The 111,047-nt window shown below is 72.8% G+C and carries 113 protein-coding genes and 2 tRNA genes; 69 read left to right on the top strand and 46 right to left on the bottom strand.

Going from position 1 to position 111,047, the window contains the following annotated elements; genetic code table 11:
* The first annotated feature begins 159 nt into the window (after window positions 1–159).
* The 5 genes from IMZ35_RS27180 (at window position 160) to IMZ35_RS27160 (ending at window position 5,180) form a co-directional block, all read left to right on the top strand.
* Complete coding sequence (locus tag IMZ35_RS27180) at window positions 160–1,161, top strand: ABC transporter permease (RefSeq protein WP_199444038.1); 1,002 nt, start codon at window positions 160–162, stop codon at window positions 1,159–1,161.
* Complete coding sequence (locus IMZ35_RS27175) at window positions 1,161–2,084, top strand: ABC transporter permease (RefSeq protein WP_199444037.1); 924 nt, start codon at window positions 1,161–1,163, stop codon at window positions 2,082–2,084. Before IMZ35_RS27180 ends, IMZ35_RS27175 begins: the two co-directional genes overlap by 1 nt.
* Before the next feature lie 6 nt (window positions 2,085–2,090).
* Window positions 2,091–3,092: an ABC transporter ATP-binding protein gene (locus IMZ35_RS27170; RefSeq protein WP_199444036.1), complete on the top strand. Its 1,002-nt coding sequence runs from the start codon at window positions 2,091–2,093 to the stop codon at window positions 3,090–3,092.
* Window positions 3,089–4,234, top strand: coding sequence for an ABC transporter ATP-binding protein (locus IMZ35_RS27165; protein WP_307868862.1), 1,146 nt, complete (start codon window positions 3,089–3,091; stop codon window positions 4,232–4,234). The genes IMZ35_RS27170 and IMZ35_RS27165 overlap by 4 nt, the downstream gene beginning before the upstream one ends.
* A gap of 325 nt (window positions 4,235–4,559) precedes the next feature.
* Window positions 4,560–5,180 (top strand): TetR/AcrR family transcriptional regulator, encoded by a 621-nt coding sequence (locus tag IMZ35_RS27160; protein WP_199444035.1) that lies wholly within the window; start codon window positions 4,560–4,562, stop codon window positions 5,178–5,180.
* Window positions 5,181–5,260: 80 nt separating this feature from the next.
* Here IMZ35_RS27160 and leuA read toward each other — a convergent pair whose 3' ends face one another.
* The gene (leuA, locus tag IMZ35_RS27155) at window positions 5,261–7,054 is read right to left on the bottom strand and encodes a 2-isopropylmalate synthase (RefSeq protein WP_199444034.1); all 1,794 of its coding nucleotides are present in this window, start codon (window positions 7,052–7,054) and stop codon (window positions 5,261–5,263) included.
* A 234-nt stretch (window positions 7,055–7,288) separates the two neighbouring features.
* Here leuA and IMZ35_RS27150 point away from each other — a divergent pair, with 234 nt between their 5' ends.
* Window positions 7,289–7,582 carry a hypothetical protein gene (locus IMZ35_RS27150; RefSeq protein WP_199444033.1) on the top strand — a complete coding sequence of 98 codons (294 nt, stop codon included), beginning with the start codon at window positions 7,289–7,291 and terminating at the stop codon, window positions 7,580–7,582.
* Between the two features lie 121 nt (window positions 7,583–7,703).
* Window positions 7,704–7,940, top strand: a complete 237-nt coding sequence (locus tag IMZ35_RS27145) for a hypothetical protein (protein ID WP_199444032.1) — start codon at window positions 7,704–7,706, stop codon at window positions 7,938–7,940.
* A 25-nt stretch (window positions 7,941–7,965) separates the two neighbouring features.
* Here the strand turns inward: IMZ35_RS27145 and IMZ35_RS27140 are convergent, their stop codons facing one another.
* The 4 genes from IMZ35_RS27140 to IMZ35_RS27125 all read right to left on the bottom strand — a co-directional run bounded on the left by IMZ35_RS27140 (window position 7,966) and on the right by IMZ35_RS27125 (window position 10,938).
* Window positions 7,966–8,514 (bottom strand): PIN domain-containing protein, encoded by a 549-nt coding sequence (locus IMZ35_RS27140; protein WP_199444031.1) that lies wholly within the window; start codon window positions 8,512–8,514, stop codon window positions 7,966–7,968.
* Window positions 8,515–8,551: 37 nt separating this feature from the next.
* On the bottom strand, window positions 8,552–9,034 hold the full coding sequence (locus tag IMZ35_RS27135) for a helix-turn-helix domain-containing protein (protein ID WP_199444030.1): 483 nt from the start codon (window positions 9,032–9,034) through the stop codon (window positions 8,552–8,554).
* Between the two features lie 93 nt (window positions 9,035–9,127).
* Window positions 9,128–9,703, bottom strand: coding sequence for a nitroreductase family protein (locus IMZ35_RS27130; RefSeq protein ID WP_307868858.1), 576 nt, complete (start codon window positions 9,701–9,703; stop codon window positions 9,128–9,130).
* A gap of 8 nt (window positions 9,704–9,711) precedes the next feature.
* Window positions 9,712–10,938, bottom strand: a complete 1,227-nt coding sequence (locus tag IMZ35_RS27125; protein ID WP_307868856.1) for a putative hexosyltransferase — start codon at window positions 10,936–10,938, stop codon at window positions 9,712–9,714.
* A gap of 149 nt (window positions 10,939–11,087) precedes the next feature.
* On the opposite strand from IMZ35_RS27125, the gene IMZ35_RS27120 reads away from it, so the two are divergent.
* Window positions 11,088–12,353, top strand: coding sequence for an aspartate kinase (locus IMZ35_RS27120; protein WP_199444029.1), 1,266 nt, complete (start codon window positions 11,088–11,090; stop codon window positions 12,351–12,353).
* Complete coding sequence (locus tag IMZ35_RS27115; protein ID WP_199444028.1) at window positions 12,350–13,414, top strand: aspartate-semialdehyde dehydrogenase; 1,065 nt, start codon at window positions 12,350–12,352, stop codon at window positions 13,412–13,414. The genes IMZ35_RS27120 and IMZ35_RS27115 overlap by 4 nt, the downstream gene beginning before the upstream one ends.
* 210 nt (window positions 13,415–13,624) lie before the next feature.
* Here IMZ35_RS27115 and IMZ35_RS27110 read toward each other — a convergent pair whose 3' ends face one another.
* The gene (locus IMZ35_RS27110; RefSeq protein WP_199444027.1) at window positions 13,625–14,707 is read right to left on the bottom strand and encodes a peptidoglycan recognition protein family protein; all 1,083 of its coding nucleotides are present in this window, start codon (window positions 14,705–14,707) and stop codon (window positions 13,625–13,627) included.
* A 134-nt stretch (window positions 14,708–14,841) separates the two neighbouring features.
* A complete protein-coding gene (locus IMZ35_RS27105) occupies window positions 14,842–15,930 on the bottom strand; it encodes an alpha/beta hydrolase (RefSeq protein WP_199444026.1) in 1,089 nt (362 codons plus the stop codon).
* Window positions 15,931–16,068: 138 nt separating this feature from the next.
* Between IMZ35_RS27105 and IMZ35_RS27100 the strand changes: the two genes are divergently transcribed.
* From IMZ35_RS27100 to IMZ35_RS27090, 3 genes are all read left to right on the top strand, one after another.
* Window positions 16,069–16,632: an NADPH-dependent FMN reductase gene (locus tag IMZ35_RS27100; RefSeq protein WP_199444025.1), complete on the top strand. Its 564-nt coding sequence runs from the start codon at window positions 16,069–16,071 to the stop codon at window positions 16,630–16,632.
* A gap of 142 nt (window positions 16,633–16,774) precedes the next feature.
* Window positions 16,775–17,197 (top strand): organic hydroperoxide resistance protein, encoded by a 423-nt coding sequence (locus IMZ35_RS27095; protein WP_199444050.1) that lies wholly within the window; start codon window positions 16,775–16,777, stop codon window positions 17,195–17,197.
* Between the two features lie 33 nt (window positions 17,198–17,230).
* Window positions 17,231–17,707: a Dps family protein gene (locus IMZ35_RS27090; RefSeq protein WP_199444024.1), complete on the top strand. Its 477-nt coding sequence runs from the start codon at window positions 17,231–17,233 to the stop codon at window positions 17,705–17,707.
* Window positions 17,708–17,770: 63 nt separating this feature from the next.
* Here IMZ35_RS27090 and IMZ35_RS27085 read toward each other — a convergent pair whose 3' ends face one another.
* The gene (locus tag IMZ35_RS27085; protein ID WP_199444023.1) at window positions 17,771–19,630 is read right to left on the bottom strand and encodes a S9 family peptidase; all 1,860 of its coding nucleotides are present in this window, start codon (window positions 19,628–19,630) and stop codon (window positions 17,771–17,773) included.
* Entirely contained in the window at window positions 19,627–20,439 is an 813-nt protein-coding gene (locus IMZ35_RS27080; RefSeq protein ID WP_199444022.1) for a class I SAM-dependent methyltransferase, read from the bottom strand. Before IMZ35_RS27080 ends, IMZ35_RS27085 begins: the two co-directional genes overlap by 4 nt.
* 242 nt (window positions 20,440–20,681) lie before the next feature.
* Between IMZ35_RS27080 and IMZ35_RS27075 the strand changes: the two genes are divergently transcribed.
* Entirely contained in the window at window positions 20,682–20,972 is a 291-nt protein-coding gene (locus tag IMZ35_RS27075) for a hypothetical protein (protein WP_199444021.1), read from the top strand.
* Window positions 20,973–20,981: 9 nt separating this feature from the next.
* Here the strand turns inward: IMZ35_RS27075 and IMZ35_RS27070 are convergent, their stop codons facing one another.
* Window positions 20,982–21,230 carry a hypothetical protein gene (locus tag IMZ35_RS27070; RefSeq protein ID WP_199444020.1) on the bottom strand — a complete coding sequence of 83 codons (249 nt, stop codon included), beginning with the start codon at window positions 21,228–21,230 and terminating at the stop codon, window positions 20,982–20,984.
* Between the two features lie 275 nt (window positions 21,231–21,505).
* On the opposite strand from IMZ35_RS27070, the gene IMZ35_RS27065 reads away from it, so the two are divergent.
* Window positions 21,506–22,291: an SRPBCC family protein gene (locus IMZ35_RS27065; RefSeq protein WP_438816904.1), complete on the top strand. Its 786-nt coding sequence runs from the start codon at window positions 21,506–21,508 to the stop codon at window positions 22,289–22,291.
* Window positions 22,292–22,723: 432 nt separating this feature from the next.
* Here IMZ35_RS27065 and IMZ35_RS27060 read toward each other — a convergent pair.
* Window positions 22,724–22,797, bottom strand: a tRNA-Pro gene (locus IMZ35_RS27060).
* A gap of 19 nt (window positions 22,798–22,816) precedes the next feature.
* Window positions 22,817–23,779, bottom strand: a complete 963-nt coding sequence (locus tag IMZ35_RS27055; protein WP_307868854.1) for a metallophosphoesterase — start codon at window positions 23,777–23,779, stop codon at window positions 22,817–22,819.
* A gap of 64 nt (window positions 23,780–23,843) precedes the next feature.
* On the opposite strand from IMZ35_RS27055, the gene IMZ35_RS27050 reads away from it, so the two are divergent.
* Window positions 23,844–24,314, top strand: a complete 471-nt coding sequence (locus IMZ35_RS27050; RefSeq protein WP_199444018.1) for a GatB/YqeY domain-containing protein — start codon at window positions 23,844–23,846, stop codon at window positions 24,312–24,314.
* Window positions 24,315–24,360: 46 nt separating this feature from the next.
* On the opposite strand, the gene IMZ35_RS27045 is transcribed toward IMZ35_RS27050, so the two are convergent.
* Window positions 24,361–26,814 (bottom strand): penicillin-binding protein, encoded by a 2,454-nt coding sequence (locus IMZ35_RS27045; protein ID WP_199444017.1) that lies wholly within the window; start codon window positions 26,812–26,814, stop codon window positions 24,361–24,363.
* A 253-nt stretch (window positions 26,815–27,067) separates the two neighbouring features.
* Here IMZ35_RS27045 and IMZ35_RS27040 point away from each other — a divergent pair, with 253 nt between their 5' ends.
* Window positions 27,068–27,364, top strand: a complete 297-nt coding sequence (locus tag IMZ35_RS27040; protein WP_199444016.1) for a WhiB family transcriptional regulator — start codon at window positions 27,068–27,070, stop codon at window positions 27,362–27,364.
* 26 nt (window positions 27,365–27,390) lie between these two features.
* On the opposite strand, the gene bagB is transcribed toward IMZ35_RS27040, so the two are convergent.
* The 3 genes from bagB to IMZ35_RS27025 are packed head-to-tail and all read right to left on the bottom strand — an operon-like array spanning window position 27,391 to window position 29,828.
* Window positions 27,391–28,527 carry an ATPase BagB gene (gene bagB / locus IMZ35_RS27035; protein ID WP_307868853.1) on the bottom strand — a complete coding sequence of 379 codons (1,137 nt, stop codon included), beginning with the start codon at window positions 28,525–28,527 and terminating at the stop codon, window positions 27,391–27,393.
* Window positions 28,524–29,525, bottom strand: coding sequence for an ATPase BagA (gene bagA, locus IMZ35_RS27030; RefSeq protein WP_199444047.1), 1,002 nt, complete (start codon window positions 29,523–29,525; stop codon window positions 28,524–28,526). Before bagA ends, bagB begins: the two co-directional genes overlap by 4 nt.
* A gap of 51 nt (window positions 29,526–29,576) precedes the next feature.
* Complete coding sequence (locus IMZ35_RS27025; protein ID WP_199444015.1) at window positions 29,577–29,828, bottom strand: hypothetical protein; 252 nt, start codon at window positions 29,826–29,828, stop codon at window positions 29,577–29,579.
* 72 nt (window positions 29,829–29,900) lie between these two features.
* Between IMZ35_RS27025 and sp36 the strand changes: the two genes are divergently transcribed.
* Genes sp36 through IMZ35_RS27005 form a run of 4 tightly spaced genes read left to right on the top strand, consistent with a single transcriptional unit; the run spans window position 29,901 to window position 32,533 of the window.
* Window positions 29,901–30,056, top strand: a complete 156-nt coding sequence (sp36, locus tag IMZ35_RS27020) for a Sp36 family protein (protein WP_199444014.1) — start codon at window positions 29,901–29,903, stop codon at window positions 30,054–30,056.
* Entirely contained in the window at window positions 30,053–30,508 is a 456-nt protein-coding gene (locus tag IMZ35_RS27015) for a RidA family protein (RefSeq protein WP_199444013.1), read from the top strand. Before sp36 ends, IMZ35_RS27015 begins: the two co-directional genes overlap by 4 nt.
* 52 nt (window positions 30,509–30,560) lie before the next feature.
* Window positions 30,561–31,178 (top strand): hypothetical protein, encoded by a 618-nt coding sequence (locus IMZ35_RS27010; RefSeq protein ID WP_199444012.1) that lies wholly within the window; start codon window positions 30,561–30,563, stop codon window positions 31,176–31,178.
* Window positions 31,179–31,216: 38 nt separating this feature from the next.
* A complete protein-coding gene (locus tag IMZ35_RS27005) occupies window positions 31,217–32,533 on the top strand; it encodes a hypothetical protein (protein ID WP_199444011.1) in 1,317 nt (438 codons plus the stop codon).
* A 40-nt stretch (window positions 32,534–32,573) separates the two neighbouring features.
* Here IMZ35_RS27005 and IMZ35_RS27000 read toward each other — a convergent pair whose 3' ends face one another.
* Both IMZ35_RS27000 and IMZ35_RS26995 read right to left on the bottom strand, forming a co-directional pair.
* Entirely contained in the window at window positions 32,574–33,464 is an 891-nt protein-coding gene (locus tag IMZ35_RS27000; protein ID WP_199444010.1) for a Gfo/Idh/MocA family protein, read from the bottom strand.
* An 18-nt stretch (window positions 33,465–33,482) separates the two neighbouring features.
* On the bottom strand, window positions 33,483–33,863 hold the full coding sequence (locus tag IMZ35_RS26995) for a hypothetical protein (protein ID WP_199444009.1): 381 nt from the start codon (window positions 33,861–33,863) through the stop codon (window positions 33,483–33,485).
* Between the two features lie 42 nt (window positions 33,864–33,905).
* On the opposite strand from IMZ35_RS26995, the gene IMZ35_RS26990 reads away from it, so the two are divergent.
* From IMZ35_RS26990 to IMZ35_RS26975, 4 genes are all read left to right on the top strand, one after another.
* On the top strand, window positions 33,906–34,787 hold the full coding sequence (locus IMZ35_RS26990) for an NUDIX hydrolase (protein WP_229373374.1): 882 nt from the start codon (window positions 33,906–33,908) through the stop codon (window positions 34,785–34,787).
* On the top strand, window positions 34,784–35,587 hold the full coding sequence (locus IMZ35_RS26985; protein ID WP_199444008.1) for an MBL fold metallo-hydrolase: 804 nt from the start codon (window positions 34,784–34,786) through the stop codon (window positions 35,585–35,587). Before IMZ35_RS26990 ends, IMZ35_RS26985 begins: the two co-directional genes overlap by 4 nt.
* 112 nt (window positions 35,588–35,699) lie before the next feature.
* Entirely contained in the window at window positions 35,700–36,509 is an 810-nt protein-coding gene (locus IMZ35_RS26980) for a Scr1 family TA system antitoxin-like transcriptional regulator (RefSeq protein WP_307868851.1), read from the top strand.
* 12 nt (window positions 36,510–36,521) lie between these two features.
* A complete protein-coding gene (locus tag IMZ35_RS26975; protein ID WP_199444007.1) occupies window positions 36,522–36,701 on the top strand; it encodes a DUF397 domain-containing protein in 180 nt (59 codons plus the stop codon).
* Window positions 36,702–36,707: 6 nt separating this feature from the next.
* Here the strand turns inward: IMZ35_RS26975 and IMZ35_RS26970 are convergent, their stop codons facing one another.
* A complete protein-coding gene (locus IMZ35_RS26970; RefSeq protein WP_199444006.1) occupies window positions 36,708–37,145 on the bottom strand; it encodes an SRPBCC family protein in 438 nt (145 codons plus the stop codon).
* Between the two features lie 38 nt (window positions 37,146–37,183).
* Window positions 37,184–38,248, bottom strand: coding sequence for a GlxA family transcriptional regulator (locus IMZ35_RS26965; protein WP_438816903.1), 1,065 nt, complete (start codon window positions 38,246–38,248; stop codon window positions 37,184–37,186).
* Between the two features lie 71 nt (window positions 38,249–38,319).
* Between IMZ35_RS26965 and IMZ35_RS26960 the strand changes: the two genes are divergently transcribed.
* Window positions 38,320–39,099, top strand: coding sequence for an NAD(P)H-dependent oxidoreductase (locus IMZ35_RS26960; protein WP_199444004.1), 780 nt, complete (start codon window positions 38,320–38,322; stop codon window positions 39,097–39,099).
* A gap of 13 nt (window positions 39,100–39,112) precedes the next feature.
* On the opposite strand, the gene dnaN is transcribed toward IMZ35_RS26960, so the two are convergent.
* The 4 genes from dnaN to IMZ35_RS26940 form a co-directional block, all read right to left on the bottom strand.
* The gene (dnaN, locus tag IMZ35_RS26955) at window positions 39,113–40,225 is read right to left on the bottom strand and encodes a DNA polymerase III subunit beta (RefSeq protein WP_199444003.1); all 1,113 of its coding nucleotides are present in this window, start codon (window positions 40,223–40,225) and stop codon (window positions 39,113–39,115) included.
* A 111-nt stretch (window positions 40,226–40,336) separates the two neighbouring features.
* Entirely contained in the window at window positions 40,337–41,596 is a 1,260-nt protein-coding gene (locus tag IMZ35_RS26950) for an MFS transporter (protein ID WP_199444002.1), read from the bottom strand.
* Between the two features lie 457 nt (window positions 41,597–42,053).
* Window positions 42,054–42,728, bottom strand: a complete 675-nt coding sequence (locus IMZ35_RS26945; RefSeq protein WP_015097742.1) for a Crp/Fnr family transcriptional regulator — start codon at window positions 42,726–42,728, stop codon at window positions 42,054–42,056.
* Between the two features lie 216 nt (window positions 42,729–42,944).
* Window positions 42,945–43,196 (bottom strand): hypothetical protein, encoded by a 252-nt coding sequence (locus tag IMZ35_RS26940; protein WP_199444001.1) that lies wholly within the window; start codon window positions 43,194–43,196, stop codon window positions 42,945–42,947.
* Window positions 43,197–43,369: 173 nt separating this feature from the next.
* Here IMZ35_RS26940 and nth point away from each other — a divergent pair, with 173 nt between their 5' ends.
* The 4 genes from nth to IMZ35_RS26920 are packed head-to-tail and all read left to right on the top strand — an operon-like array spanning window position 43,370 to window position 46,577.
* Window positions 43,370–44,107, top strand: coding sequence for an endonuclease III (gene nth, locus IMZ35_RS26935; RefSeq protein WP_229373450.1), 738 nt, complete (start codon window positions 43,370–43,372; stop codon window positions 44,105–44,107).
* Entirely contained in the window at window positions 44,104–44,703 is a 600-nt protein-coding gene (locus IMZ35_RS26930; protein ID WP_199443999.1) for a TlpA family protein disulfide reductase, read from the top strand. The genes nth and IMZ35_RS26930 overlap by 4 nt, the downstream gene beginning before the upstream one ends.
* The gene (locus tag IMZ35_RS26925; RefSeq protein ID WP_199443998.1) at window positions 44,700–45,371 is read left to right on the top strand and encodes an NUDIX hydrolase; all 672 of its coding nucleotides are present in this window, start codon (window positions 44,700–44,702) and stop codon (window positions 45,369–45,371) included. Before IMZ35_RS26930 ends, IMZ35_RS26925 begins: the two co-directional genes overlap by 4 nt.
* A gap of 21 nt (window positions 45,372–45,392) precedes the next feature.
* Window positions 45,393–46,577, top strand: coding sequence for a MarP family serine protease (locus IMZ35_RS26920; protein WP_199443997.1), 1,185 nt, complete (start codon window positions 45,393–45,395; stop codon window positions 46,575–46,577).
* A 57-nt stretch (window positions 46,578–46,634) separates the two neighbouring features.
* On the opposite strand, the gene IMZ35_RS26915 is transcribed toward IMZ35_RS26920, so the two are convergent.
* The 5 genes from IMZ35_RS26915 to IMZ35_RS31570 all read right to left on the bottom strand — a co-directional run bounded on the left by IMZ35_RS26915 (window position 46,635) and on the right by IMZ35_RS31570 (window position 51,781).
* On the bottom strand, window positions 46,635–47,534 hold the full coding sequence (locus IMZ35_RS26915) for an alpha/beta fold hydrolase (protein ID WP_438816902.1): 900 nt from the start codon (window positions 47,532–47,534) through the stop codon (window positions 46,635–46,637).
* Window positions 47,535–47,569: 35 nt separating this feature from the next.
* On the bottom strand, window positions 47,570–48,049 hold the full coding sequence (locus tag IMZ35_RS26910) for a phage holin family protein (protein ID WP_199443995.1): 480 nt from the start codon (window positions 48,047–48,049) through the stop codon (window positions 47,570–47,572).
* Window positions 48,050–48,097: 48 nt separating this feature from the next.
* Entirely contained in the window at window positions 48,098–49,306 is a 1,209-nt protein-coding gene (gene nhaA / locus IMZ35_RS26905; RefSeq protein ID WP_199443994.1) for a Na+/H+ antiporter NhaA, read from the bottom strand.
* Window positions 49,307–49,431: 125 nt separating this feature from the next.
* Entirely contained in the window at window positions 49,432–51,420 is a 1,989-nt protein-coding gene (acs, locus tag IMZ35_RS26900) for an acetate--CoA ligase (protein WP_199443993.1), read from the bottom strand.
* A gap of 235 nt (window positions 51,421–51,655) precedes the next feature.
* Entirely contained in the window at window positions 51,656–51,781 is a 126-nt protein-coding gene (locus IMZ35_RS31570) for a hypothetical protein (RefSeq protein WP_267877286.1), read from the bottom strand.
* A 174-nt stretch (window positions 51,782–51,955) separates the two neighbouring features.
* Here IMZ35_RS31570 and IMZ35_RS26895 point away from each other — a divergent pair, with 174 nt between their 5' ends.
* Window positions 51,956–52,687, top strand: coding sequence for an oxidoreductase (locus tag IMZ35_RS26895; RefSeq protein ID WP_199443992.1), 732 nt, complete (start codon window positions 51,956–51,958; stop codon window positions 52,685–52,687).
* A gap of 10 nt (window positions 52,688–52,697) precedes the next feature.
* On the opposite strand, the gene IMZ35_RS26890 is transcribed toward IMZ35_RS26895, so the two are convergent.
* The 4 genes from IMZ35_RS26890 to IMZ35_RS26875 form a co-directional block, all read right to left on the bottom strand.
* A complete protein-coding gene (locus IMZ35_RS26890) occupies window positions 52,698–53,255 on the bottom strand; it encodes a DUF4232 domain-containing protein (protein ID WP_199443991.1) in 558 nt (185 codons plus the stop codon).
* Between the two features lie 110 nt (window positions 53,256–53,365).
* Window positions 53,366–53,617, bottom strand: coding sequence for a hypothetical protein (locus IMZ35_RS26885; RefSeq protein ID WP_199443990.1), 252 nt, complete (start codon window positions 53,615–53,617; stop codon window positions 53,366–53,368).
* Window positions 53,618–53,704: 87 nt separating this feature from the next.
* A complete protein-coding gene (gene kynU / locus IMZ35_RS26880) occupies window positions 53,705–54,889 on the bottom strand; it encodes a kynureninase (protein WP_307868847.1) in 1,185 nt (394 codons plus the stop codon).
* A complete protein-coding gene (locus tag IMZ35_RS26875; RefSeq protein ID WP_229373371.1) occupies window positions 54,886–55,710 on the bottom strand; it encodes a tryptophan 2,3-dioxygenase in 825 nt (274 codons plus the stop codon). Before IMZ35_RS26875 ends, kynU begins: the two co-directional genes overlap by 4 nt.
* Before the next feature lie 107 nt (window positions 55,711–55,817).
* On the opposite strand from IMZ35_RS26875, the gene IMZ35_RS26870 reads away from it, so the two are divergent.
* The gene (locus IMZ35_RS26870) at window positions 55,818–56,267 is read left to right on the top strand and encodes an Lrp/AsnC family transcriptional regulator (protein ID WP_199443988.1); all 450 of its coding nucleotides are present in this window, start codon (window positions 55,818–55,820) and stop codon (window positions 56,265–56,267) included.
* A gap of 7 nt (window positions 56,268–56,274) precedes the next feature.
* Here IMZ35_RS26870 and murQ read toward each other — a convergent pair whose 3' ends face one another.
* The 6 genes from murQ to IMZ35_RS26840 all read right to left on the bottom strand — a co-directional run bounded on the left by murQ (window position 56,275) and on the right by IMZ35_RS26840 (window position 64,424).
* Window positions 56,275–57,198, bottom strand: a complete 924-nt coding sequence (gene murQ, locus IMZ35_RS26865; protein ID WP_199443987.1) for an N-acetylmuramic acid 6-phosphate etherase — start codon at window positions 57,196–57,198, stop codon at window positions 56,275–56,277.
* The gene (locus tag IMZ35_RS26860) at window positions 57,195–58,079 is read right to left on the bottom strand and encodes a MurR/RpiR family transcriptional regulator (protein WP_199444044.1); all 885 of its coding nucleotides are present in this window, start codon (window positions 58,077–58,079) and stop codon (window positions 57,195–57,197) included. The genes murQ and IMZ35_RS26860 overlap by 4 nt, the downstream gene beginning before the upstream one ends.
* A 213-nt stretch (window positions 58,080–58,292) precedes the next feature.
* Window positions 58,293–59,987 carry a serine hydrolase domain-containing protein gene (locus IMZ35_RS26855; protein ID WP_199443986.1) on the bottom strand — a complete coding sequence of 565 codons (1,695 nt, stop codon included), beginning with the start codon at window positions 59,985–59,987 and terminating at the stop codon, window positions 58,293–58,295.
* 7 nt (window positions 59,988–59,994) lie between these two features.
* Window positions 59,995–61,236, bottom strand: a complete 1,242-nt coding sequence (locus IMZ35_RS26850) for an exo-beta-N-acetylmuramidase NamZ family protein (RefSeq protein ID WP_199443985.1) — start codon at window positions 61,234–61,236, stop codon at window positions 59,995–59,997.
* Window positions 61,237–61,241: 5 nt separating this feature from the next.
* The gene (locus IMZ35_RS26845) at window positions 61,242–63,098 is read right to left on the bottom strand and encodes a glycoside hydrolase family 3 protein (RefSeq protein ID WP_438816901.1); all 1,857 of its coding nucleotides are present in this window, start codon (window positions 63,096–63,098) and stop codon (window positions 61,242–61,244) included.
* Between the two features lie 498 nt (window positions 63,099–63,596).
* Complete coding sequence (locus tag IMZ35_RS26840; protein ID WP_199443983.1) at window positions 63,597–64,424, bottom strand: HAD-IB family hydrolase; 828 nt, start codon at window positions 64,422–64,424, stop codon at window positions 63,597–63,599.
* Window positions 64,425–64,951: 527 nt separating this feature from the next.
* Between IMZ35_RS26840 and ssd the strand changes: the two genes are divergently transcribed.
* From ssd to IMZ35_RS26800, 8 genes are all read left to right on the top strand, one after another.
* Window positions 64,952–66,010 (top strand): septum site-determining protein Ssd, encoded by a 1,059-nt coding sequence (ssd, locus tag IMZ35_RS26835; protein WP_307868842.1) that lies wholly within the window; start codon window positions 64,952–64,954, stop codon window positions 66,008–66,010.
* Window positions 66,007–67,167: a TadA family conjugal transfer-associated ATPase gene (locus tag IMZ35_RS26830; RefSeq protein WP_199443981.1), complete on the top strand. Its 1,161-nt coding sequence runs from the start codon at window positions 66,007–66,009 to the stop codon at window positions 67,165–67,167. The genes ssd and IMZ35_RS26830 overlap by 4 nt, the downstream gene beginning before the upstream one ends.
* Window positions 67,164–67,973 (top strand): type II secretion system F family protein, encoded by an 810-nt coding sequence (locus IMZ35_RS26825; protein WP_307868841.1) that lies wholly within the window; start codon window positions 67,164–67,166, stop codon window positions 67,971–67,973. The genes IMZ35_RS26830 and IMZ35_RS26825 overlap by 4 nt, the downstream gene beginning before the upstream one ends.
* Window positions 67,970–68,530: a type II secretion system F family protein gene (locus tag IMZ35_RS26820; protein WP_199443980.1), complete on the top strand. Its 561-nt coding sequence runs from the start codon at window positions 67,970–67,972 to the stop codon at window positions 68,528–68,530. Before IMZ35_RS26825 ends, IMZ35_RS26820 begins: the two co-directional genes overlap by 4 nt.
* Window positions 68,531–68,571: 41 nt before the next feature.
* Complete coding sequence (locus IMZ35_RS26815) at window positions 68,572–68,751, top strand: DUF4244 domain-containing protein (protein WP_199443979.1); 180 nt, start codon at window positions 68,572–68,574, stop codon at window positions 68,749–68,751.
* Complete coding sequence (locus IMZ35_RS26810) at window positions 68,748–69,086, top strand: TadE family type IV pilus minor pilin (RefSeq protein ID WP_199443978.1); 339 nt, start codon at window positions 68,748–68,750, stop codon at window positions 69,084–69,086. The genes IMZ35_RS26815 and IMZ35_RS26810 overlap by 4 nt, the downstream gene beginning before the upstream one ends.
* Complete coding sequence (locus IMZ35_RS26805) at window positions 69,083–69,427, top strand: Rv3654c family TadE-like protein (protein ID WP_307868839.1); 345 nt, start codon at window positions 69,083–69,085, stop codon at window positions 69,425–69,427. The genes IMZ35_RS26810 and IMZ35_RS26805 overlap by 4 nt, the downstream gene beginning before the upstream one ends.
* Before the next feature lie 242 nt (window positions 69,428–69,669).
* Entirely contained in the window at window positions 69,670–70,269 is a 600-nt protein-coding gene (locus tag IMZ35_RS26800) for a bifunctional DNA primase/polymerase (RefSeq protein WP_199443977.1), read from the top strand.
* On the opposite strand, the gene IMZ35_RS26795 is transcribed toward IMZ35_RS26800, so the two are convergent.
* Window positions 70,239–72,662 carry a DEAD/DEAH box helicase gene (locus IMZ35_RS26795; RefSeq protein ID WP_438816900.1) on the bottom strand — a complete coding sequence of 808 codons (2,424 nt, stop codon included), beginning with the start codon at window positions 72,660–72,662 and terminating at the stop codon, window positions 70,239–70,241. The two genes, IMZ35_RS26800 and IMZ35_RS26795, sit on opposite strands and share 31 nt — an antisense overlap.
* 184 nt (window positions 72,663–72,846) lie before the next feature.
* Here IMZ35_RS26795 and IMZ35_RS26790 point away from each other — a divergent pair, with 184 nt between their 5' ends.
* The 8 genes from IMZ35_RS26790 (at window position 72,847) to IMZ35_RS26755 (ending at window position 84,045) form a co-directional block, all read left to right on the top strand.
* The gene (locus IMZ35_RS26790; RefSeq protein WP_199443975.1) at window positions 72,847–75,144 is read left to right on the top strand and encodes a sodium-translocating pyrophosphatase; all 2,298 of its coding nucleotides are present in this window, start codon (window positions 72,847–72,849) and stop codon (window positions 75,142–75,144) included.
* Between the two features lie 114 nt (window positions 75,145–75,258).
* Window positions 75,259–75,855, top strand: coding sequence for a hypothetical protein (locus IMZ35_RS26785; RefSeq protein ID WP_199443974.1), 597 nt, complete (start codon window positions 75,259–75,261; stop codon window positions 75,853–75,855).
* A gap of 94 nt (window positions 75,856–75,949) precedes the next feature.
* On the top strand, window positions 75,950–76,567 hold the full coding sequence (locus IMZ35_RS26780; RefSeq protein ID WP_199443973.1) for a hypothetical protein: 618 nt from the start codon (window positions 75,950–75,952) through the stop codon (window positions 76,565–76,567).
* A gap of 50 nt (window positions 76,568–76,617) precedes the next feature.
* The gene (locus IMZ35_RS26775) at window positions 76,618–77,202 is read left to right on the top strand and encodes a hypothetical protein (RefSeq protein WP_199443972.1); all 585 of its coding nucleotides are present in this window, start codon (window positions 76,618–76,620) and stop codon (window positions 77,200–77,202) included.
* Window positions 77,203–77,328: 126 nt separating this feature from the next.
* Window positions 77,329–80,058 (top strand): type I DNA topoisomerase, encoded by a 2,730-nt coding sequence (topA, locus tag IMZ35_RS26770; RefSeq protein WP_199443971.1) that lies wholly within the window; start codon window positions 77,329–77,331, stop codon window positions 80,056–80,058.
* 194 nt (window positions 80,059–80,252) lie between these two features.
* Window positions 80,253–80,633, top strand: a complete 381-nt coding sequence (locus tag IMZ35_RS26765; protein ID WP_199443970.1) for a hypothetical protein — start codon at window positions 80,253–80,255, stop codon at window positions 80,631–80,633.
* Window positions 80,634–80,695: 62 nt separating this feature from the next.
* Entirely contained in the window at window positions 80,696–82,846 is a 2,151-nt protein-coding gene (locus IMZ35_RS26760) for a bifunctional MFS transporter/dTMP kinase (protein ID WP_307868838.1), read from the top strand.
* On the top strand, window positions 82,843–84,045 hold the full coding sequence (locus IMZ35_RS26755) for a DNA polymerase III subunit delta' (RefSeq protein ID WP_199443969.1): 1,203 nt from the start codon (window positions 82,843–82,845) through the stop codon (window positions 84,043–84,045). The genes IMZ35_RS26760 and IMZ35_RS26755 overlap by 4 nt, the downstream gene beginning before the upstream one ends.
* Window positions 84,046–84,124: 79 nt before the next feature.
* On the opposite strand, the gene IMZ35_RS26750 is transcribed toward IMZ35_RS26755, so the two are convergent.
* The gene (locus IMZ35_RS26750) at window positions 84,125–85,969 is read right to left on the bottom strand and encodes a hypothetical protein (RefSeq protein ID WP_229373368.1); all 1,845 of its coding nucleotides are present in this window, start codon (window positions 85,967–85,969) and stop codon (window positions 84,125–84,127) included.
* A 108-nt stretch (window positions 85,970–86,077) separates the two neighbouring features.
* Between IMZ35_RS26750 and IMZ35_RS26745 the strand changes: the two genes are divergently transcribed.
* The 5 genes from IMZ35_RS26745 (at window position 86,078) to IMZ35_RS26725 (ending at window position 89,801) form a co-directional block, all read left to right on the top strand.
* Window positions 86,078–86,154: transfer RNA gene (locus IMZ35_RS26745), tRNA-Thr, on the top strand.
* A gap of 73 nt (window positions 86,155–86,227) precedes the next feature.
* Window positions 86,228–86,653, top strand: coding sequence for a contact-dependent growth inhibition system immunity protein (locus IMZ35_RS26740; protein ID WP_199443968.1), 426 nt, complete (start codon window positions 86,228–86,230; stop codon window positions 86,651–86,653).
* Window positions 86,654–86,698: 45 nt separating this feature from the next.
* Entirely contained in the window at window positions 86,699–87,091 is a 393-nt protein-coding gene (locus tag IMZ35_RS26735) for a hypothetical protein (protein WP_229373363.1), read from the top strand.
* The gene (locus tag IMZ35_RS26730) at window positions 87,091–89,529 is read left to right on the top strand and encodes a DUF4132 domain-containing protein (RefSeq protein WP_199443967.1); all 2,439 of its coding nucleotides are present in this window, start codon (window positions 87,091–87,093) and stop codon (window positions 89,527–89,529) included. Before IMZ35_RS26735 ends, IMZ35_RS26730 begins: the two co-directional genes overlap by 1 nt.
* A 92-nt stretch (window positions 89,530–89,621) precedes the next feature.
* Window positions 89,622–89,801, top strand: a complete 180-nt coding sequence (locus IMZ35_RS26725) for a hypothetical protein (protein WP_199443966.1) — start codon at window positions 89,622–89,624, stop codon at window positions 89,799–89,801.
* 9 nt (window positions 89,802–89,810) lie between these two features.
* On the opposite strand, the gene IMZ35_RS31980 is transcribed toward IMZ35_RS26725, so the two are convergent.
* Together IMZ35_RS31980 and IMZ35_RS26715 are read right to left on the bottom strand one after the other, a co-directional pair.
* The gene (locus tag IMZ35_RS31980) at window positions 89,811–90,593 is read right to left on the bottom strand and encodes an excalibur calcium-binding domain-containing protein (RefSeq protein ID WP_199443965.1); all 783 of its coding nucleotides are present in this window, start codon (window positions 90,591–90,593) and stop codon (window positions 89,811–89,813) included.
* Window positions 90,594–90,693: 100 nt separating this feature from the next.
* Window positions 90,694–91,146 carry a DUF4442 domain-containing protein gene (locus IMZ35_RS26715; protein WP_199443964.1) on the bottom strand — a complete coding sequence of 151 codons (453 nt, stop codon included), beginning with the start codon at window positions 91,144–91,146 and terminating at the stop codon, window positions 90,694–90,696.
* A gap of 198 nt (window positions 91,147–91,344) precedes the next feature.
* On the opposite strand from IMZ35_RS26715, the gene IMZ35_RS26710 reads away from it, so the two are divergent.
* From IMZ35_RS26710 to IMZ35_RS26695, 4 genes are all read left to right on the top strand, one after another.
* On the top strand, window positions 91,345–91,866 hold the full coding sequence (locus IMZ35_RS26710) for a MarR family winged helix-turn-helix transcriptional regulator (protein WP_199443963.1): 522 nt from the start codon (window positions 91,345–91,347) through the stop codon (window positions 91,864–91,866).
* 3 nt (window positions 91,867–91,869) lie between these two features.
* On the top strand, window positions 91,870–93,537 hold the full coding sequence (locus IMZ35_RS26705; protein WP_199443962.1) for an MDR family MFS transporter: 1,668 nt from the start codon (window positions 91,870–91,872) through the stop codon (window positions 93,535–93,537).
* A gap of 160 nt (window positions 93,538–93,697) precedes the next feature.
* The gene (locus tag IMZ35_RS26700) at window positions 93,698–94,033 is read left to right on the top strand and encodes a hypothetical protein (RefSeq protein WP_199443961.1); all 336 of its coding nucleotides are present in this window, start codon (window positions 93,698–93,700) and stop codon (window positions 94,031–94,033) included.
* Complete coding sequence (locus IMZ35_RS26695) at window positions 94,023–95,060, top strand: hypothetical protein (protein ID WP_199443960.1); 1,038 nt, start codon at window positions 94,023–94,025, stop codon at window positions 95,058–95,060. The genes IMZ35_RS26700 and IMZ35_RS26695 overlap by 11 nt, the downstream gene beginning before the upstream one ends.
* Window positions 95,061–95,100: 40 nt before the next feature.
* Here IMZ35_RS26695 and IMZ35_RS26690 read toward each other — a convergent pair whose 3' ends face one another.
* The gene (locus tag IMZ35_RS26690; RefSeq protein ID WP_199443959.1) at window positions 95,101–95,604 is read right to left on the bottom strand and encodes an inorganic diphosphatase; all 504 of its coding nucleotides are present in this window, start codon (window positions 95,602–95,604) and stop codon (window positions 95,101–95,103) included.
* A 100-nt stretch (window positions 95,605–95,704) separates the two neighbouring features.
* On the bottom strand, window positions 95,705–96,298 hold the full coding sequence (locus IMZ35_RS32170; RefSeq protein ID WP_199443958.1) for a pentapeptide repeat-containing protein: 594 nt from the start codon (window positions 96,296–96,298) through the stop codon (window positions 95,705–95,707).
* 1,087 nt (window positions 96,299–97,385) lie between these two features.
* Between IMZ35_RS32170 and dacB the strand changes: the two genes are divergently transcribed.
* From dacB to hpt, 4 genes are read left to right on the top strand one after another with little or no spacing between them, the layout of a single operon-like run.
* Window positions 97,386–99,032 carry a D-alanyl-D-alanine carboxypeptidase/D-alanyl-D-alanine endopeptidase gene (gene dacB / locus IMZ35_RS32165; RefSeq protein ID WP_368857030.1) on the top strand — a complete coding sequence of 549 codons (1,647 nt, stop codon included), beginning with the start codon at window positions 97,386–97,388 and terminating at the stop codon, window positions 99,030–99,032.
* Between the two features lie 35 nt (window positions 99,033–99,067).
* Window positions 99,068–100,144, top strand: coding sequence for a zinc-dependent metalloprotease (locus tag IMZ35_RS26675; RefSeq protein WP_307868834.1), 1,077 nt, complete (start codon window positions 99,068–99,070; stop codon window positions 100,142–100,144).
* Window positions 100,141–101,088 (top strand): tRNA lysidine(34) synthetase TilS, encoded by a 948-nt coding sequence (tilS, locus tag IMZ35_RS26670; RefSeq protein ID WP_199443955.1) that lies wholly within the window; start codon window positions 100,141–100,143, stop codon window positions 101,086–101,088. Before IMZ35_RS26675 ends, tilS begins: the two co-directional genes overlap by 4 nt.
* Window positions 101,089–101,103: 15 nt before the next feature.
* A complete protein-coding gene (hpt, locus tag IMZ35_RS26665) occupies window positions 101,104–101,652 on the top strand; it encodes a hypoxanthine phosphoribosyltransferase (RefSeq protein WP_199443954.1) in 549 nt (182 codons plus the stop codon).
* 79 nt (window positions 101,653–101,731) lie between these two features.
* On the opposite strand, the gene IMZ35_RS26660 is transcribed toward hpt, so the two are convergent.
* Window positions 101,732–103,429: a substrate-binding and VWA domain-containing protein gene (locus IMZ35_RS26660; protein ID WP_199443953.1), complete on the bottom strand. Its 1,698-nt coding sequence runs from the start codon at window positions 103,427–103,429 to the stop codon at window positions 101,732–101,734.
* 504 nt (window positions 103,430–103,933) lie between these two features.
* Between IMZ35_RS26660 and ftsH the strand changes: the two genes are divergently transcribed.
* The 9 genes from ftsH to IMZ35_RS26615 all read left to right on the top strand — a co-directional run.
* On the top strand, window positions 103,934–106,210 hold the full coding sequence (ftsH, locus tag IMZ35_RS26655; protein ID WP_199443952.1) for an ATP-dependent zinc metalloprotease FtsH: 2,277 nt from the start codon (window positions 103,934–103,936) through the stop codon (window positions 106,208–106,210).
* Window positions 106,211–106,215: 5 nt separating this feature from the next.
* Window positions 106,216–106,845, top strand: coding sequence for a GTP cyclohydrolase I FolE (gene folE / locus IMZ35_RS26650; protein WP_199444039.1), 630 nt, complete (start codon window positions 106,216–106,218; stop codon window positions 106,843–106,845).
* Window positions 106,842–107,672 (top strand): dihydropteroate synthase, encoded by an 831-nt coding sequence (gene folP, locus IMZ35_RS26645; RefSeq protein WP_199443951.1) that lies wholly within the window; start codon window positions 106,842–106,844, stop codon window positions 107,670–107,672. The genes folE and folP overlap by 4 nt, the downstream gene beginning before the upstream one ends.
* Entirely contained in the window at window positions 107,669–108,046 is a 378-nt protein-coding gene (gene folB / locus IMZ35_RS26640; RefSeq protein WP_199443950.1) for a dihydroneopterin aldolase, read from the top strand. Before folP ends, folB begins: the two co-directional genes overlap by 4 nt.
* Window positions 108,043–108,549 carry a 2-amino-4-hydroxy-6-hydroxymethyldihydropteridine diphosphokinase gene (gene folK, locus IMZ35_RS26635; protein ID WP_199443949.1) on the top strand — a complete coding sequence of 169 codons (507 nt, stop codon included), beginning with the start codon at window positions 108,043–108,045 and terminating at the stop codon, window positions 108,547–108,549. Before folB ends, folK begins: the two co-directional genes overlap by 4 nt.
* A gap of 54 nt (window positions 108,550–108,603) precedes the next feature.
* The gene (locus tag IMZ35_RS26630) at window positions 108,604–109,467 is read left to right on the top strand and encodes a helix-turn-helix domain-containing protein (protein ID WP_199443948.1); all 864 of its coding nucleotides are present in this window, start codon (window positions 108,604–108,606) and stop codon (window positions 109,465–109,467) included.
* Window positions 109,451–109,636 (top strand): DUF397 domain-containing protein, encoded by a 186-nt coding sequence (locus IMZ35_RS26625; protein WP_199443947.1) that lies wholly within the window; start codon window positions 109,451–109,453, stop codon window positions 109,634–109,636. Before IMZ35_RS26630 ends, IMZ35_RS26625 begins: the two co-directional genes overlap by 17 nt.
* Window positions 109,637–109,668: 32 nt before the next feature.
* Window positions 109,669–110,121 carry a DUF3180 domain-containing protein gene (locus IMZ35_RS26620; protein WP_199443946.1) on the top strand — a complete coding sequence of 151 codons (453 nt, stop codon included), beginning with the start codon at window positions 109,669–109,671 and terminating at the stop codon, window positions 110,119–110,121.
* A gap of 50 nt (window positions 110,122–110,171) precedes the next feature.
* The coding region (locus IMZ35_RS26615; protein ID WP_368857029.1) for a DUF6779 domain-containing protein at window positions 110,172–111,047 on the top strand (876 nt) is incomplete at its 3' end.

Raw genomic sequence — 111,047 nt, 5'->3', positions numbered from 1 at the left:
GGTGTCGCCCACGTTGACCCGGTGGGTCGAGTTCACCAGGTAGTGCGCGGTGAGCCCCTGCAGCATCGCGGCGGCGGGGGGGGGGGGGGGCCCCCCCCCCGGGGGGGCCCCCCCCCCCCCCCCCCCCCACCACTCGTGCTGTCCCGAGGACTTCCCACCATGCTGCGATTCATCGTCCGACGCCTGCTGCAGGCGATTCCCACACTGCTGATCCTGTCCGTCCTGGTCTTCGCCTGGCTGCGCTCGCTGCCCGGTGGCCCGGCGGGCGCGCTGCTGGGGGACAAGGCCACGCCGGAGAAGATCGAGGCCCTGAACAAGGTGCTCGGTCTCGACCAGCCGCTGTACCTCCAGTACTTCAAGTTCCTGGGCCGCGTGCTCACCGGTGACTTCGGCAACTCGCTGATCTCCGGCGAGTCCGTGCTCACCGAGATCGGTCGTGCGCTGCCCGCCACGATCGAGCTGTCCATCACCGCCCTGTTCTTCGCCGTGGCGCTCGGCATCCCGCTCGGCTACCTGGCCGCCAGCAACAAGGGCCGCTTCCTGGACAACTTCACCGTCATCGGCACCCTCGTCGGTGTGGCCGTGCCGGTGTTCTTCCTCGGCATCCTGCTGAAGATCGTGTTCGCGCAGAACCTCGGCTGGTTCGCCCCGTCGAGTCGTCAGAGCGCCGACATCGACGCCACCAGGGTCACCGGCTTCGCGACGCTGGACGGCCTGCTGACCGGCGAGTTCGACGCGACCCTCGACGCGCTGTGGCACCTGGTGCTGCCCGCCGTCGCGCTCGCGACGATCCCGCTCGCGATCATCGTGCGCATCACCCGCGCGTCCGTGCTCGACGTCCTCAACGAGGACTTCGTGCGCACCGCGAACGCCAAGGGCCTGACCGGCCAGGTCGTGCGGCGCAGGCACGTGCTGCGCAACGCGCTGCTCCCGGTGTCCACGACCATCGGCCTCCAGACCGGCCTGCTGCTCGGCGGCGCCGTGCTCACCGAGAAGGTGTTCGTCTGGGGCGGGATCGGCTCCCTGCTGGCCCAGGGCATCGAAAGACGCGACTACCCCAGACTCCAGGCGCTGATCCTGCTCGGCGCGGCCGTGTACGTGCTCGTCAACCTGCTGGTCGACATCTCGTACGCGCTCATCGACCCGAGGGTGCGTGCGTGATGGCCACTCTGCTGAACCGCAAGAAGAAGGTCGACGACCTCGCCGAGACCGCGGGCACCAGCCTCGCGGCGGACGCGTTCCGGCGGATGTCGCGCAGCCCCGTCGCCATCGTCGGAGCCGTGCTCGTGGCCGCCTTCGTGCTGCTGGCGATCTTCGCGCCGTTCCTCGCGCCGAAGGACCCGTTCGTCCGCTACCCCGAGCTGGTCGAGAACCTGCGCGCCGGGTTCGTCCCCGGTCCGCAGCCCGGCTTCCTGCTCGGCAGCGACGAACTGGGCCGCGACTTCTTCAGCCGCCTGCTCGTGGCGTCGCAGCAGTCGCTCGTCGTCGGTGTCGGAGCCACGATCGTGGGCCTGGTCATCGGCATGACGATCGGCGTCGCCGCCGGCGCGTTCGGCGGCTGGGTCGACACGGCGCTGATGCGCTTCACCGACATCCTGCTGTCCGTGCCGAGCCTGCTGCTCGCGATCTCCATCGCGGCCCTGTTCAGCCGCGGCAGCCAGACGACGGTCATCATCGCGGTCGCCATCGTCAGCGTGCCGATCTTCGCCCGCCTGCTGCGCGGCGCGATGCTCGCGCAGCGGCACAGCGACCACGTCCTCGCGGCGACGGCGCTCGGCGTGAAGCGGAGCACCATCGTGTTCCGGCACATGCTGCCGAACTCGCTGGGCCCGGTCATCGTCCAGGCCACGCTGACGCTCGCGACGTCGATCATCGACGCCGCCGCGCTGTCGTTCCTCGGCCTGGGCGACCCCGACCCGAACCGGGCCGAGTGGGGGCTCATGCTGAGCAAGTCGCAGACCTACTTCGACGTGAAGCCGGAGCTGGCGTTCTACCCGGCCGCCGCGATCATCGTCGTGGCGCTGGGCTTCACGCTGCTCGGCGAGTCGCTGCGCGAGTCCCTCGATCCGAAGAACAGGCGGTGAGCTGACATGGCACTGCTCGAAGTACGCGATCTCACCGTGACGTTCCAGCGCAAGGGCTCCGCGCCCTTCAACGCCGTGGACGGCGTGAGCTTCGACGTCGACCCAGGTCAGACCGTCGGCCTGGTCGGCGAGTCCGGCTGCGGCAAGTCCGTGACGTCGCTGGCGATCATGGGCCTGCTGCCCAAGCGCGGGAACAGGGTCGGCGGCACGGTGTCCTACGAGGGCACCGACCTGCTGACGCTGTCCGACCGGCAGATGCGGGACCGTCGCGGGCGCGACCTCGGCATGGTCTTCCAGGACCCGCTGTCGTCGCTGAACCCGGTCATCCCCATCGGCATCCAGGTCACCGAGGTCCTGGAGCGGCACCGCGGCATGGCCCGCAAGAAGGCGATGGTCGAGGCGGCCGGGCTGCTGGACAAGGTCGGCATCCCCGACCCGACCCGGCGGCTGACCGAGTACCCGCACCAGCTCTCCGGCGGCATGCGCCAGCGCGCGCTGATCGCCATCGCCCTGGCCGTCCAGCCGCGACTGCTCATCGCCGACGAGCCCACCACGGCGCTCGACGTGACGATCCAGGCGCAGATCCTGGCGCTGCTCAAGGAGCTGGTCACCGACTCCGGCACGGCGCTGATCATGATCACGCATGACCTGGGCGTGGTCGCCGGGCTGTGCGACGAGGTCAACGTGCTCTACGCCGGTCGCGTGGTGGAGAAGGCCGAGCGGCACGAGCTGTTCGCCCAGCCGCGCCACCCGTACACGCACGGCCTGCTCGCGTCGATCCCGCGGCTGGACGGCGCCAGGGGCGAGCGGCTGAACCCGATCCGCGGTTCGGTGTCGGACAACATCCCGTGGGACACCGGGTGCGCGTTCGCACCGCGCTGCCCGAACGCGCTGGAGGTGTGCACGCAGGTGACTCCCCCCCAGGAGGACATCGGCGGCGGGCGCCTGCTGCGCTGCCACAACCCGGTGCGGCCCGGCACCCCGGCGGTCGAGGAGGTGTCGGTGTGACCACGGCGCAGGAGGTCTCCGCTGACGCGGTGGAGACGGCGGACGACGTGCTGGTGTCCGTGCAGGACGTCAAGGTGCACTTCCCGATCAAGCGGGGCGTGGTGGTGGACCGGACGGTCGGTCACGTCTACGCGGTCGACGGGGTGGACCTGGAGATCAGGCGCGGCGAGACCTACGGCCTCGTGGGCGAGTCGGGCTGCGGCAAGTCCACGCTGGGGCGCGGGATGCTGCGGCTGGTCGAGCCCACCGGCGGCCGGGTCGTCTTCGACGGCACCGACCTGTCGGAGCTCAAGGGCGAGAAGCTGCGCACGATGCGCCGCCGCATCCAGATGATCTTCCAGGACCCGCTGTCCTCGCTGGACCCGCGGCAGTCCGTGGAGTCCATCCTGGTGGAGGGGCTGCGCGCGCACGGTCTGGACAAGGGCAAGGAGTCCACGGCCAAGCGGCTGCGGGAGCTCCTGGCCGCGGTGGGCCTGCCGGTGTCCGCGCTGCGCAAGTACCCGCACGAGTTCTCCGGCGGGCAGCGGCAGCGCATCGGCATCGCGCGGGCGCTGGCCGTGGAGCCGGACCTGATCGTCGCCGACGAGCCGGTGTCCGCGCTGGACGTGTCGGTGCAGGCGCAGGTCGTGAACCTCCTGGAGGACCTCCAGGCGCAGTTCGGCCTCACCTACCTGGTGATCGCGCACGACCTCGCCGTGGTGCGGCACATCTCCGACCGGGTGGGCGTGATGTACCTGGGCGGGATCGTGGAGGAGGCGACCTCGGACGACCTCTACGCCGAGCCGCTGCACCCGTACACGCGGGCCCTGCTGTCCGCGATCCCGGTGCCGGACCCGGAGGTGGAGGACCGCCGCGAGCAGATCCTGCTCGCCGGTGACCTGCCCTCCCCGGCGAACCCGCCGACCGGCTGCCGGTTCCACACCCGGTGCCCGTGGAAGCAGGAGACGAAGTGCGACACCGATCGCCCGGCGCTGCGCGAGATCGAGCCCGGTCACAAGGTGGCGTGCCACTGGGCGGAGCAGATCCGCACCGGTGAGATCCAGCCGCACGCCGTGAAGGCCGTCCTGGTCGAGGAGGACGAGGTGTCCCCGGACACCCCCCTGATCGGCCCGCAGTCGGTGACGGAGGTCCTGAACCCGTGACGAGCGGGGCGGGTGGGCCACCCCACCCGCCCCACCACGAGTTGAGCGTTCAGGCACCACGAGTTGAGCGTTCGAGCACCACGAGTTGAGCGTTCGGGACGCGGCCCGAGAAGCCACGAGGCGATCCGCGGGCGAGGCGTCCCCCGGAACCGGAGCCGGGTGCCCGAACGCGGCACCCGGCCCCCGCCGCGACGGCCGCCGCGAACGCCCCTGCCGGGTCGTCGCCCACCGACCGGTGGGCCGCGTCGTCGGTCGCGCCGCCGCGGTTCGAGCAGGTCCACCGCACTCCCGTCCGATCGCACGAACGGTCGTGCTACCGACCCGGATGGCAACCGCGTCGACGGCCGTTACGGTGGGGGTCGTGACGGACGGGCGGATCGAACGCGGCGAGCAGACGCGTCGCCTCATCCTGCGGAGGGCGACGGAGATCGCGTCCGTGGACGGGTTGGAGGGGCTGTCGATCGGCCGGCTCGCCACGGAACTGGACATCAGCAAGAGCGGCCTGTTCGCCCACTTCGGCTCGAAGGAGGAGCTGCAACTGGCCACGGTCCGCGCGGCGCGGGCGATCTTCGTGGAGGAGGTCGTGCGCCCGGCGCTGGTGGTGCCGCCCGGCGCGGAACGGCTGTGGCTGCTGTGCGAGGGCTGGCTGAGCTACTCGCGGCGGCGCGTCTTCCCCGGCGGCTGCTTCTTCCAGGCGGTGCAGGCCGAGTTCGGCTCCCGGCCGGGCCGGGTGCGCGACGCGGTGGCCGATGCTGGCATCGACTGGGGCGCGCTGCTGGAGGTGACGGCCGCCGAGGCGGGCGTGCAGGACCCCGCGCAGCTCACGTTCGAGGTCGTCGCGTTCCTGGAGGCCGCGAACACCGCCTCCGTCCTGCACGACGACCACGCCGCCTACGACCGGGCGCGCGCCGCCCTGCGCGCCCGCGTGCCCGCCGTCCGGCGCTGACCTCCTCGGTCCGGTTCGCCGGGCAGGCGCGGTTCGGCGAGCGCGGCCGGGTCCGGGGTGGACCCGGCCGCGCGTCGTCGTCAGCGGTGGGCGCGGTTGACGGCCGACACCACGGCGCGCAGCGAGGCCGCGACGGTGCTGCTGTCGATGCCCACGCCCCACAGGACGCGGCCGGCGACCGCGCACTCCAGGTAGGACGCGGCGCGGGCGTCGTCGCCGGAGGACAGCGCGTGCTCGGCGTAGTCCAGGACCCGCACGTCGTAGCCCACGGTCGCGAGCGCGTCGACGAACGCCGCGATCGGGCCGTTGCCGGTGCCGGTGATCTCGTGCTCGTCACCGTCCACGACGGCCACGGCGACGATCTCCTCGCGACCGGTGCCGTCGCTGGACAGCCGGTGCCGCAGCAGCTTCACCGGCGCGGCCGGGTCGAGGTACTCGCCGGAGAACGCGTCCCACATGTCCTTGGGGCCGATCTCGCCGCCGTGCGTGTCGGTGACCTCCTGGATCACCCGCGAGAACTCGACCTGGAGCCGGCGCGGCAGGTCCAGGTGGTGCTCGTTCTTCATCAGGTACGCCACGCCGCCCTTGCCGGACTGCGAGTTGACCCGGATGACGGCCTCGTAGTTGCGGCCGACGTCCTTCGGGTCGATCGGCAGGTAGGGGACCGCCCACGGGAACTCGTCCACGTGCCGCCCGGCCTCCTTGGCCTCCTCCTCCAGGACCTCGAAGCCCTTCTTGATCGCGTCCTGGTGGCTGCCGGAGAAGGCCGTGAAGACCAGGTCACCGCCGTAGGGGTGCCGCTCGGGCACGGGCAGCTGGTTGCAGTACTCGACCGTGCGGCGGATCTCGTCGATGTCGGAGAAGTCGATCTGCGGGTCGACGCCCTGGCTGAACAGGTTCATGCCCAGCGTCACCAGGCACACGTTGCCGGTGCGCTCGCCGTTGCCGAACAGGCAGCCCTCGATGCGGTCGGCCCCGGCCAGGTAGCCCAGCTCGGCCGCCGCCACGCCCGTGCCCCGGTCGTTGTGCGGGTGCAGGCTCAGCACGATCGAGTCGCGGCGGGCCAGGTTCCGGCTCATCCACTCGATCGAGTCTGCGTAGACGTTCGGCGTGGCCATCTCGACCGTCGCGGGCAGGTTGATGATCGCGGGCTTCTCCGGCGTGGGCTGCCAGATCTCGGTGACGGCGTCGCACACCTCCAGGGCGAACGACAGCTCGGTACCGGTGTAGGACTCGGGGGAGTACTCGAACCGGAAGTCGGTCTCCGGCTGGCGGGCCGCCAGCTCCACGGTCAGCGCCGCCGCGTCCGTGGCGATCTTCTTGATCCCCTCGCGGTCCTGCTTGAACACGACCTTGCGCTGGAGGATCGAGGTGGAGTTGTAGATGTGCACGATCGCGCGCGGGGCGCCGCGCAGGCACTCGAAGGTGCGCTCGATCAGCTCGGCGCGGCACTGCGTCAGCACCTGGATCGTGACGTCGTCGGGGATCGCCCCGTCCTCGACGATCTCGCGCACGAAGTCGTAGTCGGTCTGGCTCGCGGCCGGGAAGCCGACCTCGATCTCCTTGAAGCCCATCCGCACCAGCAGGTCGAACATCTTGCGCTTGCGGGCGGGCGACATGGGGTCGATCAGGGCCTGGTTGCCGTCGCGCAGGTCCACCGCGCACCACAGCGGGGCCTTGTCGATCTGCTTGCCGGGCCACGTGCGGTCGGGCACGTCGACGCGCTCGACCTGCTCGTGGAAGGGGCGGTAGCGGTGGAACGGCATGGAGCTGCCGCGCTGGGTGTTCCAGGCGGGCTGGTCCGCCGGGGCGGGGCGTGCGGGGGGCCGAATGCGGCTGGAACCGGAGGTGTAGGCGTCCGGGCTGGTCGTCATGGCGTCGATTCTCCTGCTGGCCGGTCTGTCACTGTCAGGACGACCGGCGGCAACGCTCGATTCCCGCGACGGGGGGCCGGTCTGGTCAGACCCCGTCACGGCAGCGAAGCAGGAGGCCGCGTGGCACGGGCTCAGGGTAGCCGCACTGCACGTCGGGACCGCAAGCGCTCGTCCACATGGTGGAACTTCACCCGATCGAGTTTGTTGATCTTGACACGGTGCAACTCATCCGCCATGACCACTCTGAGGCGTACCCGCGGCCGTGGTACGGCCGCGCGGGTGATTTCCGGTGTTGGCGCGGTGTTCGCGGTGATCGAGGTCATCTACATCCTCATGATCATCCTGGGGGCGAACCAGTCCAACGCGTTCTTCGGCTTCATCCGGTCGCTGGCCGAGCCCCTCGCGCTGTTCTTCCCCGGACTCTTCGGCACGGGCAACCACAACCTCGACGTCATCGTCAACTACGGCCTCGCCGCCGTCTTCTGGCTGGTGCTGACGGGCTTCCTGGCGCGTCTGGTGTCCCGCTAGGCCCTCTGGCTACTCACGGGTAAGTCGTGGGAGACTCGGCCACGTGGCGGAATCTCGCACGAGCGGTTCGGTTCGCAGTCGGCTCGTCGGTGTGGTGGCCGGCGTGCTCGGCTGGATCGGCTTGACCTTCGCAGTGGTCCTGGTGCTGCACGTCCTGCTCACGGTGGGCGGCGCGAACCCGGACAACGGGATCACCAGGACCGCCGCGGAGTTCGCCCAGCCCCTCGCGCTCGGCTTCAAGGACCTGTTCACCCCCGAGGACCCGAAGTTGAACGTCCTCGTCAACCACGGCATCGCGGCCCTGTTCTGGCTGGTCGCCCGCAGCCTGGTGCTCCGCCTGATCCGCCGTCCGGGCTGAGGACGCCTCGCGGGCGAGTGATCTCTCAGCGGCACGAGCGGGCGATCTCTTCCACGAACCGGGGAACGGTCTTCGTGAACCGGGCCAGGAACTGCTCGGTCGTCGTGGGCGGCCTGCGCAGCCCGGCGATCAGAGCCCGCAGGCAGCGCACCGTCTGCTCCGGGTAGAGGTCGAACTGGTCGAGCAGGAACTCGTCGGGGGTCTTCACCCCGATGTCGTACGGGTCGCACGCGCTGGCCGGGAAGTGGCGGGTGTTGGCGGTGACGACGATCTCGGCACCGGCCCGCACTGCCGCGGCGAGCACGTGACGATCACCGGGGTCGTTCGTCATGGCACCGGTGAGAGCTTCGTAGTCGGTGACCAGGGCGTCCGGGAACTCGGTGCGCATCACCGTCGTCCGGTGACGCGCCCGGTCCGGTCGCACGCCGACCTCGGGCAGGTTGCGCTCGACCTCCTCCAGCACCTGCTCCGACCACAGGGGTCGGTAGGTCTCGGCCTCCGCCAATCGCAGCAGCAGGTCCGTCAGGTGGATCGGAACCAGGACGTTGGCGTCCAAGAAGGCGGGGAAGGCCACGTGATCATTCTGTCACCACCCGTGACGGAAAGTGACATCACCGGGTCTCGACGAAACCGGTGCCGACGTCGTACAGACCGTCCTCGTCGGCCTGTCGCGTCATCTCCTCCAGCGCTCGCCGTCGACGTGCGCGAGCTCGCTGCCGGTACGTCACGAGGTCGGCCAGGGTGATCCGGCGGTGACGGCCGGGCTGCTGGTAGGGGATCTCTCCGTCTTCCAGGAGCTTCACCAGGGTGGGACGGGAGATGCCCAGCATGTCGGCGGCCTGCTGGGTGGTCAGCATGGTGTCGTGCGGTGCGATCGTGATCGCCTTGCCCTTGAGCAGTGCGTCGACGACCTCGCGCAGCGCGCGGTAGACCTCGTCGGGCAGGTCGGTCGTGGTGCCGTCGGGGCCGACCAGCGCGGCCTTCTGCTCCTGCGGAAGCCGGTCCAGCAGGTGGGCCAGAGCGGACCGGAGCGGTGTGCCGGGGCCGGGCGGTAGCAGCGTGCGCTCTTCCAGTCCTGGAGCGGCCGTGGGCATCTGCCCTCCTCGGGGACGTGGCGGTGTGTCCTGCGTCCAGCGTAACGAAAAATTCGAAACCCGCGCGGAAGCTCATCCGTACGCGCTGGTCGGTCACTCCACGCCGGGCGCGGTGACGCCCCACGTGCCCGCGTAGACCAGGTCCCGCAGCGGGCGCCGGGTGCGGGGCCTGGCGTCCTTCGCCAGCAGGTCCTCCGGCAGGCCCTCCCCGGAACCGTGCACGCCCACCGCGACCACCACGACCGGGCGGACGTCGGCGGGCAGCGCGAACTCCGCGTGCAGGGCCCCGTGGTCGAACCCGCCCATCTGGTGCGCGATCAGGCCCAGGTCCACGGCCTGGAGCACCAGGTTCTGCACGGCCAGTCCCAGTCCGTACTCGGTGTTGGGGATCTCGCCGCGCTCGTCGGTCGTCACGACCGCGCCCACCAGCAGCAGCGACGCCGCACCGGCCCACGTCCGGTTGCCGCGGCGCAGCGTCTCGAAGATCCGCCGGTGCGTGTCGTCGCCGCGCCGGCCCAGCAGGAAGCGCGCGGGCTGGGTGTTGCCGTGCGACGGCGCCCAGCGCGCCGCCTCCAGCAGCGTCCTGACCTGCTCGTCGGAGACCTCGGCCGCCGGGTCGAACGCGCGGGGGCTCCAGCGCCCGGCGATCAGGGGGTGCACGTCGCTCACGGGACTCCTCAGATCGCGTAGGGCCAGGCGGTGATCGTGTACGCGCCGAACCACGCGCTGAACAGCGCGAGCCCGGCGAGCAGCCACACCGCGGTGCCGGTTCTGCGCCTGGCCAGCGCGAACGCCACCGGCAGCAGCAGCGTGAACGCGGGCAGCAGCAGCCTGGCCTTGGAGTTCATCAGCCCGTTCGACCCCAGGTCCATCACCAGCACGCCCAGGGCGAACACCGTCAGCGGCCACTCCACCCGCTGCCGCACGCCGACGACGAGCAGGGCGAGGGCGACGCCGAGCACCCACACCGTCGTCAGCTCCATGACCGAGCGCGGGTCGCCGAGGATCGACAGGGCGAACCGCCAGGTGGCCGCGCCGCCGTCGAAGCGCGAGTTCCAGCCCTGCGACTGCACGGCGAACCAGCCGTCGAGCCGCCCGGTGCGCAGCGCCACGTACCCGAGGTAGCCGAGCAGGCCCAGCGGGGCGAGCACCGCTCCGGCCCACGGCCGCCACCCGTCGCGCCGCCGCACGACCGCGACCAGCGCGGCGAGCCCCACGGCGAGGATCAGCGCCGCCGCCGTGGGGCGCACCAGCCCGGCTCCGAGGCAGCACAGCCCGGCCAGGACCCAGCGCCGCTCGACCACCCCCACCAGCGCCCACGCGGCGAGCGCGCAGAACGTGGCCTCGGAGTAGGTCATGGAGAGCACGACCGCCATCGGCGAGGCGGCGAAGAGGGCCACCAGGAGGAGCCCGGTGCGGGGCGAGCCGCCGCGCACGCTCCGGCCGAGCCGGGCGAGCCCGTAGGCGCAGAACACGCCGCTGACGATCGTCACGGCGAACGCGGCGCCGATCAGGTCCACCCACGGCAGCCCGGCTACCCAGCGCACGAGCGCCGGGTAGCCGGGGAAGAACGCCAGCGGCGTCTCCGGCCTGCGCGAGCCGAACCCGTCGTACAGCCACGGCCACGTGCCGCCGTAGCCGCCGTCGGCGATGCCCAGGAACCACTGTCCGTCCCAGAGGGTGAGAACCCGTGTGACGGGCTTGTCCCACCTGGCGGACATCAGCTGGAGCACCAGCAGACCCAGTTCGCGCAGCGCGAGGTAGATCAGGGCGGGCGCCAGCAGGCACGTCAGGCGGTGCGTCGCCAGACGCGAGGCGCTGTCCCGCAAGGAGTCCCGCGTGGACGCCCGCACGGGTTCTCCGTCGGGGTCCGCCGCAGCTCCCCGGACCTCGGTAGCCGTCACCACTCCTCCACCGTCCGCAGCCGCTCGCCGGGACGAGGGTAGTGCCCGTCACGAGTCGCGGCTGCCCGGAGTCGGTGGCGGTAGGGTGCTCCCCGACGTGGGACAACGCTGTCCGCAGCAGGTTTCGCAGGGCGTGAGGAGGCTGATCAGTGGCGCTCGTCGTCCAGAAGTACGGCGGTTCCTCGGTCGAGAGTGCCGAGCGGATCAAACGGGTGGCCGAGCGCGTGGTCGCGACCCGCAAGGCGGGCAACGACGTCGTCGTCGCCGTGTCGGCGATGGGCGACTCCACCGACGAGCTGCTGGACCTGGCCCACCAGGTGGCGCCCGTGCCCCCGGTGCGCGAACTCGACATGCTGCTCACCGCCGGTGAGCGCATCTCGATGTCGCTGCTCGCCATGGCGATCCACTCGCTCGGCGCGCAGGCCCGCTCCTACACCGGCTCGCAGGCCGGGGTCATCACGACGTCCGCGCACGGCAAGGCGCGCATCGTCGACGTGACGCCGGGCCGGATCTCCGACGCCCTGGCCAAGGGCGCCATCGCGATCGTGGCCGGGTTCCAGGGCGTCAGCCAGGACAGCAAGGAGATCACGACGCTGGGCCGCGGCGGTTCGGACACCACGGCCGTCGCGCTCGCCGCCGCCCTGAAGGCCGACGTCTGCGAGATCTACACCGATGTGGACGGCGTGTTCACCGCCGACCCGCGCATCGTGCCCAACGCCAGGCGCCTCGACCGCATCACCTACGAGGAGATGCTGGAGATGGCGGCCTGCGGCGCGAAGGTGCTGATGCTGCGCTGCGTCGAGTACGCGCGCCGCTACGACGTGCCAGTGCACGTCCGCTCCTCGTTCAGCAACAAGCCAGGGACCATCGTGTCCGGCTCAGTGGAGGACCTTCCCGTGGAACAGGCGATGATCACCGGCGTCGCGCACGACCGGTCCGAGGCCAAGATCACCGTCACCGCCGTGCCCGACCACCCCGGCATCGCGGCCCGGATCTTCCGGGTCGTGGCCGAGGCCGAGCTCGACATCGACATGGTGGTGCAGAACGTCTCGCAGGCCGTGAACGGCCGCACCGACATCACGTTCACCCTGCCGAAGGACGACGGCCCGCGCGCCGTCGCCGTGCTGGAGAAGTCGCGCGACGAGATCGGCTTCGAGCAGGTCGTCTACGACGAGCACGTCGGCAAGGTGTCGCTGATCGGCGCGGGGATGCGCTCGCACCCCGGCGTGACGGCGACGTTCTGCGAGGCCCTGGCCTCGGCCGGCGTCAACATCGAGATCATCTCCACCTCGGAGATCCGCATCTCGGTCATCTGCCGCGACACCCAGCTCGACGACGCCGTGCGCGCGCTGCACGACGCCTTCGACCTCGGTGGCGACGAGGCGGCCGTGGTCTACGCGGGGAGCGGGCGATGAGCGGCCCCGTGCTCGCGCTCGTGGGCGCGACCGGTGCCGTCGGCACCGTCATGATCGACATCATCGGCGACCGCCCGTCCGTCCCGTGGGGCGAGATCCGGCTGATCGCGTCCGCGCGCTCGGCGGGCAAGAAGATCACCGTGCGCGGCGAGGAGCTGACGGTCGTCGAGCTGACGCCCGAGGCGTTCGACGGCGTGGACGTCGCCATGTTCGACGTGCCCGACGAGGTGTCCGCGGAGTGGGCGCCGATCGCGGTGGAGCGCGGCGCGGTCGCGGTCGACAACTCCGGCGCGTTCCGCATGGACGACGACGTCCCCCTGGTCGTCCCCGAGGTCAACGCCGACAAGATCGCCGAGCGGCCGAGGGGGATCATCGCGAACCCCAACTGCACGACGCTGTCGATGATGGCCGCGCTCGGCGCACTGCACCGCGAGTTCGAGCTGAAGGAGCTGGTCGTCGCCTCCTACCAGGCGGCGTCCGGCGGCGGTCAGGCCGCGATCGACCGGCTCCAGGCCGAGATCGAGGCCGTCGCGGGCAAGCGGGTCGGCGTGCGCGCCGGTGACGTGCGGGAGGTGCTGGACGCCGCCGGGCTGCCGGTGTCGGACTCGCCGTTCCCCGCGCCGCTCGCGCTGAACGTGGTGCCGTGGGCCGGGTCGCTCAAGGACGACGGGTGGACCAGCGAGGAGCTGAAGGTCCGCAACGAGTCCCGCAAGATCCTCGGCATCCCGGACCTGAAGGTCTCCGCGACCTGCGTCCGGGTCCCGGTCGTGACGACGCACTCCCTCGCGGTGCACGCCGTGTTCGCCCGCGAGGTCACGGTCGCCGCGGCGCACGAGCTGTTCTCCGCGCAGCCGACGATCGTGCTCCAGGACGACCCGGAGAAGCGGGAGTTCCCGACCCCGGCCGACGTCGTGGGCGGCGACCCGACCTACGTGGGCCGGGTGCGCCAGGCGCTGGACTTCCCGAACACGCTGGACTTCTTCGTGTGCGGTGACAACCTGCGCAAGGGCGCCGCCCTCAACACCTACGAGATCGCCGAGGCCCTCGCGGCCCGCTCGTAGCCCCCGGCAGGACCAGCGGGGCCCGTTCCGCTCCGGCGGGACGGGCCCCGCGCCGTCGGCCGCCGCGCGTGTTCGAGTGCCGGCGCACCGTCGACGAGGAGACCGGGGACGAGATCGCCGCCGCCTCCGGCAGGTGGTCCGACCGCTCCCCACCACGAGCCGACCGGCCCGGTGCGCCTCCCGCGCGCCGGGCCGGTCCTCGTCCGGGAGTCAGCGCAGCCGGGCCGCCACACGACGGCGGACGTCGGCGAGCACCGGGTAGAACGCGTTGCCGGGGCACTCGGTGGCCATCCAGTCGCGGTGCCCGGAGATCGCGTCCACGGTCGCGGTCGCGCCGCTGAGCGGGTTCACGTAGTCGACCTTCGACAGCGGGTCGATCCGGCACACCTTCGCCAGCACCGCGAGCACGTCGACCAGCGAACGGGAGGCCGCCGCGGTCGGACCCGCGTCGGTGAGGTCGCCGAGCAGCGCCACGCCCACGTTGCCGGCGTTGTAGCCGCCGACGTGCGCCGCGTTGGACATCCGGAGGTCGCGGTCGAACACCGGCAGTCCGTCGTCACCGGAGTAGCGGCCCTCGTAGACGCGCCCGGCCGGGTCGATCAGCAGGTGGTAGCCGATGTCGCCGAAGTCCTGCGTGATCGTGTGGGTGTAGTAGATCGCGCGCATCGCCGCGATCGGGTCGTCGCCGAGGTCGGTGACGGTGTGGTGCACGGTCAGCGTCTGCACCGGGAAGAACGCGGTGGGGTAGCGCTCCGCGCCGGTCTCGTCGAAGCGCAGCGACTCGTCGGCGCCCCACGCGGCACGGCTGAGGTACTTCGCGCCGACGCCGTGGCCCGCGATGGTGGCGCTGTCGGCCTCGGCGGCCCGCGTGCCGATCACCTCACCGCCGACGGTGTCGATGCGGGTCGCCGTGCCGCCCTCCGGCAGCTCCACCTCCAGCTCGTCGGCGTCGGCCACCCGCACCAGCACGTCCGCCCGGCCGCGCTCCTCGCCCGCGGGGCAGCCCCGCAGGTCGCGCCACGGACCCCAGTCGCCACCGGCGGCGCGGAGGCGGGCCCGCCGCGGCACGTCACCGGCGGAGCGCACGCTCACGTAGTCGGTGTTCGCGGCGGACACCACGGACGAGCCGGGGGCCACGTCGGCGGAGGCTCCGGTGATCCGGCGGGTCTGCGGGGCGGCGGGCGCCGCGGGGCCACCGGCCGCGCTGGAGATCCGGGGACCGGCCACGGCCGCCGCCGCGACTCCGGCCGCACCCGCCGCGGCACCGACGAACAACGATCGACGAGAAATCACGCGTCCACTCTCCTCATCCCCCGACTGCACCGGAAATCACCCGGTAGTGCGACGCAGGCTGCCAACGCGCCCGGCGGGGAGTCAAAACGTCCTCCCGTTCGCACCCGGATGTCTTCCCCTTCGACCGAGGAGGACTACGCCGGTTCGGGGACGTCGGTCGCCGAGTTCGCCAGCGCCAGTCCCGTGCGCAGCGCTCCGACGGCCTCGGCGACGGCGAGCCGGAACGCCGTGCCCACGCCGAACGCGTTGGCGAAGCCGTGGAAGAGGCCCTCGTGCCGCCGCAGCACGACGGGCACGCCCGACTCGGCGAGCCGCTCGGCGAACGCCTCGCCCTCGTCGCGCAGCGGGTCGAACCCGGCCGTGGCGACGTAGGCGGGCGGCAGGCCGCTCAGGTCGTCGGCCAGCAGCACGGACAGCCGGGGGTCCAGCCGCGTGGCGCGATCGGGCGCGTACTGGTCGATGAACCAGTCCATCTTCTCGTCGGTGAGGAAGAAGCCGTTGCCGAACAGCTCGCGCGACCTGCGGCGGCGCGACGCGTCCAGGCCGGGGTAGAACAGCAGCAGGAACACCGGCCGGGGCCCGTTCCCGCTCGCGGCGCGGTGGGCGGTGGCGGCGGACAGGTTGCCGCCCGCGCTGTCGCCGCCCAGGGCGATCCGCGCCGGATCGGCCCCCAGCTCGGCGGCGTGCTCGACGGCCCACTCCCACGCGGTCCACGCGTCGTCGACGGCGGCGGGGAACGGGTGCTCCGGGGCCAGCCGGTAGTCCACCGACAGCACGCGCACGCCCGCCTCCACGGCGAGGAAGCGGCACAGGTTGTCGTGCGTGTCGAGATCACCGCTGACCCAGCCGCCGCCGTGGTGGAAGACCAGCATCGGCGAGCCGTCGGCCAGGCCGTCCGGCCGGTACAGGCGGACGGGGACCTCCCCGCCCTCGCGGGGCGCCGCCAGCGAGCGCACGGAGACGCCGGTCAGGACCGGGCCGCCGATGAGACCGGTCGCGCGGATCAGCCCGGCGCGGTTGGCCGCCGCGGACCGGTGGCTCCAGTTCTCCCCGGTGAGCTGCTGCAACCGCAGCAGGAGCTGGCTGTCGGGGTGCAGCCGCTGTCCGTCCAGGACGATCGGGCGACCGGCGATCAACCGGCGCAGCGGAGCGGGCAGGGCGAAGACGAACCGCAGGCCACCGGCCAGCACTCCGGGGGGCAACGCGTCGGCGAGCTTCGACATGCCCCGGAACGCTACTCGTCAGTAGCGGGTGTGACGAGCGCCCTGCGACTGGACCTGCACCGAGGTCGAGGTCGTACGTTCGCACGCGGCGGAGTTCGACCGGCGGAACTCCCCGCACGAGTGGAAGGATCGACCAGCATGACGGTCACCGTGGTGGGCATCGGCGGCTCCATCCGCCCCGACTCGCAGTCGGAGCGGGCGCTGCGCATCGCGCTCTCGGGAGCGCGGGAGGCGGGAGCGCGCACGATCGAGATCACGGGCCCCGACCTCGTGCTCCCGTTCTACGACCCGTCCCAGCGGGAACGCCCCGAGAACGCCGTGCGGCTCGTGGAGGCGCTGCGGGAGGCCGACGGCGTCGTCCTGGTCTCGCCCGGCTACCACGGCACCGTGTCCGGGCTGGTGAAGAACGCGCTCGACTACATCGAGGACCTGCGCGGCGACGTCCGGCCCTACCTCGACGGGCGGGCCGTCGGCTGCGTCGCCGCCGCGCAGGGCTGGCAGGCGTCGGTGAACACGCTGAGCGCGCTGCGCTCGGTCACCCACGCGCTGCGCGGCTGGCCCACCCCGCTCGGCGCGGCCGTGAACTCCGGCGAGGTCGACTTCGACGCCTCCGGCGGGTGCTCCGACGACAGGATCGCCGCGACGCTGCGGGTGATCGGGGTCCAGGTGGCGGAGTTCGCGGTGTCCCGCGCCACGGTCTGAGACCGGTTGATCCACCACGATCGGGGTATCCGCACCCCGCGGGGTGACTTGTCACACCAGCGGGGCTCGATCTCGGCGTGCGCGACGTTGATCAGAACAGCACGCTGAGTACTCCGACCCGGTTTTGAGGAGAGCGTTGACGATGCAGGTCCTGTACACGGCAGAGGCGACAGCAGTCGGCGAGGGGCGTTCGGGCGAGGTCCGCTCGTCGGACGGCGTGCTCGACGAGCAGCTCACGGTTCCGAAGGAGCTCGGTGGGCCGGGGGGTGACGCCACGAACCCCGAGCAGCTCTTCGCCGCCGGGTACGCGGCCTGCTTCCTGAGCGCGCTCAAGACCGCCGCGTCCGCCCTGAAGATCAAGGTGGAGACCGCGGAGATCACCGCCAGGGTCGGTCTCGGACCGGACGGCGACCGCGGCTACAAGCTCCAGGTGGACCTCGTCGCCACGCTCCCCGGCCAGGACCGGGAGACCGCGACGAAGCTCGTGGAGCTGGCCCACCAGGGCTGTCCCTACTCCAAGGCCACCCGCGGCAACATCGACGTGACCGTCACCACCGCCGTCTGAACGTCGCACCCCTCCGAAGGAGGCGCTGAGAAGATGAGCAAGTCCCCGATCACCAGCCCGCTCGCCGACGCCGAGAAGAAGGCCACCGGCGAGGTGCTCCAGAGCACCCTCGTCGACCTGATCGACCTGTCGCTGACCGCGAAGCAGGCGCACTGGAACGTGGTCGGCAAGAACTTCCGCAGCGTGCACCTCCAGCTCGACGAGCTGGTGACCACCGCGCGGACCTACACCGACTCCGTGGCCGAGCGCGCGTCCGCGCTGGGCGTGTCGCCCAACGGCAAGGCCAGGACCGTCGCCGACTCCTCCGGCCTGCCCGACTTCCCGTCGGAGTGGTTGAAGGAGGACGACGTCGTCCCCGCCCTCGTGACGACCCTGGCCACGCTGATCGGTCGGCTGCGCGAGCGCATCGAGACGACCGAGAAGACCGACCCCGTCACCCAGGACCTCCTCATCGAGATCACCTCGAAGATCGAGGAAGCGCACTGGATGTGGCAGGCCCAGCAGGCGTGAGCCGCTGATCGACGCGCCGAGGGGCCCCCGCGAACCGCGGGGGCCCCTCGGCGCGTTCGCGGGTCAGAGCCGGTCGAGCGCGCGCAGCGCGAAGGACACCTCGGCCGCCGTCTGCCGGATCGTCTCCGCCACGACCAGCGAGCCGTGGCCCGCGTCGTAGCGGTACACCTCGTACGCGGCGCCGCGCGCGGCCAGCCGGTCCAGGTAGTTGTCGATCTGCCGGATCGGGCAGCGCGGGTCGTTCTCACCGGCCAGCACCAGCACGGGCGCGCGCACGTCGTCCACGTAGGTCAGCGGCGAGCACTCCCGGTACAGCTCGGGCAGCTCCTCCGGCGAGCCGCCGAACAGCGCCCGGTCGAACGCCCGCAGCGGCTCCATCTCGTCCTCGTAGGCCGCCGGGTAGTCCGCCACCGGCACCCCGGCGATGCCCGCGGCCCACCGCTCCGGCTGCGTGCCGAGCGCCAGCAGGCTCAGGTACCCGCCCCACGACGCGCCGTTGACCACGGACCTCGCCGGGTCGGCGAGCCCCTCGCGGACCGCCCAGTCGTGCACCGCGGCCACGTCGGCCAGCTCGGTCAGGCCGGGCCTGCCCTCGATCGCGTCCCGCCACGCCGAGCCGTAGCCCGTGGAGCCGCGGTAGTTGACGTGCACGACCGCGAACCCGGCGTCCAGCCACACCGCGCGGTAGGCGGAGAAGCGGTCCTCGTCGGCCGCGTGCGGACCGCCGTGCAGGCTGAACACCGTCGGCAGCGGACCGTCCGGCGCGTCGGCCGGCCGGGCCACCAGCGCGTGCACCCGCCCGCCCGGACCGTCGACGAACACGTCGGTCAGGCCGGTCGACGGCGGAGCCGGGTCGCCCTCCGGGGCCAGCAGCACCCGCTCCGTGCCGTCGGTGTGCAGCGCGCGCACCACGGGCGGCAGCGCGCCGGAGGACCACGAGTACTCGACCGTGCCGTCCGGGCGCACACCCGCGCCGCCGACGACGCCGTGCGGCACCGGGAGCGTGGTCAGCTCGCCGGTGGCCAGGTCGTAGCGGTGCAGCGTGGTGCGCGCCTCGAACGTGTGCGCGACCAGCAGCGCCGACGCGTCGTGGTACCAGTCGGCGACGATCTCGCCGGGCAGGTCGAGGTGGATCTCGGTCTCGGTGTCGGCCTCGACGTCCCAGATCAGCAGCTCCTCGCGACCGCGCCGCTCGTGCAGCACCAGCAGGCGGTTGTCGCCGAGGACCGGGCTGAACGAGATCGCGTCGAGCCCCCTGCCCTCGCCGTCCCACTTCTCCGCGACGGTCGAGCCCTGCGCGCCGGCGCTCGCGGCGAGCACCCGCAGCGCCGCGTGCCGGTTGTCGCCGTGCTCGGAGTGCGCGATGGCCAGCAGCGTCTCGTCCTTCGACAGCGCCGCGACGCCGCCGTCGTGCTCGTTCGCGTACACGACCTCGGCCGCGCCGCCCGCGCGGGACAGCCAGATCGTCGTGCCGTCGTCGGTGGACGCGCCGACCGCGGTGACGTCCCGGCCGATCTCCAGACCGGCGGGGTAGCCGGGCGTCACACCCGGCACGGCGGGTGCGGCGGGTGCGGCGTCCGCGTCGGCGGGCTCGCCGCCGAACGGCTCGGCCACCCACAGGCCGAACTCGTCGCCGTCGTTGTCGGCGAACCACCAGACGGTCTCGCCGTCGGGGCTCAGCGTGCCGTGCGACGTGCCGTTGGGCCGGTCGGTGACCCTGCGGTGGACGTCGGTCGCGCGGTCCCAGACGTAGATCTCCCAGACGCCGCTGGAGTTGGACAGGTACAGGTTGCGGTCCGGCGCGTCCTCGGCCCAGCCGGGCAGCGTCACGCGGGGCGCGGTGAACCTCGCGCGCCACCTGGCCTCGGCCTCGGCGTCGTCGAACAGCGGATCGGGCACTTCGGCCGCGGGGTGCGTCGTCACTCCTGCGATCCTGCCTCACCCGGCACGTTCGCGGTGATCAGGTGGTAGTCGAGCAGGCCCCGCTCGTTCGCCGCGATCCAGTTGCGCTCCCACGGTTCGCGGTCGCCGAGCTGCTCCAGCCACCGGTCGAACGCGGGCCACACGTGCTCGCCGATGGAGCGCACCGCGACCCGCTCGAACCCGGCGTCGGCGAGGTGCGCGGCCACGGCGTCCACGTCGTGCGCGAGGTCCAGGCCGTCGGCGTAGGTCCGCAGCAGGCCGCTCAGCTCGGCCGTGCGGTCGGGGCCGTGGGCGAGGAACGCGGCGAGGGCGAGGCGACCGCCCGGCGCGAGCACCCGGAACGCCTCGGCGGCGAACCCGCGCGGGTCCTCGAAGTGCTGCGCCGCCTCGACCGACAGCAGCGCGTCGAACGCGTCGTCGGCGAACGGGAGCGCCGCCGCGTCGCCCTGCCGGAACTCCAGCCGGTCGTGGTCACCGCCCGCCCGCGCCCGCTCCACCTGCTCCGGCGCGAGGTCGACGCCCCGCACGAGCGCCGCGTCCCGGCCCAGCGCGAGCCGCGTGCCCACGCCGTGCCCGCAGCCGACCTCCAGGACGCGGTCTCCTCCGCCCACGGCGAGTTCGTCCAGCACCAGCCCGTACAGGGCGCGCTGGCTGGCGACGCGCGTCTCCAGGCTGATCTCGCCGTCCACCGGCAGGTCGCGCCAGTAGCCGAAGTTGATGAACCCGCCGCCGAAGACGTCGAGCTGGCCCAGGTCCTTCGTCCCGTAGACCCGCTGCCGCAGTTCGGCCCGCACCCGCTGATCGGTCATCCCCCGATGCTGCCCCAGCACGGCCGGATCTCGGTGTCCCCCTTCCGGTCGTTGTCCTGCGGTGGTCGTCGTGCCGCACGAGGAGGTCCGGGAGTTCGCCCACCTGCTGTCCACCGCCGGCCCCGCGCCGCGGCGAGGATTCCCGCTCCGAGATCGAGCACCTCGTCCCCGCCGACGACGGCGAGCTGCCGTCGTGGCTGCTGCGGGGCACGGACGAACTGGCCGCGCCGATCGACGCGGAGGTGGCGCGGGACGGGATCGGGGAGTTCCTGGACGACCTGCCGCGGGCTCCGCGGACGGGTCGACCGGCGGAGGCCGCCGGGAGGGTGCTGGAACCGCGGGAGGACACCGGTCCGCGGTGGACCGTCGAGTTCGGGACGTGGACCAGGCCGCCGGGGGCGGGCGCGGCGGACGTGGTGGTGCGGGGGTCCGCGGTGGAGTTGTACCTGTTCCTGCACGGCCGGGCACCGGCACCGCTGGTCACCGGGAACGCGGCGCTGCTGGCGCGCTGGTCGGAGGCGACCCGGTTCTGACCGGTCGTCCTACCCGGACCGGTGACGGCCGCGGCGCGGCCCCAGCTCCTCGGTGAGGATCGTGTCGCAGGTGTTCGCCGCGCGGATCAGCGAGCGGACGACGAGGGCCGGCACGGCGAGTCCGGCTGCCGTGGCGACGGCGATTCCCGGAGAGGTCAGCGCGCCGACCGGTGCCGCCGTGCCGAGGATCGCGACCGTCCACAGCGCGGCGGTCAGCCGTCGCTTCGGGACGGGGTGGACCGAGGAGACCACGTTCATCAGGACTTCCCCCTGGGGATCGGCGTTCTGCCCGTGTGTCGCGACGCCCCCGCCACCCGTTACCCAGAGTCAATGAAAGTCCCCGCTTTCACTCTAACGAGTGGGACAGGGCCTGCATGTGAACACCATGCGTGACGGACGGTTCGCACCTCATCGACACAACGCTTTTGTGCGTACAAAGTTGCTTGTGCGATGAGAGACGTCCTGTACGTGGAAGCCGTGGAGCAGGCGGAGGCACTGCTCAAACCCTCGTCGGGACGATCGGCCTGCGCGGCGTGCGGGACGAGTCGAGCCTCGGCCACCTGCTCGACCTGGTCGAACTCGACCGCGCGGCACCCGAGCTGCCGTCGATCGGGGTCTCCGGCGACATCCGAGCGCGCCTGCGCGCCTGGTTCGCCGAGCACGCCGAGGCGGACCTGCCCACCCGGTACGAGTTCTGGGGCCGCTTCACCCCCGGCGGCGGGGAACCCCGCCAGCGCCTGCTGCACGCCGACGACACGTCGCTGCGCTTCACGTGGACGGTCGAGGGCGTCGAGTCCGTCGTGGAGATCGCCCTGGAGGAGGAGAGCGCCACGTCGACGGTGCTGTCCCCGTCGCAGACCGAGGCTCCCGACTGGCGGGAGGCGCTGACCGGGAGCACCGTCCGCGGCGTGCTGCACACGTTCTGGACGCTGTCGATCGCGAACCCGGCCGACCACCTGGAGGGCCGCGCCGAGGTCTACGACTCGCTGGTGAACCCGGAGGTCGGCGGCCGGTTCGCGACGGGCGGCTTCGACCTGGACGAGAACCCGGCGAAGATCGTGGACCTCGAACCGGGCCGCCGGATGTCGATGTCGTGGGAGAACCTGGTCGACACCCGGGAGCTGGCGGACGCGGACGGCAAGACCCGGCTGACGTTCGTGCAGAGCGGCTTCGACGGACGCCCGCCCCGCGCCGGGTGGCTGGGCCGGCTCGGCGGCGTCGCGGAGCTGTGCCGCTTCCACGAGCGGAGCGACTGGCGTCCGACGTGGATCGAGGTCGAGGTGCCGGGCCTGCCGGAGGGGATGCTCACGACGGGCTGAGCGGTGCGCGCCGCGCGGCCTTCGGCAAGCGCAGTGCGCGGTGCCTGAGCGGCTGAGAGCGGTGGGAAGTCCTCGGGAACTCGTCGAGCACGTCGAGCAGACCGGTGACGGAGTAGCCGTCTTCGAGGCGCGTGCTCCAGCGGTTCGGTCCACGGAGGACCGGGCTGCGACGGCACCTGCTCGGCGACGGCTGTGGTGATCTCGCGGTGGGGGCGCTGCGAGAGCGGTAGCAGCGGCACGGGCCCTTCGCTCACCGGGATGACCGGCAGCCGAACGCCTCCGACGCCCACGTCCCAGCCGTTGTGATTCCCATCACCAAGCTGTGATCGTCGATGGCCAGCGCCGGTCGCCGGTTCGTTCCCGCGCCGCGATGATCCCGGAAAGCAGAACAGCCCGGAGGCTCTGAGAGCCTCCGGGCTGATTCACCACCAGTCGGGGTGACAGGATTTGAACCTGCGACCTCTTCGTCCCGAACGAAGCGCGCTACCAAGCTGCGCCACACCCCGGTTGGGAACGAGGTGAACTCTACCCGACGTCCGCGCCAGCTCCGAATCGGGTACCCCACCGCTCGTTCGCCCGGCTCTGAGCTGCGGTGACGGTGCGCGGGACCAGGGTCAGCAGGCTCGCCTCGGGCGGGCACGCGAAGCGCACCGGCGCGTAGGGCGACGTGCCGAGGCCCGCCGACACGTGCAGCCACGTGTGCGTGCCCCAGCGGGACGCGCCGCGGGCGCGGGAGCGGTCCAGTTCGCAGTTCGTCACGATCGCGCCGTAGCCGGGGACGCGCAGCTGTCCGCCGTGCGTGTGCCCGGCCATCACCAGGTCGTAGCCGTCGGCGGCGAACGGGTCCAGCACGCGGGGCTCCGGCGAGTGGGTCACGCCCAGTCGCAGGTTCGCCTCCGGGTCGACGGCGCCGGCGATGTCCTCGTAGCGGTCGCGCTTCAGGTGCGGGTCGTCCAGGCCGGCCGCGAAGATCGTCTGACCGGCGACGGTGAACGTGCGGCGCACGTGGGTCAGGTCCAGCCAGCCGCGCTCCACCATCCCGGCGCGCAGGTCGCGCCACGGCAGGTGGATGCCGTGGATGCGCTTCGTCTTCGACGACGGCAGCAGGTAGCGGGCCGGGTTCTTCGGCCGCGGCGCGTAGTAGTCGTTGCTGCCGAACACGAACACGCCGGGACGGTCCAGCAGCGGGCCCAGCGCGCGCAGCACGGCGGGCACGGCCTGCTTGTGCGCGAGGTTGTCGCCGGTGTTCACGACGAGGTCGGGCTCCAGCTCGTCGAGCGCGGCGACCCACCGCTGCTTCGACCTCTGGTCCGGCATCATGTGCAGGTCCGACAGGTGCAGCACCGTCAACGGCTTCGAGCCGGGCGCGAGGACCGGCAGCGTCGCGGTGCGCAGTGTCCAGTGCCTGCGTTCGATGCCGGCGGCGTAGGCGATCGTGGCGGCGCCGAGAGCGGTCGTGGTGAGCAGGGTGCGACCGAGCGTGTTCACGCCACCAACCCTACGGCGTTCATCCGGTCGGGGCCGACCCGCGGTGCCGGTACCGTTGCGCCTCATGGCGGAGCTGAAGACGCGACTGCAGAGTGACCTGACGGCCGCGATCAAGGGTCGGGAGACCGTGAGGGCCGGTGCGCTGCGGATGACGCTGGCCGCGCTGACCACCGAGGAGGTCTCCGGCAAGAGCGCCCGCGAGCTCACCGACGACGAGGTCCTGAAGGTCATCGCGCGCGAGGTCAAGAAGCGCAAGGAGGCCGCGGAGGCGTTCGCCGGCGCCGGGCGCACCGAGCAGGCCGAGCTGGAGCGCGCCGAGTCCGCGGTGCTGGAGGACTACCTGCCCGCGCAGCTGGACGACGCGGAACTGGCCTCGCTGGTGGAGGCGTCGGTGGCCGAGGTCGCCGCGCAGCTCGGCGAGCAGCCGGGACAGCGCCAGATGGGCCAGGTCATGAAGTCGGTCAACGCGAAGGTCGCCGGGCGTGCCGACGGCGGCCGGGTCGCCGCCGCCGTGCGGGCGGCGCTCGCGGGCTGAGCCCGCGACGCCGGACCGTCCCCTCCGCACCCGAGGAGGGGACCGGTCAGCCCGGCGGCTCGACGGGCAGCGTCAGGCCCGGTTCCCGGCCGGGCGGGTCCTCGCCGGGCTCCGGCTCGACCGGTGGCGACTGCGTCGTCACCGGCGGCGGCGCGGTCGCGACGGGCGGTGGCACGTAGCCGGTGCTCACCAGCAGCGTGATCACGGTGCCCCGCAACGCGTTGCCCCGCGGCGTCTGGCTCACCACGGTGCCCTTCGCCTGCGACGAGTTGATGTTCTGGGTGGACACCCGGTACCCGGCGTCCTCCAGCTTCCGCTGCGCGTCACCGGCCGACCTGCCGACCACGTCCGGGATGCGCGTCTGCTCCCCGCCCTTGACGTAGCGGGTCTCGGTCTGCGGCAGCGGCGCGACGGGGAGTCCTCTGTGGACTCTCGACATCGTGTCGAACCACGTGAGGGCCGGCACGCCACCACCGGCGATGTTGCCCTGGGCGCACAGTCGCGGTGCGCCGTTCGCGCAGATGCCGCGCGGGGCCGTGCCGTCGTTGAAGGTCTGCACGGCGCCCGCGAGCTGCGGGGTCGCGCCGATGAACGCCGCGGACTTGTAGTCCTCGGTGGTGCCGGTCTTGCCGAGCATCGGCCGCGTCCAGGCGAACCGCCGCGCCGCCCCCGCCGCCGTGCCGCTGCCCTGGTCGTCCTTGCTCATGCCGACCGCGAGGGTGTTGGCGAGCTGCTCCGCGACGGCCTGCTCGCACGGCGCGTCGTCGACCTTCACCGGGTCGCCGTGCCGGTCGGTGACCTCCAGCAGCGGCGTCGGCGGGCACCACGTGCCGCCGCTCATGATCGTCGCGGCGACGTTGGCCAGTTCCAGGGTGTTCGTCGGCGCCGGGCCGAGGGTGAACGACGCGTTGCCGCCGCCGGACTTGTAGAACTCCGACTGCGAGATCCGCAGGGCGCTGTTCTCCGCCGCGGAGTCCGGCCGCACCCCGGCGATGTTCGTGCTCATCGTCTGGCGCATCCCGAGCCTGCTGGCCATGTCCACGACGGGTTCCATGCCGAGCTGCTCCTCCAGGATCACGAACCCGGTGTTCGGCGAGGTCGCGAGCGCCGTCTGGAGGGTCATCTGCGCGGGGTAGTTGGTGGTGGCGTTGCTGAGGCAGTACCAGCGGGTGTCGGGCTCACCGGTCGGCGGGCACTTGGTGCCGCCGCCCTTGAAGACCTTCGACGTGTACGTGGACGGCGTGGCCATCGTGTTCTCGATGCCCATGCCCTTCTCCATCGCCGCCGCGGCGGTGAACACCTTGTAGACCGATCCGGCGCCGAACTTGTTCTCCACGGCGCTGGGCAGGTCGTACTGGGTCTGGTGCTCCTCGCTCTTGAGCCCGTAGTCCCGGTTCGCGACCAGGGCGACGACCTCGTGGCGCTCCTTGCCCGGCCGCACGATCGCCATCGTGTTGGCGATGCCGTCGGTGTCCTTCGCGACCTGCGCCTCGGCCGCCTGCTTGGCCTGCTGGGTGATGTCGCGGTCCAGCGTGGTCCGGATCGTGTAGCCGCCGGTCTTGAGCTGCTCCTCGCTGAACCCCACCCGCGACAGGTAGTCCACCACGTAGGAGCAGAAGAAGCCGTTCTCCGGACCGGCGCCCACGCAACCGCTGGGCGGTGTGCGGACCGGCGTCACGACGCCCAGCGGCTCCTGCTTCGCCGCCTCCCCCGCCTGCCGCGACAGCTTGCCGTTCTCGACCATCTTGTCGATGACCTGGTTGCGGCGCAGCAGCGCCTTGTCCGGGAACTCCTCCGGGTTCAGCGCGGACGGGCTGTTGACCATGCCCGCGAGCACGGCCGACTGCGCGACCGTGAGCTGGTCCGGCGTGGTGTCGAAGTACGCCTGCGCCGCCGCGGCGATCCCGTAGATCGTCGAGCCGAACGGCACGACGTTGAGGTAGCCGGCGAGGATCTCCTCCTTGCTCAGCTCGCGTTCGAGCTGGATGGAGATGCGCGCCTCGCGGGCCTTGCGGGCGACCGTCTGCTCCTGCGCCTTCTCCTGCTCGACCCGGTTGTTGCGGGCCACGACGTGCATCAGGTAGTTCTTGACGTACTGCTGGGTGAGCGTCGAGGCGCCCTGCGAGACGCTGCCGCTGAACTGGTTGGTCAGCGCGGCGCGGAACGTGCCCCGCCAGTCGACTCCCCGGTGCTCGTAGAAGCGCCGGTCCTCCACGGAGATCAGCGCGGCCTTCATCGTCGGCGAGATCTTCTCCGCCGGAGTCATGACGCGGTACTGGTCGTAGAGGTGGGCGATCGGCTCCCCGTTCGCGTCGGTGACGGTGGAGATCACCGGCGGATCGGTGGTGACCAGATCCGCGGAGATGCTGTCGACGGTGTCGCTGGCCCGGTTGGAGACGACCCCCAGGGCCCCCACCACCGGATACAGCATCCCGGCGAGGAGCACCCCGGCCAGGAGGCACAGGCCGAGCAGTTTCAGCAGGCCGTTTCGGACGCGCACGCGGGTCAGCGTACGCGGCACCCGAACGGCCCAGGGTGATCCGCAACACCCGCTGGGCCGGTTGAGTAGCTGTACTCACGACAGGTAACGGGTGCGCAAACCAGGCTTGGAGTGGGAACCGGAAGGCTCTACAGTCCGTCAACGTCCAATGACAGCAGTCGCAGGCGAGACCACTCCTGGTGGGGAGCCTAGCGGCATCCGCGGCAGGGGTGTGGCGGATTCGGAATTTGGACAGCACCGAGGAGTGGGGGACATGGACCAGGGGGATTGGCGCATCAACGCTTCGTGCCGGGACGAGGAGCCGGATCAGCTCTTCGTCCGGGGTGCGGAGCAGCGCAAGGCGAAACTCGTGTGCCTGGGGTGCCCGGTACGCACGGAGTGCCTTGCCGAGGCTCTGGACAACCGGATCGAGTTCGGCGTCTGGGGCGGAATGACCGAGCGCGAGCGGCGCGCGCTGCTGCGGCGGCGACCGGACGTGACGTCCTGGTTCGAGCTGCTGGAGACCGCTCGCCGCGAGCACCTCACCGACGACGAGGTCAAGGTCAGCTAGTCAGCTCCACCGAACGGAGCCGGTGATCACTCACCGGCCAGCCGACGACCGATCTCGCGCAGTCCGTCGAGGTCGTGGACGTCGGCGGGCAGGGCGGGTACGCCGACCAGCGCGACGCCGGGGTGGGCGCGCGTGAAGCGGGAGATCAGTCTCTTCTCGCGGTCGGCGACCGCCGCCCTGTCCGCGTGCAGGCGCAGCACCGCGGTGGCCAGCGGCGCCTCCCCGGCGCGTTCCAGGCCGTCCGCCGCCGCGAGCGCCCGTGTCGCGGGCAGTGCCGCCAGCACCGGGTGCGTGCGGTTGGCGACGAGGCCGATCAGCGGCATCTTCTCCGCGCCCAGCCGCTCCACGAAGAAGCTCGCCTCGCGCAGCGCGTCGGGCTCGGCCGCGGCGACCACGAGGAAGCCCGTGCCGGGGGAGCGCAGCAGGTCGTAGGTCTTCTGCGCGCGCTCGCGGAAGCCGCCGAACATGCTGTCGAACGCCTGCACGAACGTCGACGCGTCCTGGAGCAGCTGACCGCCGACGATGGTCGACACGGCCCTGGTGAACATGCTGAAGCCCGTGCCGACGATCTTGCGGATGCCCCGCCCGCCCGCGCGCGCCGGTGCCGACAGCAGCCGGATGAAGCGCCCGTCGAGCACCGTCGACAACCGCTGCGGCGCGTCCAGGAAGTCCAGGGCCGACCTGCTCGGCGGCGTGTCCACGACGACCAGGTCCCACTCGCCGCCGGCGACGAGCTGTCCCAGCTTCTCCATCGCCATGTACTCCTGCGTGCCGGAGAACGACGAGGACACCGTCTGGTAGAAGGGGTTGGCCAGGATCTGCTCGGCGCGTTCGCGGCCCGCGTGCGCGAGCACCATGTCGTCGAACGTGCGGCGCATGTCCAGCATCATCGCGTGCAGCTCGCCCTTGGGCTGGAACCCGTCGACCTGCACCGGGCGCGGCTGGTTGTCCAGTTCTCGCAGGCCCAGCGACTGCGCGAGCCGCCGCGCCGGGTCGATCGTGAGCACCACGACGCGCCGGCCGCGCTCGGCGGCGCGCAGGCCCAGCGCCGCCGCGGTCGTCGTCTTGCCCACGCCGCCGGAGCCGCAGCAGACCAGGACGCGCGTGTCCGGGTCGTCGATCAGCGCGTCGACGTCGAGCAGCGGGGGTCTCGTCGTGTTCACCGCACACCCCGTTCGACGAGCAGCTCGGCCAGTTCGTACAGCGCGCCGACGTCCACGCCGTCGGCCAGCTCCGGCAGCTCCAGCGTCGGCAGGTCGGCCTCCGCGAGCTTGTCCTTCGCCCGCTGCTCCATCTGCAACCGGATGGCGTGCTCGACGGTCTCGTCCACGAGCCCCTCCACGTCCTCCGGGCTCAGGTCCAGCCCGGCGGCCCGCACGCCGTCGCGCACCCGGTCGGCGTCCACGTGGCCGTCCGCCGCCGCGGTCACCGAGTGCGCGGGCAGCCGCGGCGGGCGGACCCGGTTCACGAGCACCGCGCCCGGCCGCAGGTCGGCGGCGTCCAGCTCGGCCACCGCGTCGAGCGTCTCCCGCACCGGCATCTCCTCCAGCAGCGACACGATGTGCACGGCGGTGTCGCCGGAGTGCAGCAGGGTCACCACGCCGTCGCTCTGCGTCTTGATCGGGCCGACCTTCGCCAGGTCGGCCATGGCGCGGGTGACGTCCAGGAACTTCACGACCCGTCCGGTGGGCGGCGCGTCGAGCACGACGGCGTCGTACTCGTGCCGCCCGGTCGGCAGGGTGCGGCGCACGCACTCCTTGACCTTGCCGGTGAGCAGCACGTCCCGCAGGCCGGGGGCCAGCGTCGTGGCGAACTCGATCGCGCCCGCCTTGCGCAGCGTCCGACCGGCGAAGCCGAGGTTGTAGAACATCGCCAGGTACTCCAGCAGCGCGGCCTCGGCGTCCACGGCCAGCGCGCGCACCTCGCCGCCGCCGGGAGCGGAGGCGATGCGCTCCTCGGAGTAGGGCAGCGGCGCGCGGTCGAAGAGCTGGGCGATGCTCTGGCGTCCCTCGACCTCGACCAGCAGCACGCGACGACCGCCGGTGGCCAGCGCCAGCGCGAGCGCGGCGGCCACCGTGGTCTTCCCCGTGCCGCCCTTGCCCGTCACCACGTGCAGACGGGAACGGGTCAGCTCTTCTGTCCAACCGGCGGATTCGGACATCACCAGTTCAGCCTATGTCCGCTGTGAGCGGGCACGCGCGGAGAGAAGAGCTCAGTCCATCATGGTGAGGAAGAACACGGCGAAGGCCGTGGCGGCCACGAGGCCCCACGCGGCGACCGAGGGCAAGATCGTCGCGACCAGCAGGGCGAGCACCGCGACGATCCCCAGGGAGATCAGTCCGGCCCGGACGACCTCGGCGTGCGTGCTGCGGCGTCGATCGCGCACCTGGGCCATCGCGACGAGCGTCATGACCAGCCCTCCCGCGCCGAAGAGGCCGGTGGCCACGATCCGCCAGGTCTCCATGCGAGCACGGTAGCGGTTGGCGAGGTCTCGGGCCGGGTCTGCGCGCCGCGGCGATCCGGCTAGGCTCCCGGCATGACGAAGTGGGAGTACTCGACCGTCCCGCTGCTGATCCACGCCACGAAGGCGATCCTCGACCAGTGGGGAGCGGACGGCTGGGAGCTGGTCACGGTGTTGCCGAACCCGACCGGTGAGCAGCACGTCGCCTACCTGAAGCGGCCGAAGCAGTGAGCTGGACCGAGCGTCTGACCGAACTGGGCGTCGAACTGCCCGGTGTCGCCGCGCCCGTCGCGGCCTACGTCCCGGCCGTGCGCAGCGGGAACCTCGTCTTCACGTCGGGGCAGCTCCCGTTCGTGTCCGGTTCGCTCGCCGCGACCGGCAAGGTCGGCGGGGAGGTCAGCCCGGAGGAGGCCAAGGCCCACGCGCGCACCTGCGCCCTCAACGCGCTCGCGGCCGTGCACGCCCTGGTGGGCGTCGACTCGATCGTGCGCGTGGTGAAGGTCGTCGGCTTCGTCGCCTCCGCGGAGGGCTTCACCGGCCAGCCCGCGGTCGTCAACGGCGCTTCCGACCTGTTCGGCGAGGTGTTCGGCGAGGCGGGCCAGCACGCTCGGTCCGCCGTCGGTGTCGCGGAGCTGCCCCTGGGCGCTCCCGTCGAGGTGGAACTGACCGTCGAGATCGCCTGAACCGCGTCGGCGGTCTGTGCGAACCTCTGGCTGACGAAGGGTGGCTTCCGAGATGCCGGACACCGACTGGGCGTGCCACGAGCTGCTGCTGAGGCTCGCCGGGCGTCTGCCGGACGACGTGCTGTGGCGCTTCCGCGACTGGCTCGCCGGCGAGGCGCAGCCGGTGCTCGCGCGCGCTCTGCCGCGCGCGCTGCTGCACGACCGGATCGGGCTGACCGATCTGGAGCAGCGGCTGCTCGCGGAGGCCGTCCTCCAGCACGGAGCGGACCGCGCGGCGGTGAGTTCCGTCCGAGGACTGGACGAACTGCCGCATCACGACTACACCTTCTCCCCGGAATCACCCGATCGGGTGTCGATGGGGGATTCCGCGACCGTGGTGCTCGGGGCGACCATGCGCGGTCGCCACGCGGTGGGCGAGGTCCGCTCGTGCTGGCGGCAGAGCGGTCGGGGTGCGGTGGCCAGGCGCATGATCCTGGTCACGGCGTCGTCCGGGCACTCGCGGTTGACCGGCGAGTTGCAGCGCGTGCTGCGCGCGCTGGGTGAGCACGACCCGGCCGTCGAGGTCCTGGCGCCGGGAATGGACCTTCCGCCCTACCACCGGGCGGCGCTCGCGGCGTCGGAACTGGTCTGCGCCGGTGCTGACGCCGACGGACACCTGGTGCCCAGTTAGAGCTCGTCGCTGCACGGCGGGCCGAGAGGAGACCTGACGTGGCGAACGACGGTGTGGGACTGCCCGTCCGCTTACACGATCTTCTTCTGGCGATGGCCGGGCGGGTCGACGACGACGCGCTGTCCCAGGCCCGTGAGCTGGTCGCGGTCGGAGAGCTGGACCGGGCGGCGGAACTGCTGGTCGGCGTGCTGCACGCGGGCCGGATCGCGGTGACGCCGGACGAGCAGCACCAGCTCGCCTGGCTGCTGGACGAGGTGCGGTCCGATCCGGGGCTGGCCGACCGGCTGTCCCTGGCCGACCCGCTGCCGACGCCGCGCCACCGCTTCACGGCGGAGTCCGACCCGACCCACGGCGTGTCCGAGGTGCTCGGCCGGGCCGTGTCGCTGCTGCCGGACGTGCGGGGCGTGCGCTGCGTGTGGCGCTCCAGCCCGGCCGGGTCCACCCCCGGCCCGCTGCCGCAGCGCGTGGTGCTGGTCGACGTCGGGCCGCAGGGCTTCGCAGCGGCCACGGCCCACCGCATCGACTCGGTGCTGCGCCGCATCGGCGTGCGCGCCTCCGTCGAGGTGCTGCGGGTCGGGACGCCGCTGTCGGAGTACCACGCGGCGGCTGTGACCGCGGCCCGCGAGGTGCGCTTCGGCGAGCCCCACCGGATGGCGCCGTCGCGGCACGTCGAGGCGCCCGTCGAGGACGCGGCGGCGTGGTTCGACAAGTCCGAGGAGCCTCGGGACGCGGCACCGGTGGTCGAGCCGACACCGGTGCCGGAGGTCGTCGACCACGGCTCCGTCTCGCACGAACCACCGACGCGGCGCACGCGGGTCGCGGAGGTGTTCGAGAGCGTTCAGCCCTACCCGCCGAAGCCCGTGAAGCGCCTCTCGTCGCGCGAGTCGGCGCACGAGGAGGCCGAGCTCCAGCAGCCGGTCGCCGAGCCGGAGGCCGAGGTGGCGGTCGCCGAGCCCGCTGCGGACCACCACGCTGCTGATCACCACGCTGCGGATCACCACGCTGTGGAGTACCCGGTGGTGGAGCACGTCGAGGCGGACCGTTCCGGCGTCCCGCCGGAGAACCGCAACGAGGAGACCACCGAGCTGCGCCCGGAGGAGCTGGCCGCGTTGCAGGCCGCGCTGGCCGACCCGAACGGCGGGCCGCCCTCGCTGCCGCTGCCGTCCGCGGTCGACGCGAACCTCAGCGACCGCGAGCGCTCGCTGCTCCAGCAGTTGCACGAGGAGCTGGCGCAGCGCGAGCAGGTCGAACCGCCGAAGGCGGAGGACACGGGCCGCTGGTCGGCGGTCCGCTCCTGGCCGCCGAACGCGGAACTGGTGAACGGGACCCCGCACCCGAAGTTCCCCACCTCCTGACCGGTCGAAGGCCCCCGCGCTCGCGGGGGCCTTCGCCGCGTCACAGCCCGGCCCGCTCCCTCGCCAGCGCGGTGACGCGCTGGAGGTGCAGGCCCCGGCGCACGTCGAGCGGGTGCTCGGTCGTGCCGCTGCCCACCATCGCCACGAAGTCGTCCAGCAGCGCCGCGAAGCAGTCCTGCGCGGACGTGCCGCCCCTGGGCAGCGACCTCGCGCCGTGCTCGCCGTAGATCGTCAGCTCGGCGATCGGCGGCTGGATCGGCAGCGTCTGCGACAGCGACGCGGTGCTCGTCGCCCCCGACTCGTGCTCCAGGAGGACCTGCCACAGGCCGGTGGCCGACCGGTTGGCCGCGAGCACGCCGGTGATCGGCCCGAGGGCGGCGTCCAGCAGGTCGAACACGTGCGGGCCGACGTCGTCCAGCGCGCCCCGGTCGTGCCGCCACGGCGAGTCGGCGAACGGCCCGGAGAGGATGCCGCCGTTCAGCCAGCGCGCGTCGGCGCCGGTCCAGCCGCCGGTCCGCTGGAGCTGGGCCAGCAGCTCCTTCGTCTCCGGCGCGTACCGCCGGGTCAGCACGACCAGCGACGCCACCCCCGCCTCGCCCACGGCGTCGGCGAGCGCCTGCGCGTCCCGCAGCGTGGCGGCGATCGGCTTCTCCAGGACGAGGTGCTTGCCCGCGCGGGCCGCCCGGACCGCGATCTCCGCCTGCACCGCCGGGGGCACGGCGAAGGCCACCGCGTCGACCGACTCCAGGAGCTGGTCCACGTCGGTGGCCACCTCGGCGTCGAAGCGGCCGGCGAGCGCGTGCGCGGCCTCCGGCCTGCGGGCCCACACCGAGCAGAGGGCGGTTCCGGGGTGGTCGGCGATTCCGGGCGCGTGCACCATCTCCGCCCACGGTCCTGCTCCGACGAGTCCTACGCGCAGTTGTTCGTCCACGTGCCCATCCTGCCCCCGTCAGCGTCCGCCGAGGTACGACGACTCGGGGACGAACACCTCCGCCCCCCGGTCGAAGTACAGCCGCAGGCCGCCCTCGACGAACTCGGACCGCGGTCGCGTGCCCCAGCCGCCGGGGATCTCCACCACGAAGCCGTGGTCCTCGGCACGCCCGATCCAGAGCTGGTGGGTCGGGACGGTGTCGGCGAACCGCGTGGTCTCCTTGACCCAGACCCCGTAGCCCTCCTCTCCCGGCGGTGTCGCGTGCACGACGCGGCTGGACGGCCACGACAGCACCACCACGGCCACGACCGTGAGCACGGTGGCGAGGAAACCGCCCGCGGCGAACAGCAGGACGTTCAGGAGACAACCGGATTTCGGGGGGCGAGGCGCGTCCGACATGCGGCCCATCCAACCCGCGCCGAGCGGCCGTAGGCTCGCGGGATGCGCGAAGTGCCAGCGGACCTCACCCTCCCGGCCGGGATCGTCCCCGACGAACCACCGTCCACGCCGGTCGAGCCGAGGGACGCGGCGACCGTGGCCCTGCTGCGCGACACCCCCGCGGGGCTGGAGGTCTTCCTGCTGCGCCGGGTCGCCGCGATGGCGTTCGCGGCCGGGATGACGGTGTTCCCCGGCGGGGGCGTCGACCAGCGCGACGCGGACGCGACCGTCGCGTGGGCCGGTCCCGGCGCGGACTGGTGGGCGCGCGCCTTCGACTGCACGCCGGAGCTGGCCCGCGCGCTGGTGTGCGCGGCCGTGCGGGAGACGTTCGAGGAGTCGGGCGTGCTGCTCGCCGGACCCGACGCCACGTCGGTCGTCGCGGACACCACGCCCTTCGCCGACGCCCGGCGCGCGCTGGTGGAGCGCGAGGTGTCCTTCGCGGAGTTCCTCGCGGCGAACTCGCTGGTGCTGCGCGCCGACCTGCTGCGGCCGTGGGCGAACTGGGTCACCCCGGAGGAGGAGCCGCGCCGCTACGACACCCGCTTCTTCGCGGCGGCGCTGCCGGTCGGGCAGATCGCCGACGGTGTGACCACGGAGGCGTCCGACGCGGCGTGGCAGCGCCCGGCCGACGCGCTGGCCGACGGCGGGGAGGGGCGGCGCGCGCTGATGCCGCCGACCCTGGTGACGCTCGCCGACCTGGCCGAGCACCCCTCGGTGGCCTCGGTGATGGACGTCGACCGGGACGTGCAGAAGATCCTGCCGAAGCTGGTGCGCGACGGCGACCGGGTGCGGGTGGTCCTGCCCGGAGTGGACAGCGCCGGAGTGCACAGCGCCGGAGCGGACAGCGCCGGAGTGCACAGCGCCGGAACGGACAGCGCGCGATGAGCGGCGTCCCCGCGATCGGCGAGCGCGCCTCGCACCCCGCCTACGGCGTTCTGCGGGCGGTGACGCCGACGGCGTCCGTGCTGCTCGCGGACAACCCGTCCGTCATGACCCTGGACGGCACGAACACCTGGGTCCTGCGCGCGCCGGACTCCGCCTCGTGCGTGGTCGTCGACCCCGGCCCGCTGGACGAGGCGCACCTCGCGCGGGTGGCGTCGGTCGGTCCGGTGGAGGAGGTCCTGCTGACCCACGGTCACCCGGACCACGCCGAGGGCGCGGCGAGGTTCGCCGAGCTGACGGGTGCGCCGGTGCGCGCGCTCGACCCGGCGCTGCGCCTGGGGTCGGAGGGACTGAGCGGCGGTGACGTCGTCGCCCGCGCGGGCGTGGAGATCCGGGTGCTGGCGACGCCGGGCCACACGTCGGACTCGCTGTGCTTCGTGCTGGACGGCGCGGTCCTGACCGGTGACACGGTGCTGGGCCGCGGCACGACGATCGTGGCGCACCCGGACGGCAGGCTGGGCGACTACCTGGAGTCCCTGCGCGTCCTGGCCGACCTGCCGCCGGGCACGGCGGTCCTGCCCGGTCACGGCCCCGAGCTGCCGGACGCGGGCGAGGCGGCCCGCGCGTACCTGGCCCACCGCGAGCGGCGGCTGGAGCAGGTGCGGGCCGCCGTGGCGGCGCTGGGCGGCGACCCGACGGCCCGCGAGGTCGTGGAGGTCGTCTACCGGGACGTCGACCGGTCGCTGTGGCCGGCGGCCGAGTGGTCGGTGCGCGCCCAGCTGGAGCACCTCCGCAACGGCTGACCCCGGACAGGTGACATCGCACCGGTTCCCCGAGCACGGTCCGCGTCGTCCGGACCCACCGTGCGGGTGATGGGAATCCCAGTCCGGGATTCCCGCTCGGGACCATGGCCGAGTGGGTGCTCAGACACGGCCGCCGTTCCGGCGGCGCAAGCTCGGGAAGAGGCTGCGCGGGATGCGCGAGGCCGCCCGGATGAACCTCGACGTCGCCGCCGCGCGGCTGGACAAGACGCGGAGCTCGCTCCAGCGGATGGAGGCGGGGGAGACCAGGGTCGACGTGCACCTGGCGCGCTCGATGATGGACCTCTACGACGTGTTCGACGCGGGTCTCGTGGACGAGGTGCGCCGCTCCCTGAAACCGGGTTGGTGGGTGGCGCACGGGGTGCGGGACATGGGCTACCTCGACCTGGAGACGGAGGCGTGCCTGGTGCGGGAGTTCGCCGGGCTCACCGTCCCCGGCCTGCTCCAGACCGAGCCGTACGTCCGCGCCCTGCTCAGCAGCGGTTCGCTGGAGCGCACGCCGGAGGAGCTGGACACGCAGGTGGTGGTGCGCCTGCACCGGCAGCGCAGGCTGGGCGCCGATCTGGACCTGATCGCCCTGGTGGACGAGGCCGCCCTGCGACGGCAGGTCGGCGGTCCCGAGGTGATGCGCGCCCAGCTCGAACACCTGGCGGCGACCGACGTCGACCTGCGCGTCCTCCCGCTGAGCAGGCCGCACAGCGGTCTGGAGGGCGGGTTCATCGTGCTGTCGTTTCCCGAACCCGGCGACGACGACATGCTCTACGTCGCGCACGCCGCGGGCTCGGTGCACATCGAGGCCCCGGCGGACGTGAACGCCGCTACGCTCAAGTTCGGCGTGCTCTGCTCCGAAGCGCTCTCCCGTGCGGAGTCGACCGCGTTGATCGAGGGTCTGCTGCGCGAGTGAGAGGTGTCCACAGTGGAGTTCGCGGATGTGGTGTGGCGCAAGAGCAGCCGCAGCGGTCAGGGCAACAACGATGCCTGCGTCGAGGTGGCGGTCACCCGTGACGGAGTGGGCGTGCGGGACTCGAAGAACCCGGCAGCGGGGCTGCTCGCGTTCTCCGAGTCCGCCTGGGCCCGCTTCGTGCGGACCCGCTGACCCGTCTCAGACGGCGGCCGGAACGCGGTCGCGCAGACCGGAGAGAGCGGCGGTGAACAGGGCGGTGACGAAGCCGCCCACCTCCTCCTCGTGCTCGGCGTCGAGGTCGGAGTCCGCCCACATCTCCACGAAGGCGTGACCGCTGTCGGTCACCGGCACGACGCGGAACCCGCACACCGCGCGGCGCACCGGGAACGCGTGCTCGACCAGTTCGTAGCTCCCGGTGCGGCTCGCGTCGTCCAGGGAGACGAGCCGCTCGACGACCTCGCTCCCGTCGCCCATCGTCACGCGCCGGATCGCGCCGACCCCGGTCGCCGTACCGGAGACCAGCGTGGTGGCCGCCACCAGCGGGTGCCAGCCGGGCAGTCCGCCGAAGTCGCGGAGCAGGTCCCAGACCTCCTCGGCCGACACGGGTACCACTGAGCTGACGTGCGTCCTGGACATGGTGTTTCCCCTCGGGTGGAGTGTCGCGTCCCGAGTGTTCACGAGCCGGGAGCCGCGCTCGGGCTTCCGAGCCGGGGTGGGGGCGAACCGCTCGCGGACCCTTCCCCGACGGGCAGAGTCCGGGACCGCCCGCGGAACGTGGCGCGGTAGGCGCTGGGCGAGACCCCCAGTTCGGCGTGCAGGTGCAGGCGCATCGATCCGGCGGTGCCGAACCCGGCCGCCCCGGCGATCTCGTCGACGGACAGGTCGGTCCGCTCCAGGAGGGCGCAGGCCCGCTCCACGCGCTGCCGGACGAGCCACCGTCCCGGCGAGGTGCCGATCTCGTCGCGGAAGCGCCGGGTGAACGTTCGCGTGCTCGTCGACTCCTCCGCCGCCATCTCCCGCAGCGTGACGGGCCGGTGCAGGTTCGCCAGCGCCCACTCCCGCGCCCGGAGGGTCGAGGAGGTGCCGGGATCGGGCATCGGCCGCTTGACGTACTGGGCCTGCCCGCCCTCGCGGTGCGGCGGAACGACGGTGCCGCGGGCCACCTCGTTGGCGATGGCGGCCCCGTGGTCGGTGCGGATCATGTGCAGGCACAGGTCGATGCCCGCCGCCGCACCGGCCGAGGTGAGGACGCCGTCGTCGTCGGTGTAGAGGACGTCGAGGTCGAACACGACGTCCGGGAAGCGCTCCCGGTTCCGCGCGGACGACCGCCAGTGCGTGGTCGCCCTCCGGCCGGTGAGCAGTCCCGCCGCGGCCAGCACGAACGACCCGGTGCAGATCGAGGCGATCCGCGCCCCCGGCCGGATTCGCGCCAGCGCGGCGGCGAGCGACGGTTCGAGGGACTCGTCCCGCGGCTCCTGGTCGACCTCCGACCCGGGGACGACGACGGTGTCCGCCTCGGCCAGCGCGTCGGGACCGCGGGTGACGGCGATGGTGAAGTCGGCGTCCGTGCGAATCGCGCCGGGCACCACCGCGCAGGTCACGACCTCGTAGAGCGCGGCACCGGCGGCCGTGCGGGCCTGTCCGAAGAGCCGGTGGACGATGGTGAGCTCGAAGGGCAGCACCCCGTCCCGCACCAGGACGGCCACGCGGTGGCGGCCGTCACCGGCGAAGACGCCCATGGCCCGATCTTCGCACATGTTGGCCATCGGGCCAGTCGCCGCGGCGGTTCCGCCGTCCCATGATCGGTGCCGTGAACGTTCTCTGGGTCCTGGCCCACCCCGAACCCCGCTCCCTCAACGGCTTTCTCGCGACGGAGGGCCAGCGCGCGCTTCGTGCCGAGGGCCACGAGGTCGAGGTGTCGGACCTCTGGGCGATGGGCTGGAACCCCGTCGTCGACGCCGCGGGCTACGCCCACGACCCGGCGCAGCGGTTCCAGGTCGCCGCCGCGGCGAAGCTGGCTCACGAGAGCGGTGCGCTGAGCGCCGACGTCCGGGCCGAGCAGGAGAAGATCGACCGGGCGGACGCGATCGTCGTCCAGTTCCCGCTGTGGTGGTTCGGGATGCCCGCCGTCCTCAAGGGCTGGTTCGACCGGGTCTGGCTCCAGGGCTACGCGTACGGCCTGCGCGGCCCGGACGGCGAGTGGATCGGTTACGGGGACGGGTTCCTCGCGGGCAAGCGCGCCCTGGTCGTGGTGACGGCGGGCGGGCCGGCGTGGTCCTACGGCGAGCGGGGCATTCACGGAGCCGTCGGCGAGCTGCTGTTCCCGTTGCAGCACGGCACGCTGTTCTACGCCGGTGCGGAAGTGCTTCCCCCGGTGGTGATCTCGGGTGCCGACCGGTTCACGGCCGAGGAGGGCGAGAGGGCGGCCGCGGAACTGCGCGAGCGCCTGCGCGCGATGCCGACGGCCGAGCCGATCCCGTACCGGACGCAGAACGGCGGGGACTACGGCGACGACCTCGTGCTGCGGCCGGACGTGGCGCCGGGCTCGACCGGGCTGGGCGCGCACCTGGCCCGGCGCCCCGGCGCGTGATCGCGGGCCGCGGTCAGACGTTCGTGCGCATCGGCACCACCAGGTACGTCAGCTCCACGCCGTCGGCACCCGCGCGGGACGTCAGGACCGTGGAGCGGATGCCGTCCTGGATGCGCAGCTGCACGTCGCGGCCGCTGAACGCCTTCAGCGCGTCGGACAGGTAGCGCGCCTGGAACGTCTTGGTCAGCCGGTTGCCGTCGACCGTCGCCTTCACGAACTCCTCGGACTCGCCCGCCTGCGGGTCGTTGCCGCGCACGCGCAGTTCGCTGTCCTCGACCTGGAGCGTCACCGAACCGTGCGGACCGGCGTACGGCGTCGCCCGCCGCACCGCCCCGGCCAGTGCGTCCGCGTCCACCAGGACCGTGCTGTCGATGACCGCCTCCATGAGCTTGCGCGCCCTCTCGTCCGGGAAGGGCGCTGCCAGTAGTGCCGTGGTGATCGAGTCGCCCGCCCAGGACAGGCCGATCCGATCGGTGTCCGCGTGCAGCGCCACCAGGTCGCTGCCCGCCGCCTGCTTCGCCACCTCGGCGAGGACCGTCGCGGGAGCCAGCGCGTCGAGCGGAGCGCCGTCCGCGGCGGGCCGCCAGGGGGCCGAGGCGAACGCCATCCGGTAGCGGTCGGTGGCCAGCAGGTGCAGGCGGTCGCCCTCGGCGCGGACGCGGACGCCCGTGAAGATCGGCAGCGCGTCGTCCCGCGACGCCGCCCCCGCCACCGGTGGCACGGCCGCCGCCAGCGCGGCGCCGGAGATGCGGCCGCACACCGGCGGCAGCGCGGGCACGCCGGGGTGCGCGCCGACGTCGAGCAGCGGCAGCGCGAACCGCGCGGTCGGTGTCCGCACGGCCAGCCGGGAACCCTCCACGACCAGCCGCACCTGCGCCGCGTCGAGCGTGCGCAGCGTCTCGGCCAGCGGCTTCGCCGGAACCAGCGCGACGCCGCCGGTGTGCGTGGTCGCGGGCCGGGTCAGCCGCACGCCGTGCTCGCGGTCGCTGCCCGACAGCTCCACCCCGCCGCCGTCCGCGCGCAGCAGCAGACCCGCGAGGACCGGATCGAGCACCCGGCTCGGAAGCAGTCGCGCGACCTCGCCCGCGGCTGCGGCGAGTGCGGACGTGGTGGCCGTGAGATCCATGCCGCGGACGCTAGCGGTGACCACCGACACTTCCGGGCCGCCGCGTACACCGCCGTGGAGTTCGCCGCCGTGGAGGTCGCCCCCGTCCCGGAGGCGTGCGCCGCGACGGGGTTAGCGGGCGGCCAGGTCGAGCTGGAGGCGGGTGGCCTCCTCGGGCACCTGGTTCTCCTCGCTGCGCCGGACGGTGCCGCGCAGGGCGAGCACCAGCAGGCCGACGATCAGGCCGGACGCGCCGGCGGCCAGGAAGGCCCAGCTCGTGCTGGCGTGCTCGACCAGCTGGCCGGACAGCAGTTGGCCCAGGCCCAGTCCCAGCGTCACGGCCGTGACGACCCAGCCGAACGCCTCGGCGGCCGTGCCGTGCGGCGCCACCGCCTCGACCGCCGTGGAGTGCGTCGTCGACTGCGGGGTGATCAGCGTGCCCACGGCGAACAGGGCCACGCCCAGGCCGATCAGCGTCGTCGGGATCGCCAGCAGCAGCGACAGCAGTGCGAAGCCGATCAGCAGCACCGGCAGCCGCAGGTACATCGGGCGCGGCCACGGCCGCATCCCGTAGAGCACGCCGAACAGCACGGAGCTGATCGACCAGAGGCTCAGCAGCACACCGCCCAGGCTCGGCCGGCCGGTGGCCGTCGCGACGGCCGGGACGGCGACCTCGATGAAGCCGATCGTGATGCCGAAGCCGAAGGCGGCGAGCGCGACGGTCCTCATGCCGGGGCTGGCGAGCGCGCCGAGCAGGGCGCCGCGCACGGCGTCCGGTTCGGTCCGCCAGGCGCGCACGGTGGGCGTGAGGGCGAACCAGAGGCCACCGGCGACCATCAGCACGGCGCTCACGACCACGCCCGTGCCGGCCCACGGCGCGGCGATCAGCAGTCCGGACAGGCCGGGACCGAGGATGAAGAAGACCTCCATGCTGATGGCCTCGTAGGAGTAGGCCGCGATGCGGACGGGGCCCTGCGGCAGCACGCGCTGCCACAGGGCGCGGGACGCGGAGCCCACCATCGGCTCGGTCAGGCCGACGGCGAAGGACAGCGCCACCAGCAGCGGCGCGGCGGCGTGGGCCTCCACGGCCAGCACCGACAGGGTCACGAAGACGGAGAACAGCGAGATCGCCGAGATCAGCGGCCGGCTGGGGCCGAACCGGTCGATCAGCCTGCCCTGGGCCACCGACCCGAACGCGACGCCCGCGAGCGCACCGGCCGACACCATGCTGGCGATGGCGAACGAGCCGGTCTCGCGCTGCACGTAGAACAGCATCGAGAGACCGACCATCGCGATGGGCAGCCGAGCCAGCAGGGACGCGACGACGGGGCCGCGGACACCGGGCGTGGTCAGGGCGGTGCGGTAGTCGGACAGCTGGGCGGAGTGGGACATGCGTACCAGTGTGCCCGACAGTGGTACGTGCGTACCAGTCAATTGCCGGTGCGGTCCACCACAGGCCGATCTTTCGCCCGAGGCGTATCGATCGGGTCACGACATTGGGATGTCCGAGTGAAACCGGTCGACATAAGGACTGGTAGGAGCGTTGTAGGAGGTGAGGGGGGTTGAGTTGCGGGGGTGGTTTCGTGCGAAGGTTGTCCTGCCGGAACGCACCGGCAAGTCCTCGCAAGATCACCCTTCCGGTTTGCTGCTCGCCCGGAACGGGTACAACGACCTCCTTCCGGTGCCGAAGGTCGGGGCCTGGTTGCGCCGGATGAGTGGAAGCGCGTCCCGTCGGGGGATGGGGCGCGCGACCAGCAGAGGGCCGGAGCGCCGCGTCGGGGGCGGCGCCCGGCCCTCTGCTGTCGTTCTCAGCCGTTTCGGGGTCGAGCTTCTCGCGGTGGAGCGGGCGTCACCGCGCCCGGCGGGCCAGCCGCTCGGGGTCCAGGATCAGCACGCTCTTGCCCTCCAGGCGCAGCCAGCCGCGGTGCGCGAAGTCGGCGAGCGCCTTGTTCACGGTCTCGCGCGAGGCGCCGACGAACTGGGCGATCTCCTCCTGCGTCAGGTCGTGGGTGACCCGCAGCAGACCGGCCTCCTGGCTGCCGAAGCGCTGGGCGAGCTGGAGCAGGGCCTTGGCGACCCGGCCGGGCACGTCCGTGAAGATCAGGTCGGCCAGCATCGAGTTCGTCCGGCGCAGGCGACGCGCCAGCGCGCGCAGCAGCTGCTCGGCGATCTCCGGCCGGTTGGTGATCCACTGCCGCAGGGCCGGTCGGTCCATGCTCACCGCACGGACCTCGGTCACCGTGGTGGCCGTGGACGTCCGCGGGCCGGGGTCGAAGATCGACAGCTCGCCGAACATGTCCGACGGCCCGAAGATGCCCAGCAGGTTCTCGCGACCGTCCGGGGACTTCCGGCCGATCTTCACCTTGCCGGACTGGATGATGTAGAGCCGGTCTCCCGGCTCGCCCTCCGCGAAGATCACGTGACCACGCGGGAACTCGACCGACTCCAGGGTCTGCGCCAGCGCCTCAGCCGCAGCCGGCTCAACCCCCTGGAAGATGCCCGCGCGGGCCAGGGTCTCGTCCACCTGGGTTCCTCCTGTCGACACGCGGCAGGCTCAACGCCTTCCGCCTTCTGGCGGAACGAGCGCCGTGCCGCCGATCACTGTGAGCAGTCTATTCGGTGTCCAGAGGATCGCTGACCGGCTCGCCGATCAACCTACTCCCCGGTCGATCTCGGCCGTGGTCAGGGCGTGCGAACGGCCCGCGGAGCACTGCTGCGCGGGCCGGTGGCGTCGGGATGGCTACCGCTGGGTTCGCTTCTGTCGGAGGTTGCGCGCGCGGCCACCGAGCCGGCGCAGACGGAACAGCTCCAGCGCTCGGCCGATGCCGTGTCCGTAGAGCGCCCTGACCTCGTCCGGCCGGGCCTGCTCCAGGAACTCCTCGACCTCGTCCTCCTGCACGGCGACGTGCCTGAGCCGAGCTTCGACGCGCTCCATGAAGAGCGCGAAGAACATGATCACGATCGGAACGGCGATGACGAACCAGGCTTCCATGATGGCCCCGATCCTTGCGCATCGTGTTTCCGAACGCACGGGAGGGGTCTGCCCGGCGTGTTGACTACCCTGGGTCCGTGCCCCCTGCCACGCGTCGTCACACTCCGGCCGACTCCGCGGCGGGAGCGGCGGACCCGAAGGTCCGCACCGGGAAGACGGAGACGAGAGCCGGACTGGTTCGACGCGCGCGCCGAACGGTCAGGGTCCTCGCCGAGGGATATCCCGGCGCCCACTGCGAACTGGACTTCACCACCCCGCTGGAGCTGATCGTCGCCGTCGTGCTCTCCGCGCAGTGCACCGACAAGCGCGTCAACGAGGTCACGCCCGCCCTGTTCGCCCGCTACCGCACGGCCGCCGACTACGCCGGCGCCGACCGGGCCGAGCTGGAGGAGCTGATCCGGCCGACCGGCTTCTACCGGAACAAGACCACGTCGCTGCTGGGCCTCGGCGCCGCGCTCGTGGAGCGGTTCCACGGCGAGGTGCCCGGCCGCCTGGAGGACCTCGTCACCCTGCCCGGCGTGGGCCGCAAGACCGCGAACGTCGTGCTCGGCGACGCCTTCGGCGTGCCCGGCATCACCGTCGACACGCACTTCGGCCGCCTCGTGCGGCGCTGGGGCTGGACGCAGGAGGAGGACCCGGTCAAGGTCGAGCACGCGATCGGCCCGCTGATCGAGCGCAAGGACTGGAACCTGCTGAACCACCGGGTGATCTGGCACGGCCGCCGCGTCTGCCACTCCCGCACCCCCGCGTGCGGGGCGTGCCTGCTGGCTCCCGAGTGCCCCTCCTACGGCATCGGGCAGACCGATCCCGTGCGGGCCGCGAAGCTCGTCAAGGGCGACGAGGCCGAGCACCTGATCGCACTCGCGGAGCGGGTGCGAGCGGGGGAGAAGCTCGGCCGGAGCGGCGGGTGAGCACCCGCGTCCGCTGGCTCGTCGTGGTGCTCGTGCTCGTCGTCGCGGGCGGGATCGCGCTGTGGCCGCGGGACGAGGAGAGGGCGGCGGTGCCGGTGCCGTCCCCGCGCGCCGACCAGGACGTCGTGGCGATGCGGGCGAGGGCCGCGCTGCCGCCGTGTCCTCCCGGCACGCCCGGCGCCGGACCCGAGGTGCTCCGGGGCCTGCGGGCCACGTGCCTCGGCGACGGCGGTCCCGTCGACCCCGCGGCCCTCCTGGCGGAGGGTCCGGTCCTGGTGAACTTCTGGGCGAGCTGGTGCCAGCCGTGCGCGAAGGAGTTGCGGGTGCTGGACAGCTACGCGAACCTTCCCGGCTCGCGGCCCGTACTCCTGGTGCAGGTGCAGTCGGAGGAGGGCGCCGGGCTCGAACTGCTGTCCTCGCTGGGAGTGCGGATGCCGTCGCTGTTCGACCGGGAGGACGTCGTGCGCAAGGCGCTCGGATCTCCCGAGGCGCTGCCGGTCAGCTACCTGCTCGCCGCCGACGGCACGCTCTCGCAGGTGTCCGACCCGGTGCTGTTCTCCACCGTCGACCAGGTCAGAGGGGTGGTGGAGGGATGACGCGGCCAGGACCGCTGGTGGACCCGTCCGAGGTGCCGGAGTGGATGTCCGGTCTGGTCGAGGCCGTCGACGCGATCGACTCCACCGCGTTCACCCGCATCTCGCCGCCACCGGAGGGCACCGCCCGTCCCGCGGCGGTGCTCGTGCTGTTCGGCGAGGGGGAGAACGGCCCCGACGTGCTGCTGCTGCGCCGCGCCGACTCGCTCGGCTCGCACCCCGGCCAGGTCGCCTTCCCCGGCGGCGGCGCCGACCCGACCGACGACGGACCCGTGGACACGGCGCTGCGCGAGGCGCTGGAGGAGACCGGCGTGCTGCGCGAGGGCGTGCGGCCGGTGGCCCTGCTGCCCGACCTGTACGTGCCGGTGTCGAGCTACCTGGTCACGCCCGTGCTCGCCCACTGGGACCGGCCGAGCCCGGTCGCGCCGGTCGACCCCGGTGAGACGGCGGCGGTCGCGCGCGTCCCGATCTCGCACCTCGTGGACCCGGCCAACCGGTTCCGCGTGCGCCACTCCTCCGGCTACCAGGGGCCGGCGTTCTCGGCACCGGGGATGCTGGTGTGGGGATTCACGGCCGGCCTGCTCAGCGGCCTGCTGACCCTGGGAGGCTGGGAGCGTCCGTGGAACCACGCGGACGTCAGGGACCTTGAACTAGCGTTGCGCGCTACGTAGCGACTCGGCGGAGGTAACGGCGTGAACTGGGTTGACCTGCTCGTGCTGGCGCTCGCCGCGTTCGCCGCGGTGTCCGGCGCCAGGCAGGGCATGGTCGTCGCGCTGCCCGCCTTCGGCGGCGTGCTGATCGGACTCGTGCTCGGAACGCAGGTCGCGCCGCTGGTCGTGACCCAGTTCGACAACGTCGTCACCAAGGTCGTCTTCACCGTCGGCATCCTCGTGCTGCTGGTGGCGCTCGGCGAGACGATCGGCGTGTACGTCGGCCGGTCCATCAAGTCCAGGGTGAACGCGACACCCCTGCGCGGGCTGGACAACGCGCTCGGCGCGATCGTGCAGGGCGTCGTGGTGTTCGCCGTGGCGTGGATGATCGCGCTGCCGCTCACGACCGTCGCGGGGCTGCCCGGCCTGACCAAGGCCATCAAGGAGTCGACGATCCTGCACGCGGTGGACGCCGCGATGCCGGAGTCGGCGAAGCGGCTGTCCGGCGACCTGCAGAACCTGCTCGACGTGTCCGGCTTCCCGGCCGCGATCGACCCGTTCAACCGCACCCCGATCAACGACGTCGGCCCGCCCGACCCGACGCTCGGCACCAACCCCGTCGTGCAGAAGCTGCGGCCCAGCGTGCTCAAGGTGCGCGGCCGGGCCCCGTCGTGCTCCCGCGCGCTGGAGGGCACCGGCTTCGTGATCGCCCCCGAGCGGGTCATGACGAACGCCCACGTCGTCGCGGGCACCAGCGAGGTCACCGTCGAGGTGGGCCGCGGGCAGTTCGACGCGACCGTCGTGAACTACGACCCGCAGACCGACCTGGCGATCCTCGCCGTGCCCGACCTCCAGGCCACGCCGCTGGAGTTCCGCCAGGGCGAGATCGCGCAGGGGCAGGACGGCATCGTGCTCGGCTACCCGCTCGACGGGCCGTACACGGCGTCGGAGGCCAGGGTGCGCGAGCGCATCCCGCTGCGCGGCCCCGACATCTACGATGCGCAGACCGTGACCAGGGACGTCTACACCGTGCGGGCCAAGGTCCGCAGCGGCAACTCCGGCGGCCCGCTGGTGGACCCGGACGGCCGCGTGATGGGCGTGGTGTTCGGCGCGGCCGTGGACGACCAGGAGACGGGCTTCGTGCTGACGGCGCAGGAGGTGGCCGACGAGGTGGCCCGCGCCCCCCAGCTGATCCGCCGAGCCTCGACCCAGAACTGCGCGAGTTGAGCGTTCGGGCACCACGAGTTGAGCGTTCGCGCACCGCGAGTGGAGCGTTCGGGCCGATCAGAGGCGCGCGAGGAAGTCCGTCAGCAGCTTGCTCGTCGTGTGCGGGGCCTCCTGGTGGGGGAAGTGGCCCACCTCGGGGATGCAGCGGTAGTGCGACCGCGGGCCGAGCCAGGACGCCGACGCCAGCGCCGTCGACTCCAGCATCACCGGGTCCATCGCGCCGTGCACCTGCAGCACCGGCACCTCCACGCGCCGGTCGATCGCCTCGGCGAAGCGCCGACCGTCACCGCGCAGCTGCGAGCGCGCGGCCCAGCGGTAGTACTCCAGGGAGCTGTGGGCGACGCCGGGCACCAGCATCGCCTGCCGGTTGAGCCGCACGACCTCGTCGAACTCCGGTGCGACCGTCCACTTGGGACCGGACCAGGCGTGCAGCAGCCGGGACACGGCGGCGGCACCGTCACCGGTGAGCCAGCGCTCGGGGAACACCGGGGCCTGGAAGCGCAGGACGTGGCTCGCGGCGCGGCCCTGGCCGCGCGGGTGGCGGCGGATCTCGCGGCGCAGCGCCAGCGGGTGCGGCGCGGAGATCACCGACACCGAGTGCGCGACGCGGGGGTGCATCGCGGCGGCGGTCCACGCCAGCATCCCGCCCCACGCGTGACCCACGAGGTGCGCGCGACGCTCGCCGAGCGCCTTGACCAGCCCGGCCACGTCACCGGCGAGCGTGAAGCCGTCGTAACCGCGCGGGGGCTTGTCGGAGTCGCCGTACCCGCGCAGGTCCACCGCGACGGCGCGGTACCCGGCCTCGGCCAGCGACGTGAGCTGGTGCCGCCAGGACCACCAGAACTGCGGAAACCCGTGCAGCATCAGGACCAGCGGTCCCTCGCCGAGTTCGGCGACGTGCAGCCTGATGCCGTTGGCCGACACGTCGCGGTGGGTCCAGGGACCGCTGACCCGCACTGCGGACGGATCGGGTGGTGGCGGCACCGGAACGCTCAGCGGCCGTCGCGGTGCCGCAGGGTGGCCACGGTGTCCCTGGCCGAGGAGATGGTCTTCTCCGGAGCCTTGAGCTTGCGCACCTTCTTGTAGCCCAGGAAGCCGAACGCCGCGGTGATCAGCAGCATCAGCACGAAGACGATGGCGAAGGACGCCGACAGGGGCAGCCCCAGGTCCGAACCCAGGAACCCGAGGGCGAGGAAGAAGAAGAACAGGCTGAACAGCAGCACCGTCAGCGCGACGATGAAGTAGACGCTGCCCCGCACACCCTTCTTGATCTCCGCGGCGACCTCGGACCTCGCGAGCTCCACCTCTGCTCTGACCAGGGTGGACAGGTGCGCCGTGGCGTCGCGGACGAGACCGCCGATCGACGTCTCGCCCACCACCTGCTCCAGATCCTCCGCGGTCAGCGGAATCGACGGAACCGGCGGCAACCCGTCGCGGCCGTTGCCCACTGCGTTCTCCCTCGCGCTGGTCACCCGGTCATCGTGCCATGCGCACGGTGGCCGGGCGCTCCGACCGGGGGATCACGCGTCCGTGTCGTCCTCGTCGTCGGCGCGCTGGTGCGCCCGGCTGCGCCGGACCAGCAGGACGGCGGCGAGGAGGGAGGCCACGAGCGAGGCGACGAGCACGGCGGCCTTGGCCTGCTCGGCGGCCTCGCCGTCGAGCGCGAGGTCGGCGATGAGCAGGCTCACGGTGAAGCCGACGCCGCCGAGCATCGCCACCGCCACGACGTCGCGCGGTCCCGCGCCGCGCGGCCACACGGCGAGCCCGAGCAGGACGGCCAGCGCGGAGGCCGCCACGATGCCGACGACCTTGCCCACGACCAGACCGAGCAGCACGGCGAGCGGGACGGGCGAGGTGAACGTGCTGCGCAGGGCCTCCGCGCCGATCGGGACCCCGGCCGCGAACAGCGCGAACACCGGCACGGCCAGCCCGGCGGACCAGGGCTGGAGGCGGTGCTCCAGGCGCACGGCCGGGCACTCGTGCTCGCCGGGGTCCTTCGTGGTGCGGGTGAGCAGGGCCAGCGCCACGCCGGCGATCGTGGCGTGCACACCGGCGGCGTGCACGAGCGCCCAGGTGGCCACGGCGATGGGCACGTACAGCAGGGGAGTCGTCACCCGCTTGTGCTGGAGGTACCGGTAGAGGACGAGCAGCAGCACCGCCCCGGCGGCGGCCAGCAGGTCGAACGTCGAGGTGAACAGGACCGCGATGACGAGGATCGCGCCCAGGTCGTCGACGACGGCGAGGCTGAGCAGGAACACCCGCAGGCCGCTGGGCAGCCCGGACGAGGTGATCGCGAGGACGCCGAGGGCGAAGGCGATGTCCGTGGCGACGGGGATTGCCCACGCCCGTTCGATCCCGGGCTCGCCCCAGCCGACGGCCAGCGCGACCAGCGCCGGGACGACCATGCCGCCCACCGCGGCGATCACCGGGAGGGCCGCCGCTCGGAGGTCGGACAGCTCGCCCAGGATGAGTTCGCGCTTGAGCTCCAGACCGGCCACGAAGAAGAAGATCGCGAGCAGGCCGTCCTTGGCCCAGTCGCCGATCGACAGGTCCAGGTGCAGCGACGCCGGGCCGACGTGGAAGTCGCGGATCGCCTCGTAGAGGGGGCCGGCCGGGGAGTTCGCCCACAGCAGGGCGACGGCGGTGGCGCCCAGCAGGATCAGCCCGCCGGTGGTCTCGGTGCGCAGGTAGCGGGCGAACTCGGCGGCGACCTGCTGAGGGCGGTTCACGTCATCGGCTCCAGGGTGTGGCGACAGAACTGCCGACCAGACTTCCCGGCGCACCTGCCGGTAACCCTAACCCACTCGTCCGCGAGGGGCGTCCCGACGGCCGGGACGCCTCTCGCGGAGCGGGATCAGTCCTCGCCGGACCCCTTCTTCAGACCCGTCGAGATCAGGTCCATGACCGACGAGTCCGCCAGCGTCGTGACGTCGCCGACCTCGCGGTTCTCCGCCACGTCGCGCAGCAGGCGGCGCATGATCTTGCCGGAGCGGGTCTTCGGCAGCTCGGGCACGACCATGATCTGCCGGGGCTTCGCGATCGGGCCGATCTCCTTCGCCACGTGCTCGCGCAGCGCCTTGATCGCCTCCTCGCCGGACGACGTGTCCTGCGGGACGCCGCCGCGCAGGATGACGAACGCGACGATGCCCTGACCCGTGGTCGGGTCCGACGCTCCGACGACGGCGGCCTCGGCCACGGTCGGGTGCGACACGAGCGCCGACTCGACCTCGGTGGTCGAGATGCGGTGCCCGGACACGTTCATCACGTCGTCCACCCGGCCGAGCAGCCAGACGTCGCCGTCCGAGTCGTACTTGGCGCCGTCACCGGCGAAGTAGAAGCCCTCCTCGCCGAACCGCGACCAGTAGGTGTCGCGGTAGCGCGCCTCGTCGCCCCAGATGCCGCGCAGCATCGACGGCCACGGCTGGTCGAGCACGAGGTAGCCGCCACCGCCGTGCGCGACCTCGACGCCCTGCTCGTCCACGACCTTCGCGCTGATGCCGGGCAGCGGCCGCTGCGCCGAGCCGGGCTTCGCGGAGATCACGCCGGGCAGCGGCGAGATCATGATGGCGCCGGTCTCGGTCTGCCACCACGTGTCCACGATCGGCGTGCGGCTCGCGCCGACGTGCTCGCGGTACCAGATCCACGCCTCGGGGTTGATCGGCTCGCCGACGCTGCCCAGCACGCGCAGCGACGACAGGTCGTACCTCGCGGGGATGTCCGCGCCCCACTTCATGAACGTGCGGATCAGCGTCGGCGCCGTGTAGTAGATGGACACGCCGTACTTCTGGACGATCTCCCAGTGCCTGCCCTCGTGCGGCGTGTTGGGAGTGCCCTCGTAGACGACCTGCGTCACGCGGTTGGCCAGCGGCCCGTAGACGATGTAGCTGTGCCCGGTGACCCAGCCGATGTCGGCGGTGCACCAGTACACGTCGCTGTCGGGCTTGAGGTCGAACACCACGTCGTGCGTGTACGCGGCCTGCGTGAGGTAGCCGCCCGAGGTGTGCAGGATGCCCTTGGGCTTCCCCGTCGTGCCCGACGTGTAGAGGATGAACAGCGGGTGCTCGGAGTCGAACGCCTCGGGCGTGTGCTGGTCGGACTGGGCGTCGACCACGTCGTGCCACCACAGGTCGCGGCCCTGCGTCCACTCCACGTCGGACTCGGTGCGCTTCACGACGATCACGTTGGTGACGCTGGACGTCTTGGCGACGGCCTCGTCCACGGCGCCCTTGATGCCGACGGGCTTGCCGCGCCGGTACTGGCCGTCGGTGGTGATCACGAGCTTCGCGGAGGCGTCCTCGATGCGGGTGCGCAGCGCCTCGGCGGAGAACCCGGCGAAGACCACGGAGTGCGTCGCGCCCAGCCGTGCCACGGCGAGGATCGAGAAGATCGCCTCGGGGATCATCGGCATGTAGATCGCGACGCGGTCGCCGGCCTCCAGACCCAGCGACGTCAGGGCGTTGGCGGCCTTCGACACCTCGCGCTGGAGCTCGGCGTAGGTGATGGCGCGGCTGTCGCCGGGCTCGCCCTCCCAGTGGACGGCGACCTGGTCGCCGTGACCGGACTCGACGTGCCGGTCGACGCAGTTGTAGGCGACGTTGAGCTTGCCGCCGACGAACCACTTCGCGAACGGCGGGTCCGACCAGTCGAGCACCTGGTTCCACCGCGTGTCCCAGTGCAGCCGGTCGGCCTGCTCGGCCCAGAACGCCTCCCGGTCGGCGCTCGCCCGGTCGTACAGCTCGGCGGTCGCGTTGGCCTGCGAGGCGAACTCCTCGCTCGGCGGGAACGTCCTGCTCTCGTTCAGCAGGTTGTCCAGGGTGGCGCCCTGGTCGTGCGACTGGGTCATGGTGCTCAGACCTCCTGAATGGCTCGCCAGTCCGTGCGACTCGGTGACGAACGTAGTGCGACGGAGCCCGCTCCGACAGGGCAGTGGACCAGAAAGGTTCAGACCAATCTGAGCGGCTGCCCGCGTTCACCCGAAACGCGTGGACAACTGTGTAACCCGGCTCCGCCGCCGTGTGCCACCCGGTCGTGGCCGGGATGCGGCTGAACGACACGTGCACTGCGACCAGCGGCACGGCTCACGCGAGCGCGGGCCGCCCGAGCCGGGCCGCGAGCCGTTCCCGCACGTCGGGCCGCTCGGTCGCCGTGCCGGAGGGGACGACGGTGTCGCGCAGCGAACCGTCCTCGCGGACGCGGTGCGCCACCCGGCGCGGTGCGCGCCCAGCACGGCGAACGCCCTGGTGAGCGACGTCAGCTCGGCCGCGGTGTTCGGGGGCCGTGCGCTCGTGCCCGGCGCCGATCCGTCGGTGGCCCTCGGAGAACGGCCACGTCCGGGCGATGTCAGCAGGCCGCTTCGGACGCGGGTACTGTGCCCCGCCGTGACCGATCCGCTGGCACCGCTGCTCGACCTGCCCGGCGTCGCCGACGCCGTGAACGGGGCGAAGGACGCCGTCTTCCAGGTGCACCGGCACCGCCAGAACCTGCGGGGCTGGGCCACCACGGCGGCCGAGGCGTCCGTGCGCGCCGCCCGCGCGTCCGCCGCGCTGGAGGGCGGGAGCACGGAGATCCCCGAGCACGGAGAGGTCTCCGACCCCGTGCTCGCCGGGTCGCTGCGCGTCGCCGAGTCGCTCGGCGTGCTGTCCTCCACCTGGCAGCGAGCACCCCTCCAGGCGCTGGCGCGGCTGCACGTGCTGGCCGCCGCCGACCTCGTCGCCGACGGCGACCTTGGCCGCCCGCGCACCGCGCCCGGCGTGTCGCAGCGGCTCGACCTGCTGGCCGGTCTGGTCACCGGTGGCACCCGCGTGCCCGGTCCGCTGCTCGTGGCGGTGGTGCACGGCGAGCTGCTCGGCCTCGCGCCGTTCGACGTGGCGGGCGGCGTCGTCGCCCGCGCCGCGGCCCGGCTCACCTCGATCGTCAGCGGCACCGACCCCAAGGGGCTCGGCGTGCCGGAGGTGGCCTGCCTGCGGCGTGCCGCCGAGTACGAGGCGGCGTCCGCGGCCTTCGCGAGCGGCGAACCGGAGGGCCTGACCCGCTGGATCGTGTTCGTGTGCGAGGCGCTGGTCGCCGGGGCCCGCGAGGCGACGAGCATCGCCGACGCCGCCGTGTCCTGAGCGGACCCGGTCAGCCGACGACGTCGCCCACCCTGGAGGCGCGCACGGGACCGTTGACATCGCCCGGCCAGGCGACGGTGACGGCGTCGCCGTTGCCGCCCGGCAGGGTGAACGTGACCCGAGATGCCTGCGCACCGGCCTCCTCCGGCGACGGCGCGCTCACGTAGACCGCCTTCGGGCTGTCCGCGGTGACCACGACGCTCTCCGCGGGCTCCGGCCCGTCCGGGGCCTGGTCGACGCCGAGCGGGGAGGTCCCCTTCTGGAAGATCAGGTCGTCCGGCGCGCCCACGAGCGTGCAGGTCGCGCCCGCCTTCGCGGTGAAGCGGATCTCGAACAGCTCCACGCCCATCTGCTGGGACTGCACCGCCGCCGTCGTCACGTCGAGCTGCTTGGACCCGCACGGGGCGGGACCGGCGGACGCCGTGCCGGTGGCCGAGGACGATCCGCCGTCGCGGCTGGCCGGCTGCTCGTCCTGCGCGGTCGGGCTACCGCCGGAGACCGACGTGCACGCGGTCAGCGCCGCCCACGCCGCGACCAGCGCCACCGCGTTCCTCGTCCTGACGGACATGATCGTCCTTCCCCCTCGTGGTTCGTGTCGGGCCACTGTCCCCCGGCCCGGTGCCCGCTCCCGTCCCGAGGAGCCGCGCGGAGGCCCTTCGGGACGACAACGCTGTCAGCTCACGCCGCCCATCGCGCTGCCGGTGCGGACCGACCGGTGACGCTGCTCGGCCACGGCACCCGCACGGCCGTGTCCGCGGCGTCGGAGGGCAGGTCGAACGTCGCCGAGACGGCGGGCAGTCCGGGCGAGGCGACGTGGACGTGCTCCGGGCGCGACTCGTCCAGCGTCACCTCGTCAGCGGTGCCCGGCGTCACCACGTCGACGTCGGGGGACGCGCCGTCCGCCGCCACGGCTCCGGTGCGGGTTCCCACGGTCGTCCTCCCCTGCTCGGCGTCGTCGTCGACCTCAAGACGCCGCGGGGGCAGCAGAACATCGCACGGTGTGTCGCGGCTCACACGTCAGCGGGTCCGCAGGACGTCGGCCAGCACCTCCGCCGCCCGCTGCGCGTCGGCGTACCGCACGTACAGCGGCGCGAAGCCGAACCGCAGCACGTCCGGCGGCCGGTGGTCGCCGATCACGTTCCGCTCGACCAGCTCGCCCACCACCGCGCGGGCGTCCGCGTGGCGCAGCGAGATCTGGTGACCGCGCCACTCGTCGGCCGGGGTGAGCACGCCGATGCCGGGCAGGTCCTCCACGGCCGCGCGGAACAGCGCGGTCAGCGCGAGCCCCTTGGCCCGCACGTCGCGCAGGTCCACGCCGTCCCACACGTCCAGGGCGGCGTCCAGCGCGAGCATCGACAGGACGTCGGGCGTGCCCGCCCGGCCGCGCCCGACACCCCCGGCGGGCGCGTAGCCCTCCTCCATCGCGAACGGCTCGCGGTGCCCCGCCCAGCCGGTCAGCGGCTGCGAGAACGTCGCCTGCGCCGCGTGCGGCACGTACAGGAACGCCGGTGCTCCCGGCCCGCCGTTGAGGAACTTGTAGGTGCAGCCCACGGCCAGGTCCACGCCCAGCGCGTCCAGCTCGACCGGCAGCACGCCCGCGCTGTGGCAGAGGTCCCAGACCACCAGCGCGCCCGCCGCGTGCACCTGCTCGGTCAGCGCCGCCGCGTCCAGCAGGCGGCCCGTCCGGTAGTCGACGTGGTTGAGCAGCACGACCGCCGTCCGCTCGGACAGCGCCCCGGCCAGCTCGTCGGGCGGCACCGGGCGCAGCGCGTGCCCGGTCAGCTCGGCCACCGAGCGCGCGATGTAGCCGTCGGTGGGGAACGTCGAGGCTTCCACCACGATCTCGTCGCGCCCCGGATTGGCGCGCACCGCCCCGACCAGGGCCTTGAACAGGTTCACGCTCGTCGAGTCGCCCACGACGACCTGGCCCGGCGCGGCTCCGACGAGGCGGCCGATCCGGTCGCCCACCCGCAGCGGGGCGTCCCACCAGCCCTCCGACCAGGCGCGGATCAACCGGCGGCCCCACTGCTCGCGCACCACGTGCCGCATCCGCTCCGCCACCGCGCGCGGCGGTGCGCCGAGGGAGTTGCCGTCCAGGTAGACGACGTCGTCGTCCAGGTCGAACAGCTCGCGCACGGGCGCCAGCGGGTCGTCGGCGTCCAGGTCTGCGGGAGCGGGAGCGGCCACACCCGAGTCGATCACACGTGACTCCTCGCGGTCCAGAGCTCGGGGAAGATCGAGCGCTGCGCCCGCTTCTCCAGCCAGGCCACCCCGGCCGAACCGCCGGTGCCCGCCTTGGCGCCCATCGCGCGCCGCGTCGCCAGCAGGTGGTCGTGCCGCCAGCGGGTGAACTCCTCCGCGACGTCGGTCAGCGCCTCGCCCAGTTCCAGTTCGTCGCTCGCGTCGCCCCGGTAGATCTCCGTCCACACCCGCTCGACGCCCTCGTCCGGCGCGTACGGCTTGCTCAGGTCCCGCGCGAGCACCTCCTCCGGCACGGCGTGGCCGCGGCGCAGCAGGGCGGCGAGCACGTCGTCGTAGAGGCTGCGCGAGTGCAGCGACACCTCCAGCGCGGCGTGCACGGCCGGGACCGCGCGGTGCGGCACCAGCATCGACGCCGACTTCTCCCCGAGCAGGAACTCCACCTCGCGGTACATCCCCGACTGGAAGCCCGAACCCTCGCCCAGCGCGTCGCGGAAGGAGTTGAACTCCCGCGGCGTCATCCGCGCGATCGGCCGCCACGCCGCGTCGAGGGCCTGGAGGTGCAGTTCGCTGCGTCGCAGCGTCCGCGCGGCGGCGCGCAGGTCGTCGGCCCGCAGCTCCCGCTGCGTCTGCCGCCACTCGAACGCCAGCAGGCCGAAGTACAGCTCCATCACCTGCGTGATCATCAGGAACGACATCTCGCGCGGGTCGTCGGACCACTGCCGCTGGAGGGTGTGCAGCGCGGAGGCGTGCACGTAGTCCTCGTACGGCGTGGTGCCGCCGAAGTCGAGCTTGGGCGCGCTGGAGGTGCCGGGACAGGTCATGCCGCACATCCTGGAACGACCGCAGGAGAATCTGAATGGGTGACACAGGGGTGATCGACGGAGAAATCTCCTGATCGACAGCGATTTTCCTGCTTGGCTTTGCATTCATGAGAACCGAACTGGACGATGTGGACCGCGCCCTGCTGGAGGCGCTCCAGGAGGACGCGCGACTGTCCTACAACGAGCTGGCGCGGCGGGTGCACGTGTCACCGCCGACGGTGGCGCAGCGCGTGCGCAGACTGGAGCACGCGGGCGTGATCACCGGGTACCGGGCGGTCGTGGACCCGGTCGCCGCCGGCCGCGGCGTGGTCGCCCTGGTGCGGATGAAGTGCTACGGCCCGCGGTGCATCACCGTGCACCCCGAACTGCTCGACGACTGCCCGGAGGTGGTCGAGGTCGTGCGGCTGACCGGCGACATCTGCTCGGTGGTGAAGGTGGTGACGACGTCGATCGGCGAGCTGGAACGGCTGCTGGTCCGTCTCGCCGCGCACGGCGAGACGTCCAGCGCCATGGTCCTGTCCACGCCGATCCCGTGGCGGCCCGTCCGGCCCGCGTGAGCGCCCCTCAGGCTCCCAGCGCGGCCAGCGCGTGCCGGACGTGGCCGTCGGAGGCGTCGAGCGCCTCCGCCGCGCGAGCCGCCGACGTGCCGGACAGCAGGTGCACGAGCGCCACCCTGAGGTCGCCACCGGCCTCGGCCAGCGCGTCCGTGCAGTCCCGCTCGTCCAGGCCGGTCGCCTCGCGCAGGATGCGCACGGTGCGCCCGCGCAGCTTCGCGTTGGTCGCCCGGACGCTCACCATGAGGTTCGAGTACGTCCGCCCCAGCCGCACCATCACGGCCGTGGAGAACGACGTGAGCACCAGCTTCTGCGAGTTGCCCGCCTTCATCCTGGTCGACCCGGCGATGGCCTCGGGGCCGGTGTCCAGGGCGATCACCACGTCGACGCCGGTCGGCACCGGGGCTCCGGGGTTGTTCGACACGAGCACCGTGCGCGCGCCCATCTCGTGCGCGGCGCGCAGCGCGCCCATCACGAACGGCGTGCGCCCGGACGCCGTCACGCCCAGCACGAGGTCGGCGGCCGTGGCGTGCTCGCGGATCTGGGCCTCGCCGTCGCCCGCCTGGTCCTCGACGTCCTCGATCGCCCGCACCAGGGCCGCCTGGCCGCCCGCGTGGTGGGCGACGAACCAGTCCGGCGGGGTGTTGAACGTGGGCACGAGCTCGGCGGCGTCGAGCGTCGCGAGCCGGCCGGACGTCCCCGCGCCCACGTAGTGCACCCGGCCGCCGGCCCGGACGACGTCCACGGCCAGGTCGACCGCCGTCGCCAGCTCGGGCAGCACCGCGGCGACCGCGGCGGGCACCGTGGCGTCCTCGGCGTTGATCAGCCGCACCACGTCGAGCGTCGACACGCGGTCGATGTCCACGGTGCGGGGGTTGCGCGACTCGGTGGGCGACTCGACGCTGACGACGGCGCCACCTCCCGGCGCGCTCACCTGCCGTTCTCCCTCGGCCGGCGGCGACCGTCCGGCCGCGCGCCGAGGCGGTGGCCGGACACCGCCTCGTAGGTCGCCTCCAGCGCGCTCTTGGCGCTCTCCACGTGCCGCTGGGCGACGCCGATGAACAGGCAGTCGACCACCGTGAGCTGGGCGATTCTGCTGGCCATCGCCCCGGAGCGGAACGTGGTCTCGCGCGCGGCCGTGGTCAGCACGTGGTCGGAGACCTCGCTGATCGGCGAGCGCGGGAAGTTCGTGAGCGCCGCGGTCGTCGCGCCGTGCTCCCGCGCGACCCGCAGCGCCTCCACCGTCTCCACCGTGGAGCCGGTGTGCGAGATGCCCACGGCCACGTCGTCCCCGCCGAGCACCGCGGCGGAGGTGAGCGCGATGTGGGTGTCGTTCCACGCGAAGCAGGTGCGCCCGATGCGGTGCAGCTTCTGCTGGAGGTCGAACGCGACGAACGCGCTCGCGCCGAAGCCGTAGACGTCGACCCGGCGCGCTCCGGCGACCGCGTCGACGACGGCCTGGAGCGTGGCGACGTCGAGCTGCTCCGCGGTCTCCTCGACGGCGCGCGCGTCGGCGAACGCGACCTTGCCGACGACCTGGGCCAGGTCGTCGGCCGGCCCGATGTCGCCACCGAGGTCGTGGTCGGCGCGGGCCGCGGTGCGCGCGGTGTCGGCGGCCAGCGCGATGCGCAGCTCCGGGTACCCGCCGACGCCGATGGCCTTGCAGAACCGCGTGACCGTGGTCTCGCTGGTACCGGCGGCCTCGGCCACCTCGGTGATGCTGCGACGGGCGACGGTGCCGGGGTTCTCCAGGACGACCTTGGCGACCCGCTGCTCGGCGCGGGCCAGCCCCGGCAGCAACGAGCGGATCTTCACCAGGGGACTGGAGTCCGTGTAATCGGCGTCAGTTCGGCTGGACACGTCGGAAACTTACTAACCGTTCTGCTCAAGGTCAACGCACAGTGGGCGTAACTCACCCCAATTGTGTGTAACTATCACTCGTAAGAGCCCATGCAATCACACGCCGTGGACAAAACGCGCATAATGGGGATATTTCAACGACATTACTGGTAATGCGGAGCGATGCACTCACCGATGTGCGGGTGACCATCCCACGGCCGTGAGAGCCTGCGGCTCGCGCTCCGCGTCCAGCAGCAGACCACGCCCCCCGACGACGCGGATGCCGTCGAGGTACACGCCGCGTCCGCCGTACCCGGCGCCCCGCGTGTAGACCCAGCGCAGCTGACCCGCCGGTGCCCGCGCGGTCACCGGCACCCAGCGGCGCGTCCCGGCGCCGGACAGCGCCAGCACCTCGCGCCCGTCGACGTTCAGCGGCACCGGCGTCCACGCCGCGCCGTCCGCGCTCGACTCCAGCACCACGCCGTCGCCCTCGTCGAGGTCGACGAACGCGTCGAACGACACCCGGCCGGAGCCGTGCAGCTCCCGCGTCGTCAGCGTCGCCCCGGTCGTGGTCGGCGTCCACGCGTCGTGCCCCTGCCGCGCCCGCACCGCCATGGACCTCGCCAGCCCGTCCGCCACGGCGCGCCGCGCCGGGTTGATCGAGCCCCAGGTCCGGCTCGGGTGCACCCGGTTGGTCAGCAGGACCGCGATCGACCGCGACAGCGGGTCCAGCACGAGCGTCGTCCCCGTGTACCCGGTGTGCCCCGCCGAGCGCGGCGACGCCAGCGCGCCCATGTACCAGCGCTGGTCCAGCTCGAAGCCGAGGCCGTGGGAGTCCTGCGGGAACGCGGTGTTGTAGTCGGTCAGCATCTTCTCGACCGACTCCTGCCGCAGGACGCGCCGCCCCGCGTAGCTGCCGCCGTTGAGCACCGCCTGCCCCAGCACGGCCAGGTCGCGCGCCGTGGAGAACACCCCGGCGTGCCCGGCGACACCGCCGAGCGACCACGCGTTCTCGTCGTGCACCTGACCGCGCACCATCCCGCGGGCCGGCGTCGTCTGGAACTCCGTCGCGGCGATCCGGTCGAGCTTCGCGACGGGCGGGTTGTAGCCGGTGTCGGTGAGGTTCAGCGGGGCGGTGATGCCGTCGCGCACCAGCACGTCCAGCGGGGAGCCGCTCACCCGCTGCACCAGCACGCCCAGCGTGATGAGGTTCAGGTCCGAGTACACGTAGGTCGTGCCGGGCGTGGCCTGCGGGGCCACCTCCATCACCGCCGCGATGCGCGCCGGCACGTCCGGCCAGTCGCTCCACAGCGGCAGGAACGGCTCCAGCCCCGAGGTGTGGGTCAGCAGCTGCGTCACCGTGATGGCGTCCTTGCCGTTGACGCCGAACTCCGGCAGGTACCGCGACACCGGGGCGTCCAGGTCCACCCGCCCGGCCTCGACCTGCTGCATGACCGCGATCGACGTGAACAGCTTCGAGATCGACGCGAGGTCGAAGATCGTGTCCTGCGTCATCGGCACCCGCCGGTCGGCGGGCAGCTCCGCGGCGGTGCCGTCGGAATAGCGCACGGCCCAGCCCGCCGCCTCCTGCCCCACCACGACGCCCTCGTGCGCCATCAGCGTCACCGAGCCCGCGTACAGCGGGTGCCCGGTGGCCGGGTCCGGCTCGGTGAAGGCGCGCACGCGGCGCAGCGCCTCGTCGAGCGGGCCGGGATCGAGTCCGGCGGACGCGGGCGTGCCGGTCCGCACCGTCGTCCACGCCGGGGCGAACCCCGCGTGCGGCGCGTCGAAGCGGCCGGGAGCGGAGCCGGGGGCCGCCGACGCCCCGGCCGACACCAGGGCGGTCGCCGTCAGGGCGGCGGTGATGAGTGCAGGGATTCGCATCGCGTCCTCACCGGTAGCGCAGATGGGGCTGACGGGTCTTCTCGAAGGCGGCCAGCTCGCCGCTCCACGCACCGACGACCTCGTCGGTCCCGGCGCCCGCGTCGACCATGTGGCGCAGCCGGTCGGAGCCGCTGAGCTTGTCGATCCAGTTGTCCGGCCGCCAGCCGAACCGATCGGGGTACAGGGCTCGCGCGGTGACGATCATGGCGACGGTCGCGCGGATCGCGTCGAAGCGCGCCGGGTCGGTCAGGTGCAGGGCCACCCCGCCGCACTGCTGCCCGGCGAACTTGCCGAACACGGGGTTGAAGTACGTCTCGCGGAACCGCACGCCCGCCAGGCCCAGGGTGTTGAGCCGCTCGGCCCACCGCCAGTCCAGCCCCGGTGCGCCGATCGTCTCGAACGGCCGCGTCGTGCCCCGGCCCTCGGAGAACACCAGCCCCTCGAACAGGCAAGTTCCGGGGTAGACCAGCGCCGTGTCCCTGGTGGGCACGTTCGGGCTCGGCGGCACCCACGGCAGGCCGGTGTCGAGCTGGTCGCGCCGCCAGCCGCGCACCGGCACCACGTCCAGCTCCGCCACCCGGCCGCCGTCGGAGGGCAGGAACTCGGCGTCGAACAGCGACGCCAGCTCGCCGACGGTCATGCCGTGCTGCTGCACGATCGGCTTGCGGCCGACGCCCGTGGCGTGCGCGGGGTCCAGCTGCGGGCCGCGCGCCGCGCCGCCGACCGGGTTGGGCCGGTCGAGCACGACCACGGCCGCGCCGGTCAGCGCCGCCGCCTGCATCGCGGTGTAGAGCGTCCAGACGTAGGTGTAGAACCGCGCGCCGACGTCGGCGACGTCGAACACCACGGTGTCCACGCCCGCCCTGGTGAACCGCTCGGCGAGCGCCGCCGCGCCGAGGCCGTGGGCGTCGTACACCGGCAGGCCGGTGCGCGGGTCCGGCTGGTCGTGTTCGGAACCACCGGCCTGCGCGGTGCCGCGGAAACCGTGCTCGGGGCCGAAGACCGCCACCGGCGGCACACCGGCGGCGACCATCGAGTCCACCACGTGCGTCTGGTCGCGCAGCACGCCCGTCTGGTTGGTGACGACGCCCGTCCGGCGTCCGGCCAGCGCGCGCCAGCCGTCGCGGGCGAGCGACTCGGCGCCGGTGACGACACCGCGCTGCCGCGGCGGGTCGGCTCCGGCGGACCCGCCCAGCGCCGCCGCCGGAGCCGCGAGGGCGCTCGCCGCCAGGAGCTGCCTGCGGTTCATCCCCGTCACCAGCTCAGGCCGTGACCGAAGGGGTACGGGGTCGGGCCGGGCACGTCCACCGGCAGCTTCCCGGCGGGCGTCACCTCCCCGAACAGCACGTCCACCAGGGAACCGACGACCACCGGGCTGTAGGAGCAGGTCGTGAGCCAGGTCCGCGCCGAGGTGTGCGCCACGTCGTAGGGGTTCTGCACGGCCACCGCGACGACCCGCTCACCCGACGCGACCAGCGCGTCCACCAGCTTCTGCTGCGCGGGCTGCCGGTACAGGTTCGAGGTGAGCACGACGACCGCGTCCACCTGACCGGCCGCCGCCGCGGCGGCCGCGATCTGCTCGTCGGTGGGGGCCGTCCCCGTCGTCAGCCGGGTGGCCGGGGACCCGGCGGAGGTCAGCTCCGCCGCCAGCGCCGCGCCGGTCGTCTCACCCCACCCGGTGACCAGCACCGAGCCGGGCCTCGTCGCGAACGGGGCCGTTCCGGAGTCGTTGCGCACGACCGTCACCGTGCGGTCCGTGATCTCCTTCGCCGCGGCCAGGTTCGCCGGCGTGCCCACGACGCGGTCGACGGCGGCCTCGTCCACCAGCGGCGTGCTCAGCACACCGCGCAGCAGCTTCATCCGCAGGACGCGCAGCACGCTCGCGTCGACGCGCTCCTCGGTCAGCTCACCGCCCCGCACCGCGTTCACCACGCTGGTGATGGCCAGCTCCAGGTCCACCGGCATCAGGAGCTGGTCGACACCGGCCTTCAGCGCCAGCACCGGGATCTCCGCGTCGGAGTGCAGCTTCCGCACGCCCTCCATCTCCAGCGCGTCGGTGACGACGACGCCGTCGTAGCCCAGCTCCTCGCGCAGCAGGCCCGTGACGACGGGCCGGGACAGCGTGGCCGGGTCGCCGGACGGGTCGATCTGCGGCATCTGGATGTGCGCGGTCATGATCGAGTCGACGCCGGCGGCGACGGCCGCGCGGAACGGCGGGGCGTCCGTCTGCCTCCACTGCTCGACGCTGCGGTCCACCTGCGGCAGCTCGGTGTGGCTGTCCTGCTCGGTGTCGCCGTGACCGGGGAAGTGCTTCGCGGTGGCCGACACGGTCCGCGCCGGCACGCCCGTCTCGTAGCCCCGCACCTGCGCGGCGACGAACTCGGCGGTCAGCGCGGGATCGCTGGAGTAGGAGCGGACCCCGATGACCGGGTTGCCGGGGTTGGAGTTCACGTCGGCGTCCGGCGCGAAGTCCTGGTTGACGCCCATCGCGCGCAGCTCGCGGCCCGTGATGGCGGCGGCGCGCTGCGCGTCGGCGGTGGACCGGCCCGCGCCGAGCGCCATGTTGCCGGGGAACTGCGTCGCGGGCGGCCCGATGCGGGTGACGATCCCCATCTCCTGATCGGTGGAGACGGTCAGCGGGACGTGGCTGCCGCTGCGCAGAGCGGCGCGCTGGAGCCCGTTGGACAGCGCGGCGACCTGCCGCGGCGTGTCGATGTTGTCCCGCGTGGCGTTGTTGAAGTAGACGACCCCGCCGGGGTGGAACTTCCGCACCACGTCGGCCGCCGTGTCCACGCCGAAGTCCCGCTGGTTGCCGGGGTGGACCTCGTCGGCGGACTGCCCGTGCACCCACGTGACGAAGAGCTGGCCGACCTTGTCCTCCAGGGACATGTGCCGCAGCAGGCGGGACGCGGCGGCCGACGCGTCGAGGGGCGTCGGCGTCGCGTCGGACTCCGCCACCGCGCTGCCCGGCGTCACCGCCAGGGCCGTGGTCAGGACCGCCGCGAGCAGCGGGCCGGCGATCGGGCTGCTGAGCCGGGGCACGGCGCCTCCCAGACGAGTGTGAAAACTTTTCACGATCAGGAAGAACTTCCCGCACGTCACCCACGTCACCCACGTGACTCCGGCGGGTCGACGGGTCGCGCTGAGTGGCATTCTGCCCCGCGAAGCGCCTGTTGTCCGGTGCGAGCGCCGTAGTCCCCCCGTCTGGGGGCGTGAAAAAGGGGCGGTGCCCCGCGGATCGTGACCCCGGGGGCACCGCCCTCGCGCGGACGACCGAGTTACCAGGCGTGCAACTCATGTCGTACAGATCTGGCCTCGGCGTCCGGCGTCCCGGTACGCAGGCCCTAGACGACCAAGCCTCCCGCGGCGTGCTGCGCGTGGGTGCTCGGCGTCCGCGCACGGAGCTCTGTCGGGGTGAACGGTGCTTCTCCTCCGCTCCGTCCCTGGCCGACCCGAAGTCCGCACCTCATTTGTACGTCGTGGCGCGCATCACATCAAGGTCTCGGACGAGTGCACCGGTCAAGGCACGGTGAGTAGCGGTTGGTGCTGTCTGCCAGGGGTTTTCGCCTCCGGTACCGCCGAGCGGGCGGCGGTCGTGCACGGGAGCGTTCAGCTCCTGCGGCGGCGCCTGATGCCGTACCAGGCGGCACCGGCCGCGGCCGCCGCGCCGAGACCGATCGCGGTCGCCGCGACGGTCGCCCCGGACGGCGTGGGGATGCGCGACCGCAGCGGCACCGGGTCGGAGAACGTGAGCACCGGCCAGCCGCGCTGCGCCGCGATCTTGCGCAGTCCCCGGTCCGGGTTGACCACCGTCGGGTGACCCACCAGCTCCAGCAGCGGCAGGTCCGTCACGGAGTCGGAGTAGGCGAAGCTCCGCGACAGGTCGTAGCCGTGCTCGGCCGCCAGCTCCCGCGCCGCCACGGCCTTGTTCTCGCCGTAGCAGTAGAAGTCGACGACACCCGAGTAGCGGCCCTCCGTCACGGCCATCCGCGTGCCGACGCTGTGCGTGGCGCCGATCATGCTGGCGATCGGCGCCACCAGCTCGTCGCCGGAGGCGGACACCACGACGATGTCGTGCTCCTCCTCCTTGTGGTCGGCGACCAGCTGGGTGGCCTCCTTGTAGACCAGGGGGTCCACGATGTCGTGCAGCGTCTCGTCCACGATCGCGCGAACCTGCTCGACGTCCCAGCCCTCGCACAGCGCGGTGATGTGCGCGCGCATCCGGTCCATCTGGTCGGCGTCCGCGCCCGCCAGCATGAACACGAACTGCGCGTAGGCGCTCTTGAGCACCGCGCGGCGGTTGATGAGGCCCTCGCGGAAGAAGGGACGGCTGAACGCGAGCGTGCTCGACTTGGCGATGACGGTCTTGTCCAGGTCGAAGAACGCGGCGACTCGGCTGCCTTGCGCGGACTGCTCGCCGCTGCCTGGATCGGTCACCCGGCAAGCTTAGGTGCGCACCCGCGGTCCGCGTGCTGGCCCCTGGTCCGCCCGCGGACGCGGCGGGGCGTCTCCTCCGGACGGGATCGGACCGCGACCGATCGGAGACTGCTGGGGGTCTTCTCCGGTGAAGAGACGCACGGGGTGGCCCGAGGGGGATACAGTAGGAGGGTCCGGTTCGCCGGACGGGTTCAGTCCGACCCCCCGGGACTGAACCGATGACGACCCCCGTCCCTCCCCCCTGGCGGGGGTCGTCCCATGTCCGGGGTCGGTCGAGCCCTGCTCCCGCACCCCGTTTCCGAGGCTCTTCCGCGCCCGGCGAGCCCGTGCGAGCGCCCAACCCCCCATCCTCTCGCGGGGGTCCGACGATTTCGGCGATCCCCCTGCGGGGGAGCCGGAGCTGTCCACAGCCCTCGATCTGTCCACATGTCGATCATGAATGCTTGTGGTGTTGGTCACGAGGTTCCACGGTGGTCACGGCCCCGCGCTGCTCCGGCGGGGCGTGCCGAACGCCGAGGGAGAACACCGTGGACGACGAGACGCGCCGGCCGGTGGCGCTGGTCGACGACGACGCGCTGCTGGACGACGTCCTGCGGCTGGCCGCCGCCGCGGGCTGCGCCGTGGACCGCGTGCCGGACGTGCCCGCACTGCGCGGAGCGTGGAGCACGGCGCCGCTCGTGCTGCTCGACGCGCTGGCCGCCGCCGCGGTCGCCGGGGCGGAGCTCCCCCGGCGCGCGGGAGTCCTGCTCGTGGGAACCGGTCCGCCGGAGGACGACGTCTGGCAGCACGCCGTGGCGCTCGGAGCCGAACGCGTCCTCGACCTGCCCGACGCCGAGGAGTGGCTGGTCGAGGCGTTCGCCGACGTGCTCGAACACCCCGGCGGAGCCGCGGGGCGGGTGCTCGCGGTGCTCGGCGGACGCGGTGGAGCCGGCGCCTCCGTGCTCGCCGCCGCAGTCGGCCGTGCCGTGCTGCGCTCCGGCGGACGCGCCCTGCTCGTCGACTGCGACCCCCTGGGCGGCGGACTCGACCTCGCGCTCGGCGTCGAGGGCGAGACCGGGCTGCGCTGGCCGGGACTGCGCCTGTCCGGCGGGCGCGTCGCGGCGTCCGCGCTGCGCTCGGCGCTGCCGGGCGGGTCCGGCGGACTGACCGTCCTGTCCTGCGACCGCGACGGACCGGGCCCCGAACCCGACGCCGTGGCCGCCGTCGTCGAGGCGGGCAGGCGCGGCGGTGACACCGTCGTGTGCGACCTGCCGCGCCAGCTCACCGACGCCGCGTGCGCCGCGCTGGACCGCGCCGACCTGTCCGTCCTCGTCGTACCGGCCGAGGTGCGCGCCTGCGCCGCCGCCGCCCGCGTCGCCCGCCGCGCGGCGGAGCGCGGAGCCCGGCCGCGGGTGCTGGTGCGCGGGCCGTCCCCCGGAGGGCTGCGGTCCGAGCAGGTGGCAGCGGCGATCGGCCTGCCGCTGCTCACCTCCATGCGGCCCGAACCGGGCCTCGCCTCCGCGCTCGACCGCGGCACGTTCCCCGACCGCTCCGGCGGACCGCTCGCCACGGCGGCCGTCGCCGTGCTGAGGGAGCTGATGTCGTGAGCACCCCCGAACTCGTCGACCGGGTGCGGCGCAGCCTCGCCACCAGGGGGCAGCGGATCACCCCGGCCGTCGTCGCCGACGCGGTGCGCCGCGAAGCCGGAGGTGTCCTCGGCGACTCCGACGTCCTGCACGCCCTGCGCGTGCTGCGCCAGGAGTTCGTCGGCGCCGGACCGCTGGAGGACCTGCTGCGCGACCCCGGCACCACCGACGTCCTCGTCACCGGGCCGGACGAGGTGTGGGTCGACGGCCGCGACGGCCTGCGCCGCACCGGCGTCCGCTTCCCGGACGAGGCGTCCGTGCGCCGCCTCGCCCAGCGCCTCGCCGTCGCGGCGGGCAGGCGGCTGGACGAGGCCGCGCCCTGCGCCGACGGCTGGCTGCCCGGCGCGGCGATCAGGGTGCACGCCGTCCTGCCGCCCGTGTCGGCCACCGGCACCTGCCTGTCGCTGCGCGTGCTCCGCCCGGCGGCCCACGACCTCGACGCGCTGCGCGACCTCGGCACCTTCGACCGCGCCACGGCCGCCCTGCTGCGGGCGATCGTCACCGCGCGGCTGGCGTTCCTCGTGGTCGGCGGAACGGGTTCGGGCAAGACGACCCTGCTGGCGAGCCTGCTCGGCTGCGTCCCGCACGACCAGCGCGTCGTCTGCGTCGAGGACGCCGGTGAGCTGCACCCGGACCACCCGCAGGTCGTCCGGCTGCTCGCCAGACCGGCCAACGTGGAGGGCGCGGGCGAGATCACCCTGCGGCAGCTGGTGCGCCAGGCCCTGCGCATGCGCCCGGACCGGATCGTCGTCGGAGAGGTGCGCGGAGCCGAGGTCGTGGAGCTGCTCGCCGCCCTGAACACCGGCCACGACGGCGGCGCGGGCACCCTGCACGCCAACTCGCCGGCCGAGGTGCCCGCCCGGCTGGAGGCGCTGGCCGCGCTCGGCGGTCTGGACCGGGCGGCCCTGCACAGCCAGGCCGCCGCCGCGCTCCAGGTCGTGCTGCACGTGCGACGAGGACCGGGAGGCACCAGGGAACTCGCCGAGATCGGTGTGGTCCGCCGCCGCGGCGACGTGCTGGAGGTGGCGCCCGCCCTGCGGCGGGGGTCGGGCTGGCAGGAAGCGTCGGCCGACCTGCTGGGCCTGCTGGCCGAGCGCGGCGCGGAGGTGTCCCGGTGACGGCCGGGACGGCGTCGGCGCTGGTGGCCGCGGCCCTGCTGCTCGTGCCGCGCGCCCCCGCGCCGGTCCGGGTGCGGATGCTGCTCGGCGGCGAGCGGCGCACGGCGCCGCGGCGGTTCCGGCTGCCGAGACCGGGTGGGGCGCTCGCCGGGCTGCTGCCGGGACTGCTGCTCGGTCCGGCGGGCGGCCTCGCCGGAGCCCTGGTCGGAACCGTCGTCTGGCGCGGGTGGCGCGGGCGGGCCGCCGACCGGGCTCGGCTCACCGCCACCTCCGCCGTCGCCGCCGGGCTGGGCGCGCTCGTCGCCGAACTCCGGGTGGGCGCCCACCCGGCGACCGCGGCCCGCGGTGCGGCACAGGACGCGCAGGTCCCCGCCGGTGAGGTGTTCGACGTGATCGCCTCCACCGCCGAGCTGGGCGGTGAGGTCGACGCGGCCCTCACCGACCTCGCCGCGCGGCGGCCCGCGCTGCACACCGCGCTCGGCGGGATCGCGCGGGCGTGGACGCTGTCCGCCCACCACGGGGTGCCGCTCGCCGACGTCCTCGACGCGGTCCGTCACGACCTGGACCGCCGCGTCGCGTTCGCGGCGCAGGTCCACGCCAGGATGGCCGGGCCGAGGGCCAGCGCCGCCGTGCTCGCCGGGCTGCCGCCGCTCGGCGTGCTCCTCGGCGAGATCGGCGGAGCCGCACCGCTGCGGGTCCTGTCCTCCACCACCGCCGGACAGGTGCTCCTGGTCCTCGGCGCGCTGCTCGTCTGCGCCGGACTGCTGTGGAGCGCGCGGCTCACCGACCGGGCGGTGCCGTCGTGACCCTCGCCCTGCTCGCCGCCGCGCTGGTGCTGCTGCCCGCCGCCCGCCCACCCCTCGGGCGGCTGCGTCCCCCGCCACCGGCACCCCCGCCGTGCCGCGCGCCGCCGCGCACCGACGAACCGCTCGTCCTCGCCGGCGGGTGGGACCTGCTCGCCGCGTGCCTGAGCGCCGGGCTCCCCGTGGCCACGGCGGTGCGCGCGGTCGTGCCGGCCCTGCCGCCGGACGCCGGAGCGGTCCTGCGCCGCGTCGGGGACCTGCTGGCCCTCGGCTCGGACCAGGTGACCGCCTGGGCGCCGGCGCTGGAGCACCCGGCCACGGCCCCGCTCGCGCGGGGAGCGCGGCGCACCGCCAGGTCGGGGACCGCGCTGGCGGGGTTCGCCGCCGACCTGGCCGTCCGGGTGCGCGCGGAGGCGGACGACCGGGCCGAGGCGGTCGCCCAGCGGGCCGGGGTGCTCGTCGCCGCGCCGCTCGCCGCCTGCTTCCTGCCCGCGTTCCTCTGCCTCGGCGTCGTCCCGGTCGTCCTCGGTCTCGCCGAGCGCTTCACGACCACCTGGTGACACCCGATCAGGTGTCACCCCCCGAACGAATGGAGATCGACATGTTCCGCAGGACCAGGCTCGTCCTCGCCCGCGACACCGGGACGAGCACGGCCGAGTACGCCATCGGCACGCTCGCCGCCGCGGCCGTCGCCACCGCCCTGTACGTGGTGCTCAGCGGCGACACCGTCGCGTCGGCGCTCGCCGACCTCGTGCAGCGGGCGCTGTCGGTCCGGACGTGAGGGACGACCGCGGCGCGGTGACGGTGGAGGCCGCCGTCGCGGTGTGCGGCATCGTGCTGTTCTTCACGCTCGCCGCGTCCGGGTTCGGCGCGGTGCTCGACCAGCTCCGCTGCACCGACGCGGCCCGCGAGGCCGCCCGCCTCGTCGCCCGCGGCGAGGCGGGCCGCGCCGGACCGGTGGTGGAGCGGATCGCGCCCGGCGCGGCGCTGCGCGTGCACGTGCACGGCGACGAGGTGGAGGTGCGGGTGAGCGCCGGGCCGGTCAGCGCTCTCCTGCCCGGCGTGGCCCCGGCCGCGACCGCCCACGCCGTGCTGGAGCCGGGAGCTGCGCCGTGATCCGGGACGATCGCGGATCGGCGACGGTGTTCGCCGTCGCCGTCCTCGCCGTGCTGTTCTCCCTCGTGGTGCTCGGCGTGCGGGTCGGGGAGGCGGTCGTGCTGCGGCACCGGGTGACGGCAGCCGCCGACCTGGCCGCGCTCGCCGCCGCGGGAGCCCTCGCCTCCGGCGGCGGTGGGGAGGAGGCGTGCCGCCGGGCGCGGTGGGTGGCGGAGCGGACGGGGGCGGCGCTGGACTCCTGCGCGGTGAGCGGACGGGAGGTGACGGTCGCGCTGTCCGCTCCTCTCGCGGGCGTCGGCACGACCAACGCGAACGCGCGTGCAGGCCCGGCTGAAGCGTGAGATCCGCTCGACGCGACGAACGGTCGTCGTCACACGGTGAGCGGACTCACAACCCCCCTGTTCGTGGGATGGGCCGTTCGGTCAGCGGAAGTCGACCGTTCTGCCGCTCGTTCACCCGACCTTCGTTCGCCGTTCCAGAGCTACCAGTTGCCGACCGGGGGTTACCCGAGCCCCCGTCGATGTCGTTAGTTGGAGTGGCAGCACCGCAGCGGTGCGGCGAACGGACGAGGAGGCGACAGGACATGGATTGGTCGGACAGTTGGCGCGGGGCCTTCCGCATCGAGCTCAGGGCAGAGGCTGTGAGCCTCGCCTGGCGCGGCTGGCCCGTGATGCCGGGAACTGCTCCGACCGGTACCGACGAGATCCCGGTTCCCGTGCACGCCGACTGGCAGGACCGGGTCGGCACCGCGAAGCCCGAGGAGGTCGCCACCTGGTGGGCCGGCAACACCCACGGCCTGCTGCTCGCCACCGGCCGCGTCGTCGACGCGATCGAGGTGAGCGCCGACCTCGGCCGCCGCGCCGCGACCGCGCTGCGCACCATCGGCATCCCGGTGCCGATCATCGCCACCCCGTCCGGCCGCTGGATGTTCCTCGTGGCGTCCGGCCGGGAACTGCGGGCCGAGCTGGCCGCGCAGGACGACGTCCGGCTCTTCGCGGCCGGTGACCACATCGCGCTTCCCCCCACTCCCTTCCAGCACGGTGTCGCGCACTGGCGCGTGAAGCCACAGATCTGCGGCTGGAACGCTCCCGCGTCGGACGTCGTGCAGGACGCACTGGTCGAGGCCGTCCACGACCAGGTGCTCAGCGGTGCTCAGCGGCTCGTCGCCGCCGAGTCCGTCTGAGAGTTCAGGACCAGGCCGTGCTGGGCGTCGGTTCCACCCGCTCCGACAGCCCCCAGCACGACGTCCAGCACGGCCTTTCCACCCGCCTTGTCCAGCGGATCGTTGCCGTTCCCGCACTTCGGCGACTGAACGCAGGACGGGCAGCCAGCCGGGCACGCACACGATGCGATCGCCTCCCGAGTAGCGACCAGCCACGGGACAACAGCGGCAAAGCCGCGGTCGGCAAAGCCGGCTCCCCCGGGATGACCGTCGTGCACGAACACCGTCGCCTCCCCGGTGTTCGGATGCAGGGCGGTCGATACCCCGCCGATGTCCCACCGGTCACAGGTCGCGAAGAGCGGTAGCAGGCCGATCGCCGCGTGTTCGGCGGCGTGCAGCGCGCCGGGGACGCGCGCCGGATCCAGACCGGCGCCCCCCGGCGCGCTGCCGCTCAGCAGCTCGTCGCTCACCGTGTACCAGACGGCCCTGGTGAGCAGCGTCTGCGCCGGAAGGTCCAGGACGACCTGGTCCAGCACCCGGCCCGACGGCAGCTTCCTCAGGTAGCCCACCACCTGCGAGGTCACCTCGACCTCGCCGAGACACACCGACACGCCGTCGAACTCGCGCTTCTCCAGCGTCCGCACCACCGCGATGTCGATGACGTCGCGCGGTGTCGTCGTCCACTCCGGATCCTCGTCGTGCACCACGGCCAGTCCGCTGTCCAGGTCGAGCTCGTCCACCACGTACGACCTGCCCTGGTGCAGGTACACCGCTCCGGGGTGGACGGACCAGCACGCCGAGCCGGGGTCGACGGTGCCCAGCATCCGGCCGGAGTCGCCCTCCACCACCACGATCTGCTCGCCACCCGACCCCCGGATGTCGACTCCGGCGTGCGGCCGGTCGTGCGACGTCCAGTACCAGCCCTGCGGACGCTTGCGCAGCAGCTTCTCCGCCACCAGGTCGTCCAGCACGGCGCGGGCCACGTCCCCGCCGAACTCGGCCAGGCAGTCGGGCGTCAGCGGCAGCTCCGCCGCCGCGCACGCCAGCTGCGGGCCGAGGACGTACGGGTTCGCCGGGTCCAGCACGGTCGCCTCGACCGGCCGGTCCAGCACGGCGGCCGGGTTGTGCACGAGGTAGGTGTCCAGCGGGTCGTCGCGCGCCACGAACACCACCAGCGCCCCGTCGCCCGAACGCCCGGCCCGCCCGGCCTGCTGCCAGAACGACGCCAGCGTGCCCGGGTACCCGGCCACCACGACGGCGTCCAGCCCGGCGATGTCCACGCCCAGTTCCAGGGCGTTCGTCGTCGCCACCCCGAGCAGGTCACCGGTCGACAGCGCCCTCTCCAGGGCGCGGCGCTCCTCCGGCAGGTACCCGGCGCGGTAGGCGGCGACCCGCTCGACCAGATCGGCGTCCACTTCGGACAGGATGCGGCGCGCGCCCAGCGCCGTCAGCTCCGCTCCGCGCCGGGAGCGCACGAACGCGAGCGACCGCGCACCCTCGACGACCAGGTCGGCCAGGACGCGGGAGGTCTCCGCGCCCGCCGACCTGCGCACCGGGGCGCCGTTCTCCCCGGAGACCTCGTCCAGCAGCGGCGGTTCCCACAGCGCCACGGTCCGCGCCGCGCGCGGTGAGGTGTCCTCGGTGACGGCCACGCACTCCGCGCCCAGCAGCCGGGTGGCGGACGCGGCCGGTTCGGACACCGTCGCCGAGGCCAGCACGAACACCGGGTCCGCTCCGTACTTGCGGGCCACCCGGCGCAGGCGGCGCAGCAGCAGCGCCACGTGCGAGCCGAACACGCCCCGGTAGGAGTGGCACTCGTCGACGACCACGAAGGACAAGCGGCGGAAGAACCCGGCCCAGCGCGAGTGCTGGGGCAGCACCCCGCGGTGCAGCATGTCGGGGTTGCTGAACACCCAGTTGGCGTGGGCGCGCACCCAGTCGCGCTCGGCCGTCGGCGTGTCGCCGTCGAACGACGCGGCCCGCACGCCGGCGAGGCCGAGTTCGCGGATCGAGCGGAGCTGGTCGGCGCCGAGCGCCTTGGTGGGGGACAGGTACAGGGCGGTGGAGCGCGGTTCGTCGAGCAGGCGGCTCAGCACCGGGAGCTGGTAGGCCAGCGACTTCCCCGAGGCGGTGCCCGTCGCCAGCACGACGTGCCGCCCGGAGTTCGCCAGGTCGGCGGCCCGCACCTGGTGCGACCAGGGCTCGGGCACGCCGTGCTCGCGCAACGCGGTCACGACCTCGGGCGACGCCCACTCGGGCCACGGCGCGGTCTGCGCGACACGCCCGGCGAGATCGCGGACGTGGGTCAGGGGCGACTCGCCCGCCGGCACGCCGGCGAGCACCCGCTCCAGCAGGCGTCGGCCCCGCTCGGCCGCGTCCTCGTCCACCACGCACTTCAGCTTTGCACACGGCACCGGCGAGGACGCTCGCATAACGGTGTGTGCACGGATCGCGACAGATCAACGATCTTGAGCGCTTTACCCATAGACTCCCGCAATTGCACCTGAATGAGGGGTGTGTCACGTTGCGTCGGGGCCGACGCGCGGCTGGCCGGCTCCTGGCGTGGTCGAACAGGCAGAGTTCACACCAGGAGGACGGATGTCCCGGCAGTTCCTCGCGGAGGGTCTAGAGCTCTCCGGAGGTGATCGCGGTGTCGTCGCCGTGGTCGCCGTTGTCGCCCTCGCGGCCCTCGTCATCGGTTACGTCCTGCTCCGGGAGGTGCTGGCCGCCGGCCAGGGCACCCCGAAGATGCAGGAGATAGCCAAGGCCGTCCAGGAGGGTGCGGCGGCATACCTCAACCGCCAGTTCCGAACGCTCGCGATCTTCGTCGTGATCGTGTTCGTGCTGCTGTTCCTGCTCCCGGCGGACGACCTCGGCGAGAAGATCGGCCGTTCGCTGTTCTTCATCGTCGGCGCCCTCTTCTCCGCGAGCATCGGCTACCTCGGCATGTGGTTGTCGACCCGCGCGAACGTGCGCGTCGCCGCCGCGTCCAAGGAGGCCGGAGGCCGCGAGAAGGCCACCCGCATCGCCTTCCGCACCGGCGGCGTGGTCGGCATGATGACCGTCGGCCTCGGACTGTTCGGCGCCGCTGTCGTCGTCCTGGTCTACGCGGGCCAGGCCCCGAGGGTCCTGGAGGGCTTCGGCTTCGGCGCGGCGCTCCTCGCGATGTTCATGCGCGTCGGCGGCGGCATCTTCACCAAGGCGGCCGACGTGGGCGCCGACCTCGTCGGCAAGGTCGAGCAGGGCATCCCGGAGGACGATCCGCGCAACGCCGCCACCATCGCCGACAACGTCGGCGACAACGTGGGCGACTGCGCCGGCATGGCCGCGGACCTGTTCGAGTCCTACGCGGTCACCCTGGTGGCGTCGCTGATCCTGGGCACCGCCGCGTTCGGCACGCAGGGTCTGCTGTTCCCGCTGATCGTGCCCGCCATCGGCGTGCTCACCGCCGTGCTCGGCGTCTACACGACCAGGGCGCGCGCGGGGGAGAGCGGCCTGTCGGCCATCAACCGCTCCTTCTACGTCTCCGCGATCGTCTCCGCCGTGCTGTGCACGGTGGCCGCGTTCGTCTACCTGCCGTCGTCGTTCGCGAACCTCGACGGCGTGTCGGAGGAGATCAGGGGCACCAGCGGCAACCCGGCGCTCGTCGCCGCCGTCGCCGTGATCATCGGCATCGCGCTCGCCGCGGTCATCCTCAAGCTCACCGGCTACTACACCGGCACCGAGCACAAGCCGGTCAAGGAGGTCGGCGAGACCTCCAGGACCGGCGCGGCCACGGTCATCCTGTCCGGCATCTCGCTGGGCTTCGAGTCGGCCGTCTACACGGCACTGGTCATCGCCGCCGCCGTGTACGGGGCGTTCCTGCTGTCCGGCTCGGTCGTCGTCGCGCTGTTCGCGGTGGCCCTGGCCGGGTGCGGCCTGCTGACGACCGTCGGCGTCATCGTCGCGATGGACACCTTCGGGCCGGTCAGCGACAACGCGCAGGGCATCGCGGAGATGTCCGGCGACGTCGACGGCGAGGCCGCGCAGATCCTCACCGAGCTGGACGCGGTCGGCAACACCACCAAGGCCATCACCAAGGGCATCGCCATCGCCACCGCGGTGCTCGCCGCGACCGCGCTGTTCGGCTCCTACAAGGACGCCATCACGCAGGCGCTGACCGAGGTCGGCGGCGCGTTCGACGACTCCGAGTTCGTGTCGTTCGCCCCGAACGTCCTGGTCGGGCTCATCATCGGCGCCGCGGTCGTGTTCATGTTCTCCGGTCTCGCCGTGAACGCCGTCACCCGCGCCGCGGGCGCCATCGTGTTCGAGGTGCGGCGGCAGTTCCGGGAGAACCCGGGCATCATGGACGGCACGGTGAAGCCCGAGTACGGCCGCGTCGTCGACATCTGCACCAGGGACTCGCTGCGCGAACTGGCCACCCCCGGCCTGCTCGCCGTGCTGGCGCCGATCGCCGTGGGCTTCGGCCTGGGCGTCGGTCCCCTCGCGGGCTTCCTGGCCGGCTCCATCGCGACCGGCACGCTCATGGCCGTGTTCCTGGCCAACTCCGGTGGCGCCTGGGACAACGCGAAGAAGCTCGTCGAGGACGGCCACCACGGCGGCAAGGGCTCCGAGGCGCACGCCGCCACGGTCATCGGCGACACCGTCGGCGACCCGTTCAAGGACACCGCCGGTCCCGCGATCAACCCGCTCATCAAGGTGATGAACCTGGTGTCGGTGCTGATCGCGCCCGCGATCGTGCTGTTCTCCGTGGGCGACGACGCCTCGTCCGGCGTGCGCACGGGCATCGCGGTGCTCGCCGCGCTGATCATCGTCGCGGCGGTCGTCGTGTCGAAGCGCCGCAGCACCAAGATCGCCGACACGCCGGTGGAGGCGGCCAGCAGCGGCACCGTCTGATCCACCGATCACCACCCGAGGGGGCGTTCCCACCGCGGAGCGCCCCCTCGGCGCGTCCGGGGGCGGGTAGTTTCAACGGCACGACAACCGCGACTCCGACCGCAGGGAGACGACATGCGCTCGCGTTCGTTCGCCGCGCTCACCGGGGCCGCGCTGGCCGCGGCCGCGCTGGCCGGCTGCAGCGGTTCCGACGGTGGCGGCACCCCGGCGAGCACCACCGCGTCCAGCACGGACGGCGCGACGGTCGCCTACGTCGACGGGGTGTGCGGGGCGGTCACCTCGTTCGCCGGGGCGTCCTCCACGGCACCGCAGCTCGACGCCGCCGACCCGGAGAAGCTCAAGAGCGAGATGGCCGCCTACGTGGGCCGGATGTCCGACGCGTTCGCCACCACCGCCGACCAGCTGAAGCAGGTCGGCGCGTCGCCGGTCGCGGGCGGCGACGAGGTCGTCGCGAAGCTCACCGACACGTTCAGCCGCCTCTCCGGCACGTTCGCCGACGCCAGGACGGCGGTGGAGAAGGCCGACGCGAACGACCCCAGCGGCGGGCTCCAGGTCGCGGGGGAGGCCATCGCGGCGCTCACGGAGCTGGCCGATCCGCTCAAGGAGGTCCAGGCCGTGCCCGAGCTCCAGGACGCCTACGAGAAGGCGCCGAAGTGCCAACAGCTGGCCAAGCTGGACGAACTGCCCGGCAGCGCTGCCCCCACGTCCTGATTTCACTCTTCCGGGTGGTAACCGGACCGGGGTGGGGAACCCCGTCCGGTCGTAGGCCCCTCCCCTCAGCACCAGACGGAACTGGAGATCTTCGATGAGGCAACGCCTCGCCGCAGCGGGTGCGCTCACCGCGGCCGCCGCACTCGCGCTCACCGCGTGCGGAAGTTCGCCCACCCCCACCGCCGGCGGCTCGCCCAGCGCGTCGCCCACCCCCACGCCCTCGACCGGCTCGGCCGCTCCGGCCGACCCCGCCGTCGCAGCCTGGAGCGACGCGTTCTGCGGCGGCATGGTCAGCGTCATCACCGGCGGCAAGGAGCTGGAGGGCCGCCTGAGCAGCGCCACCCCCGACCCGGCGGCGCTCACGCGGTCCCTCACCACCTACGCCGACACCACCGTGGCGTCGCTGCGCGACACGAAGTCCCGGCTGGAGACCCTCGGCGCACCCGGCCCGGAGATGCAGGAGCTGCACGCCAGCGCCCTGTCCGCCTACGACGCGGGCGCCCAGCAGGCCGAGCAGGTCGCGACCAGCGTCGCCGCCCTCGACGGGACCGCCCCCGACTTCGGGACGAAGGTGCTCACCGTCGTGACGCAGATGGCCGACTTCAGCACCGTGCAGGCCGCCATCACCAGCGTGCTGACCGACCAGAAGATCGCCGCGCAGCTCGACTCCTCACCCCAGTGCGTCACCCTGAAGGACCTCGCCGGGGCGTGACCCCCGGCGAACCGTGACACAGGTCGAACACCTGTTCTACCCTGGGTGACGTGGGGCAGCTGTCCTTCTACTCGGCCGAGGCACGACCTCCGGACCTGGCCGACCTGGGCGGGCTGCTGTGCGCGTCCGGCCAGGTCGTCGGCTTCGCGCGCGGCAGGGCCGCCAAGGTCTCGGTCGCCGTCGAGGACCGGTGGCGTGCCGTCGCCCTCGGCGCGGCCCTCGCCGAGCGCGGCGTCGACGCCGCCCTGTCCTCCTCCGAGGACGGGGCGCTCGTCGGCACCGCGTTCCGCACCGACCTCGCCGCGCTGGCGGCGGCCTGGCTGCGCGGCACCACCAAGGTCGTGCCGCCCGGTTTCGAGGTGAACGGCGCCGTGCTGCGCCTGTGGGCGCTCGCCGCCGGCCGCTGGACCGACACCGCCACCGGCTACCTGCTGGCGCTCGACCCGGCCGCCCCCGGAACCCACGAACCCCTCGGACACGCCCTCGGCGCATCCGGTCTCCCCGTCGCGCCGGTGATCGCCCCGACCGGGGGACCGGCGCTGCGCATCACCGGCCGACGCCGCCTCGCCAGGCTCGCTGAGCTGGTCGGGAGTGCTCCGAGCGGAGCCTGCGGACGCACCTGGCCGGCCGCCTAGCCGGTCCTGCCAGCGGGTGATCCTGGACGGTTGTGTCACTCTGTCTCGTCATGGACTACCCGTCCGGCGACGCGGACAAGGCACACTGGCGGGTCGAGACGCAGGGTTGGAAGAGAGCGGGACAGCGTGGCTGGATCGACACGGACGAGAAAGAGCTCCGGGGCGACGGGTGACGGCAATCGCCGATTGGTGATCGTCGAGTCGCCCGCGAAGGCGCGCAAGATCGCGTCCTACCTCGGCAGCAACTTCGTCGTCGAATCCTCCAAGGGACACATCCGCGACCTGCCGAGAGGCGCGGCGGACGTGCCCGCCAAGTACAAGGGCCAGCCGTGGGCCAGGCTCGGCGTCGACGTGGACCACGACTTCGAGCCGCTCTACGTCGTGACCCCGGACAAGAGGTCCACGGTCACCGAGCTCAAGGAAGCCCTCAAGGACGTCGACGAGCTCTACCTCGCGACGGACGGCGACCGCGAGGGCGAGGCCATCGCCTGGCACCTGCTCGACACGCTCAAGCCGAAGATCCCCGTCCGCCGGATGGTCTTCCACGAGATCACCGAGCCCGCGATCCTCGCCGCCGCGGCCAACCCCCGCGACCTCGACCAGGACCTGGTCGACGCGCAGGAGACCCGCCGCATCCTCGACCGCCTCTACGGCTACGAGGTCAGCCCCGTGCTGTGGAAGAAGGTCATGCCGAAGCTCTCGGCGGGCCGCGTGCAGTCGGTGGCGACGCGCATCGTCGTGGAGCGCGAGCGCGAGCGGATGAAGTTCGTGACCGCCTCCTACTGGGACATCTCGGCGACCATGGACGCCGGTCCCGACGCCACCCCGCGCACCTTCGGCGCCCGGCTGGTCGCCGTCGACGGCACCCGCCTCGCCAGCGGTCGCGACTTCGGCTCCGACGGCCGCCTCAAGGACGGCGTCGACGTGCGCCTGCTCGACGAGCCCGAGGCGCGTCAGCTCGCCACCGGCCTCGTCGACACGAGCCTGTCCGTCGCGAGCGTCGAGGAGAAGCCGTACAGCCGCAAGCCGTACGCGCCGTTCATGACCTCCACGCTCCAGCAGGAGGCGGGCCGCAAGCTGCGCTTCACCGCCGACCGCACCATGCGGACCGCGCAGAAGCTCTACGAGAACGGCTACATCACCTACATGCGAACCGACAGCACCACGCTGTCGGAGACCGCGATCACCGCCGCGCGCTCCCAGGCCACCGAGCTGTACGGCGCGCAGTACGTGTCCGACAAGCCGCGCCAGTACACCCGCAAGGTCAAGAACGCGCAGGAGGCCCACGAGGCGATCCGCCCCGCCGGAGAGGTGTTCCGCACCCCCGGCGAGGTCGCCCGCGAGCTGGACTCCGACGAGTTCAAGCTCTACGAGCTGATCTGGCAGCGCACCATCGCGTCGCAGATGAACGACGCGCGCGGCAACACCACCAGCGTCCGCGTCGTCGGCACCGCGGCCACCGGCCAGGAGTGCACGTTCGCCGCCTCCGGTCGCACCATCACCTTCGCCGGGTTCCTCAAGGCCTACGTCGAGACCGTCGACGCCGAAGCGGGCGGCGAGTCGGACGACGCCGAGTCGCGGCTGCCGCAGCTCGTGCGGGACCAGGCCGTCACCGCGGCAGAGCTGTCCGCGGACGGCCACTCCACGAGCCCGCCGCCGCGCTTCACCGAGGCCAGCCTGATCAAGACGATGGAGGAGCTGGGCATCGGCCGCCCCTCCACCTACGCCTCCATCATCAGCACCGTCCAGGACCGCGGCTACGTGTGGAAGAAGGGCTCCGCCCTGGTCCCCTCGTGGGTCGCCTTCGCCGTCGTCGGCCTGCTGGAGCGGCACTTCGGACGCCTGGTGGACTACGACTTCACCGCCGCGCTGGAGGACGAGCTGGACGGCATCGCCGCCGGTCGTCAGCAGCGCACCACCTGGCTGTCGGGCTTCTACTTCGGCGGCAGCGTCGGCCCGGAGAGCTCCGTCGGCCGCTCCGGCGGCCTGAAGAAGCTCGTCGGATCGAGCGTCGAGGAGATCGACGCCCGCGAGGTCAACTCCATCCCGCTGTTCGCCGACGCCGAGGGCCGCACCGTCGTGGTCCGCGTCGGCCGCTACGGGCCGTACCTGGAGCGCGAGGTCGACGGCGCGTCGCAGCGGGCGAACCTGCCGGACGACCTGCCGCCCGACGAGCTGAGCACCGACATCGCGGAGAAGCTGTTCTCCACGCCGCAGGAGGGGCGCTCGCTGGGCACCGACCCGGTGAGCGGGCACGAGATCGTGGCGAAGGAGGGACGCTTCGGCCCGTACGTGACCGAGGTGCTGCCCGAGCCCGCCGAGGGCAAGAAGGCGGCCAAGCCGCGCACCGGCTCGCTGTTCAAGTCGATGTCGCTCGACACCGTCACCCTCGACGACGCGCTGAAGCTGCTGTCCCTGCCCAGGATCGTCGGCAAGGACCCCGAGACCGGCGCGGAGATCACCGCGCAGAACGGCCGCTACGGGCCGTACCTGAAGAAGGGCACCGACTCGCGGTCGCTGACGGGCGAGGAGCAGCTCTTCACGGTCACGCTCGACGAGGCCCTCGCCATCTACGCCGAGCCGAAGAAGCGCGGCCGGTCGGCCGCCGCCGCGCCGCCGCTCAAGGAGATGGGCAACGACTCGGTGTCGGGCAAGCCGATGGTGGTCAAGGACGGCCGCTTCGGGCCGTACGTCACCGACGGCGAGGTCAACGCGTCGCTGCGCAAGAGCGACAGCGTGGAGGGCCTGACCGACGAGCGCGCCTCCGAGCTGCTGGCGGAGAAGCGCGCGAAGGGTCCGGCTCCGAAGAAGAAGGCCGCGCCGCGCAAGCGCACGCCCGCCAAGTCGAAGTCCTGACCGCTCTCCGCACGCCCCCGCCGGAACGTCCGCGTTCCGGCGGGGGGCGCGGAGCGGTCCACAGCCCGCCGGTTGTCCACAGGCGGCGCGCTTCACCCGTCCACGGCGTCTGAGCTGGGTAGACTGGCCTCGGGGCCGTCCCCCGGTGAGGGTGGGGGGTGGGTTGTTCCGCGCGCGCGAGGAGGTGGGCACCGATGCCTCGTGCGAGGTGGAGCGGTGAGTCGTGGACCCCGGACGGTACGCACGCACCAGCGCCGCTGCCCCTGTGGCCCGATCCGCTCGCCGGGCTGGTGACGGCCGACGTGCCCCCCGAACCCGCTGCCCCGGTCGTGCTCCCGGTCATCACCCTCCCCGCGCCGCAGGCCGTTCCGGGCCTCGTGCACCGTCCCGCGCGGGCTCGCCACCGCCCCGCTCACCAGCGGGAGCCGCAGGTCGTCGCCCCCGCCGCCTCCGTCGTCGAGGAGAAGCCGCCCAGCCGGTCCGGCGGGTGGCTCCTCGCCCTGCTCGTCCTCGCCGCCGTCCTGTTCGGCGTCTTCCACGACACCATCGCCGAACTGGTCGAGATCCTCCGGTGACCCGAACCGGCCACCACCGCTCCGCGCCCCGGTTACGCTGATCGGAGAGTGAGCAGAAGGGGGTGGACACGATTCTGGGCGGACGACCGACGGACGACGCCGTCACCACGGGGCCGAACCGGACGGGGGCGCCGACGTCGAGCGCGTCCACCGGCCGCCGCCTGCGCAGTGTCCTCGCCATCAGGGCGTTCCGCCGTCTGTGGGGCGTGACGTACCTGTGCAGCATGGGCGACTGGCTGTCGTTCCTCGCACTGTCCGGCCTGGTCTCCAGCCTCACTGAGAGTTACCGGTTCGAGAGCTTCGCGCTCAGTGCCGTGGTGCTCACCCAGCTGCTGCCGGGCATCCTCTTCGCGCCGCTGGGCGGTGTGCTCGCCGACCGGTTCGACCGCCGCAAGATCATGGTGGTCTGCGACCTGCTGCGCGGCGGGCTCTTCTTCTCCATCGCGTTCATCGGCACCGCGTGGTGGCTGTTCATCGCGAACTTCCTCGTCGGCTGCTGCGCGATGGTGTGGATTCCGGCGAAGGACTCCGCCGTCCCCAACCTGCTGCGCAGGTCGGACCAGGTCGAGTCGGCCAACCAGCTCGGCCTGGTGATGACCTACGGCATCTCCGTCATCAGCGCCGCCGGGCTGTACTCCGTGATCTTCGGCGTTCCGGGCTACTTCCACGTCCAGAGCACCAACGTCGAGTTCCTCATCGCGCAGATCGCGGTCGCCATCAACGGCCTGCTCTACGTGTCCTCCGCGATCGTCGTGGCCACCCGCATCCCCGAGCTGTCCGGCCGGGCGTCCGTGGCGCGCAAGAAGCAGCGGGACGAGGACGCGCCCGGTTTCTTCGGCATGATGGGCGAGGGCATCCGCTTCGCCGCCGTCACCCCGCTGGTGCGCGGGCTGATCGTCGGCATGATCGGCGCGTTCACCGCCGCGGGTGCGGTCATCGGCACCGCCATCCCCTACGCGCAGAGCCTGCTGGGCGGCAAGAGCACCATCGGCCTGCTGTTCGTGGCGATCTTCCTGGGGCTCGCGACCGGCATGGCCATCGCGCCGCGACTGGCCCGCCGGCTCACCTACAACCGGCTGTTCGGCGTGACCATCGTCCTCGCCGGACTGAGCCTGGTGATCGTCGCCGTCGCCCCGCACCTGTGGGTGGCGCTGATCGCCGTCGCGGTCGTCGGCGGCTGTGCCGGCATCGCGTTCCTGACCGGGCTGACGATCATCGGTTCCGAGGTCGAGGACGCGATGCGCGGTCGTGTCGTCGCGCTGGTGCAGACCCTGCTGAAGGTGATCCTGGCGCTGTCGTCGCTGGTCACACCGCTGCTGGTGAGCCTGGTGCAGGTTCGCACGATCACCGTGTTCCACCATCCCATGCTGGTCGACGGCACCCGCCCGGTGCTGCTCGGCGCCGGTGTCATCGCCGCCGTCGTCGGCCTCATCGCCTACCGGCAGATGGACGACCGGCGCACCGAGAACCTGCTGTCCGACCTGCTCGCCGCGCTGCGCGGACGACCGGCGAAGACGAGCGGGCTGCTCATCGCCATCGAGGGCGACACCAGGGAGGACACCAGCGTCCAGGCGAGGCGGCTCGCCGCGGCGCTGCGCGACGAGGGCCGTGACGTCGTGCTGGCCAGCGATCCCGAACTCGACGAGCGCAGGCTGCGCAGCGTCCTGTCGTCGGCCGAGCTGACCGGGATGCGCGCGCAGGCGCTCGTCGCGGCGGCCGTGCGCGCCGACGTGGTGGAGCAGCAGGTCAGGCCCGCGCTGGACGCCGGTGGGCTGGTCGTCATGGAGCGCTACGTCGACAGCCCGCTCGCCCACTTCACGGCGGCGGGCCGGTTGGAGCCGGCCGAGCTGGAGGGCCTGGTCAACTGGGCCACCGGCCGCCTGCGCCCCGACCTGACGGTGCTGCTCGACCGGTCGCCGGGGTCGATGCCCAGCGAACTGGCCGGTGTGGACGTGGAGGACGCCGTCGGTCTCATCGGCGACGCCCGGCCCGGTAGCCGCGCCTTCGACAACGTCGAGCACCATTGGCGCGTGCAGAGCCTGCTGAGCGACATGGCGGCGGCCGATCCCGACCGCTACGTGGTGGTGGACGCCGACGGATCTCCCGACGAGGTGGCCCAGCGGGTGCGCGACGCCGTGGGCGACGCGCTCGCCCACCACCCCGCGGCGGCCCTGCGGGCGTCCTCCGGGGCGAGCGCGGTGGAGCACGCGTGAGGTCGGGTGCGTGGGCCGGGGTCGTCGGTCAGCCGGACGCCGTCGAGGTGCTGTCCACCGCGGCCGAGGCCGCCGCGACGATCATCGCGGGCGGTGAGGCGCGTCCGGGGGCGATGACGCACGCGTGGTTGTTCACCGGGCCGCCGGGGTCGGGTCGCTCGGAGGCCGCGAGGGCGTTCGCCGCGGCTCTCCAGTGCACCGCGACCGACGACCGGCCGGGCTGCGGGGCGTGTCCCGGGTGCCGCACGGCGCTCGCCGGCACCCACGCCGACGTGCGGGTGGTCGTGCCGGAGGGGTTGTCGATCTCGGTCGCGGAGATGCGCGCCCTCGTGCAGACCGCGGCGCGGCGGCCCACGACCGGCCGCTGGCAGATCGTGATCATCGCCGACGCCGAACGACTCACAGAGGGCGCGGCGAACGCGCTGCTCAAGGCCGTCGAGGAGCCTCCGGAGCGCACGGTGTTCCTGCTGTGCGCGCCGTCTGACCACCCCGACGACGTGTCCGTGACGATCCGCTCGCGCTGCCGGGTGGTGTCCCTGGGCACGCCGAGGGCGTCGGCCATCGCCGAGGTGCTGGAGCACCGCGACGGCGTGCCCCCCGAGATCGCGGCCTGGGCGGCGTCGGTCTGCGGCGGGCACGTGGGGCGGGCGAAGAGCCTCGCGACCGACGAGCAGACCCGCCTCCGCCGCGAGGCGGTGCTGCGCATCCCGCTGGCGCTGCGGCGGCCGTCTGACGTGTTCACCTGCGCGGACCAGCTCGTGCAGGCCGCGGAGGCCGAGGCGAGCGCCGCGAACGACGCCCGCAACGACGCCGAGCGCAGCGCGCTGGAGACGGCGATGGGCGCGGGGGGCACCGGCAAGGGCACGGCGTCGGCCGGTCGGGGAGCCAAGGGCGCGCTCAAGGACCTGGAGAAGCGGCAGAAGTCCCGCAGCACCCGCACCCAGCGCGACTCGCTCGACCTGGCGCTGGTCGACCTCGCCGGGTTCTACCGCGACGTGCTCGTGACGGCGACCGGCTCCGAGGCCACCCTCAACCACCCGGACCGCGCGAGCGACTCCCGCACGGCGGCGGCGTCGTGGACCCCGGAGTCGACGCTGCGCCGCCTGGAGGCCGTCCTGGCCTGTCGCGACGCGCTGGACACCAACGTCAAGCCGCGCATCGCCGTGGAGGCCATGGTGACGGTCCTGCACCGCGGCTGATCCGCCAGTCGCCCGTTCGAGCGCCGCGAGTGGACCGCTCGGGCACCCCGGACGCGGAGTCCGGGGTGCCCGAGCCCTCTCACTCCTCGGCGGAATCACCCTTCGCGGGGGGCGTCCGGCGCGGAGCGTCCGGTGTGGAGCGTCCGGCCGCTGCGTCTCCGGTTGCGGAGTTTCCGGCCTCTGCGTCCCTGGCCGCTGCGTCTCCGGCCGCTGTGTCGTCGGCCGCTGTGTCGTCGGCCGTGGTGTCCGGAGTGGACTCGTCCCCGGCGGGTCCTCCGACGGCCAGCAGCCTGCGCCGCCCCGGCGTCGCGGCCACGATCACCACGCCCGCGAGCAGCATCGCCGTGCCGGCCCAGAACAGCGGGATCGACTTGTACGCGGCGTTCGTGTGCGCGAGCGGCGGCGGTGTCGTGCCCGGCGCCTGCGGTGCCGGGCCCCCGGCGCCCGGCTGCGGCGCGGGACTCGTCGCGCACACGACCCCGTCGCGCGGGGCGGCGGCGCGGACGATCTGCTCGCCCAGCGACACCTGCGCCAGCGCGGAGGGCAGGTTCGGCAGGCTCAGCGCGTTCGTGGGCAGCAGTTGCAGGTCGAGCAGCCGCGCGGTGCCGCCGAGCATGTAGCCGGTGATCGGCGGTCCGCCCTGGACGAGCGGTCCGTCGATCGGCGTGCGCTTCTCGTTCAGCTGTGCGATCTGCAACCGCAGCACGCCCAGGTCGAGCGTGGGCAGCGTCGCGGGGACCTCGGCGCCGGAGGGCAGCAGGTCGCCCACGATGGGCAGCTTCGGCAGCCCCTCCAGCCCCGGCGTGCCGGGCAGCGGAATCGCGATCGGCACGTCGAACTCCGGGTGTGCCGCGTCCAGCACGCCGAGTTCCCGCCCGCCCTGGCTGACGCGCAGCACGGGGGCGGTGTAGGTGATCGTGGAGGTCGCCTCGTCACCGGTGGACAGCGCCGTCAGCGTCGGCTGGCTGACGACGTCGACGCGGACCTCCAGCGGCGTCCCGGCGAGGAGCCGGACGCCGGCGGCCTGGAGCGTGGACGTGGACTCCACCGCCCTGTTCGCCGAGCCGGGCAGTTCGACCAGGCGCACGGTGGACCGCGCGCTGAACGTCTCCGGCACGCTCAGCAGCGAGCCGGTGTGCCCGGTGTCGCTGGTGCCCGAGAGCAGGCCGCCGAGCTGGCTCAGCGGCGCGGACAGCGACTTCACGCCGTCGATCACCGCCTGCTTCGTGGCCGGGTCGAGCCGGGGGTCGTCGGTGAGCATCCCGGTCAGGTCGAGCGCGCTGGGCAGCGTGGGGACGGCGTTGAGCACGGACAGGCTCGCGACGGACGTCCGCGCGTCGGCCAGCGGCTCCACGCACGGGCCGAGCTGCTCGTCCCACCTGGCCTGCACGCTGCCCTCGAGCAGGCCGACCTTCAGCAGCACGTCCAGCGGCGTCCGCGGCGGCGTCAGGCCACCGGTCAGCGGCTCGGGGTTGTCCGGCAGCGCGGCCTGCACCAGCGAGCCGGGCGTCTGCGGCGCGCGTCCCTGCACGGCGAAGCCGAGCGGCGACGCCTGCGCGACGGCGCGCTCGTGGGCCAGGAAGGCCTCGGTGTTGGCCTGCGCGCTGGCCAGGCCCACGCCGACCTCGGCGGCCGACTGCTTCGGCAGCTCCTCGCCGAAGCCGGGCAGGATCGAGGAGGTCTGCACCGAGTCCGGCGCGATCCGCACGACGCCGAGACCGGTGCCGGCGTCGCCGATGGCGTGGGCGAGCGGCCGCGCGTCGCCGGGGGCCGAGACCGGCGGCTGGCCCGGATCGGCCGGTGCGGGGATCGGCGTGGTCACCGGCTGCGCGAGCGCGGGTGACGCGGCCACGAGCGGCGTGCACAGGGCCACCAGCACAGCGGCTGCGGGAAGGGCTGTCGCGGCGGGAGTGCGTCTGCGCATCTGTCGTTCTCCTCGACGGTGGGGAGCGGTGACCGCGGTCACTGCTGCTTCAACGACCGGACCCCTGTGAGGTGACGCCGAATTCCTCGGCTATAGTTGTCTCGTCTCGCCGCCTTAGCTCAGTCGGCCAGAGCAGCTCACTCGTAATGAGCAGGTCGTCGGTTCGATTCCGACAGGCGGCTCCAGGCAGAGACGTCGGGCCCCTCCGGTTCACCGGAGGGGCCCGACTCGTTCTCCGGACTCTGCGACGATCACCGCGTGACAACCTCCACCGACCGCCGGCGCAGCGTCGAGGACATCGAGGGCGACCGCTGGGGAGATCCGCCGGCCGACGCGACGTACCTGATCCGGACCGTCCTGCTGCTGCGGCGCACACCGGTGGGGGAGCTGGGCGTCGAGGACCTCCGCATCCTCCTCGGCCAGCGGGTCGCGCCGTCCGTGCTCGTGCCGCTCGCGCTGGAGGTGCTGCTGGAGGACCCGCTGGCCGCCGGGCACTTCTACCCCGGTGACCTGCTGAAGTCCGTGCTGGGGCAGCCCGGTTCCTTCTGGGACGGTCATCCCGGCCCGCTGGCGGACCTCACCGTCGTCCTCGACCGGTTCCAGGCCGTGCTGGAGGCCGCGGACCCCGACGAGGTCCCGCCTCGCGACCTGCTCCGCGCGGTGCGGGAGTTCCGCGAGCGCTGAGCGGATCGGGGGGAACTGTCGGTGCCCGCTCCTAGTCTCACCCGCATGGCACTGGTGAGCTTCGTCGACGAGACGACTGGTGGGGAACGCCGCGAGGCGTGGGGGCTGGAGATCTTCGAGGAACGCCTGCCCCTGCGCGAGCTGATCCGCAGGCGGGTCTTCCAGGAGGTCGCCGAGTACAACGCGAAGGAGCCCGAGCTCTTCCACGGCCTCGTGCAGCCCGGCGACGCCGAGCGCGTCCTCAACGGCTTCCGGGTGCGGCGGGGCCACCGGGTCGACGCCGAGGCCCAGTTCGCCAAGGCCGTGGAAGCGTTCTCCCGCAACGGTTTCGTGGTGCTCGTGGACGACCGGCAGGTCGAGGAGTTGGACGAGGAGATCGACCTCGTGATGCACACCGAGGTCACGTTCCTCAAGCTCGTGCCTCTGGTGGGCGGCTGATGTCCGGCGAGCACGGCCAGTGGCGCCGCTCGCTGGAGGCGTACGCGGAGTCCGGGGACCCGGCCGGCGTCCTGGACCTGCTGTTCGCGGTGGCCCGGACGAGGAGCGCCGAGCGCAGGACGATCGCGACGGGCGTGCTGCGCGGGCTGTCCGGTGAGCAGCGCTCCGCACTCGTCCAGCTCGCCGTGGCGCACCGCGGCGGTGAGGCCGGGCTGGGTTCCGTCCTCGAACTGCTCCTGTCGGTCGAGCCCGAGGAGCTCACCGCCGCCGCGCTGCGGGACGTCCTGGAGGAGCAGGCGCGGAGGTGGTTCGGGGACGTCCGGCTGATCTCGACGCTGCTGGAGCTCGCCGTGTCCGCCGGGCAGCCGGTCGGCGCCCACGTGATCGCGGTCGCGCGCCGCACGCTGCACGCCTACTCGTGGGGGAACGCGGAGTTGAAGAAGGTGCTGGTGACGTTGCCGCAACCGCCGCTGAACCCCGGTGAGCAGTGGGCCGACACGGCGGCGGCCTCCGGCGAGCGGTGGCTGCCGCTGCTGGAGCACGCCGCCACCGCCACGTCGGCCAAGCCGTCCGCCGCGTGGGAGAAGCGGGCCCGCGCGCTGCTCGACGACGTGGGACCGGACGAGGCGCGCGAGTGGCTGCTCGGCTTCGTCGCGCAGGTCGGCGCTCCGCGCACGCTGCCCCTGCGCGGTTACCAGGCGGGCGGCGACGAGACGTTCGACCCGCACAACACGACCGCGCTGCGCGGTCTGCTGTGGACACTGGCGTTCACGCCGCCGCGACCGGAGACGGCCCGCGCGCTCGCCCGCCTCGTGCAGGTCGCGCTGAAGAAGGTTCCCGGCGTCGGCCCGCGCAACCCCAAGACCGCCAACGCCGCCGTCCACGCGCTGTCGCGGATCGACCACGAGGAGGCCCTCGCGCAGATCGCGCGCCTGGCGACGGCCGTCACCTTCAAGGGCACGCTGAAGGAGATCAACGCCGCGCTCGACGCGCGTGCGGCGGCGCTCGGGCTGAGCCGCGAGGAGGTCGAGGAGCTGGCGGTGCCCGCGTACGGGCTGACGGAGGTGGGCCGCCGCGCCGAGACGCTCGGCGACGCCGAGGTGGAACTCGTCGTGACCGGCTCGCACGCGGTGCTGAACTGGCGCAACGCCGCGGGGAAGGCGGTGAAGGCCCCGCCCGCGTCGGTCAAGCGCGATCACCCGGAGGCGCTGAAGGAGCTGAGGGCCGCCGTCAAGGACGTCGGCACGATGCTCACCGCGCAGGCCGAGCGGATCGACCGGCAGTTCCTGCTGGCCCGCACCTGGCGCGCGGCGGACTGGCGTGCCCGCTACCTGGACCACCCGCTGGTCGGCACGCTGGCGCGGCGGCTGATCTGGCTCGTCGACGGCACACCGGTCGCGTTCGCCGACGGCGAGCTGCGGACCGTCGACGACTCCGTCCCGACACCGGGCGACGAGGCCGTGGTGGAGCTGTGGCACCCGGTGGGCCGCCCGGTCGAGGAGGTGCTCGCCTGGCGCGGCTGGCTGGAGTCGCACGGCGTCACGCAGCCGTTCAAGCAGGCCCACCGCGAGGTGTACCTGCTGACGGCGGCCGAGGAGAACACCCGCGTCTACTCCAACCGCTTCGCCGCGCACGTCCTGCGGCAGCACCAGTTCCACGCGCTGGCCGCCACCCGCGGCTGGAAGAACCGGTTGCGGCTCATGGTGGACGACTCCTACCCGCCCGCCGTCCGCGAGCTGACCCGGTGGGGGCTGCGCGCGGAGTTCTGGATCGAGGGCATCGGCGAGGAGTACGGCGAGGACACCACCGAGTCCGGCAGCTACCTGCGGGTGGTGACCGACCAGGTGCGGTTCTACCCGCTGACCGCGCCGGAGAACTCCGCGCACGCGACCGGTGGCGGCTACGAGCAGTGGGTGCGGCAGGACCAGGCGCCGACCGCTCCGGTGCCGCTGGAGCAGGTCCCTCCGCTGGTCCTGAGCGAGGTCATGCGCGACGTCGACCTGTTCGTGGGCGTCGGCAGCGTCGGCAACGACCCGACGTGGCAGGACGGCGGTCCGCGCGGCCGGTTCCGGGAGTACTGGGCCTCCTACAGCTTCGGCGAGCTGAACGCCACGGCGCAGACCCGGAGGGAGATCCTCCAGCGACTGCTGCCGCGCCTGGCCGTGGGTCGGCACGCCTCGCTGGAGGGCCGCTTCCTGCGCGTGCGGGGGCAGCTCCGCACCTACAAGATCCACCTGGGGTCGGGCAACATCCTGATGGAGCCGAACGACCAGTACCTGTGCATCGTGCCGAAGGCGGGGGACACGGCTCTCGGCAGCGACGTGTTCCTGCCGTTCGAGGGCGACCGGGTGCTCGCGGTGATCCTCAGCAAGGCGCTCCTGCTGGCGAAGGACACCGCCATCACCGACGAGACGATCACGCGCCAGATCCTGAGCTGATCACCACCGCGCTGCTCCATCGGAGTGGCGTTTCGATACACGGCGTAAGCGGAGGGGGAACGGATCGTCGCTCGGGTGAGGAGGGATGCCCCGTGCTCACCACGATCGCCCTGACCCTGCTGGCGATGCCGCTCGCCCTCTACGTCCGTCACCTGGGCAGGCGTCACTGGAGCAGGCGGTGCGCCACGCCGCGGGTCCGGGAGGGGCTGGTGCTCTTCCACCACGGCGCCCGCGACGCTCCGAGCGGCCGCTACCGCCTCACCCGCTCCTGAGCGCGTGCGCTACTCGCAGGCGATCCCGTCGCCGTCGCGGTCGAGTCCGCGGCGGTAGCCGGGGTCGCCGCGCCGCAGCGGCGTCACCCCCGCGGCGCGCGCCTCGCGGCAGCTGCGGAAGTGGACGGCGGCGGGCGGGGTCGGCCGGGCCGGTGGCCGGGGGGCGGCCCGCGTCGGCGGAGGAGCCGGGGCGGGCGGCGTGGTGACGGGTGGCGTGGTGGTGGGCGGCGGAGTGGTGGGTGGCGGGGGTGGTGGCAGCTCGTCGCGGCCGCCGCACGGGGCACCCCACAGGCCGTGCTCCGCCTGCGTGGCGACGGTCTGCGCCTCGGTCAGCGCGATGTCCGGGGTGGACCCGGCCCGTCCCGCTCCCCGGCTGACCGCGAGCACGGCGTAGTCGATGCCCTCCATCAGCAGCACGCGCGCGGTCTCGCCGTCGACCGGCACGACGCGGACCTCCTTGCCCACCAGGGAGGTCCGGGCGAACGCCGTCGCCTGCTCCGCCCAGCACGGGCCGGGCGCGGCGAGTCCGGCGATGCGGAACCGCGTGCCGTCCTCGCCGACCGCGGTCCGGCCGTCGACGACCTCGGCCACGAGGACCCTCGCCGGTTCCGGTGTCGGCGCAGGGGGCGGAGTCGTCGCGGGGGGAGGCGCGCTGCTGCCGGTGGGGGCGGAGAACCGTTGCGGCGCACCGCGTTCTCCGCCCGACACCATCCCGATGATCAGCAGCACGCCGCACACGCCGATCAACACCCAGGAGATGCGCAATCCACCGGGGAACCCCGTGCTGCTCACGAACGGAGCATCGCTCGACGGTGGTCGTCGCGTTACGCGAGATGGCGAATCTTCTGTCCGCGGGCGGCGCAGTTCACGTCGTGTCCACTCCGGACCCGGTTCAGCGGTGGGGGCGCAGCGTCCACAGGACGGTCATCTCGCCGGTGGTGACGCCCTCGGCGTTGGAGATGGTCACCCGCACGGGGAACTCCGGGCGGGTGCCCGCGTCGAGCTCGGCCACGACCTCGCTCACGGGACGGCCGAGCACGGCCTCCGCGCGCAGCGGGCCGTGCGCGACCTTGCGGTAGGCGATCTCCGCCCGCACCACGAGCGGCACGGCCCTGCCGAGGTGCTCTCCGAACGCGGCCACGACGATCGCGCCGGACGCCGTCTCGCCCACGCCGAACATCATGGCGGCGTGCGGACCGCCGACGTGGTTGTGCACCTCGGGGGCGTCGGGCAGCGTGGCGACCACGCGGTCCGCGGAGACCTCGGCGAACTCCACGCCGCTGGTGCCCACCCACGGCACGCTCTTCTTCATCGTCTCGCCGATGCCGTTCGTGTCCAGACTCATGCCCAGATGCTACCGGTCGGTAACTTCTGTCGGGTGAGAGTGGACGGACCTCGCGAATCGGGCAACGCTGCTGGTCATCGACCCGTCACGGCTCGTGGTGCGACCGGGGTCACCTGAAATTCATTTGCCGATATCACCCGAACGCGCGCATGCTTGTATCGCACAACTAGTTGGGTGGTGCAAGCAATGGGGAGTGCGATGACCAAGCCGGAGAAGACGGCGGCCGACGACGACGCCGGCACCGCTGCGCTCGCCGAGCGGATCGGCACGGCGATCGTCCGGCTGAACAAGATGCACGCCTGCATCGCTCAGCAGATGAGCAGGACCGGGATGGACAAGGCGTCGTTCGTCCTGCTGGCGACCTTGGCGACCCTGGGCCCGTCGCGGTCCAGCACGCTCGCCGAGGCCGTGTTCTCCGACCCGTCCACCGTCAGCAGGCAGGTCGCCGCGCTGGTCAAGGACGGGCTCGTGGAACGCAGGGCCGACCCCGACGACGGCAGGGCGAGCGTGCTCGCCGTGACCGACGACGGGACGCGCCTGCTCGCCGAGCGCCGACGGTGGCGCAACGAGGGCATGGTCCGCCTGCTCGCTCACTGGTCCGCGGAGGACCTGGAGGTGTTCACCGAACACTTCGAACGCTTCGTGCACGACTTCGAGGGCGCTGTTCCGGTTTTCATCGCTGAGCGCGGAGCGGGGCCGCGCTCAGGAGGGGAGAAGTAAGCAATGTCAGAATCGGTCGACCGACCGGACGCGGCACCACCTGCTGCCGCGATGCTCACCCACCGCCAGATCCTGACGGTGCTGTCCGGCCTCCTGCTGGGCATGTTCCTCGCGGCGCTGGACCAGATGATCGTCGCCTCGGCGATGAAGACCATCGCCGACGAGTTGCAGGGACAGACGGTGCAGGCGTGGGCCACCACGGCCTACCTGATCACCGCCACGATCACCACGCCGCTGTACGGGAAGCTGTCGGACATCTACGGCCGCAAGCCGGTGTACCTGGCCGCAATCTCGCTCTTCCTGCTCGGCTCGCTGGTGGCCGGCATCGCCGGTTCCATGTACCAGCTGGCCGCGTTCCGCGCGGTGCAGGGCCTGGGCGCCGGTGGCCTCATGTCGCTGGCCATGGCGATCCTCGCCGACATCACCTCGCCGCGTGAGCGCAGCCGCTACGCCGGCTACTTCATGGCGGTGTTCGGCGTCGCCAGCGTCGCCGGTCCCGTCGTCGGCGGCCTGTTCGCCGGCATGGACACGTTCCTCGGCATCGACGGCTGGCGCTGGGTGTTCCTGATCAACGTCCCGATCGCGCTGTTCGCGCTCGTCGTGGTCGCCAAGGTCCTGAACATCCCGCACAAGCGCGTCGACCACCGCGTCGACTACCCCGGCGCGCTCGCGCTGACCGTGGGCGTCGTGCCGCTGCTGATCGTGGCCGAGCAGGGTCGCGAGTGGGGCTGGGCCTCCGGCACCGCCATCGCGACGTACGTGCTCGGCGTGGTCGGCCTGGTGGTGTTCGTCCTCGTCGAGCGGCGCATGGGCGACGAGGCGCTGCTGCCGCTGCGGTTGTTCCGCAAGCAGACGTTCGCGCTGGGCAACCTGATCAACTTCGTGCTCGGCATCGGCATGTTCGGCGGCATGATGTCGCTCCCGCTGTACCTGCAGATCGTCAAGGGCGCCTCGCCCACCCAGGCGGGCCTGATGCTGCTGCCGATGACGCTCGGCATCATGACCGCCGCGGGGATCAGCGGCAGCCTGACCGCGAAGACCGGTCGCTACAAGATCTTCCCGATCATCGGGTTCGGCCTGATGGCCACCGCGCTGTTCGCGTTCAGCACCATCGGCACCGACACCCCGATCGCCGAGACGCTCGGCATCATGTTCTTCATGGGCGCGGGCCTCGGTCTGTGCATGCAGACCCTGCTCGTGGCCATCCAGAACGACGCCGAGCCGCGCGACATGGGCGTGGCGACGTCGTCGGCGACGTTCTTCCGGCAGATCGGCGGCACCGTCGGCACCGCGGTGTTCCTGTCGATCCTGTTCGGCGTCGTCGGCGACAGGATCAGCGACGGCCTGCGCACCGCGTTCGGCGACCCGGCCTTCCAGGCGGCGCTCGCCGAGCCGGAGAACCAGGCGTTCGCGCAGTCGATGCAGGACGGCGGCACGGGCGCCGACCTGAACAACACCGAGTTCCTCGAAGGGCTCGACCCGGTGCTCGCCCGGCCGTTCCTCGACGGCTTCTCCAGTGCGATCGACGTGGTCTTCCTCGTCGGCGGCCTGGTGACGCTGATCGGCTTCGCGCTGATCTGGTTCCTCAAGGAGGTTCCGCTGTCGAACAGGTCGGGCCTCCAGCGCGTCGAGGACGAGAACTCCGCGTCCGCGCTGGCCGGACTGCACTGACCGGGAACCGCCCGCTCGTGAAGCCCGCCTCCCGCGCTCGTGGGGAGGCGGGCTTCACCGCGTCGCGGACTGCTCCATCGCGGTGATGTCCTGGCGCGATCTGGCCACCCCGCGCTCCCACCTGGCTAGTGTGCGGCGAATCCCGTGATCAGGAGTTGCCGTGGATCACCTGGAAGACGACCTGACGGAGCACCAGAAGCGACTGCACGCCACGCTGGACCGGCTGGACGCGGCGCGGCCGGACAGCGTCGGCTACGCCCTGCTCGTCGACGAGATGGCGGCGTCCGTGGACGAACTCGTCGCGATCCGCCGCAGAGCGCTGCGCAGCACGTGGTCGCCCCAGCGCAGCGCGGGAGCGGCCGTCGCCGTGGTCGCGACCGCGCTCGTCGTGTGCGTGGTGATCGGGCTGCTCCCGGTGTGGACCCTGGTACCGGCCGTGCCGCTGGTGCTCGCCGGTGGTCACGTCGCGTGGGACGGGCCGTCCGGTGGACGTTGAGCTGATCAGGTTGCAGGGTGTGGTCAAGGGCCTCGCCAGGGACGTCACCGAGCTGGAGCGCTCCCACGCCCGCACGGACACCGCCGTGGCCAAGCTCGACGAGGTCGTGCCCGAGCTGAAGCGCAAGGTCGACCCGCTCGTCGGCAACGACACCAGGACGTCGTTCAAGGCCGTGCTGCGGCGACTGGGCGAGCTGGAGACCCGGCTCGGGGAGCACTCGCTGGACGACCTGAGCGAGCAGCTCGCCACGATCAGGAGCGACCTCGGCGGACTGGTCCGCAGGGTCGACGCGATGGCGGGGCTGCTGAACTCCGTCAACGGCAGGCTCAGCGCCCACGAGCGCCGCGACCGCTTCGCCGCGGAGATCCCGCAGGCCGACCTCGACGCCCTCGCCGCCGAGCACGGCCCGCTGTACCCGACGATCCGGCTCGCGCACGCCCTGCCGGTGGAACTGGCCGGCGTCGACCAGCTCCGGACGAGCGCCGACGAGGCCGACCAGCGGCTGAGGGCGTGCTTCGAGCGGGTGGAGCGGATGCGCGAACTCGCCCGTGACATGGGATTCCTGGAGGCGACGGACGGACGCGGCTGGCGTCGTGCCGAACGGTCCTGGGCCGCCGTGCGCAAGCGGGCGGCGGAGGGGCCGGACCTGGTGCGCGCGATCGAGGAGTCGAAGCAGGCGCACGTGCGGCTCGCCGCCGCCCTGGAGCGCGACCGCAACATCTCGGTGCAGTCGGAGCAGGGCGACCAGGCGTGGACGAAGCTCGTCGCCCTCCTGCGCGAGCGCCTCGACGACGCGCTGGTGGCGAACCTGCGGCTGCCCCGCTGGTTCGAGAACCGCCTCGGGCCGGGCGAACCGCGTCACGACCTGGAGGAGTGGCGGGACACGGCGGCTCAGGTGCTGGCCTACCGCTTCGCCCACGGCGTCACCGATCAGATCAACGCGCTGGGCGGCAGACCGGAGGAACCCACGGCCCGCCGGGCGCTGTACGACCGGCTCGACGAGCGGTGCGCCGCCGTCGGCCGCTGACGTCCCGGGTGGTCGCCGCCGGCGACCACCCGGGAGCGGGTCAGTGGTCCTCGCCGTTCGCGATCGCGTCCTTGAGACGCTGGTAGGAGCGCACGACCTCGGCCTCGGCCTCGACGCGGCCGACCCAGCTCGCGCCCTCGACGCTCTTGCCCGGCTCCAGGTCCTTGTAGACCTCGAAGAAGTGCTGGATCTCCAGGCGGTAGAACTCGCTCAGGTGGTGGATGTCGCGCAGGTGCTCCGAGCGCGGGTCCTCCGCCGGGACGCAGAGCAGCTTGTCGTCGCCGCCCTTCTCGTCGGTCATCCGGAACATGCCGATCGCGCGGGCGCGGATCAGGCAGCCGGGGAACGTGGGCTCCTGGACGAGCACGAGAGCGTCCAGCGGATCGCCGTCCTCGCCCAGGGTGTCATCGACGAACCCGTAGTCCGCCGGGTACTGAGTGGCCGTGAACAGGGTCCGGTCGAGCCGGATCCGCCCTGTCTTGTGGTCCATCTCGTACTTGTTGCGCACACCCTTGGGGATCTCGATGGTGACGTCGAACTCCACTGCGGTCCTCGCTCGTCTCTGCCTCGTCGTGCGGGCGCGCTTGAGTGCGGCACCCTCCGCCGTTACGCCACTAGTGTGGACTACGACCCGTCGTCCACACTCATCGCCGCCGCCCGGGCAGGGTGTGACATTGCCCGTAATGATCTGTGGAGGACCGCGTGCCGGACGAGCCGTCGTGGCCAGTCGATGACGACGACGCCGAGGAGACCACCGGTGGCTCACCCGTCGGAGGGACATCGGCCGGACAGTCGTCCGCCGACGACGCGCCTGCTGGCGAGGCGCGCGAGGAGGAGTCCGCGCCCGTGAGGCCGGAGTCCCCGGCGGTGTCCGAAGAGGCTCGACCGGAGTCCAGCGCTGAGAAGGACGCTCCGGTGAAGGACGTTCGGGAAGAGACGGTGCCTGACAAGGCCGCGCCCGAGAAGGCGGTTCCGGAGAAGGCCGCGGCCGAGAAGGCGGTTCCGGAGAAGCCGGTTCCCGAGAAGGCCGCGCCGGAGAAGGCGGTTCCGGAGAAGGCCGCGTCGGAGAAGGCGGTTCCGGAGAAGGCCGCGCCGGAGAAGGCGGTTCCGGAGAAGGCCGCGTCGGAGAAGGTGGCTCCGCAGAAGGTCGCGCCGGACAAGGTCGTAGCCGAGAAGACGGCTCCCGAGAAGGTTGAACCGGAGAAGGCGGCCGAGGGGTCGCAGGCGGGGAAGGACACCGCGCAGAAGGACACCGCGCAGAAGGACGGTCCGGAGAAGCCAGCCGTCCAGGAGTCCGCCGAGAAGTCCGAGGCGGGCAAGCCCGACGCGCAGAAGTCGGCCGTCGCGAAGCCGGACCCCGTGAAGCCTCCCGTCGAGAAGTCCCAGACGGAGAAGTCCCAGACGGAGAAGTCTCAGACGCAGAAGTCCGACGCGGCGGAGTCCGGGGGCGGGAAGCCGGAGGCGGGACGGACCGGTCCGCCGAAGCCCGAGTCGGAGAAGCCCGAGCCCGCTACCGGGAAGCCCGCTCAGCAGTCGCCCGCGCCGGACGAGAACGTGCCGTCGAAGTCCGGTGCGCGGGAGTCCGGGACGGCGACGGTCGCCCTGCCGAAGCCCGCTTCGGAGAAGTCCGGCGCGCAGCGGTCGGGGGCGGAGACGACCCTCCTGCCGAAGCCGGTACCCGAGAAGGCCGAGCCTGCGCAGCGGAAGCCCGATCAGCAGTCGCCCGCGTCCGGCGAGAGCGGGGCTGAGCCCGCGGCGGAGAAGTCCGCGGCGGAGGAGTCCGGTCCGGCGGAGTCCGGTGTGCGGCAGAGCGGGTCGGAGACGGCCGTTCTGCGCAAGCCGGTTCCCGAGAAGCCCGCGGCCGAGGAGTCCGGTCCGGCGGAGTCCGGTGTGCAGCAGAGCGGGTCGGAGACGGCCGTCCTGCGCAAGCCCGTTCCCGACAAGCCCGCATCGCCGAAGCCGGTGCCGGGCGAGCCCGCCTCGCAGGCGAGCGGCGTTCAGCAGCCCGCCGGCGAGAAGGCCGCTTCCGGTGAGGCCGGTAGCGGGTCGCAGACGGTGCAGGTGCCCCGTCCTCCGGCACCGCAGAAGCCCCAGCCCCGACCCCAGCGGGACGAGCAGACCCAGCACCTGCCGAAGCCGCAGGTCGAGCAGCAGAAGCAGGACCGGCGGCCGACCGAGTCGCGGACCGAGCAGCCGTCCGGGCAGCAGCGGCCACCCCAGCAGCAGCGGTCCCGTCCTCTGCCGCCACCCGCCGGGTCGGGGCAGTCGGCCCAGCCGCAGCGACCGCAGCAGCAGTCGCAGCGCCCGCCGTCCGATCAGCCGACCATGCGGATGTTGCCCGTCCGCACGCCGCCTCAGCAGCACCCGGTGCCGCCCTCCCCGCCGCGTGCCCAACCGGCTCAGCCCCAGCAGCAGCCGAGGCCCCTGCCGCGGGTCGACGCCGAGCAGGACCACACCCGGCCGACGCCGCCTCCCGGCCGGACACCCGCCGACGAGCCGGTCGAGAAGCCGGTCGAGAAGCCGGTCGAGAAGCCGGTCGAGAAGCCCGCCGCCGCGGGGCCGACGGGCAGCACGAGGGTCTGGACGAACCTCCGCAACCGCAGGCCGGTGCTCGTCGCCGTGGCGCTGGTCCTCGTGGTCGCGCTCGCGGGCGGCGTCGTGTTCGCGGTGAACTCCGGACTGTTCTCGGGCGACTCCGACCTCGCCACGCGGGCGCCCGCGCCGCCCGCCGACGTGCAGCTCGCCGTCCAGGCGGTCGACACCTCCGCGCCCGCGGCGACGGCTTCCGGCGTGGCCGCCGCACTGGCCGGGCCGCTCGGCAACAAGAACCTGGGCACGCTCGGCGGCCAGGTCGTCGACCCGGCCACCGGTGACGTGCTGTGGAAGAACGGCGAGACGACGCCGATGACGCCCGCGTCGAGCCTGAAGGTGTTCACGGCGGCCGCCGCGCTGCTGGAGATGGAGCACACGAGCACCCTCACGACGAAGGTCGTCGCCGGTCCCGACCCCGGCACCGTCGTGCTGGTCGGTGGTGGTGACCCCACGCTGTCGTCGCTGCCCGAGGGCGAGGAGACGGTCTACCCCGGCGCGGCGACGCTGGACGACCTGGTCGAACAGGTGAGGACGGCCACCGGCGGCTCGGTCACGAAGGTCCTCTTCGACGCGAGCCGCTACTCCGGGCCGTCCATGGAGCCGACGTGGGAGCACCTCGACATCGCCCTCGGTTCGATCTCCCCGATCGAACCGATGATGCTCGACGGCGGTCGCAGCGTGCCCACCAACGACACGAACCCGCGCACCGAGACCCCCGCGGCGGACGTCGCGGGCGAGTTCGCCTCGCGCCTCGGCGTCACGCAGGTCGAGGCCGGTCGCGCCGCGGAGAACGCGCAGGTCCTCGGCTCGGTCGAGTCGGTGCCGCTGAGCGCGCTCGTGGAGAACATGCTCCAGATCTCGGACAACGTGCTGGGCGAGGTCATCGCCAGGGAACTCGCGATCGAGACCGGCGGTCAGCCGACGTTCGAGGGCGGCGTGAAGGCCGTGCGCGACGTGCTGGCGAGGTCCTTCCAGGACATGCCGATGCCGCAGAACGTCGACGGCAGCGGGCTGTCCGCCTCCAACAAGGTGCCGGCCGAGGCGTTCACGCAGGTCCTGGCGATGGCCGCGTCGTCAAGGACGGACGACGACAAGGTGGTGAAGCTGCGTCCCCTGCTGACCGGACTGCCCGTCGCGGGAGGCAGCGGCACGCTCGCCGGTCGCTACCGGGCGCCCGAGGTCGCGGGCGGCAAGGGCTGGGTGCGGGCGAAGACGGGCTCGCTGACCGACGTGAACTCGCTGTCGGGCGTCGTCGTGGACCGCGACGGCAGGCTGCTGGTGTTCTCGTTCCTGTCCAACACCAGGAACGAGGCGAACGACGACGTCCGCCTCGCCCTGGACGGCCTGACCACCGCCCTCCGGTCCTGCGGCTGCGGATGAGCCGGACGCGCCGGGACACAAGTACGGTTGAGGACGTGAACACGGTTGCGCAGGCCCGTGAAGCACGTCCGGGCGAGGGGTCCACACCGGTGGACTGGGAGGTGGCGGCCGCGACGGCCGCCCGACTGGTCCGGCCGGGACCGGTGGTCCCGCGTGCCGAAGCCGACGTCGCGGTGAGCAGGCTCCGCGAGCTGGCGTCCACGGCCGAGGTGCACGTGCGCGAGGTGACCGGCCTGGGCGCCGGGCTGCCGCTGCTGCCCGGCGAGGTGGTCGACCGCCCGGCGTGGGTGCGCGCCGCCGTCGAGGGCATCGCCGTGCTCACCGGCACCGGGTCGCCCCGCGCCTCCGGCGGGTTCGGCGGTGTCCTGGCCAGCACCGCCGGCGTGCAGGCCGGTGTGGTCCTGTCGTTCCTCAGCGCGCGGGTGCTCGGTCAGTACGACCCCTTCGGCCGTCCCGACGAGCCCGGTGGGCGGCTGCTGCTCGTCGCCCCGAACATCGTCGCGGCGCAGCGCGCGCTGAACGTCCCGGCCGAGGACTTCAGCACGTGGGTGTGCCTGCACGAGTGCACGCACCGCCTCCAGTTCACCGCCGTGCCGTGGCTGCGCGACCACTTCGCGGCCCTGGTCGCCGAGATGATCACGTCGATGGACACCTCCGGCGGCGGCTCGCTGCTGCGGGTGCCCGAGGTCGTGCGCGAGCTGCGTCGGCGCTCCCGGAGCGGCGACGGACCGGTGGGCCTGGTCGAGCTGCTCCAGACGCCGGAGCAGAAGGTCGTCTTCGACCGGCTCGTCGCGCTGTCGACGCTGCTGGAGGGACACGCCGATCACGTGATGGACGCCGTGGGCCCGTCCGTGGTGCCGTCGGTGGACGTCATCCGCAGCCGGTTCACCGCGCGCCGCAGGGGCGGCGGTGTGCTCGACCGCGTGCTGCGCACGCTGCTCGGCGTCGAGGCGAAGATCCGCCAGTACGCCGAGGGCGCCGCGTTCACCGATCACGTGGTCGGGGCGGTCGGCATGGACGGCTTCAACGCGGTGTGGACGTCCCCGGAGACGCTGCCGACCCGCGCGGAGATCGCCGATCCCGCCGCCTGGGTGCGTCGCGTCGCACCGTGAGCCCGCCAGATCGGGCGGTCTCCGAGGTCCGCACGGCTGTGCGGCGCTTCCTCGCGGCCGCCGGTGAGCACCCGGCTCGCGGACGGCTCTCCGTCGCCGTGTCGGGAGGCGCGGACTCCCTGGCGCTCGCCGCGGCCACCGCGCACTGCGCGCGCCGGTCCGGTCGGCGGGTGCGGGCGCTGGTCGTCGACCACGGCCTCCAGGACGGCTCCGCCGAGGTGGCCCGCCGCGCCGCCGACGTGTGCGAGGACCTCGGCCTGACGGCGAGCGTGCTCGCGGTGCGGGTGGAGGGACCCGGCGGTCCGGAGGCGGCCGCCCGGCGTGCCCGCTACGCCGCGCTGCGGCCGGAGGAGGGGCTCGTGCTGCTCGGGCACACCAGGGACGACCAGGCCGAGACGGTGCTGCTGGGCCTCGGCCGCGGCTCCGGTCCCCGCTCCATCGCCGGCATGCGTCCGCTCGACCCGCCGTGGGGCCGTCCGCTGCTCGGCGTCTCCCGCGCGACGACGACGGCCGCCTGCGCCGCGCTCGGACTGCGCCCGTGGGTCGACCCGCACAACTCCGATCCGTCGTTCACCAGGGTGAGGTTGCGCACGGAGGTCCTGCCGCTGCTGGAGGACGTGCTGCGGGGTGGTGTCGCCGACGCGCTGGCGCGCACCGCGGCTCAGCTCCGGGAGGACGTCGACGCCCTGGACGCTCTCGCGGCCGCCTTTCCCGGCCGCCCGGACGACGTCGGGGCGCTGGAGGCTCTGCCCGCCGCGCTGCGCCGACGGGTGATCCGCTCGTGGCTGCTGGGTCTCGGCGTGCCCGAGTTGTCCGATCCGCAGCTCCGGGCCGTGGACGCGCTCGTCGGGCAGTGGCGCGGTCAGGGGGCCGTCCGGCTGCCCGGCGGCTTTGAGGCGCGGCGTGCGCATGGCACTCTTCGTGTCGACCCACCACAGTCATGACAGAGGAGATCGTCCGTGTACGACGGCGACATCGCCTCCGTGCTCATCACCGAGCAGGAGATCAACGACAAGGTCACCGAACTCGCGAAGCAGGTCGCGGACGACCACCCCGAGGACGGGGGCTCCGACCTCGTCCTGATCACCGTGCTCAAGGGTGCGGTCATGTTCACGACGGACCTGGCCCGCGCGCTGCCCGTTCCCGTGCAGCTGGAGTTCATGGCCGTCAGCTCCTACGGCTCGTCCACCTCGTCGTCCGGCGTGGTGCGCATCCTGAAGGACCTCGACCGGGACATCGCCGACCGCGACGTCATCATCGTCGAGGACATCATCGACTCCGGCCTGACGCTGTCGTGGCTGCTCAAGAACCTCGCGTCGCGCAAGCCCCGCTCGCTGAACGTCTGCACGCTGCTGCGCAAGCCGGACGCGATCAAGGTCGACGTGCCGGTCAAGTACGTCGGCTTCGACATCCCCAACGAGTTCGTGGTCGGCTACGGCCTCGACTACGCCGAGCGCTACCGCGACCTCCCGTACATCGGCACCCTGGACCCGAAGGTCTACAGCTAGGCCGGAGGCCGAGCACCGCCCGGCGCGTGGGGGTGCGCCCGGCGCACCCCCACCGCCGTCTCCGCGGGAGCGGCCGAGATCAGCAGTTCGGGCGGCAGCGGCGCTGGCCGATCGCGTCCAGGAGGACCGTCTGGATGTCCTCCGGGGCGAGGGCCTGGTAGGCCTTGCCCCCCGTCGTGGTGGCGATCTGCTGGAGCGCGCTCATGTCGGCCTCCGGACCCAGGCCCACCATGATCAGCGGGACGGGCTTGGCCGGGTCGGACTCGCTCCGGAGGGTCCGGATCAGCGTCGCCGTGTCGATGCTGGAGACGTCGTCGTTCTTGCCGTCGGTGATGAGCACGACGGAGTTGACCTTCGTGGGGTCGTGGCCCGTCTTCATCGAGCGGAACGCCGCCAGCGCCGTGTCGTTGAGCGCGGTGCCGCCGCCGACCAGGGCGGGGAGCTGCACGGCACCCTGCTGGAGCGCGTTGCGCCTGGTCACGGCTCCGAGCGGTTCGCCGAGCGGGCCGAGCGGCACCAGTTCGCGCCAGTCGTCCGGCGGGTTCTTGTCGGTCGAGAACACCCACAGGCCGATCTGCGTGGTGTCGGGCAGCAGGGCGAGCGCGGTCAGCGCGGCGTCCCTGGCCACCGCGATGCGGGTCTCGCCGTCGGGCATGGGGTCGGTCATCGAGCCGGACACGTCGAGCACGGCGAGCATCCGCGAGTCGAGGCTGATGGCTCCCCACGTGCGCAGCAGTTCCGACACCTGGTCCGGTTCGGGCTGCGGCAGCACGGTCACCCGGCCGCCACCGACACCGTCGTGCTCCTCCGCGATGTTCTGCGGCGGGTTGCCGTCGGCGTCGCGGAACCCGGCGTCGGTGAACCGCTGGCGGGTCTGCGCCGACCGCAGCGCCTCCTCGAAGCTCGCCGCGGCGCTGCCGGTGCCCAGCGCCTCCGACTGCCGGACGACGCGCACGAGCGGGTAGTCGAAGTTGATCGTCCCCTCCTGCGCGTAGGAGGCGACGACCCGGCGGGTGCCGGACTCGCGGTTGGCGGCGATGACGGACTGCTCGGTCGTGGTGAACACCGGGGCGTTCTCCGCACCCTGCTCGACCTCGCTGAACGCGTCGCGCACGGACGGCAGCGCCGTGCGGCCCACCCGGTACAGCGCGCCGATCAGCTCGGGCTTCGGCGTGCCGTCGGGGTTGCCGAGCAGCCCGCGGATCACGGCGAGCGTGGCGAGTCCCTCGGTGGCCAGCGTCGGATCGCTCAGCGTCACGGACACCGACGGGTCGACGACCTTCTGCCAGCTCACCGTCGTGACGGGCCAGCCGAGCGCCGTCATCGCCCCTTCGGAACCGGCCATGACCAGCGGGGAGGTGGCCAGGGACTCCTTGACCTCCAGCTTGGGGGCGTCGGTGCCCACCTCGGAGGCGGAGCGCTGCGCCTCCGACGCCCACATCGAGGAGTCGGGCACCCACAGCGACGGCGGGTTGATCTGGGCGGTCGGCAGGTCCTCCGCGACGTCCGCCGCGTTGCGCGCCTCGATCTGCACCTGCACGCACCGGCCGTCCACGGTCGGTTGCGCCGCCTCGTACTCGTCGGCGGCCCGGCGGACCACGTCCTCGGCGGCGGGGGCCACGGCGATCTTCAGCGGCAGCGTCCCCCGGCAGTCCGGACCGGTCGTGGCGCGCAGCGCCACCACCGTCACGCCGGCGGCCGCCACGACTCCGAGCAGGGCCCCGACGGGGAGGGCGACGCGTTTCAGGAATCCAGTGGGCTGGTGGCTAGGTGACATACCGTGAGTACCTTCAGTCGATGATTCACTCTTCCGGACGGCGGCGGGCGTGCGTCAGGCGCAGAGAATCGCACGTGCGATCATGCGGACCGACGGAGAGTGGTCTGCGTCACTCCACATGGCCGACAGGTCGTGTCACCGCCCTAAAACTGAAAATTCTTCATGAGTGTGGCACCGTCGCGCCGGAAGTTCACCCGAACCGTCTCGTCACGGCCCACCCGCACCCGCGCTGAGCTGCGGTGCCGCCGTGCGGTGCCGTCGCGTCCCGTCCCCGCGCCGGGCGGCCCGGTGTCGGCCGTCACGCGGGGGAACCGGAGGCGTGTTCCGCCCGTTGTGGGGTGCAGACGGACACCCGGTCCGATCGTCCACGCGGTGAACGGTTGGGTCCGGCCGCCGGGCGGTACGCTGGTCCGACGGGTGTGCCCGTGAACGGGGAGCGGTGGGTCGACCACCACCCGACATGCAAGTCAGGGAGGGTCGAGGCCGCCTCACGGCCGTAAGTGAATGGACCGCAAGCGCCTGCTTCGCAACCCGCTGCTGTGGATCGTGGCGGTGTTTCTGATCTACTACTTGTTCTCCGTGCTCCTGGACGACACACGGGGCTACCACTCCGTGAAGACCTCCCAAGCGCTCGAGCAGATCAGGGAGGGCAAGGTCAAGGAAGCCACCATCGAGGACAAAGAGCAGCGCATCAAGCTGACTCTCAACGACGGTGTCAACCTCGACGGCCACTCCCAGCTCATGGCCCAGTACCCGGCCAGCTCGACGGACGAGGTCTTCACCATCCTCGACGAGGCGAGCAACGACCCGGCGGTCGAGACCAAGGTCAGCCAGGACAGCTTCCTGGTGCAGATACTGCTCTACCTCGTGCCCCTGGGCCTGCTGCTCCTGCTGCTCATGTGGATGATGAACAACGCCCAGGGCGGCGGCAACCGCGTCCTGAACTTCGGCAAGTCCAAGGCCAAGCAGCTCTCCAAGGACATGCCGAAGACGACCTTCGCCGACGTCGCGGGCGCGGAGGAGGCCGTCGAGGAGCTCTACGAGATCAAGGACTTCCTCCAGAACCCCGGCCGCTACCAGGCGCTGGGCGCGAAGATCCCGAAGGGCGTTCTGCTCTACGGGCCGCCGGGAACCGGCAAGACGCTGCTCGCGCGCGCCGTCGCCGGTGAGGCCGGAGTGCCGTTCTACTCGATCTCCGGCTCCGACTTCGTGGAGATGTTCGTCGGCGTGGGCGCCTCGCGCGTCCGCGACCTGTTCGAGCAGGCCAAGCAGAACGCGCCCTGCATCATCTTCGTCGACGAGATCGACGCCGTCGGCCGCCACCGCGGCGCCGGCATGGGCGGCGGTCACGACGAGCGCGAGCAGACGCTGAACCAGCTCCTCGTGGAGATGGACGGCTTCGACTCGCGCGGCGGGATCATCCTCATCGCGGCCACCAACCGGCCGGACATCCTGGACCCCGCTCTGCTGCGCCCCGGTCGCTTCGACCGGCAGATCCCGGTGTCCGCGCCGGACCTGAAGGGCCGCAAGCAGATCCTCCGGGTGCACGCCAAGGGCAAGCCGTTGGCCGCGGAGGCGGACCTCGACGGCCTGGCCAAGCGCACCGTCGGGTTCTCCGGCGCCGACCTCGCCAACGTCATCAACGAGGCCGCGCTGCTCACCGCCCGCCACAACGGCACCGTCATCGACGGCGCCGCCCTGGAGGAGTCGGTGGACCGGGTGATCGGCGGTCCGGCCCGCAAGAGCCGGATCATCTCCGAGAAGGAGAAGAAGATCACCGCGTACCACGAGGCCGGGCACGCCCTGGCCGCGTGGGCCATGCCGGACATCGACCCGGTCTACAAGGTCACGATCCTCGCCCGCGGGCGCACGGGTGGGCACACCCTGTCCGTCCCCGAGGAGGACAAGGACCTGATGACCAGGTCCGAGATGATCGCGCGGCTGGTGTTCGCCCTCGGCGGCCGCTCGGCCGAGGAGCTCGTGTTCCACGAGCCCACGACCGGCGCGTCCAACGACATCGAGCAGGCGACGAAGATCGCCCGCGCGATGGTCACCGAGTACGGCATGAGCGCGCGGCTCGGCGCGGTCAAGTACGGCCAGGAGCAGGGTGAGCCCTTCCTCGGCCGCACGGCCGGCCGGCAGGCGGACTACTCGCTGGAGGTCGCGCACGAGATCGACGAGGAGGTGCGCAAGCTCATCGAGGCCGCGCACACCGAGGCGTACGAGGTGCTCAACACCTACCGCGACGTCCTCGACGACCTCACGCTCGAACTGATCGAGAAGGAGACGCTGCACCAGAAGGACCTGGAGCGGATCTTCGCCAGGGTCGAGAAGCGTCCCCGGATCACCCAGTTCAACGACTTCGGCGACCGCACGCCCTCGGACAAGCCGCCGGTCAAGACCCCGGCCGAGCTGGCCAGGGAGCGCGGCGAGCCGTGGCCGCCCGACGCGCCGGCCGAGGAGCCGCGTCAGGAGGAGGAGCCGATCCCGGTCGCGACCCTCCCCGGCGCGCAGGACGTCCCCGGTGAACCGGCCGGTGCGGTGCCCGTCGCGCCCAACGGGTCGACGCCCGCGGCGAACCCGAACCCGTACGCGACGCCGAAGGCGGCCAACCCGTCGGGCCCGCCGAACTACGGCGCCCCTCCGGGGTGGACGCCGGCGACGGCGCCCGCGAGCCAGCCGGCTCCGTGGACGCCCGCCTGGGAGCCGAAGAAGGACGAGCCGAGCGACACCGACGCGACACAGCGCTCGTTCGACACCGATCCGGACAACCGCAGGTGACCGAGATCGTCAGCGGTGCGAACGCCGGTCTTCCCGATGGGGAGACCGGCGTCTCCGCGCGGAGGGCCTTCGACCACCCGCGCGCCGAGGCCGCCATCCGCGAACTGCTGCTCGCCTGCGGTGAGGACCCCGATCGCGAGGGCCTGCGCGACACACCCGCGAGGGTGGCGCGGGCCTACCGCGAGCTGTTCGCCGGGCTCTACACCGACGCCGACACCGTGCTGGCGAAGACCTTCGACGAGAGCCACGAGGAACTCGTCCTGGTCACCGACATCCCGATGTACAGCTTCTGCGAGCACCACCTGCTCCCGTTCCACGGCGAGGCGCACGTCGGCTACATCCCCAACGAGCAGGGCCGCGTGACCGGGCTGTCGAAGCTCGCCCGGCTCGTCGACCTCTACTCCAAGCGTCCCCAGGTGCAGGAGCGGCTGACCTCGCAGGTCGCCGACGCGCTGGTGCGCAGGCTCGAACCGCGCGGCGTGATCGTCGTGGTCGAGGCCGAGCACCTCTGCATGGGGATGCGCGGTGTCCGCAAGCCCGGTTCCCGCACCACGACCTCCGCGGTGCGCGGGGTCCTGCGCACCTCGGCCTCGTCGCGGGCGGAGGCCATCGCCCTCATCAGGGGCCGGTCGTGACGCTCCCGAAGCCGGGTCGCTGCGCGGTGGTGGGCGTCGTCAACGTCACCCCCGACTCGTTCTCCGACGGCGGTCGCTACCTCGACCTCGACGACGCCGTGGCGCACGGCGTGGCGATGCACCGGCGCGGCGCCGACCTGGTCGACGTGGGGGGCGAGTCCACCCGGCCGGGAGCCGAGCGGGTCGCCCCCGAGGTCGAGGCGGCGCGAGTGGCCCCGGTGGTCCGCGCCCTGGTCGCCGAGGGGGTGCCGGTCAGCGTGGACACGATGCGCGCGCGGGTGGCCGCCGCCGCCCTGGAGGCGGGCGCGACCGTCGTCAACGACGTCTCCGGCGGGCTGGCCGACCCGGACATGGCCGGGGTCGTCGCCGGGGCCGGAGTGCCGTGGGTCCTCATGCACTGGCGCGGGCACAGCACCGAGATGGACTCGCTCGCGCACTACGACGACGTCGTGATCGACGTGCGCGACGAACTGCTGGCCAGGGTCGAGGCGGCGCTGGCAGCCGGCGTCCGCGAGGAGAACGTCGTGCTCGACCCCGGTCTGGGGTTCGCCAAGCGCGCCGAGCACAACTGGCAGCTGCTGCACCGCCTGGACGAGCTGGTGGACCTCGGGTTCCCGGTGCTGGTCGGCGCGTCGCGCAAACGCTTCCTGGGCACGCTGCTCGCCGGTCGGGACGGCACGCCGCGTCCGCCGTCGGGCCGCGAGGACGCCACGGCGGCGGTGTCGGCGCTGTCGGCGTTCCACGGCGCGTGGGGCGTGCGGGTGCACGACGTGGACCGTTCGCTGGACGCGGTGGCCGTGGCCGGCGCGTGGCGGGCCGCGCGATGAGCGACCGCATCACGCTCACCGGGCTGCGGGTCCGCGGGCACCACGGCGTGTTCGACCACGAGAAGCGCGACGGCCAGGACTTCCTGGTGGACGTCACGGCGTGGCTGGACCTCACCGGGGCGGCGGAGACCGACGACCTCGCGCAGACCCTGCACTACGGCGAGCTCGCCGAGCGGGTCGCCGCGATCGTCGGGGGCGAGCCGCGCGACCTGATCGAGACGGTCGCGGGCCTGATCGCGGACGAGGTGCTGACCGACGAGCGGCTGCACGCCGTCGAGGTCACGGTGCACAAGCCGTCCGCGCCGATCCCGCTGACCTTCGCCGACGTGTCGGTGACGATCCGGCGGTCCAGGCGCGAGGTGCGCGGGCGGTGAGCAGGGCCGTCCTGTCGCTCGGCTCGAACCTCGGCGACCGGCTCGGGTTCCTGCGCCTGGCGGTGGAGGGCTTCGCCGACGTGGCGGTGGCCGTGTCGCCGGTGTACGAGACGGCCCCCTGGGGGGTGCTGGACCAGGACGACTTCCTCAACGCGGTGCTCGTGGTGTCGTCCCCGGACGTCGACGCGCGGGGGTGGCTGCGGCGCGGGCAGGAGCTGGAGCGCCGCGCCGGGCGGGTCCGGGAGCGCCACTGGGGACCGCGGACCCTCGACGTGGACGTCGTCTCGGTGGACGGCATCCTTTCGAGTGATCCGGAATTGATTTTGCCTCATCCGGGTGCACACGATCGGGCAACCGTGCTGATTCCCTGGCACGACGTTGACCCGAATGCCGCAGTGCCCGGACGCGGAAGTGTCGCTGATCTGCTGGTGGGAGTGGACACCGCAGGAGTGCGTAGGCGGGATGACCTCATCCTGTCCATTCCATTGATTGGTGACCGTTAATACATCCGAAGGATGACCCGAACGGTGGCACGGGGTTTCCATTATTCTCCTCGCATGGGGACGTACAAACCGAATGTGCGGGAGCGGCTGGTCGCGCGGTGCTTGGCCAGCTGGCGCTGGGAAACCGGCAAGTCGGGGGCCGAGGTGTCGCGGGAGGTGGGGTTCTCCCAGGCCAAGCTGAGCAAGCTGGAAAACGCCTACCACCCCATTCGCCCGGAGGACGTGAAGGCGCTGGGCGAGGTGTACCGGGTGCCGGAGCCCGATCGCGACCTGCTCTACCGCGCCGCGGAGCGCGCTCTCGTGCCGGGCTGGTGGGAGGACGAGACCGCGGACGCGCTGTTCGAGGCGGTGCGCGAGTACGTGGAGCTGGAGTCGGAGGCGAGCCTGGTCCGGGCCTACAAGTCGGACGTGCTGCCGGGTCTGGTGCAGACCCGCGCCTACGCGCTGGCGCTCGGCCGAGCGTGGTTGCCGCCCCAGCCGGAGGAGGTGGTCGAGGCGCAGGCGCGGGTGCGGCTCAAGCGGCAGGAGCGGCTGGACGACGTCGACCACCCCCTGGAGGCCCGGTTCGTCGTCGCGGAGGGGACGCTGCGCCAGGAGGTCGGCGGACCGGCCGTGATGGTGGAGCAGTTGCACCACCTGCTGGCGCTCGCCGGCCGGGAGAACGTGACGGTTCAAGTGGTTCCGTTCTCCTGCGGCGCGCACGCGGCCCAGGGTTCCTCCTTCAGCGTCCTGTCCTTCGCCGACAAGCGGTTCGAGGACGTCGTGTACCTGGAGAACCTGAACTCCGGCCGATACGTGGAGACCAGGTACGGCAGGGAGCCGTACGTCGTCAATTTCAACGCCTTGCAGGAGGCCGCCCTCGACGCGGACGCTTCCGTGAAGCACATCGTGGAGGTGGCCGATGAACTGCGAGTCTGAACTCCGGACCGCCGAATGGCGCAGATCGAGTCGCAGCAACGCGGGCAACGAATGCGTCGAGCTGAGCCGTTCGCGTGATTTCTGCGCCGTGCGCGATTCCAAGCACCCGGACGGCCCGGTGCTGGTGTTCGGCGCGGAGGCGTTCGCGGCGTTCCTGCGCGGCGCCTGAGCCCGCTCCCGGCGGTGGGGCAGGATGGGGGAGTGAGGTTCACCAGGATCCGCGACCTGCTCGTCGCCGGGGTCGTCACCGGACTGCTCGTGCACCTGCTGCTGCGCGTCGCGTACGGGTCGCTGCCTCCGCTGCCCCGGCTCGCGGGCGTCACGCTGCTCGTCATCGCGCTGGTGGACCTCGTGCTGGCGTTCGTGCTGCGCGCCCGCATCCAGCGCAAGCCCGGCAGCGAGCCCGTCGACCCGATCACGGCGGCGCGGGCGGTGGCGCTGGCGAAGGCCTCGTCCGTGCTCGGCGCCGTCATGCTCGGCGCGTGGGCCGGTGTGCTGATCTACGTCCTGCCCTCGACCGGTGACCTCGACGCGGCGTCGAACGACCTGGTGAGCGCCGTCGTGGGGATGGTCTGCGCACTGGCGCTGATCGGCGCGGGGCTGTGGCTGGAGCACTGCTGCCGCACTCCGCGCGATCCGCACGAAACGAGGTGAACACGTCCTCGGAGGTCTCGGTCGCATAACTCCCAGGTACCGTGTCAGCCATGAGCGGCCGTGGCACGTCGACCGACGACGATCGGAACGACGACGGCCGTGGGTCCGGACGACTGCTGCTGGTGGCTGCACTGGCGCTCGCCCTGGTGTCCGCGGCGGTTCTCGTCCTGAGCGACGACGCGAGGCTCTTGCGCCTCGCCGTGGTGTCCGCCCTGTGGGCCGCCCTCGTGGGCGCCTTCCTGGCGGCGCGCTACCGGCGGCAGGTCGCGGAGCGGGAGGACGAGGTCGCCGATCTCCAGTCCGTCTACGAGCTGGAGCTGGAGCGCGAGGTCGCCGCCCGGCGCGAGTTCGAGCTGGAGGTCGAGAACGAGACCCGCCAGCGCATCCAGGACGAGTCGCGCGACGACCTCCAGGCGCTGCGCTCGGAGCTGCGCACGCTGCGGGAGAACCTGGAGGCGCTCCTCGGCGGCGAGGTGCTCGTCGAGCGCGTCGCGCTGCGCGCCGAGTCGACCAGGATGCGCTCGCTGTCCGACCAGTCCCGGCTGACGCCGGCCGACGACAAGCGGATCATCACGGCCGGTCCGGCCAGCGCCAAGGCGGCCGAGCGCAAGGCGGCGGAGCGCAAGGCGGCGGAGCGCAAGGCCGCCGAGCAGCGGAAGCTCGCGGAGAAGAGGCCGGCGAACGACCGGACCGAGCTGATCGAGCGGGTCGTCGACGAGCCCCAGCGCCGTGCCGAGCCGCAGGTGCGGCGCGAGCCGGCCAAGCCGGAGCCCGTCCGGCGCGAGCAGCCCGCCCGCGCGGAGGCTCCGCGCCGCGAGCAGCCCGCCCGCGCCGAGGCTCCCCGTCGCGAGCCCGCGCGTCCCGACCCCGTCCGGCGCGAGCAGCCGGCCCGCGCGGAGGCTCCGCGCCGCGAGCAGCCCGTCCGT

It is taken from the genome of Umezawaea beigongshangensis, from assembly GCF_016464305.1.
In the GTDB taxonomy this organism is placed as follows: domain Bacteria; phylum Actinomycetota; class Actinomycetes; order Mycobacteriales; family Pseudonocardiaceae; genus Umezawaea_A; species Umezawaea_A beigongshangensis.
This window is presented reverse-complemented; position numbering and strand designations above follow the sequence as displayed.

Coding starts and splice junctions, on each gene's coding strand:
- IMZ35_RS26660 (WP_199443953.1), bottom strand. CDS start 103,429: ATGTCACCTAGCCACCAGCCCACTGGATTCCTGAAACGCGTCGCCCTC.
- IMZ35_RS26715 (WP_199443964.1), bottom strand. CDS start 91,146: ATGAGTCTGGACACGAACGGCATCGGCGAGACGATGAAGAAGAGCGTG.
- IMZ35_RS27010 (WP_199444012.1), top strand. CDS start 30,561: ATGCCGGACACCGACTGGGCGTGCCACGAGCTGCTGCTGAGGCTCGCC.
- IMZ35_RS26970 (WP_199444006.1), bottom strand. CDS start 37,145: ATGTCCAGGACGCACGTCAGCTCAGTGGTACCCGTGTCGGCCGAGGAG.
- IMZ35_RS27160 (WP_199444035.1), top strand. CDS start 4,560: ATGGCAACCGCGTCGACGGCCGTTACGGTGGGGGTCGTGACGGACGGG.
- IMZ35_RS26985 (WP_199444008.1), top strand. CDS start 34,784: ATGAGCGGCGTCCCCGCGATCGGCGAGCGCGCCTCGCACCCCGCCTAC.
- IMZ35_RS27025 (WP_199444015.1), bottom strand. CDS start 29,828: ATGGAGACCTGGCGGATCGTGGCCACCGGCCTCTTCGGCGCGGGAGGG.
- IMZ35_RS26780 (WP_199443973.1), top strand. CDS start 75,950: ATGAGGCAACGCCTCGCCGCAGCGGGTGCGCTCACCGCGGCCGCCGCA.
- IMZ35_RS27150 (WP_199444033.1), top strand. CDS start 7,289: ATGACCACTCTGAGGCGTACCCGCGGCCGTGGTACGGCCGCGCGGGTG.
- IMZ35_RS26710 (WP_199443963.1), top strand. CDS start 91,345: ATGACCAAGCCGGAGAAGACGGCGGCCGACGACGACGCCGGCACCGCT.
- IMZ35_RS27070 (WP_199444020.1), bottom strand. CDS start 21,230: ATGAACGTGGTCTCCTCGGTCCACCCCGTCCCGAAGCGACGGCTGACC.
- IMZ35_RS27050 (WP_199444018.1), top strand. CDS start 23,844: ATGGCGGAGCTGAAGACGCGACTGCAGAGTGACCTGACGGCCGCGATC.
- IMZ35_RS27115 (WP_199444028.1), top strand. CDS start 12,350: ATGAGCGGCCCCGTGCTCGCGCTCGTGGGCGCGACCGGTGCCGTCGGC.
- IMZ35_RS26890 (WP_199443991.1), bottom strand. CDS start 53,255: ATGTCCGTCAGGACGAGGAACGCGGTGGCGCTGGTCGCGGCGTGGGCG.
- IMZ35_RS26855 (WP_199443986.1), bottom strand. CDS start 59,987: ATGCGAATCCCTGCACTCATCACCGCCGCCCTGACGGCGACCGCCCTG.
- IMZ35_RS26925 (WP_199443998.1), top strand. CDS start 44,700: ATGACGCGGCCAGGACCGCTGGTGGACCCGTCCGAGGTGCCGGAGTGG.
- IMZ35_RS27040 (WP_199444016.1), top strand. CDS start 27,068: ATGGACCAGGGGGATTGGCGCATCAACGCTTCGTGCCGGGACGAGGAG.
- bagA (WP_199444047.1), bottom strand. CDS start 29,525: ATGTCCGAATCCGCCGGTTGGACAGAAGAGCTGACCCGTTCCCGTCTG.
- IMZ35_RS27100 (WP_199444025.1), top strand. CDS start 16,069: ATGACGGTCACCGTGGTGGGCATCGGCGGCTCCATCCGCCCCGACTCG.
- leuA (WP_199444034.1), bottom strand. CDS start 7,054: ATGACGACCAGCCCGGACGCCTACACCTCCGGTTCCAGCCGCATTCGG.
- IMZ35_RS27105 (WP_199444026.1), bottom strand. CDS start 15,930: ATGTCGAAGCTCGCCGACGCGTTGCCCCCCGGAGTGCTGGCCGGTGGC.
- folB (WP_199443950.1), top strand. CDS start 107,669: ATGAGCGACCGCATCACGCTCACCGGGCTGCGGGTCCGCGGGCACCAC.
- acs (WP_199443993.1), bottom strand. CDS start 51,420: ATGACCCAGTCGCACGACCAGGGCGCCACCCTGGACAACCTGCTGAAC.
- IMZ35_RS26990 (WP_229373374.1), top strand. CDS start 33,906: ATGCGCGAAGTGCCAGCGGACCTCACCCTCCCGGCCGGGATCGTCCCC.
- dnaN (WP_199444003.1), bottom strand. CDS start 40,225: ATGGATCTCACGGCCACCACGTCCGCACTCGCCGCAGCCGCGGGCGAG.
- IMZ35_RS26965 (WP_438816903.1), bottom strand. CDS start 38,248: ATGGGCGTCTTCGCCGGTGACGGCCGCCACCGCGTGGCCGTCCTGGTG.
- IMZ35_RS27180 (WP_199444038.1), top strand. CDS start 160: ATGCTGCGATTCATCGTCCGACGCCTGCTGCAGGCGATTCCCACACTG.
- IMZ35_RS26850 (WP_199443985.1), bottom strand. CDS start 61,236: ATGAACCGCAGGCAGCTCCTGGCGGCGAGCGCCCTCGCGGCTCCGGCG.
- ftsH (WP_199443952.1), top strand. CDS start 103,934: ATGGACCGCAAGCGCCTGCTTCGCAACCCGCTGCTGTGGATCGTGGCG.
- dacB (WP_368857030.1), top strand. CDS start 97,386: ATGCGGATGTTGCCCGTCCGCACGCCGCCTCAGCAGCACCCGGTGCCG.
- IMZ35_RS26765 (WP_199443970.1), top strand. CDS start 80,253: ATGCCTCGTGCGAGGTGGAGCGGTGAGTCGTGGACCCCGGACGGTACG.
- IMZ35_RS26875 (WP_229373371.1), bottom strand. CDS start 55,710: ATGACCTGTCCCGGCACCTCCAGCGCGCCCAAGCTCGACTTCGGCGGC.
- IMZ35_RS26940 (WP_199444001.1), bottom strand. CDS start 43,196: ATGGAAGCCTGGTTCGTCATCGCCGTTCCGATCGTGATCATGTTCTTC.
- IMZ35_RS26750 (WP_229373368.1), bottom strand. CDS start 85,969: ATGCGCAGACGCACTCCCGCCGCGACAGCCCTTCCCGCAGCCGCTGTG.
- IMZ35_RS26730 (WP_199443967.1), top strand. CDS start 87,091: ATGTCCGGCGAGCACGGCCAGTGGCGCCGCTCGCTGGAGGCGTACGCG.
- IMZ35_RS27175 (WP_199444037.1), top strand. CDS start 1,161: ATGGCCACTCTGCTGAACCGCAAGAAGAAGGTCGACGACCTCGCCGAG.
- IMZ35_RS27080 (WP_199444022.1), bottom strand. CDS start 20,439: ATGACCGATCAGCGGGTGCGGGCCGAACTGCGGCAGCGGGTCTACGGG.
- IMZ35_RS27135 (WP_199444030.1), bottom strand. CDS start 9,034: ATGCCCACGGCCGCTCCAGGACTGGAAGAGCGCACGCTGCTACCGCCC.
- IMZ35_RS26995 (WP_199444009.1), bottom strand. CDS start 33,863: ATGTCGGACGCGCCTCGCCCCCCGAAATCCGGTTGTCTCCTGAACGTC.
- IMZ35_RS27090 (WP_199444024.1), top strand. CDS start 17,231: ATGAGCAAGTCCCCGATCACCAGCCCGCTCGCCGACGCCGAGAAGAAG.
- IMZ35_RS26790 (WP_199443975.1), top strand. CDS start 72,847: ATGTCCCGGCAGTTCCTCGCGGAGGGTCTAGAGCTCTCCGGAGGTGAT.
- IMZ35_RS26630 (WP_199443948.1), top strand. CDS start 108,604: ATGGGGACGTACAAACCGAATGTGCGGGAGCGGCTGGTCGCGCGGTGC.
- sp36 (WP_199444014.1), top strand. CDS start 29,901: ATGACGAAGTGGGAGTACTCGACCGTCCCGCTGCTGATCCACGCCACG.
- IMZ35_RS26625 (WP_199443947.1), top strand. CDS start 109,451: ATGAACTGCGAGTCTGAACTCCGGACCGCCGAATGGCGCAGATCGAGT.
- IMZ35_RS26735 (WP_229373363.1), top strand. CDS start 86,699: ATGGCACTGGTGAGCTTCGTCGACGAGACGACTGGTGGGGAACGCCGC.
- IMZ35_RS26785 (WP_199443974.1), top strand. CDS start 75,259: ATGCGCTCGCGTTCGTTCGCCGCGCTCACCGGGGCCGCGCTGGCCGCG.
- IMZ35_RS26815 (WP_199443979.1), top strand. CDS start 68,572: ATGTTCCGCAGGACCAGGCTCGTCCTCGCCCGCGACACCGGGACGAGC.
- IMZ35_RS26705 (WP_199443962.1), top strand. CDS start 91,870: ATGTCAGAATCGGTCGACCGACCGGACGCGGCACCACCTGCTGCCGCG.
- IMZ35_RS26950 (WP_199444002.1), bottom strand. CDS start 41,596: ATGTCCCACTCCGCCCAGCTGTCCGACTACCGCACCGCCCTGACCACG.
- IMZ35_RS26870 (WP_199443988.1), top strand. CDS start 55,818: ATGAGAACCGAACTGGACGATGTGGACCGCGCCCTGCTGGAGGCGCTC.
- IMZ35_RS26800 (WP_199443977.1), top strand. CDS start 69,670: ATGGATTGGTCGGACAGTTGGCGCGGGGCCTTCCGCATCGAGCTCAGG.
- IMZ35_RS27095 (WP_199444050.1), top strand. CDS start 16,775: ATGCAGGTCCTGTACACGGCAGAGGCGACAGCAGTCGGCGAGGGGCGT.
- IMZ35_RS27170 (WP_199444036.1), top strand. CDS start 2,091: ATGGCACTGCTCGAAGTACGCGATCTCACCGTGACGTTCCAGCGCAAG.